The following is a 113202-nucleotide window of genomic DNA, read 5'->3' as shown; positions in this document are numbered from 1 at the left end:
GGCCCAGTCGTCCTCGTACAGCGGGTCCTCGATGGAGACCATCGGGTACGCGGAGACGAGCTCCTCGTAGTACTCGGTCATCTCGGCGGCCGAGCGGGACTGGCCCTCGAACTCGTACTTGCCGTCCTTGTAGAACTCGGACGCGGCGACGTCGAGCGCGAGCGCGATGTCCTTGCCCGGGACGTAGCCGGCCTGCTTGATGGCCTCGACGATGAGGTCGAGCGCGGCGCGGTTGGACTCCAGGTTCGGGGCGAAGCCGCCCTCGTCGCCGAGGCCGGTGGACAGGCCCTTGGTGTGCAGGACCTTCTTGAGGGTGTGGTAGACCTCGGCGCCCCAGCGCAGCGCCTCGGAGAAGGACTCCGCGCCGATCGGGGCGATCATGAACTCCTGGATGTCGACGTTGGAGTCGGCGTGCGACCCACCGTTCAGGATGTTCATCATCGGAACGGGCAGCAGGTGCGCGTTCGGGCCGCCCAGGTAGCGGAACAGCGGCAGGTCCGAGGCCTCGGACGCGGCGTGCGCGACGGCGAGGGAGACGCCGAGGATGGCGTTGGCGCCGAGCGAGGCCTTGTTGTCGGTGGCGTCCAGGTCGAACATGGCCTGGTCGATCAGCCGCTGCTCGGTGGCGTCGTAGCCGACGAGCTCCGGGCCGATCTGCTCGATGACGGCGAGGACGGCCTTCTCGACACCCTTGCCCATGTAACGGTTGGGGTCACCGTCGCGGAGCTCGATGGCCTCGAACGCTCCGGTGGAGGCGCCGGACGGGACTGCAGCACGGCCGGTGCTGCCATCGTCGAGGCCCACCTCGACCTCGACCGTGGGGTTGCCTCGGGAGTCCAGGATTTCCCGGGCTACGACGACGTCGATGGACGGCACGAGCATCTCCTTCTGGGATGTGACGCTGGGTGTGCGGTGGCATGTCTGGCCGTCGGACGGCCTTGCCGACTAGAGCCTAACCGGCTCCGGGCACTCGACCGTCCGACCGCCCGGGTCCTGGGACGAAAAAGGGTCCGAATACCCGCCTTCCCGGACATACGGCTCGCGGTCGAGCCCGCCCGAAGGGCGCCGGAGGACACCGGAAGGCCCGCGGCCACGGACAGCACGCCGCCGCCCGGCGCGTGGGGGACACGTGCCGGGCGGCGGAGGGTGCTGCGGGTGTTACGGGTACCGCGGGTGTTGCCCGGGAATTCAGCTGAGCTTCAGCTTCTGCCCCGGGAAGATCAGGTCGGCGTCGTCGACGATGTCCTTGTTGAGCTCGAAGACCTTCTCCCAGCCGCCCTTGACGCCGTTGGCCTGGGCGATGGTGCCGAGGGTGTCGCCCTCCTTGACCTCGTACGAGCCGTTGCCGGTCTTCACGGTGCCGGACTGCGGGGCGGTCTTCACCGGCGCCGGGGCCTCGGAGCGCTCGGAGCGGGTGACCGGGGCCTCGGACGGGCGCTTGGTCTCCGCCTTCGGGGTGGCCGGCTTGACGGGAGCGGGCTTCGCGGGCTTCGCGGCCTCGGGCTTCGTCTCGGGCTTCGGCTTCGACGGGGTGGTGGTCGAGCCGCCGCCGCTGTACGAGGAGTTGGACAGGCCGACGCCGCAGGACGGCCAGGCGCCCTTGCCCTGGCCCTTGAGGACCTTCTCGGCGATGGCTATCTGCTGCGACTTGGAGGCCTGGTTGGCCTGCGCGGCGTACGCCTTGCCGCCGTACGCGGCCCACGTGGAGGACGTGAACTGCAGGCCGCCGTAGAAGCCGTTGCCCGTGTTGATCGACCAGTTGCCGCCGGACTCGCAGGAGGCGACCTTGTCCCACTCGGACGCGGTGGCGGCGCTGGCGGAGCCAGCGGCCATCAGAGGGGCCGCGACGGCGACACCGGCGACACCGGCGAGCGTGACGATGCGGACGGCCTTGGAGCCGCGGCGGTGCTTGCCCTTGCCGGAAAGCAGCATGGAGTTCTCCTCACCGACGCCTTCGAGGTGAGCTGTCGGGTTCGGGCGGATGAGTTGCCCGGTCACGTGTCGAGCACGTGGCTTAACCCCTAGCCGGTCGCGGCCGTCTGAACGGCCTTGCCCGGCGCCTACCTTGGTTCCCCCGCTCCTGCCTTCGGCGCTTGACGCGACGACTGTTCCCTCCGTCCGCCGGCAGGATTCGGCGATGCGGTCGAAGGAGCCCGCGGTGGCGAGCGATTCAGAAGGTAGACAGGTCTCTCCCCGATGTTCAACGCGCGACATCAGGGAGAAACCGGCCTACTTGCGTTCCTCAAGAGCACGTTTGCGCAGGTGAGAACGGGGTTTGCGGAAGTTCCGGAACGAGACACGCCAGTTGACCGGAAGAGACGCATGTCTCACTTGCCGATAACGGACATTCAGCTCTTTAAGGGTGTCCGAACTGCCGCTATTCCTTGGTTAGATCCAGGTTCTGGCCCGGCTTGATGAGGTCCGCGTCCCCGCCGATGACCTGCTCGTTGGCCTGGTAGAGAGCGTTCCAGCCCCCCGTGAGGCCGTTGGCGTCCGCGATGGCGGTGAGGCTGTCGCCCGGCTTCACCGTGTACGAGGGCTCCGCGGCGGCCGTGCCCGACGCCGTCCGGGCCGCGGCCGGCAGTTCGACGGCCGCCGGGCCGCGGTGCTTGCCCGCGCCGTCGGCCTGCTCCCCGGCCGGGGCCGAGGGAGTGGCTCCGGGCGTGGCTCCCGGGACGGCCGGGGCCGTCGGGTCCGCCGGGGCGGAGGGGCCGGCCGGAGTCGTCGGGGTGGCCGGGGCGGTGGGGGTCGCCGGGGTGGCGGGCGCGGCCGGGGAGGCCGGAGGTGTGGCCGGCGGCACGCTCGGGTCGGTGGAGGGCACCGAGTAGTCCGGGTCGGGCATGACGGGCAGTCCGGTGGTGGGGCCCAGCGGGTAGTCCGGCAGGCCGCTCGGGCCGGTGGAGGGCGAGGAGCCCGGCTGCGGGGTGGGGGCGCCGAAGTCGGTCGGACGCCCGCCGGAGCCGGTGGGGGGCACCGCGCTGTCCGGCCGGGACGGGGAGGGGGCCACCGGTCCCGGGGTGTTGCCCGGGTCGACCTGGGCGGCCGGGCCCTGCTGGGTCAGTCCGGCCGAGGCGGAGCACAGCGGCCACGCCTGGGGACCCTGGGAGGCCAGCACCCGTTCGGCGACGGCTATCTGCTGGGAGCGGCTCGCGAGGTCCGGGCGCTCGGCGTAGGCGAGGCCGCCCGCGTTCTTCCACTGCTCCAGGGTGAACTGGAGCCCGCCGTACGCCCCGCTGCCGAAGTCGGCGCTCCAGGTGCCGCCGCTCTCGCAGTCGGCGACCTTGTCCCAGGTGGCGGTGTCGGCGGCGCTCGCGCCGCCCGCCGCGAGCAGCGGCAGGGCCAGGGCGGAGCCGGTGACCCCGGCGGTGACGACCAGGGCGGGTACCTGGCGGGGACGTCTGTGGCGGCCGTTCCCGGAACGCATGAGGCTGCACCTTTCGCATAACGGCTGGGTAACGGCAGAACCTAGCCCCCTTCGAACGCATGTCACAAGTTCGGGCCCCCGACTGACTTCCGGTCAGCCGGCCGTACGGTGGCGCCCCGTCACGGCGCGGCCGCGGCGCCGACCGGTACCGCCGGGACGGCTCAACCGTTTCGGGGTGTGAAGCGGACCGGCAGCGTGCGCAGGCCCCGCATGATGAGTCCGCCGCGCCAGCGCAGGTCCGTAGGGGGAACGGCAAGTTCCAGATCCGGCAGACGCGTCAGCAAAGTCGCGAGCGCCGTCTGGCCTTCGAGACGGGCCAGCGGCGCGCCGAGGCAGTAGTGGATCCCGTGGCCGTAGCCAAGGTGCTGATTGTCACTCCGGGAGAGGTCCAGGGTGTCCGGGTCCGCGAACCGGTCGGGGTCGCGGTCGGCCGCCGCGAGGACCACCAGGACGGGGTCCCCGGCGGCGATGTCCTGCCCGCCGAGGGCCAGCGGCTCGGTGGCGAACCGCCAGGTGGCGAGCTCCACCGGGCCGTCGTAGCGCAGGAGTTCCTCGATGCCGGTCTCCAGCAGGGCGCTCTCGCCCGCCGCGAGGGAGTCCTGGAGGCGGGTGCGCTGCTCCGGGTTCATGAAGAGGGCGTGCAGCCCGTTGCCGATCAGGTTCACCGTGGTCTCGAAGCCGGCGAAGAGCAGGATGAAGGCCATCGCGGTGGCCTCCGCCTCCGTGAGGTGGTCCCCGTGGTCGCTCGCGCGGATCAGGTCCGAGATGAGGTCATCGCCCGGATCGTCCCGCTTGCGGTGGATGAGTTCCCCGAGATACGTCCGCATCCGCTTCACCGAGCGGGCCACTCCGCCGCGCGGGCCGCCACCGTGCCGGATCATCATCCCGGCCCAGTCGCGGAAGTCGTCCTGGTCCTCGCGCGGGACGCCGAGCATCTCGCAGATGGCGTAGATGGGGAGCGGGAAGGCGAACTCATGGATGAGATCGGCCTCGCCGACGGCCGCGTCCCCCGCCTTCTCCACGATCTTGTCGATCAGATGGTCGGTGAGCTCCTGCACGCGCGGGGTGAACTCGGCGACCCGGCGCGGGGTGAACGCCTTCGACACCAGCCGCCGCAGCCGGGTGTGGTCCGGCGGGTCGATGTTCAGCAGGTGCGTCATCAGCTCCGCCTTGCGCTCCCCGGGGATCCCCGTTTTGCCCTTGGCGTGAGCGGGTTCCGCGTGGTGGGCCGGATTCTTGCTCAGCCGTTGGTCGGCGAGGGCCTGGCGGGCGTCTGCGTACCGGGTCACGAGCCAGGCCTCGACCCCGCTGGGGAGCTTGGTGCGGTGCACCGGGGAGTGCTCGCGCAGCCAGGCGTAGGCCGGGTAGGGGTCGGTCGCGAACTCCCAGTCGAAGAGCGTCGGGCCCTGGGGGGCGGCGGGATCGGCGGGGGGCGGGGAGGTCTGCTCATGCACCCGATGACGTTATCCCGGCCGGAAGCCGCCACCCCAAATAGGTGGTTCGCCGCGGCTGTCCGTAGATCGGCCGACGCTTGACCTCGCTCGGTCCGGCGTTCCTACTTTCGGACTTGTGGATGTGAGGATCTTGAAACGCAGTTTCGCGGTGGTGGAGCGACGGGCCGAGCACGCGGTCAAGTACTTCTACTCCCACCTCTTCTGGCACAACCCCGGACTCCGGGCCCTCTTCCCCGCCTCCCCCGCGGACATGGAACGCCAGCGCGACCGGCTCTTCGCCGCGCTCACCCAGATCCTGACCCGCCTGGAGAGCGGGAGCTCCGTCCCCTATCTACGCGACCTCGGACGCGACCACCGCAAGTTCCTCGTCGGCCCCGAGCACTACACCGCCGTCGGCGCCTCCCTGCTCGCCGCCCTCGCCGAGACCTCCGGCGCGGCCTGGACCCCCGACGTCGAGAAGGCGTGGAGCGAGGCCTACCAGTTCATCGCCGACACCATGACGGCCGGCGCCCGGGAGAGCGACGAACCTCCCTGGTGGGACGCCGAGGTGGTGCGCCACCTGCGGTACGGGGAGGACATAGGCGTCCTGACCCTGCGCCCGCACGCCCCGCTCCCCTACCGGCCGGGCCAGTACGTCAGCGTGAGCAGCGAGCGGGTCCCGACCACCTGGCGCACGTACTCCCTCGGCAACGCGCCCCGCCCCGACACCACCGTCGACCTGCACGTCAGCCGGATCGAGGGCGGCCGGCTCAGCACCGCCCTGGTCCGCGAGGTCCGGCCGGGCGAGCCGCTGCGGCTCGGCGCCCCCGGCGGCGACCTGGTCCTGCGCCGGGCCGACCGCCCCCTGACCCTGATCGCCGCCGGCACCGGCTGGGCGCCGGTCCGGGCGCTGCTGGAGGACCTGGCCGAGCGCCCTCCCGATCAGGACGTACGCCTCTTCGTGGTGGCCCGGGACGGCGCCCACCTCTACGACCGCCCGCTCATCGACGCGTACGCCGCCTCCTGCGGGTGGCTCGCCGTCACCTACATCACCCCCGCCCCCGGGCGGCACCGCAACCAGGCCACCGACCGCCTCGCCACCGCCCTCGGCCACCGGGGCCTGTGGCGGGAGCAGGACGTCTATCTCAGCGGGCCCCCGCGGTTCGTGGAGGAGACCGCCCACCTCCTGGAGGAACTCGGCGCCCCGCCCGAGCGGCTCTTCCACGACGCCGTCCCCGCCGTCGGCGCCGCCGGGGCCCGGCCGCTGGGCTTCGGCGAATGGTTCCTGAGCCGCCCCGACCCGCACTGGCACGACCCCGCCGCCCGCGCCCCCCGCCACGACGGCTGACCGGACCGCGGCTCGGCCTCCGGGGCCCCCGCCCCCGGCCGCCCGGCCGCCCGGCCGCCGGATCAGGCCACGCCCTCCGCCGCCCGGATCGCGTCCCGGTACGCGCGGGCCGCCGCCCGCAGCGCCGTCTCGGGGTCCGTCCCCTCCGCCTCGGCGCTCGCCGCCAGCGCGAGCAGCGCGTAACCGATGCCCTCGCCCCGCGGCACCTCCACGCCGACGCCGCCCGCGCGGGCCCGGCCGGCGAGCTTGGCGGCGAGCGCGAGCGCCGGCTGGGCGACCGGGATCCCGTCGGTGACCGACTCCCGCCGCTTCTCGACCGCCTTGCTGGCCTGCCAGTGCTCCCGGACCTCCTCCGGGGAGTCGGCGCGCGCGTCCCCGAAGACGTGCGGGTGGCGGCGGATCAGCTTGTCCACCAGGTCGCCGGCGACATCGTCGATGGAGAAGGGCCCCTCCCCTTCTTCTCCGTCTCCTTCTCCTTCTTCTCCTTCTCCTTCTCCTTCTTCTTCCGTCGCCGCCTCCTGTGCGATGCGGGCGTGGAAGACCACCTGGAGCAGGACGTCGCCGAGTTCCTCGCGCAGGTCCGCCCGGTCCCCGTCCTCGATCGCCTCGACCAGCTCGTAGGCCTCCTCAAGGGCGTACGGCGCCAGCCCCGCGTGGGTCTGCCGGGAGGTCCAGGGGCATTCGCGCCGCACCCGGTCCATCACCTGCACCAGGTCGAGCAGCCGCGCGCCCGGCAGATCGTACGAACCGGGCAGCAGCTCCAGGTCCGGCATGCTGACGCGGCCGGACCCGGCGAGCCGGGCCAGACCGTCCGTGAGCCGCTGGTCCCCCTCGCCGCCGGGAAGCACCACGACCGTACAGCCGCCCGCGCAGGCCCCGACGAGCGCCTGGGCGTCGGGCACCTCCCCGACCGTCACCCGTACCCCCGCCTCGCGCAGGTACGGCAGCTGCGGGTGGTCCGGGTCGGCGCACAGGACGAGGTCGGCGGCGCGCAGGGTCTGCCAGGCCGGCCAGGACAGCAGCCCGGGGGCGACCCGGTGGCTGGCGGTCAGCAGCACGATCCGGCCCACGGCCCCGGGCCCGGCCTCGGCGGGAGCGGGAACGGAAGCGGAGGCGGAGGCGGAGGCGTAAGGGGCGGAAGCGGGTCCGGCGGTGTGGTCGGTCACCCTCCGAACCTACCTCCGCCCGCGCCTCACGCGCCGCCGAGGGCCTGCTGCTCGGGCCGGGTGCGCTGGGTGATCCAGGGGGTCTCCTGGTCGGCGAGGATGATCTGCTGCGCGTCCCACTTCCCGTAGCGCGGGTTCACCTCGATGTGCAGGGCCTTCGCCGCCGCCCCCAGCCTGGCCAGCGCCTTGTCCTGGCTGCCGTAGTGCGCGAACAGCTTGTCGCGCAGCAGCTTGAAGCGGGTGTCCGCCTCCAGCTGGTCCGGCGCCAGCTGCGCCTGCTGGAGCGCCGCCGCCTGGAGGCCCTTCTCCCCGCCCGCCTGCTGGAGCTGCGCCTTGCGCACCTCTTCGAGCTCCTTGGGCGTCACGTTCAGCCCGGCGTCGTCGGCGGCCCGCTCCAGGACGGCGGTCTGGATCATCTTGTTGAGCTTCAGCCGCTCCAGGCCGGCGGTGGCCTCGATCAGCTGCGGGCCCTGTCCGGAACGGTTCTGCGCCGTGCGGACGTCGTTGACCTGGGCCTGAAGCGCGGAGGTGGTGATGCGTTCCCCGCCGACGACCGCCGCCGTACCGGGACGGGTCCCGCCCGAGCAGGCGGCCAGCAGGGGGGCCGCCGCGAGCAGGGCGGCGGAGACGGAGAGCGCTGTGCGACGGTGCAAAGGAGCCTCCAGGGCCGGGAGATTGTGCGTCGGTGCACAAGGGCCGTGCGGTGATCGATGGTATGCAGTCAGGGTGGTCCGGGCCACCGCTTCGACCAACGATTCCGGGGGTGTTGGGGTGCGAGTTCACTCCCCGGCTACCCCCGGGCCCCCCGTTCCTGGGATGGTCGCCCCACCATGTCGACACAGCAGCTCGCCCCGCACCGCGCCGCGGACCGGCCGGCGTCCTCCTCCGTACGGCGCTCCGCGCGCCGGCCCGGCCTGGCCGGGTCCGCCTGCGCGGCCCTGGTCACCCTCGTCGCCGTGTGCGGCGGGGACGCGGTCGCGCGCGTGTTCCCGTACGGGCCGCGGCACCGCAGCGTCAACGACCTCGGCAACCAGTTCGTGCCGTTCCACGCGCACCTGTGGGACCTGCTGCACGGGCGGGCGCACGGCGGGATCCTCTTCAACTGGCAGTCCGGGTACGGCACCAGCTTCCTGCCCGACCTCGGGACCTATCTGACGAGCCCGTTCGCCGTGCTGGTCGGGCTGTTCCCGCGCGAGGACATCGACCTCGCGGTGTACGTGGTCACCGTGCTGAAGATGGCGGCCGCCGCGGCGGCGATGGCCTGGCTGCTGCGCACCCAGCGGCGGGGGCCGTGGTGGGCGGCCGGGCTGCTGGGCGCCTCGTACGCGCTGTGCGGCTGGTCGGTGATCGAGGCCTCCTACAACCCGATGTGGCTCGACGGGCTGATCGCCTTCCCGCTGCTGTGCCTGACCGGCGAGTGGGCGCTGAGCGCGCGGCGGCCGGTGCTGGGCGTACTGGTGGTGGCGGTGTCGTGGACGGCGAACTTCTACACCGCGTACATGGCCACGCTGGGCGCCGCCCTGGTGCTGCTGGTACGGGTGGTGCTGACGCGGGAGGGCGTGCGCGAGCGGGCCCTGGTGATCGGGCGGGCCGCCGGAACGGTGGTGCTCGGGATCGGGCTGGCCGCGCCGGTCCTCGTACCGCTGTTCCTCAGCTCGAAGCAGGCCTATCCGGGCTGGTCGCGGCAGTTCGGGCCGGTGCCGTGGCCGGACCTGTTCGCGCGGCTGATGCCGGCGACGTACTCCTTCAACTCCCCGGCCGTCTTCGTCGGCACCGGCACGCTGCTGCTGGTGGCCGCGCTCCCCTTCCACCGGGGCCTGCCCGCCCGGACCCGCGCGGGGTGGGCGGGGCTGGTGGCGGCGGTACTGCTGTCCCTGCAGTGGGCGCCGACCCATCTGGTCTGGCACCTGTTCGCCACCCCGAACGGCAGCGCGTACCGGCAGACCTTCGTCCTGGCCGGGGTCGTGGTGATCGCCGCCTGGACCGGGCTGGCCGCCGGGCCACCGCCGGCGTCGGCCCTCGCCGCGGGCGCGGCGGTGCTGGCGGCGGCCATCTGGTGGGCGAGCGGCAGCGCGCTGGCCACCACCTGGGGGTACGCGCTCTTCGGCGCCGGGCTGGTCCTGACGGCCGCCGCCTGGTGGGCGCTGCGCCGGCCGCGGCTGGTGCTGCCGGCGGCCGGGCTGCTGGCGCTCGCGCTGGTGGCGCAGGCCGCGGCGACGACCGCGTACGGGCACCGGGGCAAACTGGCCGGGCTGGACGACTACCCCTCCTGGAACGCGGCCCACGCCCGGCGCGCCGAGGCCCTGGCCGGCGCCGACGACTGGCCCGCGTACCGGACCGACGCGGGCCGGCCCGCCCTGTCGGGCAACGATCCGATGCTGCTGGGCGGCGAGGGCGGCTCCTACTACAGCAGCCACACCCCGGACGTGTTCACCCGCACCATGCAGGCGCTGGGCGCGGGCTGGACCTCGCGCGGCCGCAACGTGCAGAGCCTCGACAACCCGGTGACGGACGCGGTGTTCTCGGTCGGCGCCCGCCTGAAGCCGGACGGCACGGTGGCCCGCGCCGAGGTCCCCCCGCTGGTCACCGTCCACCCGGCGGCTCCGCCCGGCCTCGCCTACGGGGAGTCGCCCTTCGCCAACCAGGAACTGCTGCTGGGCGCGAAGGTGTACGAGGACCCGGTCGCGCCCGGGACCTGCCGGGCGGGAACGGAGGCCTTCCTGTGGGCCCCGGAGTACAACGCGACGGCCCGCCTCGCGGACGGGCCGCCCCTGCGCCTCAACGGCAACGCCCCGCGCAACCGGGCGGCGCTCCAGCCGCTGGGCACCTCGCGCGGGCCCGCCTCGCACCTGGTCTTCGACCGGCCGGCCCCGCCGCTGTGGGCGCTGTCCTGCCTGGACCGGGCCCGCCTCGACCGGGCGGTGACGGCCCTGCGCGCCTCCGCCGCCACCTCGGTCCGCGTCACCGCCTCGGGGCTGCGCGCCACACTGCCGCCGGGCAGCACCGGCACGGCGGTCGTCGCCGTCCCGGCGGTGGCGGGCTGGACCTGTGACGGCCGCCCGGCCTCGTCCCGGCTGGGCCTGCTGGCGGTGCCGCTGGACGGCCGCACCAGCACCGTGGCCTGTTCGTTCCGGCCGCCGGGCCTGCTGCCGGGCGCGGCGGCGGCCGCACTGGCGGCGCTGGTGGTGCTGGGCCTGGCGGCCGGGCGCCGCCGCCGGGGCGCAGTGACGTAAGAGGCGATGACGTAGGCCAGGGCGCCGCCCGGGGTCAGCGCACCTGGCCCAGCCACTGGAGGGTGCGGCGGATGTCGGCCGGGAGCGGGTGGCCCGGCCCGTGCAGCCGGTCCGCGTCGAACAGCAGCCGCATCAGGGTGTCGTGGGCCGCGGCCCGGTCGCCCAGCGAGAGCAGCAGGTGCGCGATGCGGCGGCGGACCTCCAGCGGCAGTCCCGGATCGGGGTTCGCGTAGTGGTTCTCGAACAGGGGCAGCAGCGAGCGGTACTCGGCGAGGGCGGCCGCCGGCTCGCCGAGCTGCTCCAGGCACTGGGCGGCGTCGTAGCGCAGGCGCAGCGCCTGCGGGTCGCCGGCCGGGAACGCGTCGGCGAGGCGGCGCAGTTCGGGCAGGGCGCGGCGGAACTGGCCGTCGTCCATCAGGGTGGCCGCGTACTGCTTGCGCAGGGAGCGGACCACCGGCGAGTGCTCGCCGTGCTCGGCGGCGGCGGCCGGGAGGATGCCGCCGAGGATGTCCACGGCCCGGGTGAGCTGCCCCTCGTCCAGCAGCTTGCGCGCCTCGTCCACGGCGCCGGGGATGTCCGGCCGGGGCGGGGCCGGCGGGTCGGCCGGGCGCGGCGGGATCACGGTGGCCCGGTCCGGCCAGGGTGCCTGAGGGCGCAGGAAGGGGCGGGTGGGGTCCATGGGGCCGCTCGGGGGGCGGCTGCCGCGGGCCGGGAGCAGCGGCGCGAGGGCCTCGTAGACCTCCTGCGCGGAATCGGGCCGGTCCTGCGGGTCCTTGGCGAGCAGGCGCAGCATCAGCGCCTCCAGCTCCCGGGGTATCTCGGGGCGCTGGGGGCGCACCGGGGCCGGGGGCTCGTAGAGGTGGCGGTGCAGCACGCCGAGGGCGGTGGACCCGGCGAAGGGGACGTTGCCGCTGAGGAGTTCGTAGAGCAGCACGCCGAGGGCGTACAGGTCGGTGTACGGGCCGACCGCGCCGCTCATGGCCTGTTCGGGCGCCATGTAGGCGGGGCTGCCGATCGGAGTGCCGGTGCTGGTGAGGCGGGTGGTGTCGGTGTCCATCACGGAGGCGACGCCGAGATCCAGGACCAGGACGGTTCCGTCGGGGCGGACCATCACGTTCCGGGGCTTGAGGTCGCGGTGGACGATCGGCACCGCGTGCACCGCGGAGAGCACGGCGCACAGCTGCGCGACCACCGCGACCGCCCAGGGCCAGGGGTACGGGTCGTGCGCGGCGAGGTGGTCGGCGAGGTCGGAGCCCTCGACGTACCCCATCACGAGGTACAGCTCGTCACCGTCGTTGCCCGCGTCGTGCACGGTGACCAGCCCGGGATGGTCGACCTGGGCGGTGACCCGGCACTCGCGCACGAAGCGGCGGCGCAGCTCCTCGGCGACGGAGCCGGGGCCGGCGACCTTGTCGGGGCGCAGCAGTTTGACGGCCACGCGCCGGTCGAGGCGCTGGTCGTAGGCGGTCCACACCTGGCCCATGCCGCCCTGGCCGAGGAGGCCGGCGAGCCGGTAGCGCTCGCCGATGAGGCGTTCGGGCTCCGTCACCGGTACGGGTCCTGGATCGCCGTGCCGTTCGGGTCCTGGAAGGGGCCGCCGGGCCGCGGCGGCTGGCCGGGCCGCGGCGGGCGGTCCTGGTCCTGCCGGCGCAGCAGCTCGCTGAGCTCGTCCAGTTCGGCGCGGACCTGCCCGATGCGGGGCGGCGGGGTGTGCGGGGAGGTCTGCGGGGGCGGCGGCGTAGCGGGGCTCTGCGCGGGCGGGTAGCCGTAGGAGGGGGTGGTCCGCCCCACGCCGTACGGAGCCTGCGGGGCCGCCGGGTACCAGGGCGCGGCCGGGGCGGGCGCCTTCGTCTCGTGGTGGCGGATGTCGCAGACGAGGTAGTACACGCAGATCGCGAAACCGGTCAGGATCGAGCCACCGGCGCCCAGGTCGCTCTGCCAGCCGCTGGTGTCGGGCGTGTGGTCCGCCTCGATGAGGGCGACGCAGACCACCATCAGCACCCCGCTGCCGACCAGCAGCGCCCAGTCCCGGGCCCTGCGGGTGAGGATCGCGAGCCGCAGCATCGACCCCCACGCGAAGAAACCGCAGCTCAGCAGGGGCAGCGCCGTGAAGAGCACGCGCAGCGTCATATCGCCGCCCGACAGGGGGCGGTGGCCGTGGGGGCCGGGCTGCGGCGGGAGGCCGGGGCCGTGCATCGGTGCTCCTGACGAGGCGTGCGGAAGAGGTGCGGGGTCTGAGCGTATACAGCCTTTCCGGCCGTCCGTGAGGGGATGGACGCAACCGTTGCAGGCTCGCGCCACGCCCGGGACCGGCGGACAACGCGCGTGCGACGGCGGGTGGGTCCCGTTAGCCTCAGGGCTCGCGCACCGTCCCAGGGGGGATCCCATCATGCGCACCACCCCGCGCTCCGCCGTGCCCGCGACCGCTTCGGCGCTCGCCTGCTGCGTCGCCCTGCTGTCCGTCACGGCCTGCGGGCCGAAGTCCGCCGCGGCGGACGCCGCGCCGGGGGCGGGCCCGTCCTCGGCCGCGCCGTCCGCCTCCGCGGACCCGCTCGCCGGGAAGGACCCGGCCGCCGTCCTCAGGGACGCCTACCAGCGCACGGAGCAAGCCCCGTACGTGAGCGTGCGCGTCGGGGCCACCTGGCGCGGCCGCAAGCTCTCGGCGGTCCTGGAAATCGATCAGGACGGCCACTGCGGCGGCACCGTCACCGTCTTCAGGGCCGGTACGGCGGAGCTCTACTCGGACGGCGACTTCCTGTACGTCAAGGGCGACCAGGGCTTCCTCCAGGACCAGTTCGCCGACCGTCCGAAGGAGGCCGCCCGCGTCGCGGACCACTGGATGAAGGCGAAGGCCGACGACCCCTCCCTCTCCCACCTCACCGCGCTCTGCGCGGCCGGCTTCCCGGCCTCCCTCTTCACGGAGCGCTCGGACATCCGCCGGGACGCCGACACCTACTCCAGCGGCCGGCGGGTGGCCGTGTTCAAGTCCACCGGCCCGAAGGGCGTCGAGATCACCGATCACGTCCTGGCCGACGGGACGCCGTATCTGATCAAGCGCCAGGAGGGCGGCCCGGACTTCGCCCGCGCCGAGTACTCCGGCATGGGCGGCGGCGGGCAGCCGCTGGCGGCGCCGGACGGGCCGGACGTGGTCGACGCCCCCTGAGCGGGGCGGCGGGAAGGACGGCCCCTAGGCTCGGGGTTCCGATGTCTTTCCATGGGGGAACCAGCATGCGCAGCCGTACGAAGACCACCGCGGCGGTACTCGCCGCCGCGACCCTGCTCGGCGGCGGGCTGACGGCCTGCCTGCCCGGCGGCCCGGGCGGCGCCGCCGCGGCCGGGCGCGAGGCGCGGGCCTCGCGGGCGCCGTCGGCCGCGCCCGCCGCCGCACCCGCGCCCTCGGCGTCCGCCGGGAACGGCGGCGGCTCGCTCACCGGCCGGTCCGGGCAGGAGATCCTCACCCAGGCCTACGAGGCCACCCGCGCGGCCGGGTCGGCGCACGTCACCGCGCGGGTCGACTACCAGGGCAAGCCGATGCGGATCGACCTCTCCCTGGACAAGAAGGGCAACTGCAACGGCGCCGTCCGCCTCGACGGGATGGGGAAGCTCGACCTCATCAAGTCGAGCGAGCTGGTGCACTTCCGCGGCGACGCCGCCTACTGGCGGGGCGCGGCGAAGGAACGGCACACCTCGCAGAAGCAGACGGACCAGATGGTCGCCGCGCTCGCCGACCGCTGGGTGAAGATCCCCGTCTCCGACCCGCGCGCCGCCACGATGACCGGCAGCTGCGACCTCGACAAGCTGACCGGCGGCTTCGGCAAGGGCAGCCCGCTCGCGCGCAAGGGCGAGAGCACCACCATCGACGGCACGCCCGCGCTGGCGGTCACCTCCCCGGCCCGGCAGGGCACGCAGACCGACTACGTGGCCACCCGGGGCAAGCCGTACGTGCTGAAGTCGACCGTCAGCGGGGACACCGACGGCGAGGCGGTGTTCTCGGCCTTCGACGTGCCCGTCGACACGGCGTCCCCGCAGGACTCCGACGTCCTCGACCTGTCGAAGATCGGCGGCCCGGCGGGCGAGGCGATCTGAGCTAGAGCGCCGCGCGCCGTACGTGCAGATGTCCGCTGAGCGGGAACTCGGGCGGGGCGGCGGGCAGTTCCGTCTCGAAGGCGTACCCGCTCTTCACGGCGACGCGGCAGGACGCCTCGTTGTCCCGCTGGTGCAGCAGGTCGAGGCGCTCCAGCCCGTCGCCGGAGAAGGCCGCGAACGCCCAGGCGGTGAGGGCCTCCAGGGCGCGCGGCGCGACGCCCCGGCCGCGGGCGTACGCCGCCGTCCAGTAGCCGACCTCGGCCGACGCCCCGGCGGCGGAGGGCCGCTTGAGGGCGGCGGCGCCCACCAGCAGCCCCGCCTCCTCCTCCAGCACGGCGAAGCCGAACCGGGTCCCGCGCTCCCACTCCCGCGCGTGGTCCTCGACGAACATCAGGCCCTCGGACGCGCTGTCGACGGGGTACCGGGTCCGGCGCCGCAGGACCGGATCCGCGTACGCGCGCCGCAGCGCGGGCACGTCCTCGTCCCGCCAGGGGCGCAGGAGCAGGGCGGGACGGTCCGCCGTCGCGGCGGAGCGGAGCGGGACGGAAGAGACCATCATCCGATGATAGGCAGCCCGGCCACACGGACCGGGGCGCTCCGCTGCACCGCGCCCCGGTCCGGCAGCCGCTAGGAGCCGAGGATCGTGGTGAGGAACTCGCCCGTCCAGGCCAGCAGTTCCCGCCCGACCAGCGGCTTCCCGCCGACCCGGGCCGTCTTCGGCCGCGGCACCAGCACCTGCGAGGTGGCCGGCTTGAGCACCGTCCCCGGGTAGAGCCGCTTGAGCCGCAGCTCCTGCGACTCGCGCAGCTCCACCGGTCCGAAGCGGATGTTGGGCCCCTGGAGGGTGATGTCGCCGACTCCGCAGGCCCGCGCGAGCATCCGCAGCCCCGCCACCAGCAGCAGGTTCTCCACCGGCTCCGGGAGCTTGCCGTAGCGGTCGGTGAGCTCCTCCCGTACCGCCTTGATGTCCGCCTCGGAGTTGGCCGCCGCGATGGACCGGTACGCCTGCAGGCGCAGCCGCTCGCCCGGCGCGTAGTCGTGCGGGACGTGCGCGTCGACCGGCAGCTCGATCTTGACCTCCAGCGGCGGCTCCTCCTCCACCCCGCCGTCGACCGCGGCCCGGTAGTCGGCCACCGCCTCGCCGACCATGCGGATGTACAGGTCGAAGCCGACGCCCGCGATGTGCCCGGACTGCTCCCCGCCGAGCAGGTTGCCCGCGCCGCGGATCTCCAGGTCCTTCATCGCCACGTACATGCCGGCGCCCATCTCGGTGTGCTGGGCGATCGTGGCGAGCCGCTCGTGCGCGGTCTCGGTCAGCGGCTTCTCCGGCGGGTAGAGGAAGTACGCGTACCCGCGCTCGCGGCTGCGGCCCACCCGGCCGCGCAGCTGGTGGAGCTGGGAGAGGCCGAAGTTGTCGCCGCGCTCCACGATCAGGGTGTTGGCGTTGGAGATGTCGATGCCGGACTCGACGATCGTCGTCGACACCAGCACGTCGAACTTCTTCTCCCAGAAGTCCACGACGACCTGTTCCAGGGCCTGTTCGGACATCTGGCCGTGGGCGGTGGCGATCCGCGCCTCGGGCACGATCTCGCGCAGCTTGGCGGCGGCCCGGTCGATGGACTCGACCCGGTTGTGGATGTAGAAGCACTGCCCCTCGCGCAGCAGCTCGCGCCGGATGGCGGCGCCGATCTGCTTCTCCTCGTACGGGCCGACGAAGGTGAGGACCGGGTGGCGCTCCTCCGGCGGGGTGGTGATCGTCGACATCTCGCGGATGCCGGTCACCGCCATCTCCAGGGTGCGCGGGATCGGGGTGGCGGACATCGTCAGCACGTCGACGTTGGCGCGCAGCTTCTTCAGCTGCTCCTTGTGCTCGACGCCGAAGCGCTGCTCCTCGTCGACGATGACCAGGCCGAGGTCCTTGAACTTCGTCTCCTGCGAGAACAGCCGGTGCGTGCCGATGACGATGTCCACGGAGCCCTCGCGCAGGCCCTCCAGGGTGGCCTTGGACTCGGTGTCGCTCTGGAAGCGGGAGAGCGCCTTCACGCTGACGGGGAACTGCGCGTACCGCTCGGAGAAGGTCCCGAAGTGCTGCTGCACCAGCAGCGTGGTCGGCACGAGGACGGCGACCTGCTTGCCGTCCTGGACCGCCTTGAAGGCGGCGCGGACCGCGATCTCGGTCTTGCCGTAGCCGACGTCGCCGCAGATCAGCCGGTCCATGGGGACGGACTTCTCCATGTCCTCCTTGACCTCGGCGATGGTGGTGAGCTGGTCGGGCGTCTCCGCGTACGGGAAGGCGTCCTCCAGTTCGCGCTGCCAGGGGGTGTCCGGGCCGAAGGTGTGGCCGGGGGCGGCCATGCGGGCGCTGTACAGCTTGATCAGGTCGGCGGCGATCTCCTTGACGGCCTTCTTCGCGCGCGCCTTGGTCTTCGTCCAGTCGGCGCCGCCGAGCCGGTGCAGGGTCGGGGCCTCGCCGCCGACGTACTTGGTGACCTGCTCCAGCTGGTCGGTGGGGATGTAGAGGCGGTCGCCGGGCTGGCCGCGCTTGGCGGGCGCGTACTCGACGAGGAGGTACTCGCGGGTGGCGCCCTGGACGGTGCGCTGGACCATCTCGACGTAGCGGCCGACGCCGTGCTGCTCGTGGACGATGTAGTCGCCGGCCTCCAGGGTGAGGGGGTCGATGGACTTGCGGCGCCGGGTCGGCATCCGGCCGAGGTCCTTCGTCGCGGTGCGCTGGCCGGTCAGGTCGGTCTCGGTGAGGACGGCGAGTCGCAGCGCCGGGTCGACGAAGCCGTTGTCGAGGGAGCCGCAGGAGACGTGCACGATGCCCGGCTCCAGGGCCGTCAGCCGGGATTCCAGGCGGGCGGCGATGCCCTCGCCGCCCAGCACCTCGACGGTACGGGCGGCCGGGCCGTGGCCCTCGGTCAGGTAGACGGTGTGCCAGCCGTCGGCGATCCAGCCCTTGGTGTCGGCGAGCGCGCGGGCGGTGTCGCCGCGGTAGGCCTCGGGGGCGTGCATGCCGAGCTTGAGGGTGTCGGTGCTCAGGCCGGTGTCGTCGGCGGCGAACGGGGACACCGACCACCACATCATGCCGAGCTCGCGGGCGTGGTCGCGGACGTCCGCGATCCCGCGCAGCGAGGCCGCACCGACGTCGATGGGGGCCTCGCCGCCGCCCGCGGTGGCGGCCCAGGAGGCCATCAGGAACTCCTGCGAGGTCGCCACCAGGTCGGCGGCCCGGGTCCGGACCCGCTCGGGGTCGCAGACCACGGCCATCGCCCCGGCGGGCAGCACGTCGATCAGCAGTTCCATGTCGTCGACGAGGACCGGGGCCAGGGACTCCATGCCCTCGACCGCGATCCCCTCGGCGATCTTGTGGAGCAGTTCGCCCAGCTCCGGATGGGCCTCGGCGAGCGCCGCCGCCCGCGCGCGCACCTCGTCGGTGAGCAGCAGCTCCCGGCAGGGCGGCGCCCACAGGCCGTGTTCGGCGATCTCCAGGGACCGCTGGTCGGCGACCTTGAAGTAACGGATCTCCTCGACCTCGTCGCCCCAGAACTCCACGCGCAGCGGGTGCTCCTCGGTGGGCGGGAACACGTCGAGGATGCCGCCGCGCACGGCGAACTCGCCGCGCTTCTCGACCAGCTCGACGCGGGCGTACGCGGCCGCCGCGAGGGCGGCGGTGATCTCCCCGAGGTCGGTGCTCTGGCCCTGCCGCAGGCTGACCGGCACCAGGTCCCCGAGCCCCTTGACCTGCGGCTGGAGCACCGAGCGGATCGGCGCCACGACCACCGAGACGGGCCCGGCGGCCGGGTCGTCCTTGCGGGGGTGGGCGAGCCGGCGGAGCACCGCGATGCGGCGGCCCACGGTGTCGCTGCGCGGGCTGAGCCGCTCGTGCGGCAGCGTCTCCCAGGACGGGTAGTCGACCACCTCGTCGGGCGGCAGCAGCGAGCGCAGCGCCGCCGCGAGGTCCTCGGCCTCCCGCCCGGTGGCGGTGACCGCGAGCACGGTGCGCTCGGTACGGGCGGCCAGCGCGGCGATCGCGAAGGGCCGGGCGGCGGGCGGGCCGACGAGGTCCACGTGCATGCGGTTGCCGTCCCCGGCCGCGGTGACCGCCTCGGCGAGCGCGGGATCCCGGGTGACGGCGTCGAGCAGTCCGTGCAGGCTCATGAAGGGGGCTTTCCATCCTGGGGGAGGGCGTGGAGGGACAACGCGAAGGGCCCGACACGAGGACGGGCCGGGGGTTCCCACCCTACGACGCCGGGGTGGCGCCCGCGCGGGGGATTGCGGCCCGCGCGGGGGGACACCGGCCCGGAGCGGGGCGTTCCGGTCCGGGATGACAATCTGTCCGTATGACCACGTCCGGGATCCCCCGCACCGCCCGGGACCCCGGGCCCGAACCGACCACCCCGGCCCCCGCCCCCGGGAACCCCGCCCCGGCCGAGGCCTCCCGCCCGGCCGGCGGCCTTCGTGTGACCTTCGCCCGGCGGCCGGGCGGAGCCCTGCCCCTGCCCGGAGCCCTGCGCCTCGGCGGGTTCCCGCGGCTGCCGGGGCCGCGGCGGGCGGAGGGGGCCGGGCCGGCCGGGCGGGTGCGCGGTCCGCGCGGGGTGCTGGGCCCGGCCGGTGCCGGCCGGTCCGGGCGCTGGGCCCCGTACGGGCTCGCCTGCGCGCTGTTCCTCGCGTACGCCGTGCTCTCCGTCACCCGCCACCGGCGGATGGAGACGGGCTCCTGGGACCTCGGCATCTTCGAGCAGGCGGTCCGCGCCTACGCGCACCTCCAGGCGCCGGTGGTGGACCTGAAGGGGCCGGGGTTCCTCATCCTCGGCGACCACTTCAGCCCCGTCATCGCCCTGATCGCCCCGTTCTACCGGGCGTTCCCGGGGCCCGTCACCCTGCTGGTGGCGCAGGCCGCGCTCTTCGCCCTGTCGGCCGTGCCCGTCACCCGGGCCTCGGTGCGGCTGCTCGGGCGGGCCCGGGGGTTCGCGCTGGGGGCGGCGTACGGATTGTCCTGGGGGATCCAGCGGGCCGTCGACTTCGACTTCCACGAGATCTGCTTCGCGGTGCCGCTGCTGGCCTTCTCCCTGGAGGCGCTGCTCGCGCGCCGCCCGCGGGCCGCGCTCGCGTGGGCGCTGCCGCTGCTGCTGGTCAAGGAGGACCTCGGGGTCACCCTGGCCGCGCTCGCGCTGCTCGTCGCCTGGCGGGCGCGGGGCGGCGACGGCCGCACCGACCGCCGCACCGTCCGGCTCGCGCTCGGCGTCGCGCTGGCCGGGGTGCTGGCCGCCGTACTCGTCTTCACGGTGGTGATACCGGGCTTCGCCGCCGACGGCTACGCCTACTGGGAGAAGCTCGACGGCGACGGCGGCGGCAACCCCCTGCGGGGCCACGGCACGAAACTCACCACCCTCGGCTGGGTCCTGCTCCCCACCACCGGGCTGCTGGCGCTGCGCTCCCCGCTGCTGCTGGTGGCCGTGCCCACCCTCGGCTGGCGGTTCCTGTCGGGGGACGCGCACTACTGGTCCACCGACTACCACTACAGCGCCGTCCTGATGCCGGTCGTCTTCCTCGCCCTGGCCGACGCCCTCGACGCCACCCGGCGCGCCCGCCGGCCGTGGCTGCGCGCGTACGCCGTCCAGCTGCCCGGCGCCCTGCTCGCGGCGGCCCTCGCGCTGAGCGCGACGAGCCTGCCGACGGCCCGGCTCGGGGAGCGGTCCACGTACGAGAAGCCCGCCCGGGTGGCCGCCGTCGAACGGCTGCTCGCGCGGATCCCGGACGGGGTGGCCGTGGAGGCCGACTACGGCGCGCTGTCCCGGCTCACCTCCCGCTGCCGGGTCTTCTGGATCGGCAACACCCGGGGCACGCTCCCGGCCTACCTGGTCTTCGACAACACCTCGGGCTGGGCCGGGGAGGACCCCGCCGCCTACGCCGAGCAGCTGCACCCCCGGTCGCGGTTCGTCCCGGCGGGCGAGGCGGGCGGGGTCGTCCTGCTCCAGCGGGTGCGCTGAGGGTGGCGGCCCCGGCGCCGGCCCGGATACGGCGGCGCCGGCCCGGGGCCGCCCTCGCGGACGGCCCCGGACCGGCGTGTTTCCCCCGTACGACCGCCGGGCGGCGGCTACTCGCCGGCGATCGCGTTCAGTACGTTCATCCGCCCCGCCCGGAAGGCCGGGACCAGCGCGGCGAACAGGCCCACCAGGGCCGAGCCGGCGAACACCCCGAGGATCGTCGCCCACGGGATCTCCAGCACCTTCAGCCCCTCCAGCGCCAGGAGTTGCTGGGCGGTCGCGCCCCAGCCCATGCCCAGACCGAGGCCGAGCAGGGCGCCGAAGAGGGCGATGACCACCGACTCCAGCCGGATCATGCGCCGCAGCTGGCGGCGGGAGAGCCCGATGGCGCGCATCAGGCCGATCTCACGGGTCCGCTCGACCACCGAGAGGGCCAGGGTGTTCACCACGCCCAGCACCGCGACGATGATCGCGAGCGCCAGGAGCCCGTAGACCATGTTCAGCAGCTGTCCGACCTGGTCCTTGAGGTTCTGCTTGTAGTCGGTCTGGTCGCGCACCGTGTACTGCGGGTACTCGGCCAGGGCCGTCTTGAGCGCCGCGTACGCGGTGTCCGCCTGCCCCGGCCGGGCCTTGGCCATCAGCATGAACGGGTGCGGCAGCAGCTCGGCCGGGAGGTTGGCCTCGGCGGTGGCGGTGCTGACGTACTTGGCGCCCTTGTCGATGTTGCCCTCGTCCGAGGTGATCGCGGCGACCTTCAGCCGGACGGTCCTGCCGCCGGTGAAGGCGACCGTCAGCTCGTCGCCGACCTTGACGTGGTGCTCGTCGGCGTAGAGCGAGCCGACCGACATGGCGCCGGGGGCGTACGCGTCCTCGTGCCGGCCCGCGACCATCTTGCGGCGCAGGTCCTGGGCGTAGGTCGGGTCGGTGGCGCTCAGGCCGCTCTGCGCGCTGGAGCCGTCCGGGGCGGTGATCTTCGCGGTGACCTCGCGGTAGGCGGTGACGTGGTCGAGGCCCTGGACGGCGCGCATGGCCTGCTCGGCCTGCGGCACGACCGGCTGCATCGCGGAGGAGTCGACGATGTAGTCCGCGCCGACCGTCCGGTCGAGTTCGTCGGTGGCGGAGGACACCATCGAGGAGCCGACCACCGACAGGCAGGCGACCAGTGCCAGGCCGATCATCAGCGCGGCGGCCGTGGCACCCGTACGGCGCGGGTTGCGCAGCGCGTTGCGCTCGGCGAGCCGGCCGACGGAACCGAAGGGCCGCAGCACCGGGGCGGCGAGCAGCCGCACGACGACGCCGGCCAGCAGCGGGCCGATGACGATGAAGCCGATGAGGCTGAAGAACACTCCGAGGGCCAGCCACAGCGACCCGGCCGCGGCCTTCTGCGCCGCGGCGGCGAGGAACAGGGCCGCACCGCCGATGCCGGTCAGCACCAGGCCGAGGACCGCGCGGACCGCGCCGGCCTTGCGGTCGCCGGGGGTTCCGGCGTCGCGCAGGGCGGCCATCGGGGAGACCTTGCCGGCCCGGCGGGCCGGGACGTAGGCGGCGACGACGGTGACCACGGTGCCGAGGACCAGGCCGACGACCGGGGTCGTCCACGCCACCGTCAGGTCATCGGTGGACAGGTGCATGCCCATCTGGCCCATGAGCTTCATCAGGCCGACGGCCAGGCCCACGCCCGCCGCGACCCCGGCGAGGGAGCCGGTCACTCCGAGCAGCAGCGCCTCGATGAGCACGGAGCGGTTGATCTGGGACCGGTCGGAGCCGATGGCCCGCATGAGGCCGATCTCGCGGGTGCGCTGGGCGACCAGCATGGAGAAGGTGTTGAAGATCAGGAAGATGCCGACGAGGAAGGCGATCCCGGCGAAGCCGAGCATCACGTACTTCATGACGTCGAGGAAGCCCATGTCCTTCTTGTTGGCGTCGGCGGCCTCCTTCGCGGTCTGGAGCTTGTACGTGCCGGCGCCGACGGCCGCGGCCACGTTCTCCTTGAGCCGCTCGTCGCTGACGCCCTCCTTGGCGGTGACGTTGACGTGGCTGAACACGCCGGGCGCGCCGAGCAGCTTCTCCTGCGCGGTGGCGGTGTCGAAGTAGACGATCGCCGCGCCCGGGTTGGTCACGGTGAAGGAGGCGATGCCGCTGATCTTCGCGCGGATGTCGCCGGTGACGGCGATGGTGCGCAGCTCGTCGCCGAGTCTCAGGTGGTGGTTCTCGGCGGTGTCGGCGTCGATCATCACCTCGGTGGGGCCGCGCGGAGCCCGGCCCGAGGTGATCTTCATGGACTTGAGTTCGTTCTCGGTCCAGTTGCCCGCGATGGTCGGGGCGCCGGTGGTCGAGCCCACGTTCTCGTTCTTCGCGTTGACGACGGTGACGGCGGTCGACAGGACACCGCCCTCGGCGGACTCGACGCCCTCGGCCGCGCGGACGCGCTCCAGAGCCGAGGCGGGCAGCGTGCGCGGCCTGCCGCGCATCGCGTCGTCGGCGCCGGCGCCACCGCCGTCGTCGCCCTGGTCCGCGCCGTCGGCCGGTGCCTTCGGGCTGATGGTGACGTCGGAGCTGGTGACCGCGAACAGCTTGTCGAAGGTCGTGTTCATCGTGTCCGTGAAGACGAGCGTTCCACAGACGAAGGCGACGGAGAGCAGGACGGCGACGGCGGACAGCGCCATCCGCCCCTTGTGCGCGAGGAAGTTGCGTCGCGCGGTCTTCATGACGGTCACGAGGTCCGCCCGCGCGCGTCGAAGTCCTTCATGCGGTCGAGGACCTGGTCGGCGCTGGGCGCGTACATCTCGTCGACGATGCGTCCGTCGGCGAGGAAGACGACGCGGTCCGCGTAGGAGGCGGCGACGGGGTCGTGGGTGACCATCACGATGGTCTGGCCCAGCTCGTCCACCGAGCGGCGCAGGAAGCCGAGGACCTCGGCGCCGGCCCGGGAGTCCAGGTTCCCGGTCGGCTCGTCGCCGAAGATGATCGCCGGGCGGGCGGCCAGGGCGCGGGCGACCGCCACGCGCTGCTGCTGGCCGCCGGAGAGCTCGGTCGGGCGGTGCTTGAGCCGGCCGGCGAGGCCGACCGTCTCGACGACCCGCTCCAGCCACTGGGGCTCGGGCCTGCGGCCCGCGATGTCCATCGGGAGGGTGATGTTCTCCAGGGCGTTGAGGGTGGGCAGCAGGTTGAAGGCCTGGAAGATGAAGCCGATCTTGTCGCGGCGCAGCCGGGTGAGCTTCTTGTCCTTCAGGCCGGTGATCTCGGTGTCGTCCAGGTGGATCGTGCCGCTGGTGACGGTGTCCAGTCCGGCCAGGCAGTGCATCAGCGTGGACTTGCCGGAACCGGAAGGACCCATGATCGCGGTGAACTGGCCGCGGTGGATGTCCACGTCCACCTCGTCCAGGGCGACGACACGGGTTTCGCCGGAGCCGTAGGCCTTGACGACCTTGCGTGCCCGGGCCGCGACGGCGCCGTGGCCGCCGGTCCCCCCGTGCCTGGTTTCGGTCATCGCGGTTGTCACGGTGGTGTCCCCCTGTGGTTCGTCTGCCGGTGTGGCGCGCGGTGGTTCGGGTGGCCGGTGTGGCCGGTGCAGCGCGCGGTGGTTCGGGTGGCCGATGTGGCCGGTGTAACGCGCGGTGGTTCGGGTGGCCGGTGTGGCCGGGTGGCTGCGCGCGGGTGGGCGCGTCGCCGTCGTGAAGTCTGTGCCGTGGCGGGGGTCCGGCGCCCTGGTGCCCCTCGCCGTATCCGCCGGGGGGTTAACCCCACCCCCCGGCGTCCGCCCGTATGAACCAGTTAAGGACGCGGCGGACCCCGCGGCCTCCTCCGCCGGGACGAAAGGCCCCTGGGCCCTGGTGCGGAGAAACCCCTAGGGGACGCGCGTCCCCCGGCGGACCCGGTGTAAGGGATACCGACGGCCGCACCCCGGTGAGATGGTGTTTCTCCGTGGAAGAGGGGGACAGGGTGGGGTCAGGGGACAGCAGGACGGGCGTACCCGGCGAGCGGGCGCCCGGCGGACCGCTGCCCGGCGGACCGCTGCCGGGCGGGCCGGACGCGCCGCGGGCGGCGGCCGGGGACGCTCCGCGCGGGCGGCCGTCCCGCGCCGTGGTGCTCTCGCTGATGCTCGGCATGGCCCTGGTCGCCCTGGACAGCACGATCGTCTCCACCGCCGTCCCCCAGATCGTCGGCGACCTCGGCGGGTTCTCCGTCTTCACCTGGCTCTTCTCCGGCTACCTGCTCGCCGTCACCGTCACCCTCCCCGTGTACGGGAAGCTCAACGACACCCTCGGCCGCAAGCCCGTCCTCCTCTTCGGCACGGCCCTCTTCCTCCTCGGCTCCGTCCTGTGCGCCTGCGCCTGGAACATGGCCGCGCTCATCGCGTTCCGCATCGTGCAGGGGCTGGGCGGCGGCGCCCTCCAGAGCACCGTCCAGACCCTGGCCGCCGACCTCTACCCGCTGCGCGACCGCCCGCGCATACAGGCCCGGATGACCACCGTGTGGGCGAGCTCCTCCCTCCTCGGCCCGGCCCTCGGCGGGCTGCTGACCACGTACGCGGGCTGGCGCTGGACCTTCCTGATCAACGTGCCGCTCGCCGGGCTCGCCCTGTGGCTGACCGCCCGCCACCTCGTGGAGCCCGTCCGCTCCCCGGGCCGGCGGGGCCCGGTCGACTGGGCCGGTGCGCTCGGCGTGTTCGCGTGCGGCGGGCTGCTGCTGTTCGCGCTGGTCCAGGGCGGGGTCGCCTGGCCCTGGCTCTCGGCGCCCTCAGTGGCGCTGTTCGGCGCGAGCGCCGTCCTGGCCGCCCTGGTGGTGCGGACCGAACGCCGGGCCGCGCAGCCGATCCTGCCCGGCTGGGTGTGGCGCCGGCGCACCATCGCCGCCGTGAACCTCGCGCTCGGGGCGCTGGGGCTGCTGATGGTCGCCCCCATGGTGTTCATGCCGACCTACGCGCAGTCCGTACTCGGCCTCGGGCCGGTCGGGGCCGGTTTCGTGATGGCCCTGATGACCCTGAGCTGGCCCCTGTCGGCCGCCCTGTGCCAGCACGTGTACCGGCGCATCGGCTTCCGCGACACCGCCGTCCTCGGCATCTCCCTGGCCGCCGTGATCCTGTTCTCCTTCACCCTGCTCCCGCACCCCGCCCGGCCGTGGCAGCCCGCGCTGGTCATGCTGCTGCTGGGCGCCGCCCTCGGGCTGTTCCAGCTGCCGCTGATCGTCGGCGTGCAGTCCACGGTGGGCTGGGCCGAGCGGGGCACCACGACGGCCTCCGTACTGTTCTGCCGCACCGTCGGGCAGAGCGTGGGAGCCGCGCTGCTGGGGGCGGTGGCCAACGCGACCGTCGCCGCCCGGCTGGCGGACGCGCCGACGGCGGGGCTCCCGGAGCGGCTCGACGACGTGTCACGGGCCCTGGCCGAGCCGGGCTCCCTCGCGCCGGCCGCCGCGCAGCACCTGCGGGACGCGGTGGCGGCGGCCGTGGACCACATCTTCCTCGGCGCGACGGCCGCCGCGGTGGCCGCCCTGCTGGTCCTGCTGCTGGTCGCCCCCCGGCGCTTCCCGGTCCTGCCCGAGGCGGAGTGACACGCCCGCAGCCGGAGCGGCTTGTCATGCCCGGGATCGGTGGGTGACCCTCTTCACCGGAACACCGCACCCGGGGGGACACATGGCATCCACACTCGGCGCACTGGCATTACTGGCCGTCCTGGCCGGCGCCGTCGGCCTGCGCCTCTACCACCACCCCGGCACGGTCACCGGCCGCGACGGCCGGCTCTCCACCTCCACCACCCTCGCCCTGGCCTGGACGGTGATCCTGGTCTGGCTGCTGCTCGCGATCCTCGCCTACGGGCTGACGGCGGGCGGCGGCACCGCGTACTTCCAGCGCCCCGACGGCCCCCTGTCCAGCCTGACCACGGTGTACCTGCCGTTGCTCGGCGGCCCGTACGCGGCCCTGATCGCGGCGAAGACGGTCGTCGGCATCCGCGTGGAGAGCGGCACCCTGGCCAAGCCGGCCCCGAAGCCCACCGCCACCGGCCGCCGCCCGCTGCGGGAACTCATCGCGAACGACAGCGGCCGCACCGACCTCGTCGACCTCCAGTACGTGGCCCTCAGCGCGGTCACGATGCTCTACGTCGTCCTCTTCTTCCTCTCCGACGTGGGCGCCGGGCTCCCCCGGCTGCCCGCCGAAATCTGGGCCCTGACCGGCGCTCCGGCGGGGGTCTACCTGGTCAACAAGCTGGCCACCCGCGCCAACCCGGTCATCACCCGCGTCAGCACCGCCGACGGCCTGCTCACGGTGGAGGGCGGCGGCTTCGCCGAACCCCGCCTCACGGTGGACGACACCACCCTGCCGGTCGCCGCGGACCCGGTGACGGCTGCCCTGACGGCCCCTCTGCCGCCCGCGCTCCGACCCCCGTTCACGGTGGTGGTCACCTCCCGCGGCCTGCGCAGCGACCCGTACCGCTACGACCCGGCGTCCGAGCCACCCGCCGTGCCGATGCCCGAACCGCCCGCCGTGCCGGTGTCAGAGCCGCCCCCCGTCCCCGCCGCCCGGCCCGCCGCCGGAGCCGCCGCCTCCGGCGCGGACGCCCTGCCACCGGCGCCCGGACCGGGCCCGATCCGGGACCAAGGGCAGGGCTAGCCCTCAGCCGAAGCGGGGGCCGGGACCAGGGCCAGGACCGGGGCCGAGGCCAGGGTCAGGGCCGGCGCCGAGGTCGGGGCCAAGACCGGAACCGACGCCGAGGTCGGGGCCAAGACCGGCACCGTGGCCGGGGCCAAGACCGGAACCGTGGCCGGGGCCAAGACCGGAACCGGCGCCGTGGCCGTGGCCGGGACCGGAACCGGGACCGACGCCGTGGCCGGGACCGACGCCGTGGCTGGGACCGACGCCGTGGCCGTGGCCGGGACCGGCGCCGGCGTCAGCCCTCCGCCGGGGCACGGCCCGTGAGGGCCGCCAGGCTGGAGCGGACGTGGTCCATGTGGGCCCGCATCTCCTCCTGGGCCTCCGCGTGCTCCCGCAGGATCCGTTCGGTCTCCCGGCCGATGCGCTCCTCCTGCACCCGCGCCTGCGCCAGCACCTCCGCCGCGCGCGCCTCCGCGTCCTCCTGGCCGTGCCGCGCCGACTCCTCCGCCTCCGCGAAGCCCCGGCGGGCCTCCGCCAGCCGGGCCTCGGCGTACCGCTCCTGCTCCGCGTACCGGCTCTCCTGCTCCGCCTCCCGGGCCGCCTGCTCCCGCCCGGCCGCGTCCCAGCGCTCGGCGTGCTCCTTCTCCAGCTCGGCGAGCAGCACCTCCGCCCGCCGCCGCGTCTCGTCGAGGGCCGCCGCCGCCTCGGCCCGCAGGCCCTCGGCGTCCTCGCGCGCCTCCGCCCGCAGGGTGTCGGCCTCCCGCTGCGCCCGCTGGAGCCCCTGGCGCGCCCGCACCTCGGTCTGCTCCCGCACCGCCTCCGCGTCGTGCCGGGCCAGCTCCGCCACCCGCGCGGCGTGCGCCTCGGCCGCGCCCACCGCCTCCGCCGCGTCGGCCCGCGCGTCGCTCCGCAGGACCTCCGCCTCCTCCTGGGCCAGCGCCAGGATGTGCCGGGCGCGTTCGCTCAGGTCGTCGTACGCCTGCGGTGCCAGCGACGCCACCACCTCGCGCAGCCGCTCCGCCTCCGCCTCCATCCGCTTGGCCAGGACGGTCAGCCGCGCCACCCGTTCCCACGCCTCGTCCCGGCTCCCGGACAGCCGGGACAGGTACCGGTCGACCTCGTCCGTCCGGTAGCCGCGGCCTCGCACGGTCGAGAAACCCTGGGGTCCCTGAGGTGACATGGGTGCACTCATCCTGGAAGCGCCTCTCTCGCGGGGATTGCTGTCAAGGATGCGTCATCGGGTGTCAGAAGCCTGAACGGCCGGGCCGGTACCCCCGTCGGAGGTACCGGCCCGGCCATACATCCGATCACCCGATCAGAGGAGACCGTCCCACATCTGCTCCAGCAGCACCGACCACCAGCTCTCCGGAGAGGCCAGCGCCGCCGTGTCGAGGCCCGCCAGATTCGCCTGGAAATCGACGGTCCAGCGGCCCGCCTGCTCCGGCGTCAGATGCTGGCGCAGCCGCCACATGTGACCCAGCATCGCCAGCGAGCGGGCGAACTGCGGCAGGCTGGAGTTGACGAACTGCGGGGGCACGGGCGCCCCTCCCGGTCCGCCCTCCACCGGCACCGCCACGATGTGCGCGGTCCCGTACTGCACGCACAGCGCCTTGCCGAAGTCACTGCCGACCACCAGGTACGAGCCCGCGTCGGACGCCGGCTGCACCTGCCGCTGCGCCGCCAGCTCGGCCAGCGTCGGCACCGGCTGCCCGGGGACCGCCTGCGCCCAGAAGAACGGCCCGAAGTCCACCGGCAGGCCGGCCCACATCAGCGTCTGCGCCACGATCTCCGGCACGCCCTGACGGGACACCGCCCGCTGGTCGAACCGGAACACCCCCTGCGGCCCGAACGCCCCCGCCAGCTCCTGCGCGATGGCCTCCATCGGAATGGCCGGCTGGAGCTGGACCTGCGGCAGCGGCGCGCGCACCGGCGCCGGGCGCGCCGGGCCGTCCGCCACCTGGTGCAGCTCACCCTGATGGGTGAGCAGGTGGCGCATGCCCTGCTGACGTCCTGCGTGGTCGGTCCCGTACGGGGCCACGCTCGTGATCCGCACCTGCGGCCAGGTCTCCCGGATCATCCGGGCGCAGTAACCGCCGGGCAGTTCACAGGAGGCCAGCTCGGTGTGCAGCTCCAGCACCTGCTGCGGCGGCACGTTCATCGCGCGCAGCTCGTACAGGATCTGCCACTCCGGGTGCGGGGTGCCGGGCGCCGAGCGGCGGATGAGCTGCTGCTCGGAACCGTCGGGCGCGCGGTAGCGCAGCACCGCCTGGTAGCCGGGGCCGACCGTGGGCGCGCCGGACGGGACCGGCGGCTGCTGCGGCGCGGCCGGCCGGCCGCCGCCGGGAGCCCCCGGCGGGGGCCCGGCGAGCATCGTCGCGGCATGGTCGATCCCGCCCCCGGGAGCACCGGCGGCGCCGGGAGCACCGGGCGGTCCGGGCGGGGTCGGCGCCCCGGGCGGACCCGGAGTCCGGGGCGGCTGTACGGCACCGGGCCCGGCCAGCACCGTCGCGGCATGGCCGATCCCCCCACCGGGAACGCCGGGAACGCCGGGCGCACCGGGAGCCCCCGGCGGGCCGGGCGGCGCCGGTGCCCCGGGCGGACCGGGCGGCGTCGGCGCGGCGGGGCCGACCAGCATCGTCGCGGCGTGATCGATCCCGCCACCGGGAGCACCGGGCGGACCGGGCGGCGTCGGCGCCCCGGGCGGACCCGGAGGCCGGGGCGGCTGCACGGCACCGGGCCCGGCCAGCATCGTCGCGGCATGGTCGAGGCCCCCGCCGGGTACGCCGGGAGCACCCGGGGCGCCGGGCGGCCCGGGCGGCGTCGGAGCCCCCGGCGGCGGCGTCGGCGGACCGGGCGGCCGGGGCGGCTGCACGGCGGCGGGCCCGGCCAGCATCGTCGCGGCATGCTGCGGCGCGGCACCCGGCACACCCGGAGCCCCGGGCGGCCCCGGCGGCGTCGGAACCCCCGGACCCCCCGGTCCACCCGGTCCACCCGAAGCCCCCGCCCGCGGGCCCTGCGCCCTGCTGGTCGGCGCGTCGGCGATGTCGGCGGCGCCCAGGGCGGGCGCGACCGCCGTCTTCGGCAGCCCGCTGCCGCCCGCCATCAGCGTGGTCTTCGCCTCCGGCGCCACCCCGGGGCGGGACGGCCCCTCCTCCAGGTCCGAGCCGGACAGCGGCGGCGCGAACACCGTCGCGGGCAGCGGCACGCAGACGTCGTCACCGTCGGAGCTCACATCGGTACCCGCCCACGGCGTCGCCCCGGCCGGCACCCCGTCCTCGGCGGTCGGCTCGTACGGGACCTCTCCCCCGCGCCGGGCCGCCACCGGCTCCGCGGCCGGCTCCGCCCGCGGGATCCCCGCCCGGTCCGCCGCCTCCTGGAGCCACTCCGGCGGGCTCAGCATGAAGGAGGTCTGCTCCGAGTCGATGCGCGGCTGCGGCACCGAGGCCTCCGAGGCCGCGGCCGTCGCGGCAGCCCCGTACTCCTCCTCGTAACGCCGGATCACCTCGCCGACCGGCAGCCCCGGCCACAGGGTCACCTCGCCGCTGTCCCGCGCGATGACCAGCCGCTGCCGGCCCCCGCCCGACACCGGTCCGGCGGGCCGGTCCTCGGCCCACACCACGAAGCCCAGCCCGAACTCCCGTACCCGAACCTCGCGGTGCTGGTACGCGGGCACGTCCCCGTTGATCCACTCCTCGGCGCGCTCCTGCGCCTGCGCGAACGTCACCACGCCCCGATCACCCCTCACCCATCGCGGCACCGGCCACCGGAACCGAGCGGGCGAATCCGCCGTCCACCATCAGACCGGCCACCGTCTCCAACTCCGGCGGGTTGCCCGCCAGTCGTTCCAGGAAGGCATCGAAATCGGCACCGCACGGCAGCAACAGCCGCTCCACCCGCTCCTGGACGGACCAGCCGTCCCGGTCGCGGCCGTCGTCGTACGGGGAGAACCAGACCGAGCCGACGCCCTCGCCCTTCACCTTCACCGCGAGCAGCCCGCCCTGGACGAAGGCCACGCACAGGTAGTCCTTCGTCAGATGGTCCCGCAGACACTTGTTGACGTAGACGAGGTCGTTGACCGCCGCCTCCTCGCGCACCGTGAAGAACGGCTGGTCCACCAGCAGCCCCAGCTCCACGAACAGCCCCGCGCCGACCGGCGCGCAGCCGCCCGCCGCCTTCAGGAACGAGCGGTACGCCTCCGGCAGCCGGTAGCCGAGGTCCTCCTCGACGCCCTGCACCTGCTGCTCGGACACCGACACCAGGGACTTGGGCAGCCCCAGGTGCGCCGGACGCGCCTCCTGGAGCGGACGGGTGCCGCGCTTGTCGTGGTCCACGGGAGCCGTCGCCAGACCCGCGTGGTGCCGCAGCAGCGCCTTCACCTCGACCGGCACCAGCTCCATCCGCCGCGACGCGGCCACGTGGTGCCAGGTCCAGCCGTGCGGGGTCGCCACCGGGCCGACCGTGTCCCACAGGTCGTGGCCGGCCGCCCGCATCGCCGCGTTCGCGGACACGATGTCCGTCAGGCGCAGCTCGTCGGCGCCGAAGCCCTCCGGCGGCTCGGCGATCTCCACGGCCGCGCGCGCGTACCGCGAGAAGTCGGGATGCCCGTCCGCGTCCATCCGCACGCCGTGGGGATGGCGGGCGGCCCGGACCGGGTCCGGGAAGTGCACGACCTGCCCCGAGTAAGCGGCGTTGGGTGGCGCGGCCTGCTGCCCGAGCCGACCTGTCGTCATGGCGGTAGCCCCCTGCTGGATCTGGCTGGTTCACCACAGCCTATGTGCTCGGGCAAGGGGGTCGGCCGTCCCCCGGCCACGGGTGCGCGCACCGGGCGGGAACATCCGAATTGATACGAATATTCGACCCCGCTTCCACACCACAGGGGACATTTGACAGGCTGTCCCCGCGACACGGGGGCGTGCGCGACGGCGGCCACCACCGCGGCCACGGGAGGGAAGAAGCGACCATGCAGACGGCGACCACGCACAACCCGGCGGGCCGGGCGGACCACGCGGACCACGTGGACCACCCCGGACCGGCACGGCCGGCGGACACCGGCCCCGCCGGCGACCCCCGCCTGCGCTGGAGCAGCACCGACGGCCCCACCCCGCCGCCCGTGCTGCGCTTCCGCCGCGACGGCATCCTGCCGACCGTCGCCGCCGCCCTCTCCGTCCGCGGCGAGACCCTCACGGGGACCGCGGGCAAAGGGGACCGGCCGCCCGTACTGCACCCCCTCGTCCAGGACTTCCTCGACACCCTCACCAGCGGCCAGCGCGAACGCTTCACCGGGCGCTGCCCCGAGGCCCTCCTGCTCTCCCGCCACCTGGCCGCCGTCGAGGCCGCCCGCAGCCGGCGCGCCTCCCGCAAGCCGCTGACCGCGAGCGAGGCCCGCCGCTCCCTCAAGCACTCCCGCATCACGGCCCGCCGCATCCGCGAGGACGGCGACCCGCTGCACGGCAGCTACGCGCCGCCCTGCCGTTCCTGCGACGCGCTCCTCACCCACTTCGGCGTACGCCCCGTCGACCTCACCCACCCCGAGTAGCAGCCATGACCGCCTCCTCCGCCTCCTACGACCGTTCCTCCGCCACCCGGTTCCCGGGACCGGTGGACTCGGCCCTGCGCACCGCCGGCTGGGAGCCCGGCCGCTGGGACATCAAGCAGGCCGAGTACTGGGCCGGCGCCCTGCGCGACCACACCACCCCCGCCGGGCACCGGCACTCCGTCTTCCCGGCGGCCGTCGAGGCCTGGGCCGAGTTCGGCGGGCTCACGGTGACGGCCCCCGGGCCGGGCCGCCAGATAGCGCCCGCCACCCTGCGCGTCGACCCCCTGTCCGGACTGCACCTGGCCCGCACCTTCGCCGACCTCGGGCGGGCCCTGTCCACGCAGCTCTGCCCGCTCGGCACCGACGCCGACGGCGGCTCCCACCTCGCCATCGACCGCGAGGGCCGGGTCTACGGAATCGACCACACCGGCGACTGGTACCTGGGCGCCAGCCTCGACGAAGCCCTCACCCTCCTCCTCACCGGCCTCCAGCCGGCCCGCCTCACCACAGCCCCCTGACCACCCGGCCCCGCGGGGCCCTCCTAGCCGGCCGACGGCAGCGCGGCGGACGGCAGCACGGCCGACACCTTGAAGCCGCCCTCGTCCGTCGGCCCGGACACGAAGACGCCCCCCAGCGCCAGCACCCGCTCCCGCATGCCGACCAGGCCGTTGCCGCCGCTGGGCAGCCGCAGGGCGGCCTGTTCCACGTCCGCCCCGCAGGGCCCGTTCTGCACCTGCATGGCGATCTCCCCGTCCCGGTGCGCGAGCCGTACGACGACCCGCGCGCCCGGGGCGTGCTTGTGGCAGTTGGTCAGCGCCTCCTGCACCACCCGGTACGCCGTCTGCTCCAGCTCCGCCGGGTAACCGCCGACGCGCTCACCGTCCACCCGCACCTCGACGCTCATCCCGGCCGCCCGCGACTGCCCGACCAACGACTCCAGCCCGTCCAGCGAGGGCCCGTCCTCGAAGCCGCCCGCCGGCCCGGCCACCGCCGCCGCCATCGCCACCGCCGCGACCTCCGCGACCGCCGCCGGCTTCGGCTTCGGCGCCTCGGCCCGCAGCACGCCGAGCATCTCCCGCAGCTCCGTCAGGGCCTGCCGGCCCATGTCCCCGACCAGCGCCGCGTTCCGCGCCGCCTTGGCGGGATCCTTCGCGGCCACCGCCTGGAGCGCCGCCGCGTGCACCACCATCAGCGACACCCGGTGCGCCACCACGTCGTGCATCTCGCGCGCGATCCGCGTGCGCTCCTCCGTACGGGCCCACTCGGCCCGCTCCTCCGCCCGGTCCGCGAGCAGCGACAGCTCCCGCTCCAGCGAGTCCGCGCGTTCGTGCAGGCTCTCCATCAGCCGCCGCCGGGCCCCTATGTACAGGCCGAGCAGGACGGGCGGCACGGTCAGCGCCACCGCCACGAAGGCGGACAGCACCAGGACCAGCGTGGTGTCCCCCTCCAGGTCCCCCCGGGTGCGCAGGTACATCACCACGAAGGTGCCGGCCAGCGACATCGCCGTCAGCGTGGCGGTGATCCGCCGGGGCACCTCGCAGGCGGCCAGCGTGTACAGCCCGACCACCGCGAGCAGGAAGCCCATCGAGGCCGGGGTGACGGCGATCCCGACCAGCACCACGGCGATCGGCCGGCGCCGCCGCAGCAGCAGGACGGCCCCCACCACGACCCCGAACAGCACCCCGGCGGCCACCGGGATCCCCGCCTCGCGGGCGAAGCCCACCCCTTCCACACCGCATTCGGCCGCGGACAGCACGGCCAGCCCCACGTCCAGGAGCGCGGCCCGCCGCCGCTCCCACCACCAGGGCCCGTCACGGCCCGTCCCCTCGCGCTCTTCCCCCGTACCGGTCATGCCGTCCAGCGTACGCAGGCCCCACAGCACGCCGGCGAAGGGATTTCCCGGAAACCACCGGTCATCGCACGTACGACTGAACCGCCCACTCCCCGAGCCTGGATCCCGCATTCGTCCAGGTCTCCGCAAGTTGCGGGCTATACCGTCGCGTCGAGGGCGCATGGTGCGGCATAGTTGGGTCCGCTGGCTTACCGAAGTGATGGAATGTCCGGTTTGCCATCCCCTGTGGTGTAATTGGCAGCACTGAGGCTTTTGGTGCCTTATGTCCGGGTTCGAGTCCTGGCGGGGGAGCATTGCAGATCCGGGTCCCGGCCGTTTCGGCCGGGACCCGCCTTCGTTGGCGGGTGCGGGGCCCCCGCTATCCTTCCTGGGTCCACCCCCGAAGCCGAAGGGCACCCCCGTGAGCGCAACCCGCCCGGCAGCCGTCGTCGTACTCGCAGCGGGTGAAGGCACCCGCATGAAGTCGGCCACTCCCAAGGTCCTGCACGAGATCAGCGGGCGCTCGCTCGTCGGTCACGTCGTCGCCGCCTCCCGCGAGCTGGACCCCGCGCACCTCGTGGTCGTCGTCGGCCACGCGCGCGAGCAGGTCACCGCGCACCTCGCGGCCGTCGACCCCGGCGTGCGCACCGCCGTCCAGTACGAGCAGAACGGCACCGGGCACGCCGTCCGGATGGCCCTCCAGGAGCTCGGCGGCCCAGTCGACGGCACCGTGATCGTGGTCTGCGGCGACACCCCGCTGCTGACGGGGCAGACGCTGGGCGCCCTCGCGGACACCCACGCGGCCGACGGCAACGCCGTCACCGTGCTCACCGCCGAGGTGCCCGACGCCACCGGCTACGGCCGTATCGTGCGCGACGCGGGCGGCGCCGTGACGGCCATCGTCGAGCACAAGGACGCCACCGACGCGCAGCGTGCGATCCGCGAGATCAACTCCGGCGTCTTCGCCTTCGACGGCCGGCTCCTCGCGGAGGCCCTCGGCAAGGTCGACACGGACAACAGCCAGGGCGAGGAGTACCTCACGGACGTGCTCGGCATCCTGCGCGCCGCGGGCCACCGCGTCGGCGCGGCGGTCGGGCCGGACCACCGCGAGGTCCTCGGGATCAACAACCGGGTGCAGCTGGCCGAGGCCCGCGCCCTGCTGAACGCGCGTCTGCTGGAGCGGGCGATGCTCGCGGGCGTGACGGTCGTGGACCCGGCGAGCACCTTCGTGGACGTGACGGTGACCTTCGGGCAGGACGCCCTGGTCCACCCGGGCACGCAGCTGCTGGGCGCCACCCACGTCGCCGAGGGGGCCGAGGTCGGCCCGAACACCCGGCTGAAGGACACCCGCGTGGGCGCGGGCGCCCGCGTGGACAACACGGTGGCGGACGGCGCGGTGATCGGCGAGCAGGCCAGCGTCGGCCCGTTCGCGTACCTGCGGCCCGGCACGAACCTCGGTCTGAAGGCGAAGGCCGGTACGTACGTCGAGATGAAGAACGCGACGATCGGCGAGGGCACGAAGGTGCCGCACCTGTCGTACGTGGGTGACGCGACGATCGGTGACTTCACGAACATCGGCGCGGCCAGTGTCTTCGTGAACTACGACGGCGAGCACAAGCACCACACGACCGTCGGCTCACACTGCAAGACGGGTTCGGACAACATGTTTGTGGCGCCCATCACGATCGGGGACGGCGCCTACACCGCCGCGGGCTCGGTCATCACGAAGGACGTGCCGCCCGGCGCCCTGGCCGTGGCCCGGGGCCAGCAGCGGAATATCGAGGGCTGGGTGGCCCGCAAGCGTCCCGGCAGCGCCGCCGCGACGGCGGCGCAGTCGTCGGCGGAGGGGGACTCCGGCCGCCCCTGAGGTGAACTGACCGGAAACGGGGACGCCCTGGACGGCGTACCGTGATAGTGCACGCAATTCGGCTGGCTCACCGTGTGCGGGACGGACGCACACGGGGGCGAGCAGCTTTTCACACGTCTGAGGAGACAGTGCTGTGACCGGGATCAAGACGACCGGCGAGAAGAAGCTGATGCTCTTCTCCGGCCGCGCCCACCCCGAGCTGGCCGAGGAGGTCGCGCACCAGCTGGGAGTCAGCCTCGTGCCGACCAAGGCTTTCGACTTCGCGAACGGTGAGATCTACGTCCGCTTCCAGGAGTCGGCCCGTGGCGCGGACTGCTTCCTGATCCAGAGCCACACGGCTCCGATCAACAAGTGGATCATGGAGCAGCTGATCATGATCGACGCGCTGAAGCGCGCGTCGGCACGCTCCATCACCGTGATCATCCCGTCCTACGGCTACGCCCGTCAGGACAAGAAGCACAAGGGCCGCGAGCCGATCTCGGCGCGTCTGGTCGCCGACCTGCTGAAGACCGCGGGTGCCGACCGCATCCTCACGGTCGACCTGCACACCGACCAGATCCAGGGCTTCTTCGACGGCCCGGTCGACCACCTCTCCGCCCTGTCGGTCCTCGCGGACTACGTCGGCGCCAAGGTGGACCGCACCAAGCTGACGATCGTCTCCCCGGACGCCGGCCGCGTACGCGTCGCCGACCGCTGGTGCGACCGTCTCGACGCGCCGCTGGCCATCGTGCACAAGCGCCGTGACAAGGACGTCGCCAACCAGGTGACCGTCCACGAGGTCGTCGGTGAGGTCAAGGGCCGCGTCTGCGTCCTGGTCGACGACATGATCGACACCGGCGGCACCATCTGCGCCGCGGCCGACGCGCTCTTCGCGCACGGCGCCGAGGACGTCATCGTCACCGCCACGCACGGCATCCTGTCGGGCCCGGCCGCCGACCGCCTGAAGAACTCGAAGGTCAGCGAGTTCGTGTTCACGAACACCCTCCCGGACCCCTCGGACCTGGAGCTCGACAAGATCACGGTGCTGTCGATCGCCCCGATGGTCGCGCGCGCGGTGCGCGAGGTCTTCGAGGACGGCTCGGTCACCAGCCTCTTCGAGGAGCAGCAGTAACCGCTGCGCCGTAGATCCTTTTTGGTACGGCCTCCCTCCCCGGGTACACTCCATGAGTTGCTCGGCGAGGGAGGCCGTGCCCGTTTTTTTCCGGGTCCGGACGCTCCGTTATCGACGCGCTCTTCGTAGCAGGCCGTTCCGGCCGGGTGACCGTCGTCCCATTTCCGTCACCCCACGAGGAGTGAGCATGTCCGAGGTCAAGCTTTCCGCCAAGATCCGTGACACCTTCGGCAAGGGCTCCGCCCGCCAGGCCCGTCGCGACGCCCTGACCCCCGGTGTCATCTACGGCCACGGCACCGAGCCGAAGCACGTGAACGTCGACGCCCACGCCCTCCAGCTGGCGCTGCGCACCCCGAACGTCCTGCTCTCCCTGGACCTCGGCGACGCCGGCACCGAGCTGGTCATCCCGAAGGCCGTGCAGAAGCACCCGCTGAAGCGCTCGATCTCCCACGTCGACTTCCTGATCGTCAAGAAGGGCGAGAAGGTCACCGTCGACGTCGCGATCGTCACCGAGGGCGAGCTGGCCGCCGGCGGCAACATGCTGGAGACCCTCCAGAACACCATCTCCGTCGAGGCCGAGGCCACCCACATCCCGACCGAGGTCACCGTCTCCATCGCGGGCCTCGAGGCCGGCGCCACCATCCACGCCAAGGACCTGGTCCTGCCGACCGGCACCACGCTGGCCGTCGACGGTGACATCGCCGTCCTCCAGGTCGTCGCCCCGCAGGCCGAGGAGCCGGCCGCCGACGCCGAGGGCACCGAGGCCTGAGCCTCGCCCCACCCCCTCAGCAGTTGCTGACCGACCGCCGTCCGGCTCCACTGGAGCGGGACGGCGGTCGTCTTCGTTCCAGGCACTTAAGGAGCTTTTGATGTCGGACGACGCGGCGCCCTGGCTGATCGTCGGTCTCGGGAACCCCGGACCGGAGTACGCCGGCAACCGCCACAACATCGGCTTCATGGTGGCCGACCTGCTGGCCGAGCGGATCGGCGGCAAGTTCAAGGCGCACAAGGCCCGCGCCCAGGTCGTCGAGGGCCGCTTGGGGCCGCCCGGCCCGGCGAACCGGCGCGTGGTGCTGGCCAAACCCATGTCGTTCATGAACCTGTCGGGCGGTCCCGTGACGGCGCTGCGCGACTTCTACAAGGTGCCGCTGGAGCGGATCGTCGCCGTCCACGACGAGCTGGACATCGACTACCCGACGCTGCGCCTGAAGCTGGGCGGCGGGGACAACGGGCACAACGGCCTGAAGTCGATGACGAAGGCGATGGGCCCGGACTACCACCGGGTGCGCTGCGGCATCGGGCGCCCGCCGGGCCGCATGCAGGTCGCGGACTTCGTCCTGAAGGACTTCTCCTCCACCGAGCGCAAGGAGCTGGACTGGTTCGTGGACCGGTCCGCGGACGCCGTGGAGTGCCTGGTCCAGGAGGGCCTGGAGCGGGCGCAGTCGACGTACAACTCGTAGGGCGTACGGGAAGGCCCCCGCCACCGGAGGGATCCGGTGGCGGGGGCCTTCTCGCACGCGGGACGGGTCAGCCGGTGTTGCGCAGGCCGGCGGCCACGCCGTTGACGGTGAGCAGCAGGGCCCGTGCCAGCAGCGGGTCCGGTTCCTCGCCGCGGGCGGCGGCGGCGCGCTGGCGGGCCAGCAGGGAGACCTGGAGGTAGGAGATCGGGTCCAGGTAGGCGTCGCGGACGCCGAAGGTCTGCTGGAGGACCGGGTTGGAGTCCAGCAGCTTCGTCCCGCCGGTGATCCGCAGGACTTCGCGGACGGTGAGCTCGTGTTCGGCCTCGATGCGGGCGAAGACGTGCTTGAGGTCGTCGGGCACGAGGGTGTCGACGTAGTGGCGGGCGATCCGCAGGTCGGTCTTGGCCAGCGTCATCTCGACGTTGGACAGGAAGTTGCGGAAGAAGTGCCAGCGCTCGCCCATCTCGGCGAGGGCCTGGTCCTGGCCGGCCTCGCGCAGGGCCTTCAGGCCCGAGCCGACGCCGTACCAGCCGGGGACGATCTGGCGGGACTGGGTCCAGCCGAACACCCACGGGATGGCCCGCAGCCCGTCGAGGCCGGCGCCGGAGTCGGGGCGGCGCGAGGGGCGCGAGCCCAGGTGCAGGTCGGCGAGCTGGTCGACGGGGGTGGCGGCGAAGAAGTACGCGGGCAGGTCCGGGTCTTCGACCAGCGCCCGGTAGGCGGCGTGCGCGGCGTCGGAGACGATGTCCATGGCCGCGTCCCAGCGGGCCAGGTCGTCGTCGGACTGGCGGGGCGCGGTGTGCAGGGCGGAGGCCTGGAGGGTGGCCGCGACGGTCAGCTCCAGGTTCTCGCGGGCCAGCGAGGGGACGAGGTACTTGTCGGAGATGACCTCGCCCTGCTCGGTGACCTTGATCTCGCCCTCCAGGGTGCCCCAGGGCTGGGCGAGGATCGCGTCGTGCGAGGGGCCGCCGCCGCGGCCGACGGTGCCGCCGCGGCCGTGGAAGAGGCGCAGGCGCACCCCGTAGCGGTGGGCGACGTCGCGCAGCCGGCGCTGGGCGCGGTGGATCTCCCACTGGCTGGTGGTGATGCCGCCGAACTTGGAGGAGTCGGAGTAGCCGAGCATGACCTCCTGGACGTCGCCGCGCAGGGAGACGAGGCGCCGGTAGGAGGGGTCGGCAAGCATCTCGTCGAGGATGACGTCGGCGGCGCGCAGCTCGTCGGTGGTCTCCAGCAGCGGCACGATGCCGATCTTGGCCCAGCCGCCGTGCAGGTCGAGCAGGCCCGCTTCGCGGGCGAGGACGGCGGCGGCGAAGACGTCGTCGGCGCCCTGGCACATCGAGATGATGTACGACTCGATGACCTCGGGGCCGAACTTCTCGAACGCGTCCTTGATGGCGGAGAAGACGCCGAGGGTCTTCTGGCCGGCCGCGTCGAGGGGGGCCGGGGTGGGGGCCAGCGGCCGGCGGGAGCGCAGCTCCTTGGCGAGGAGCTTCTGCCGGTAGTCGCGGGGCATGTCGGCGTAGCGCCAGGACTCCTCGCCGAGGCGGTCGAAGAGCTGGCCCAGCGCGTGGTGGTGGGCGTCCGCGTGTTCGCGTACGTCCATGGTGGCGAGCTGGAGGCCGAAGGCGGCCAGGGTGCGGATGGTGCGGTCCATGCGGCCGTCGGCGAAGAGCGCGCCGCGGTGTTCGCGCAGGGAGGTCTGGATGAGGGTGAGGTCGGCGAGCAGTTCGGCGGTGCCGAGGTAGTCGCGGCCCTCTTCGTGGGCGGTGCCCTTGGCGAGGCGCTCGCGGGTGTTGACGAGCTTCTGGCGCACGCACGTGGCCTTGAGGCGGTACGGCTCCTCGGCGTTGAGGCGCTTGTAGCGGGGGCTGATCTCGGGGAGGCGCTCCAGGTCGGCCTGGAGGGAGGTGAGGAGCTCCTCGGTGGCGCCGGTGTAGCGGATCGAGTTCGACAGCAGGCCGCGCAGGAAGTCGACGAGTTCGAGGGCGTCGGTGATGCCGTGCTCGTGCTGGAGGATCAGGACGTCGCGGGTGACGTCCGGGGTGACGTTGGGGTTGCCGTCGCGGTCGCCGCCGATCCAGGTGCCGAAGGTCAGCGGCCGGGTGCCGGCGGGGATCTCGACGCCGACGCGCTGGAGCTCGGCGGCGAGGTCCTCCAGGACGTCGCCGACGGCGCCGGCGTGCAGCTCGTCGAGGTAGTAGATGGCGTTGCGGGCCTCGTCGGCGGGCTCGGGGCGCACCACGCGCAGCTCGTCGGTCTGCCAGACGAGGTCGATGTTCTCGGCGAGGCGCAGGTCGTGGCGGCGGCGGTCGCCGGCGCCGGCGACGGGCTCCTCCAGGAGCGCGGCGATGCGGCGCAGCTTGTTCAGGACGCTGCGGCGGGCCGCCTCGGTGGGGTGCGCGGTGAAGACGGGCCGCACGTTGAGGTTCCTGACCGTCTCGCGCAGGTGCTCGGGGTCGGCGTCCTTCAGCATGTCGGCGGTACGGGCGAGGAGGCCGCCCTCGGCGGCGCGGTGGGCGCGCAGCTCCTTGCCGCGGTGCACCTGTTCGGTGACGTTGGCGAGGTGGAAGTAGGTGGAGAAGGCGCGCACCAGCTTGGCGGCGGTCTCCAGGTCGGTGTCGCCGAGGAGGGCCGCGGCGGCCTCGCCGTCGGTGCGGGTGAGGGCGCGTACGCGTTCGACGAGGTCGAGGAGGTCCTGGCCCTCCTGGCGTACGAGGGTCTCCCCGAGGAGGTCGCCGAGGCGGCGGATGTCGGCGCGCAGCTCCGCGTTCGCCGTTTCCGCCGAAGTCACGGTGGTGGGGGTGACGGGGGCCTGGGCGGCCTGGTCAGCACTGCTCACAGGTGCGGCTCCTTGCAGTGTTCGAGCGCTACTGGGCTGTGGGCTTCCCGGGACGCGTGCGGCGGCGGTGCCGCCGGGGCGCAGCCGGGCTGCCCGTGCGGACCGCGCTGTCCGACGACACCAGGATAGGTGGCGCGTCCTCGTGCCCGGGCAGGGCGCCCACGGGGTGGACGCCCTGGTCGCGGCGGGTGGGTGACGGGGGCGTCCGGAGAGTGTGGCCTCGGGGCGTGCTCCCCTTGCCCCGTCGTTCACCTTTGCCATACTTACGATGCCGTAGGTTACGGAGCCGTAGGGTCTGCGACTCCGCACCCGCCGACTTCTCACCCCCCAGGGGAACCCCATGACCAACGGTCCCGATCTGATCGAGGACGCCGCGACGTCCTCCCCACGTTCGAGTGAGGCCGCGCCGTCCGCGACGCGCGGCGGTGAGCAGAAGCGGTCGGTGGAACAGATCGCGCTGCTGCTCTTCATCACGGTGCCCTTCGTGGCGCTGCTGGCGGCGGTGCCGCTGGTCTGGGGCTGGGGGGTGAGCTGGCTGGACCTCGGCCTGATGGTGTTCATGTACTTCCTGGCCTGCCACGGCATCACCATCGGCTTCCACCGCTACTTCACGCACGGTTCGTTCAAGGCCAAGCGGCCGCTGCGCATCGCGCTCGCGGTCATGGGCTCGATGGCGGTGGAGGGGCCGCTGGTGCGCTGGGTGGCCGACCACCGCAAGCACCACAAGTACTCCGACCACGAGGGCGACCCGCATTCGCCGTGGCGGTTCGGCGAGACGCTGCCGGCGCTGATGAAGGGCCTGTGGTGGGCGCACATCGGCTGGCTGTTCGACGAGGAGCAGACCGACCAGCAGAAGTACGCCCCGGACCTGATCAAGGACCCGGCGCTCCGGCGGGTCTCCCGGGACTTCGTGTGGTGGACGCTCGTCTCGCTGGCGATCCCGCCGCTGGTGGGCGGCCTGGTGACGATGTCCTGGTGGGGCGCGTTCACGGCGTTCTTCTGGGGTTCGCTGATCCGCGTGGCGCTGCTGCACCACGTGACCTGGTCGATCAACTCCATCTGCCACGCTGTGGGCAAGCGGCCGTTCAGGTCCCGGGACCGCAGCGGCAACGTGTGGTGGCTGGCGGTGCTGTCGTGCGGGGAGTCCTGGCACAACCTGCACCACGCCGACCCGACGTCGGCCCGGCACGGCGTCCTGCGCGGCCAGGTGGACTCCAGCGCCCGCCTGATCCGCTGGTTCGAGCAGCTCGGCTGGGCCACGGACGTGCGCTGGCCGTCGGCGGACCGCATCGACGCCCGGCGCAAGGAAGAGCCGTCGAACGCGGCATGATGGGGGACGTGGCGATCGACGGCAGCAGTTCCAGCAGTGACAAGCCCCGGCGAGGCCGCCGGGTCCGGATGACGGGCGCCGAACGGCGTCAGCAGCTGCTGGACATCGGCCGCGCCCTCTTCGCGGAGAAGGGTTTCGAGGGCACCTCGGTGGAGGAGATCGCGGCGAAGGCCGGGGTGTCCAAGCCGGTGGTCTACGAGCACTTCGGCGGCAAGGAGGGCCTGTACGCGGTGGTCGTGGACCGTGAGATGCGCCAGCTGCTGGAGGGGGTGACGGGCGCGCTGACGGCCGGGCACCCGCGGGAGCTGCTGGAGCAGGCGGCGTTCGCGCTGCTCGACTACATCGAGAGCTATACGGACGGCTTCCGGATCCTGGTGCGCGACTCCCCCGTCGCCCAGTCGACGGGTACGTTCGCCTCGCTGATCAGCGACATCGCCACGCAGGTGGAGGACATCCTGGGCCTGGAGTTCAAGGCCCGCGGCTTCGACCCGAAGCTGGCGCCGCTGTACGCGCAGGCGCTGGTCGGGATGGTGGCGCTGACGGGCCAGTGGTGGCTGGAGACGCGCCGGCCGAAGAAGGCGGAGGTCGCGGCGCACCTGGTGAACCTGGCCTGGCACGGGCTGGAGAACCTGGAGGCCAGGCCCCGGCTGGTGGGCCACCGCAGGAGCTGAGGACGTACGCGCGCACCCCCGCGCGGCGTCGGCGCCCCGGCCCCGGGATCCCCGGGGGCGGGGCGCCGTCGTGTGCTCGGGGTTCAGGCCTGCGGGGCGTGGGGTTCCAGGAACTCCAGCCGGTTGCCGACGGGGTCCGCGGAGTAGAAGCGGCGGTGGCCCGGCAGGCCGTCGTCCCAGACGACCTCGGCCCCGCCGGCGCGCAGCCGGCCGGCGTAGGCCTCGATGCCCGTCACCCGCAGCCCGGGGTGGGCCTTGCGGGCGGGCCGGAAGTCCTCCTCGATGCCGAGGTGCAGCCGGACGTCCCCGGCGGCGAACCAGCAGCCGCCGCGCGCGGCGAGGGCGGCGGGCTTGGGGACCTCCGTCATGCCGAGCACGTCCCGGTAGTAGGCGCGCAGCGCGTCCTCGGAGCCGGGCGGCGCGGCGAGCTGGACGTGGTCGAGGGCGCTCAGCACGCTCAGGCCTCCTTGCGGGCGACGGCGAAGACGCGGCGGAACGGGAAGACGGTGCCGCGCGGTCCGGCCGGGTAGGCCTCGCGCAGCGCCTCGCGGTATTCGGCGAGGAAGCCCTCGGCGGCCTCCCGGTCGTCGCCGAGCGCGGTGAGGACGGGCCGCAGGGCGGTGCCCTTGACCCAGTCGAGGACGGGGTCGGGTCCCTGGAGCAGCTGGTGGTAGGTGGTCTCCCAGACGTCGGCGGCGCAGCCGAGTCCGGTGAGGCGGTCGAGGTACTCGGCGGGTTCGAGGACGTGCACGTAGCGGGCGCCGTGGCCGCCGAGGCGCTCCCGCCACCGGGGGGTGTCGCAGAGCTCGGCGAGCAGGCGGTGGCTGGGGGCGGTGAAGTTGCCGGGGATCTGGAAGGCGAAGGTGCCGCCGGGGCGCAGGCCGTTGATCCAGCGGGCGAAGGAGCCCGCGTGGCCGGGCACCCACTGGAGGGCGGCGTTGGAGACGATCAGGTCGTACGTCTCCTCGGGCGTCCAGTGCGCGAGGTCGCCGTGGCGGAAGTCGAGGGCGCCGCCGCCCGGGGTGGGTCCGGCGTATTCGGCCTCGGCGCGGCGCAGCATCTCCGGGGACAGGTCGTAGCCGGTGACGCGGGCGTCGGGCCAGCGGTCGGTGAGCAGCGCGGTGACGTTGCCGGGCCCGCAGCCGAGGTCCGCGACGCGGGCGGGGGCGGTGGGCGGCTCCGGTATGCGGCCCAGCAGATCGAGGAACGGGCGGGCCCGGTGCCCGGCGTGGCGGAGGTACTGCTGGGGATCCCAGACGGGCGCCGGGGCCGAGGGGCCGCCGGGCGCGGGGCCGTCGGCGGCGTCGGCGGCCTCGTCGGGTGCGGCGCCGGCCGCGCCGGATCGCGCCGCCGGAGCGGTGTCGGAATGCATGTTCGAGCCTCCCTGCTCATGGGACGGTCGGAAGCGGAAGCCGCCCTGACGGCCCCTCTCTGCCCCATGCTCCGCCCGATTATCTCTCGATGTCAAGATTCTCGATCTGAAGAGACTTCATGTCGACAGACCCCTTACACTGATCGGCATGGAGGACGAGGTCGACCGACTGGTCGCGGCATGGCGGCGCGAGCGCCCTGACCTCGACGTGGAACCGCTCGAAGTGCTCAGCCGCGTCAGCCGGCTCGCACGCCACCTCGACCGCGCCCGCAGGCTGGCCTTCTCCGAGCACGGCCTGGAGCCGTGGGAGTTCGACGTCCTCACCTCGCTGCGCCGGGCCGGCGCGCCCTACCAGCTCTCCCCCGGCCAGCTGCTGACCCAGACGCTCGTCACCTCGGGCACCATGACCAACCGCATCGACCGGCTGGCCAAGAAGGGCCTGGTCGAGCGGCTCCCGGACCCCAGCGACCGGCGCGGCGTGCTGGTCCGGCTCACCCCCGAGGGGCGCGACCGCGCCGACCAGTCGCTCGCCGGGCTGCTGGCCCAGGAGCGCGCGATCCTGGGCCGGCTCTCCGCCGCCCAGCGCGGCGACCTCGCGGCGCTGCTACGCCAGTTGACCGCTCCGTTCGACAACATCCCCGGTTAGCTCGGCGGGGCGTACGCCGGCCCGCCGGGCCAGGGCCACGGCGGCCAGGGTGGAGTGCACGCCGAGCTTGCCCAGCACGTTCTGCATGTGGGTGCGGACGGTGTGCGGGGACAGGAACAGCCGTGCGGCCACGTCCTTGCGGCCCAGCCCCGCCACCATGCAGCGCAGCACCTCGTGCTCGCGCGGGGTGAGGGACTCCACGAGCCGTTCGCTGTCGCTGCGGTGCTTGCGCGCGGCCGTCAGCTCCCGCAGGACACCGGTGAGCAGCGCGGGCGGCAGATGGGTCTCCTCGCGCAGGACGCCCCGTACGACCGCCAGCAGACGCGACAGCGAGCAGTCCTTCGCCACCCACCCGGAGGCCCCGGCCTGGAGGGCGAGCGCCGCCCGGCGGGGGTCGTCGCGCTCGGCAAGGACCACGGTGCGCACCCCGGGGTGGGCCACGCGCACCCCGGCGACCAGGGCGATCCCGTCCGGGGCGGCCGGCGGCGGCCCCGAGCCCGCTTCCCGTGGCGCGGGGACGGCGCCGGTCACGCCGCCGAGGTCGGCGTCGACGAGCAGCACGTCGAAACGGCGGCCCTCGGCCGCCGCGCGGTCGAGGCAGCGCGTGGCGGCGGGACCGCTGCCGGCCGCGGACACGTCCACGTCCGGCTCGGCCGCGAGCGCGGCTGCCAGAGACTCGGCGAAGATGCGGTGGTCGTCGACCACCAGAACCCGGATACGGACCACAAAACCCCCAAGGGTCGGGGAACGGACGACTGCGGGTACGACGCCCGAGCCGGGTGGCCCACGGCCGCCACGGCCGCCGCCGCGACATCTGAGCACTACCCCGGACCGGACGCCGTACCCGGCGTGTCTCGACCCCTGAATCCACACCGGCCCCCACCGGTGTCACGCATCAGCGTAGAGCGGGCGGGGTCTCGCGGTTGGCCGAATAGCGGAAGTTTTTCCCGGGATTTTCCGGTGGGACGGTCCGCAACGGACGGTCGCCTGGCTGGAATTCGCCGGTTCTGACGGCCGACGGGGCCGATTCCCGACCGGCGCGTGCCACCGGCAGGTGCGCGGGTGGCATGTCACCCGGCGTACGCACGCCGGGCGCCCGCGCACGGCGCCCGCCGCCCGCGCCCGGACGGTACGCGCACGCCCCCGCGCGGGACGTCGGTCCGTACGGGGGCGTGCGGGGCGTGGGGGGGGGGAGGGACGAAGGCGCACGCGAGGGCGCCGGCCGTCAGGAGCGCCGCGCGCGGGCGAAGTCCCAGGCGTCGGACACGATGCGGGTCAGGTCCGAGCGCGTCGGCACCCAGTCGAGGCGCTCGCGCGCCCTCCGCGCCGAGGCCACCAGCACGGCGGGGTCGCCGGCCCGGCGCGGGGCGGGCGTCACGGGGATCTCCCGGCCGGTGACCTTGCGGACCGTCTCGATCACCTCGCGGACGGAGAAGCCGCTGCCGTTGCCGAGGTTGCACACCAGGTGTTCGCCCGGGGCCGCGACGCGCAGCGCCGACAGGTGGGCCTCCGCGAGGTCGGCCACGTGGATGTAGTCGCGCACGCAGGTGCCGTCCGGGGTCGGGTAGTCCTCGCCGAACACCGAGATCGACTCCCGCTCGCCGAGGGCCACCTGGAGCACCAGCGGGATCAGGTGCGTCTCGGGGTCGTGCCGTTCGCCGAACTCGCCGTACGCGCCGGCCACGTTGAAGTAGCGCAGCGAGACCGCGGCGAGGCCGTGCGCCACGCACTCCCCCGCGATCATGTGGTCGACGGCCAGCTTCGAGGCCCCGTACGGGTTGGTCGGGGCGGTCGGCGAGGTCTCCGTCAGGATCCCGTCGGCGGGCTCCCCGTAGGTGGCGGCGGTGGAGGAGAAGATCAGCGTGCCCACGCCCGCCTCCCGCATGGCGGTGAGCAGGGCGAGGGTGCCGCCGACGTTGTTGTCCCAGTACTTGCCCGGGTCGGCGACGGACTCGCCGACCTGCGAGGAGGCCGCGAAGTGCAGCACGGCGTCGAAGGAGGGGTCGAGGTGCTCGGCGGCGTCCTGGACGCGCCCGCCGACCAGGGTCGCGCCGGCCGGGACGCCCTCGCCGAAGCCGGTGGAGAGGTCGTCGAGGACGGTCACCTCGTGGCCCTCCGCCAGGAGGTGGGCCGCCACGACGCTGCCCACGTATCCGGCACCGCCGGTGACCAGGTACTTGCTCACTCGCACTCCAACCTCTCGCGGACGCACACGGGGCGCGTGCACCGCCTGCTTACCGGATCGAGCGCTTCCGGGGAAATCGCCCGCCGTTCGACCTCATCACGGCGTACGGTCTCGCCCCGCCCCGCGGTCTCACCCCGCCGACGGCCGTCCCTGAGCCGGCAGCCCCGCCCGGTCGAGGAGTCCGGTACGGGCGGCCAGCGCGGCCGCCTCCAGGCGGGAGCCCACGCCCAGCTTCATCAGCACCCGCTGCACGTGCGTCCGGGCGGTGCTCGGCGCGATCTCCATCCCGGCGGCGATGAGCCGGGTGTCCTCCCCCTCCGCGACCCGGACGAGCACCTCCACCTCCCTCGGGGTCAGCAGCCGCAGCAGCCGGCTGCCCTCGTCGTCGGGCTGGGCGGCCGGGTTCAGCAGCTCCGCGAAGGCCCCCTGCAACAGCTGCGGGGAGACCGCCGCCTCCCCCGCCCGCGCCTTGGCCAGGGCCCGTTCCACTCCCTCGACGCGCTCGTCGTGGCGTACGTAGCCCGCCGCTCCGGCGGCGAACGCGGCCGCGATGCCCCGCGGGTTGGGGACCGGCCCGAGCACCACGACGGCGATCTGCGGGCGTTCCCGCCGGATCCGGGCGACGGGCTCGAAGACCCCCGGCTCGGCGGGGGTGGCGGTGCCGAACAGGCACACCTCCGGTGCCCGGCCGATGACCAGCTCGGCGGCGCCGGCCGTCGGCGCGGCGGCCGCCAGTACCCGGTGCCCGCGCAGCTTCAGGGCAGAGGCGAGCGCCTCGGCCAGCAGCCGGTGCTCGTCGACCACCACGACCCGTACGCCCATCAAGGCTCCCACCCCAGATCCATCTGACCCGGCAAGCTACACGCTTGTTCGACGGGGCGTGCCGGTAACCGCGAGAAGCCCCCGGAAGGGCTGATCTTCCGGGGGCTCCTGGCCGGATCACTCAAGGCCCGATCGCCGCGGGCCCGGCCGCTCCGGGCCCGGCCGCGCTCAGTTCGCGAGGTAGGAGACGAAGAGGTACTCCGGGTCGCCCTTGTCGGAGTACGGCTTGCGCACCATCGTCCGGGCGATGAAGAGGTGGCCGTTGTGGTAGCGGTATTCCGAGAACTCGGGCGAGAAGTTCGTCTCGGTGCGCTTCCCGGTGGTGTCCACCGGGTTCTGCATCAGCAGGGTCTCCTTCATCGTCTTGCCGTCGATGCTGACGATCTGGCCGCCGCCGTCGTACGGCGGTTCCTTGTAGGCGATGATGCTCGACCCGTCCATGCGCAGCGGGGCCATGGTGAACCGCTCGCCCGCGTCGGCGCGGTCGGAGGTGGCCTTGCCGGTCTCCAGGTCGAAGGAGACGATCTCGTTGGTGCGGCCGACGGAGGCCGAACCCTGGTGCTCGTAGGTGGGCAGGTAGACCTTGCCGTTGCCCACGACCATGTTGGCGCACTGCTCGACCTCGGTGGCCGGGCACTTGGGCGCGTAGTTGCCGTCCGAGAGGCCGATGTGGGCCTTCAGCTGGCCCCCGTCGTCGATGACGAACAGGTCGCTGACGTTGGTGGCGTTCTTGGCGGTGTTGCCGACGTTGGCCGCGACGATGAGCGGCTTCGTGGAGATGATGCCGGCCCATTCGATGCCGGGCGCCAGCTTGTAAGAGGACTTGGGCGCGCCGCTGGCCGGGTCGAGGGACTGGGCGAGGAGGGTCTGGTTGCCGCTGCGTCCGCACTTGCGCAGGACGGCGAGGGCCTCGCCGCCCGCGTAGCCGAGGTCGTAGCAGCCTTCGCCGTCGGTCTTCGGGGCCCACAGGGACTTGCCGTCGGCGAGGTTCCAGGCGGCGCCGCCGCTGAGGCCGCCCGCGGCGACCGTCTGGCCGCTGAGGGTGACCTCGGTGAAGGCCACCGGCTTGTCGCCGCCGGTGGAGGACTTGGCGTTGGCGGACCACAGCAGCTTGCCGGCGTTCAGGTCGATCACGCCGACCTGGGTGCACTGCGGGTACTTGTTGGCGTCGCTCGCCATGGTCTCCGCGAAGAGGATGGCCGACTTGTCGCCGCTGATGTGCTTGGTGGCGCCGCAGACGTTGCCGGGGAGCGGGAGTTCCCACTTCTTGCCGCCGTCGACGAGGTTGTAGCCGACCACCTTGCCGACGTCGGACTTGACGTAGGTGCTGTCGGTCAGCCAGGAGCCGTCGACGGAGACCACGTCGGCCGGGGTCGGGCTCGGGACCTTGGCCACCAGCCGCGACTTGGTGTTGGCCGGCACCTTCTCCGAGCCGCCGGCCGCGGCCGGCTTGTCGCCGCCCGGGGAGTCGCCGCCGCTCGCGGCGGGGCGCGGCGTGCCGGGGGCGTCGTCGCCGGAGACGTACCAGAAGCCGCCGCCGATGATCAGGGCCATGGCGAGCACGGCCGCGCCGACGATCATCAGCTGGGTGCGTACCTCGCCGCCGCCACCAGTGCGGGCCGGAGCCTGCGGGGCGGGGGCCGGCTGCTGGGGGTAGCCGTAAGCGGGCGGGGACTGCGGCGGGTAGCCGTAGCCCGGCGGGGACTGCGGGTAGCCGTAACCGGGCTGCTGCTGCGGCGCCGGCGGCTGGGCCGGGGGGTGCGCCGGCGGCTGGGGGGCGTTCGGCGGGAGCGGGGGGACCGGCGGGGGCGCGCCGTAACCGCCCGGGGGCGGCTGGTGGGGCGGCGGCGGGGTACTCGGGGTGCTCATCTTGGGGTGCTACTGCCTCTCGCTGGGCGGCTCGGTGGACTCGTTCACTTGCCGAAGACCATCAGGAGCTTCTCGTCCTCGCCGTCGCCCTGCAGCGAGGTCACGGACAGGAAGAAACGACCGCCCTCGTAGGACCGCTTCGCGAACATGAAGGATCCCTCGATCCGCGCCGCGGGGCCCGAGGGCAGGCGCAGGAGCACCTGGGGCGAACCGCCGCCGGCCGGCAGCGAGACGATCTCGCCGGGCTCGTCCAGGGCGCTGGTGCGGTAGGCCGTCAGCTGCCCGTTCGCCGCCTTGAGGGGGCTGAACGCCTTCTTGTGCCCGGCGCGGGTGCGCCACTTGGCCTTGCCGGTGGCGAGGTCGAAGGCGACGATCTCGTTACCGGTGGCCTCGTCGCCGTCCGTGTTCAGGTACAGGGTGTCGCCGTCGACGGCCTGGCCGGCGCAGCTCTGCAGGCCGCTGGCGCTGCCACTGGCGCCGCAGTTGACCGCGAAGTTGCCGTCGGCGGACATGGTGGCGCGCTTCTGCCCGTCGGGGCCCAGCGAGATGATGGAACGCTGCTTGGTGTCGCGGTTCGAGGCGTCGACGACGGTCGGGTTGACCGAGTAGACGGCGTTCACCCGGTAGCCCTTGGGGAGCCGGTAGGACCAGGTCTTCTGGCCGGTCAGCGGGTCGGCGTCCTGGATCTCGACGGTGTGGTCGTCGTCCAGGCAGGTGGCGATGCCGATCAGCTTGCCGTTGCCGGCGGCGTACGCGTCCGGCCGGCAGCCCTCGCGGCCGCCCCCGGCGAAGAGCCGCTCGCCGGTGCTGAGCCGGAAGGCGCTGGTGCCGCCCAGCCGGTTGACGACGACGGTGTCGCCGGTGAAGGCGACGGAGGCGTCGATGGCGCTGTCGAAGAGGCCCTCCTTCTGGACTTCCTTCGTCCAGACCTCCTTGCCCGCCTTCAGGTCGATCAGCTTCAGCCGGTTGCAGTCGGCGTTGGAGCCGTCGCCGTCCTTGACGAGGACGACGGTCTTGCCGTCGGGGGTCGTCTGGTCGGTGAGCCCGCAGATCTCGGCGCCCGCGTCGGCCTTCCAGCGCTCTTTGCCGTCGGTGACGGCGTAGCCGACGAAGCCCTTGTCGAGGGTTTTGACGACGGTGTCCCCGACCACCCACTGGCCTTTGGTGGGGATGCCCGCGCCGGGCCCCTGGAGCTTGGCGGTCTTCAGCCACAGGACCTTGTCCTCGCCCTGCTTGCGCCCCGCGTTGAGGTCGCCCCGTTCGGGGCCGCCGTTGCCGGAGCCGTCGCCGTCGTCCACCGACGGGGAGGCGGAGGGCTGCGAGCCGGCGGAGGCGGAGCCCTGTGCGAGCGGCGGCTTCGGGTCGGTGCCGTCGTCCGCGGCGAAGACGAACCAGGCGCCCGTACCGAGGACGAGGACGCCCGCGACGGCCGCCGCGATCAGGGCCGCCGTCTTGCGGCGGCCCGCCCCGGGACCGCCGGGCGCGGGCGCGCCGGGCGGGACGGGAGGCATACCGGGCGGCGGGAAACCGTAACCGCCCTGCGGCGGATAGGGGGGCGGAGACTGCTGCGGCTGCTGGGCGTACGGGTTGGCGCCCTGCGGCGGGTACCCGTACCCCGGCGGCGGCGGTCCCGGCAGGTGTCCGTAACCGGAGGGCGGCGGCGGCTGGTTCGGCGGCTGGGGCGGCTCGGTCATCAGCGCATACCTTCGGCGTCGGGCGGTGGAGAGGGGGGACGGCGGGAACCGCCCCTTTCTATCACTCGTGGCTGACATGCGACGGGCCGGTCCGGCCCCTGTTCCCAAGGGCGGACCGGCCCGTGACGAGGCCGTTATCCGGGCGCCCGCACCGGCGCCGTCCGGCCACCCGACGCCGGTACGGGGCGGCCCGTGCGGGCCGCCGCTCAGGCGTCCTCGGCCAGTTCCAGCCAGCGCATCTCCAAGTCGTCGCGCTCGGCGATGAGTTCCCGCAGCTCCGTGTCGAGCTTGGCGACCTTGTCGTAGTCGGTGGAGTGCTCGGCGATCTGCGCGTGCAGGCTCGACTCGCGGTCCGACATCTTGTTCAGCTGCCGCTCGATCTTCTGGAGTTCCTTCTTCGCGGCGCGCGAGTCGCCCGAGGAGGAGGACTTGGCGGCGGCCGGGGCGGGCGCCGGGGCGGCCGCCTCGATCATCCGCTGCCGGCGCTCCAGGTACTCGTCGAGCCCACGCGGCAGCATCCGCAGGCTGGCGTCGCCGAGCAGCGCCATCACCGTGTCGGTGGTGCGCTCGATGAAGAACCGGTCGTGGGAGATCACGATCATCGACCCGGGCCAGCCGTCGAGGAGGTCCTCCAGCTGCGTCAGGGTCTCGATGTCGAGGTCGTTGGTGGGCTCGTCGAGGAAGAGGACGTTGGGCTCGTCCATCAGCAGCCGCAGGATCTGCAGCCGACGCCGCTCACCGCCGGAGAGGTCGCCGACGGGCGTCCACTGCTTCTCCTTGGTGAAGCCGAACTGCTCGCACAGCTGGCCCGCCGTCATCTCGCGGCCCTTGCCGAGGTCGACGCGGTCGCGCACGCGCTGGACGGCCTCCAGGACGCGCAGCGACGGGTCGAGTTCGCCGACCTCCTGGGAGAGGTAGGCCAGCCTGACCGTCTTGCCGACGGTGACGGTGCCGGCGGCGGGCTGGACGTCGCCCTGGGTGCGCGCGGCCTCGGCGAGGGCGCGCAGCAGGGAGGTCTTGCCGGCGCCGTTGACGCCGACGAGGCCGACGCGGTCGCCGGGGCCCAGATGCCAGGTGAGGTGCTGGAGCAGGGTCTTGGGGCCGGCCTGGACGGTCACGTCCTCCAGGTCGAAGACCGTCTTGCCGAGGCGGGCGTTGGCGAACTTCATCAGCTCGGAGGTGTCGCGCGGCGGCGGCACGTCGGCGATCAGCTCGTTGGCGGCCTCGATGCGGTAGCGCGGCTTCGAGGTGCGCGCGGGGGCGCCGCGGCGCAGCCAGGCCAGCTCCTTGCGCATCAGGTTCTGCCGCTTGGACTCCTCGGTGGCGGCGATGCGGTCGCGCTCGGCGCGGGCGAAGACGTAGTCGCTGTAGCCGCCCTCGTACTCGTGGACCGCGCCGCGCTGCACGTCCCACATGCGGGTGCAGACCTGGTCGAGGAACCAACGGTCGTGGGTGACGCAGACGAGCGCCGAGCGGCGTTCCTGGAGGTGCTTGGCCAGCCAGGAGATGCCCTCGACGTCGAGGTGGTTGGTGGGCTCGTCGAGGACGAGGAGGTCCTGGTCGGCGATGAGCAGCTGGGCGAGCGCGATGCGGCGGCGCTCGCCGCCGGAGAGCGGGCCGATGACGGTGTCCAGGCCCTGGCCGAAGCCGGGCAGGTCCAGGCCGCCGAAGAGGCCGGTCAGCACGTCGCGGATCTTGGCGTTGCCGGCCCACTCGTGGTCGGCCATGTCCCCGATGATCTCGCGGCGGATGGTGGCCGAGGGGTCCAGGGAGTCGTGCTGGGTGAGGACGCCCATCTGGAGGCTGCTGTTCTGGGTGACCCGGCCGCTGTCGGGTTCCTCCAGCTTGGCGAGCATCCGGATGAGGGTGGTCTTGCCGTCGCCGTTGCGGCCGACGACACCGATCCGGTCCCCCTCGGATACGCCGAGGGAGATGCCGTCGAGCAGGGTACGGGTGCCGTACACCTTGCTGACTGCCTCGACATTGACCAGATTGACGGCCATCAGACGCGCTCCAGGGAAGGGGTGTGGATCAGCCCCTCAGCCTAACGCTCCGCGCCGACCCCGACCGTTCCACCAGGAAGGCGCCCGCGAGCACCATGCCGATGGCGGCCGGAGCGGTGACCGGCAGGGCGATCAGGACGGCGGTGTGGCCCTCCAGCAGGCCGCCGAGGCCGGTCAGGGACAGGCCGAGGACGCCGAGCAGGCACAGGGTGATCCCGGCCGCGGCGGCCGGCCCGCCGCCGGCGGTCCCGGACCCGGTACGGGCGCCCCGCGCGGCCGGGGCCTCGAAGCGCCGGAAGCAGGCGACGAGCAGGGCGGTCAGGGCGGCCGCGAGGAGGATCCGTACCGGCACCTGCGCCCACCAGCCGGCCGTGGCGGGCTCGGGCAGGGCGGGGCCGAGGGCGAGCTGGGCCGCGTACACGCCCAGCATGGCGGTGAGGTGCCACAGGAAGGCCGTCATGGCGACGCCGTTGGCGGCGACGACCCCGTGCCAGACCCGCGGGCGGGCGAGCCAGGCCCCGGCGGGCCGGGCGAGCAGCTGGACGGCGCCGACCAGCCACATGCCGTGGCAGAGCAGGGCCAGGGAGGGCGGGGCCATGTTGGAGACCTTCTCGCCGGGCATCCCGACCATGGACAGCGGGTACGGGCCCAGCGCCACCAGCAGGACGGCCCCGGCCGCCCCGGCGGCGGCGAGGGCGCCGGGCCGGGTGAGGCGGCCGTCGGCGCGCAGGAAGCCGAGCTGGTGCACGGCGAGCCAGACGAGGGCGAAGTTCAGGAACTCCACGTACGGGACGCCGAGCGCGAAGCGCAGGACGTCGACCAGCGCGGCGGCCCCCGCGAGGGCGGCGAAGGCGGCCCAGCCGCGGCGGGCGTGCAGCCGCAGCAGCGGCGGGGTGAGGGCCACCATGGCGAGGTAGATCCCGATGAACCACAGCGGCTGCGTGACCATCCGCAGCGCGGCGCCGGTCAGCGGGCCGCCGCCGTGCCCGGCGAGCTGCACGGCCAGCGCGAGGGCGGCCCAGAGCAGGACGAACACCAGCGTGGGGCGCAGCAGCCGGTGCAGGCGGGCACGCAGGAAGGCCGCGTACGCGGGCCGCCCGCCGGCCCGGCGCTCCAGCGAGCGGTACGACAGGGCGTGCGAGAACCCGCCGACGAAGAAGAAGACCGGCATGACCTGGAGGGCCCAGGTGAGCACCTGGAGCGGCGGGACCAGGGCGAGCAGGTTGCCTATGCCGTCCGGGCCGACCGCGGCCATCAGCCAGTGGCCGAGGACGACGGTGGCGAGGGAGGCCACCCGCAGGAGGTCGACGTAGCGGTCCCGGGCGGTGGGGGTGGCCGCGGCCATGGCGCGCGCGCTGACTGTCATGCCCACACCGTCCCGCGCCCGGGCGGGCCGTCGACAGGGCGCGGATACTCATCCGCCGCCTAGGTACCCCGGGGCGCCGCGGCGGGAGCGGGGCGAGACCCGGCGACGGGCCGCCGGACAGCGCGGCGGGAGCGGGGGCCGGGGGACGGTGGGTGAGGAGCGGGCCGGGACGGGGCCGTGGGCGCCGGGCCGCCGGACGGCGCCGCGCGGCATCCCGGCCCCGCGGCCTCAGGCGGGCAGCACCGTCGCCCCGGGGGCCGGGGAGGCGGTGATCCGGGTGGCGCGGCACGTTCCGGAGGCGTCGAGCGCCGCCGCGACCTTCTCGGCGGACTCCGGGTCGCGCACCAGGAAGGCCGTGGTGGGACCGGAACCGGAGACCAGCGCGGCCAGCGCGCCCGCCTCGGTGCCCGCCGCGAGGGTGGCCGCCAGCCGCGGGCGCAGCGAGAGCGCGGCCGGCTGGAGGCCGTTGGCCCCGGTCAGGGTGGCGGCGAGGGCGTCCGGGTCGCCGGCGGCGAGCGCGGCCAGCAGCGCCGGGGAGGCCTGCGGCGCCGGTACGTCGACGCCCTCGGTCAGCCGGTCGAACTCCCGGAACACCGCCGGAGTGGACAGCCCGCCGTCGGCGACGGCGAACACCCAGTGGAAGGCGCCCGCCGGGACGGGGGTGAGCAGCTCGCCCCGCCCGGTGCCGAGGGCCGCGCCGCCGACCAGGCTGAAGGGGACGTCGCTGCCCAGCTCCGCGCACAGGGCGAGCAGTTCCGCGCGCGGGGTGTCCAGCTTCCACAGCGCGTCACAGGCCAGCAGGGCCGCCGCGCCGTCCGCGCTGCCGCCCGCCATGCCGCCCGCGACGGGGATGTTCTTCGCGATGTGCAGGTGGACGGCGGGCTCGACGCCGGCCCGGGCGGCCAGGACCTCGGCGGCCCGCGCGGCGAGGTTCGTACGGTCCAGCGGCACCTGGCCGGCGTCGGGGCCGGTACAGGTGACGGTGAGCGCGCCGGCCGGGGTCGCCGTCACCTCGTCGAACAGCGAGACGGCGAGGAAGACGCTGGCCAGGTCGTGGAAGCCGTCGGCGCGGGCCGCCCCCACCGCCAGCTGGACGTTGACCTTCGCGGGGACCCGTACGGTCACGCCCGCGCCCGGGGCGGCGCTCACAGGGCGGGCCGCTCGGCGGCGGGCTTGTGCTCGGCGATCGCCGCGAACTGCTCCACCGTCAGGGACTCCCCCCGGGCCAGCGGCGCGATGCCGGCGGCGGTCAGGGCCGCCTCGGCGCCCGCGGCGGAGCCGGCCCAGCCGGCCAGGGCCGCGCGCAGGCCCTTGCGGCGCTGGGCGAAGGCGGCGTCGACGACCGCGAAGACCTCCGCCTTGGACGCGGTGGTCTTCACCGGCTCGGCGCGGCGCACCAGGGAGACGAGTCCGGAGTCGACGTTCGGGGCGGGCCAGAAGACGTTGCGGCCGATGGAGCCGGCCCGCTTGACGTCCGCGTACCAGTTGGCCTTGACCGAGGGGACTCCGTACACCTTGTTGCCGGGGCGGGCGGCGAGCCGGTCGGCGACCTCGGCCTGGACCATGACGAGGGTCCGCTCGATGGTGGGGAAGCGGTCCAGCATGGTCAGCAGCACCGGCACGGCCACGTTGTACGGCAGGTTCGCCACCAGCGCGGTCGGCGCCGGGCCGGGCAGCTCGGTCACCAGCATCGCGTCGGAGTGGACGAGGGCGAACCGGTCCTTCTTGTGCGGCATCCGCGCCTCGACGGTGGCGGGCAGCGCGGCCGCCAGGATGTCGTCGATCTCGACGGCGACCACCCGGTCGGCGGCCTCCAGCAGGGCGAGCGTCAGCGAGCCGAGCCCGGGGCCGACCTCGACGACCACGTCGTCCGGCCGCACCTCGGCGGTCCGTACGATCCGGCGCACCGTGTTGGCGTCGATGACGAAGTTCTGGCCCTTCTGCTTCGTCGGGCGTACGCCGAGGACCTCGGCCAGCTCTCGGATGTCGGCCGGGCCGAGGAGGGCGTCGGAAGGGGTCGCGGGGGGCTGCTGCTCTGCGGTGCTCACCGGTAAAGCCTACGGCCGCAGTGGGGCCAGGGGCTCGCCCCCCGTTGCACGTAGAGCTTCTTCGCCCGGTACGTCTGCTCTTCGCCCGGGGCGTCCTGCGGGCGGCCGCTGCCGCCGAGGGCCTGCCAGGTCTGTACGTCGAACTGGTAGAGGCCGCCGTAGGTGCCCGAGGCGTCGGTGGCGGAGGCCCGGCCGCCGGACTCGCAGCGGGCGAGCGCGTCCCAGTCGAGGCCGTCGGCGCCCGCGACGGAGCCCGGCAGCGGCTTCGTACCGACCTTGACGAGCTGGTCGACCGGCTCCCGGACCACCTCCTCGGCGAGCCTGCGCGGCTCCTGGCGGACCCCGTTGACCGTACGGAACCCGTACGTGACCCGGCGCGCTCCGGGCCGCCCGGCGCGCTCGACGACCTCGGTGCCGGCGAAGAGGGTGTCGTCGTCGACCCGCTCGGTCGTGTACGGGATGCGTTCCTCGCGGACCTCGCGGGTGCCGGTGATGCGGAGCACGGTGACGGTCTGGCCGTCGCGGGGGAAGGAATCGGGCGCCACGGAGGTGGTGTCCTCGCCCTGCAGGGTGATGCCGGCCTGGTCGAGGGCCTCCCGGACGGTGGCGGCGTTGGTGCGGATGGTGCGTTCGCGGCCGTCGGCCATGAAGGTGACCCCGCGTTCGGTGCGCACGCCGAGGGTGAGGCCGGAGCGGGGGACGGGGGCGGTGCGGGGGGCGGAGAGGTAGGCGCCCTCGACGCGGACGCCGAGCTGGCGCAGGGCGCCCTCGACGGTGCGGGAGGTGGTCCACACCTGGCGTCTCTGGCCGTCGAGGGTGAGGTGCAGGGGCCGGCCGTAGTGCAGCACGACCTCCTCGCCGTCGTCGAGGGCGGAGGCGCGGGCGGGGGCGACGAGGTCGTGGGGGCCGACGCCGAGGCCCTCGGCGTCGAGGAGGTCGTCGACGCTCCCGGCGAAGGTGTGCAGGGTGCGGGGGACGCCGTCGACGGTGAGGCGGACGGCCTTGTCGGCGGCGACGAAGGCCGTGGTGCCGCCCGCGAGGAAGGCCACCACCAGGGCCTGCGGCACGATGCGCCGCCAGCTGTCGCGGGGGACGGGCGTGAGGGCCGCCGCCCGGCGGCGCCGCCCGGCCGGGGCGTCCCCGCCGGCGGCCGGTACGGGCACGGCCCGACGGCGTCCGGTGCCGCCGGGGGCGGGGGCGGGGCCGGCTCCGGGGGCCGGGGCGGGGACCCTGGCCCGGCGGCGGCCGGCCGGAGGGGCATCGGGATCCGGGCCGGCGGGGGTGGTGTCCGGGCCGGCGGCGGCGCCCCGGCGGCGGCCGGCCGGCTCCGGGGGCGCGGCGGCTCCGGCCCGGCGGCGGCCGCCGGCCCGGGCGGGGGCGGGGGCCGGGGCGGCGGCGGCCGGGGCGGGCTCCCGGTCGGCCCCCTTGCGGCGCCGCCCGGCCCGCCGGCCCTCGGCCCGGGGCGCCGGCACCCCGGGCTCGGCGCCGGGGGCGGGCGGTGGGGCCGGCTCCGGCCAGGGGGCACGGCGGTGACTGCCCTGGGTATCGCTCACGTCGCTCGCTCCACTGGTCCGGCCCCGGCTGGTTCGGGCACGGCACCCTAACGGGAGCGGCCGTCACGCGCCAAAGCCGTTCGACTACCCAGCGTGTCGGGCGAACGGGTGTGTGTGTCCGGGTGTGTGCGTCCGGGTGCGTGCGTCAGTACCCGAAGGCACGCGCCGTGTTGGCGGCCAGCGCCGTGGCCATGGCGTCCTCATCCAGGCCGCGGACCGCCGCCATCGCCCGTACCGTCAGCGGAATGAGGTACGGCGCGTTCGGCCGCCCGCGGTACGGCGCGGGAGTGAGGTACGGGGCGTCCGTCTCGACCAGCACCAGCTCCAGCGGGGCCACCGCGAGGGCCTCCCGCAGCGGCGCGGCGTTCTTGAAGGTGACGGTCCCCGCGAAGGACATGTAGTACCCGGCGGCCGCGCACGCGCGGGCCATCTCGGCGTCCCCGGAGTAGCAGTGGAAGACGGTCCGCTCGGGCGCCCCCTCCTCCCGCAGCACGCGCAGCACGTCCGCGTGGGCGTCGCGGTCGTGGATGACCAGCGCCTTGCCCCGCCGCTTGGCGATCTCGATGTGGGCCCGGAAGGAACGCTCCTGCGCGGCCATCCCCTCCGGCCCGGTGCGGAAGTGGTCGAGTCCGGTCTCGCCGACCGCCTTGACGTGGTCCAGCGCGGCCAGCGCCTCGATCTCGGCCAGCGCCTCGTCGAGGGCCGCCTCTCCGCCGCCGGCCCGCACCCCCTGGCGCGACCAGCCCCCAGGGTCCCCGTGCACGATGCGCGGGGCCTCGTTCGGGTGCAGGGCCACCGCCGCGTGCACGTTCTCGTACGCGGCGGCCGTCTCGGCGGCCCACCGGGAACCCTTCACGTCGCAGCCCACCTGGACGACCGTGGTCACGCCCACCGAGGCGGCCTTGGCCAGGCCCTCCGCCACGGTGCCGGACTGCATGTCGAGGTGGGTGTGCGAGTCGGCCACCGCCACCCGGAGGGGTTCGGGCAGCGGCGGCGGGGCGTCCTTCGCCCCCGGCTTGTCTTCGCGTGTCATACGGCCGATCTTATGACCGGCGGCGGCGCCCCAGCAGACGGCCGAACCAGCCCCGGCGCTGCTCCGACGCCGCGTCGACCGCGACCGGCCCTGGGGCGTCGTGCGAGGGCGCGGCCTTGCGCCGCGCCGCCTCGCGCTGCTTCGGGGGCCGCGGGACGTCGGCGCCGGCCGGGACCGGCCCGGCGATGCCCGGGGCGACGCGGTGGTGGTAGAGCTGGTCGAGCATGCCGAGCACCGAGGAGACCTGGCCCGCGCGCATGATCCGTACGACGTGTCCGCCGCAGTTCAGGCACGTCGGGTTGGACAGCGGGGAGGGCACCCGCTCACCCTTGACCGTGTACATGATGAACGGCTGACCCTTGCCGTCGACGTGGTGTTCTATCGCGTAGGCCTGCTCCCACCCGTAGCCGCACTTCATGCACGCGAAGGAGTACGCCTCGTGCACGGTCTGTACGGCAGGTGTGGAGACGGGGGCGTCCGAAACGGCGACGGGTGCGGGTACCGGGGTGTCTGCGATCTCGCTCATGCCAGCTCCTCTTGTTCCACTGGTGCCATTGCCAGTGGACGCCTCTTCGGGCGGGAGCGCATCAGGTCCTGTCCAGTGTTGGACGGCCTTTGGGCCAGTCATGCCCAAAAGCGCCGGTGCACGGTCTGAGCTTTGCTTTTCAGGTCGGCTCTTTACCGATTTACGGCACCGTTTGTGCCGCGTTCTTTGCCGCAACGACCGCGTCGAAGACCTCGCGCTTGGGTAGCCCTGCTTCTGCGGCGACCGCCGCGATGGCCTCCTTGCGCCGCTCGCCCGCCTCCTCGCGCACCCGCACCCTGCGCACCAGCTCCTCGGCGTCGACGTCGCCGGGCGCGGCGGCCGGGGCGCCCTCCACCACGACGGTGATCTCGCCGCGCACCCCTTCGGCGGCCCACTGCGCGAGGGCGCCGAGGCCGCCGCGCTTGACCTCCTCGTACGTCTTGGTCAGTTCCCGGCAGACGGCGGCCCGCCGGTCGGCGCCGAAGACCTCGGCCATGGCAGCCAGGGTGTCGTCCAGCCGGTGCGGCGCCTCGAAGTAGACGAGCGTGCGCCGCTCGCCCGCCACCTCGCGGAGCCGGCCCAGGCGCTCGCCGGCCTTGCGGGGCAGGAACCCCTCGAAGCAGAACCGGTCCACCGGGAGCCCCGACAGCGCGAGCGCGGTGAGTACGGCGGAGGGCCCGGGAACGGCGGTGACCCGGATGTCCTTCGCCACCGCAGCGGCGACGAGCCGGTAGCCCGGGTCGGACACCGAGGGCATGCCCGCGTCCGTCACCAGCAGCACCCGCTTGCCGACCTCCAGGGCCTCGACGAGTTCCGGGGTCCGGGCGGACTCGTTGCCCTCGAAGTACGACAGCACCCGGCCGGTGGTGTGCACGCCGAGCCCCTGCGTCAGACGGCGCAGCCGGCGGGTGTCCTCGGCGGCGATGACGTCGGCCCGCTCCAGTTCGGCGCCGAGCCGGGGCGGGGCGTCGGCGAGGTCCCCGATGGGGGTTCCGGCCAGGACGAGCACGCCGCCGGCCGGGGAGGCCGGGGAGAGCGGGGAGGCGGCTTCGGCGGTGCGGGACTGTTCGGCTGTCACCCGGCCATCCTCTCATCGGCGGCGGCCGGCGCTCCCGGACCGGCGGCGCCCGCCCATCCGGACCGGCGCGGCCGTACCCGCAGCCGTGCCCGCAGCCGGGGCGGTGAACGGGCCGGGAACGGCGGCGACTCACGCGGGGACGGGCCGGGGACTGGGGCTCCCCCAGCCGTGTTCCCTACGATGACCCGGTGACCAGTACCGCGACGCCGCCGCCCAGCCCCGCGGGGGCCCCGCCCGTCCCGACGGGCGCGGGCGACTCCGCGCCCGAGCCGTCCGTCTGGCTGCGCCGCCTGCGGGGCTTCGGCTACGCGCCGGCCGGTCCGGCCGGTGACGTCCGCACCCGCCTCGTGCCCCCGTACGCCCGCCCGTCCGCCCAGCTCTGGACGGCGCTCGGCGTGCCCGAGGCGAGCCGGGGCGCCTGGCAGCGGGTCATGGCGTGGGCCGGGCCGCTGCTGATCACGCTGGTCGCGGGCGTGCTGCGGTTCACGCACCTCGGCAGCCCCAAGGCGGTGATATTCGACGAGACGTACTACGCCAAGGACGCGTGGGCCACCATCCGGCAGGGCTACGAGGCGAGCTGGCCCAAAGATATCGACAAGTCGATCCTGTCGAATCCCGACGGCGTCCCGCTGCCCCTGGACCCCGGCTACGTCGTGCACCCGCCCGTCGGCAAATGGGTGATCGGGCTCGGCGAGTGGGTGTTCGGCTTCGACCCCTTCGGCTGGCGGTTCATGACCGCCCTGCTCGGCACCCTGTCCGTCCTGATGCTGTGCCGGATCGGCCGCCGGCTCTTCCGCTCCACCTTCCTGGGCTGCCTGGCGGGCGCGCTGCTGGCGGTGGACGGCCTGCACCTGGTGATGAGCCGCACCGCCCTCCTCGACCTCGTGCTGATGTTCTTCGTCCTGGCGGCCTTCGGCGCGCTGCTCATCGACCGCGACCGGGCCAGGGCCCGGCTCGCGGCGGCGCTCCCGCTCGACGAGGAGGACCGGCCGCGCCCCGACCCGCACGTCGCCCGGACGCTGCGGCTGGGCTGGCGCCCGTACCGGCTGCTGGCCGGCGTCTGCCTCGGCCTCGCCTTCGGCACCAAGTGGAACGGCCTGGTGGTGCTGGCCTTCTTCGGCGTGCTGACCGTGCTGTGGGACGCGGCCGCGCGCCGCACCGCCGGCGCGGGTTCCCCGTACGCGGCGATGCTGCGCCGCGACGCGCTGCCCGCGTTCCTGTCGACGGTCCCCGTCGCCATCGGCGTGTACCTGGCGTCCTGGCTGGGCTGGATCCTGAGCCCGGACAACGGCAAGGGCGGCTACTTCCGCGACTGGGCCGCCAAGAACGACCAGCACAGCTCGCTGTCCTTCCTCCCCGAGTGGCTGCGCAGCCTGTGGCACTACGAGACGACGGTCTACGACTTCCACGTCGGCCTGACCTCGGGCCACACCTACCAGTCGAACCCGTGGAGCTGGCTCGTCCTCGGCCGTCCCGTCTCCTACTTCTACGAGTCCCCCTCGCCCGGCACCGACGGCTGCCCGGCCACCGAAGCCGGCAAGTGCGCCCGCGAGGTCCTGGCCCTGGGGACCCCGCTGCTGTGGTGGGCGGGCTGCTTCGCGCTGCTGTACGTGCTGTGGCGGTGGTTCTTCCGCCGTGACTGGCGGGCGGGCGCCATCGCGTGCGCGCTGACCGCCGGCCTGCTGCCCTGGTTCAACTACCAGGAGCGGACCATCTTCTACTTCTACGCGGTCGTCTTCGTCCCGTACCTGTGCCTGGCGGTGGCGATGATGATCGGCGCCCTGCTGGGCCCGGCGGGCTCGACGGAACGCCGGCGCGCGCTGGGCGCGATCACGGCGGGCGTCCTGGTCCTGCTCATCGTCTGGAACTTCATTTATTTCTGGCCGATCTACACCGGCGGCACCCTCCCGATGGACTCCTGGCGCGGCCGCATGTGGCTGGACACCTGGGTCTAGCGGTCCGAGCCGACGTCCGGTGTGTGACGCGTACGACATCACGGTCCGGTGATAACAGCGTGGTGGCGTGCGCGCACAGCGTAAGGTCCGCACCAGGAGTTCTTTGAACACGTTCAGAGAACGGGGGTTCCTGGGGAGGGAACGCATGAACGGGGCGGCGAAGGGTGCCATCGTCGGCGGGGTGTTTCTCGCGATGGCCGGCGGGGCGGGGTACGGGGTCTACAGCCTGGTCGGGGACGGCGGTGGCGGCGGGACCGGCGAGCCGGCCGGCAGCGCGCGCAGTGCGCAGAAGACGAGCGGGCCGGTCACCGAGCGGGAGACGGCGGAGACCGCCCGGGCGTTCCTCGCCGCCTGGGCGTCCGGCGACGACCGCGCGGCGGCGGACCTGACGAACAACGCGCAGGCCGCGCGGACGGCGGTCGCCGACTACAGGGCCAAGGCGTACGTGTCGAAGGCCGTCATCACCCCCGGCACGCCGAACGGCACCACCGTGCCGTTCAAGGTCGAGGCCGAGATCACCTACGAGGGCACGGTCAAGCCCCTCGCCTACGACTCCCAGCTGACCGTCGTCCGCGGCGCCACCACCGGCAAGGCCCTCGTCGACTGGCAGCCCTCGGTGATCCACCCGCAGCTCCAGCGCGACGAACGGCTGCGGGCGGGCACCCCGGCGAGCCCGCCGGTCAAGGCCGTCGACCGGCACGGCAAGGAGCTGACGGCCGAGCGGTACCCGTCGCTGGGGCCGGTGCTGGACGCGCTGCGCAAGACGTACGGGGAGAAGGCCGGCGGCACCCCGGGCGTCGAGGTGTGGATCGAACCCGCCTCCGCCGACGCCCCCAAGCGGACCCTGCTGACGCTGGCCGAGGGCAAGGCCGGGCAGATCGAGACCGTCCTGGACGCGGACGTGCAGGCGGCCGCCGAGAAGGCGGTGGCCGCGCACGCCGAGGCCTCGGTCGTCGCCGTCCAGCCCAGCACGGGCGACATCCTGGCGGTGGCCAACCACCGCCGAGACGGCTTCAACGCGGCGATGCTGGGCGGGCGGGCCCCCGGCTCGACCATGAAGATCGTGACGGCGGCGATGCTGCTGGAGAAGGGGCTGGTCGCGGCGGACCGGCCGGCGGAGTGCCCGCCGAGCGCCTCGTGGGAGGGCAAGGTCTTCCGCAACCAGGACGGTTTCTCCTCGCACGGCCAGCCCTTCGCGCACAGCTTCGCCAAGTCCTGCAACACCGCCTTCATCAGCCTCATCGACGACGTGAAGGACAGCGGCGCGCTGCCGCGGGTGGCGAAGGACGCGTTCGGCATCGGGCTGGACTGGAAGACCGGCATCCCCTCGCAGGACGGCTCCGTCCCGGTGACCTCGGGCCCGGCGGCGGCCGCCGAGTACATCGGACAGGGCGCGATCCGGATGAACCCGCTGAACATCGCCTCCATCACGGCGACGGCCCGCACGGGGATGTTCCGCCAGCCGGTCCTCGTGAAGGCCTCCCTGGACGGCCGCCCGCTGGCCACCGCCTCCCGCCCCCTGGCGCCGGGGGTGTCGGCGCAGCTGGTGCGGATGATGCGGCAGACCGCCACGAGCGGAACGGCGGCGACGGCGATGTCCCCGGTCGGCGGCTCCGACAAGGGCGCGAAGACCGGCTCGGCGGAGGTCGACGGCGCGGCGAGCCCGGACAGCTGGTTCACCGGCTACAGCGGCGACGTCGCCGCCGCCGCGATGGTCGAAGGCGGCGGCCACGGCGCGGACGCGGCGGGCCCGATCGTCGCCCAGGTCCTGTCTTCCTGACCCTGTCGCCCGCACGGCCCGGCCGCGGCCGAACGCCCGGCTTCGCCCCGGCCCGCAGGCCGGGCCGCTGCGCGGAGCCGGCCCCGGCCGGCAAAAATCAGCCCCGCCGGCGTTTGAGGCGCGGGGGTCCGGGGGCTGGCCCCCGGCAACGGCGCCGCACCCGAAAGCACCCGTACCGCCGCCGCGCCGGCCCCCCGTACGCGGGCCGCAGGCCTAGAGGCAGGTGCGTAGTGCGCGGACCAGCGCCTGGGCGCGCGGGTCGGCGGTGACCGACTTGGCGTGGGCGTTGGTGACGTAGCCGAAGCCGACGCCCGCCTCCGGGTCGGCGAACGCCAGCGAGCCGCCCCGCCCCGGATGCCCGAAGGACGCGGGCGACAGCAGCGGCGACGCGGGGCCGTGCAGCATGAAGCCGGGGCCGAAGCGGGTGTTCACGACCAGCACCCGGTCGGCGCCGGCCGCGAACTCCCGGCCCGCGAGGGCGGTCGTGGCCGGGGTGAAGATCCGCGCGCCGTCCTCGACCACCCCCACCGTGGCGGCGTAGAAGCGGGCCAGCGCCCGGGCCGTGCCGATGCCGGCGGAGGCGGGGAGTTCGGCGGCCCGGTAGACGGGGTCGTTCTCGTCCGGCGCGGGATCGATGGCGGCGAACGCGCGCCGGGTGAGGGACTCGGGGTCCGCGTACGCCTCCGAAACGTTTCGCCTCGGCCGGGTCCTCAGCTGCCCCGCCCCCTGCGGCGGCTCGACCGGCGCCACCCGGCCCACCCGGTGCTCCTGGTCCTCCGGCAGCCCGATCCAGAAGTCCAGGCCCAGCGGCTCGGCGATCTCCTCGGCCAGGATCCCGCCCACCGTGCGCCCGGTGGCCCGCAGGACCAGCTCGGACAGCAGCCAGCTGAAGGTCTGGGCGTGGTAGCCGTGCGCGGTGCCCGGCTCCCAGAAGGCCGTCTGCGCGGCCACCGCCCGGGCCCCGGAGACGCCGTCGGCGGCCTCGGCCGTGGTCAGGCCCCGGTCCAGCGCGGGGACGCCCGCCTGGTGGGCGAGCAGCTGGCGGACCAGGGTCCGGTCCTTGCCGCCCGCCTTGAACTCCGGCCAGTACGAGGCCACCGGCGCGTCCAGGTCCAGCAGCCCGCGCTGGTGCAGCAGCAGCGCCACGCCGGCGGCCACGCCCTTGGTCGCGGAGCGCACGATCTGGGCGGTGTCCTCGCCCCACGGCTCGGAGCCGTTCGCGTCCTTCGTGCCGGCCCACAGGTCGACGACCTTGCGGCCGTCCCGGTACACGGCGACGGCCGCTCCCCGGTCGCCGAGCACCTCGAAGTTCCGCGCGAAGGCGTCCCTGACGGGCTCGTAGCCCTCGTCCACCGCGCCCTGGATATCCGCCGTGTTCCTGTCCACGTTCACCCGAACAACCTCCGACCGGCCCTTATGCCGGCCGCCGCGCCGCGGCCGTCCGGGGATCGAAGCCGAACGGCAGCTCCAGGCGGTGGGCGCCCATCAGCGCCTCGTCGCACAGCAGGCCGGCGGTGGGGCCGTCGGCGGCGATGACCCCTTCGCTGAGGATGACCGCGCGGGGGCACAGCTCCAGCGCGTACGGCAGGTCGTGGGTGACCATCAGGACGGTCACCTCCAGCGAGCGCAGGATGTCGGCGAGCTCGCGCCGGGAGGCCGGGTCCAGGTTGGAGGAGGGCTCGTCGAGGACGAGGATCTCGGGCCGCATCGCCAGTACGGTCGCCACCGCGACCCGGCGGCGCTGCCCGAAGGACAGGTGGTGCGGCGGCCGGTCGGCGAACTCCGCCATGCCGACCTGTTCGAGCGCCTCGCGCACCCGCGCCTCCAGCTCGGCGCCGCGCAGCCCGGCGGCGGCCGGGCCGAAGGCGACGTCCTCGCGGACGGTCGGCATGAAGAGCTGGTCGTCGGGGTCCTGGAAGACGATGCCGACCCGGCGGCGGATCTCGGCGAGGTTGCGCTTCTCCACGGGCAGCCCGGCGACGGTCACGGTGCCGACGCCGCCGCCGAGGATGCCGTTGAGGTGGAGGACGAGGGTGGTCTTGCCGGCGCCGTTGGGGCCGAGCAGCGCGACCCGTTCCCCGGCGGCGACGGTCAGGTCGACGCCGAAGAGCGCCTGATGGCCGTCGGGGTAGGCGTACGCGACGCCGGACACCTCCAGGGAGGGGGCCGGACGGTCGGGGGCGGGGGCGGGTGCGGAGGCGGAAGGAGCGGTCACAGCGTCCATCCCATCAGACAGACGGCGAGCGCCGTCACCGGGAGCACGGCGGCGTACGCCCACTGGGCGCGGCCGGCCGTGACGTGGTCGATCACCGGCATGGAGCCGGCGTAACCGCGGCTGACCATGGCCAGGTAGACGCGTTCGCCGCGCTCGTAGGAGCGGATGAACAGCGCGCCGGCGGTCTTGGCGAGCACGCCCCAGTGGCGGATCCCGCGCGCCTCGAACCCGCGCGAGCGGCGGGCGATGGACATCCGGCGCAGCTCGTCGGTGATCACGTCCCCGTAGCGGATCATGAAGGAGGCGATCTGGACCAGCAGCGGCGGGAGCTTCAGCCGCTGGAGCCCGAGGAGCAGGGCGCGCAGTTCGGTGGTGGAGGCGAGCAGGACGGAGGCGGCCACGCCGAGGGTGCCCTTGGCCAGTACGTTCCAGGCGCCCCACAGGCCCGACAGGCTCAGCGACAGGCCGAGGACCCGTACGTGCTCGCCCTCGGCCACGAAGGGCATGAGCACGGCGAAGGCCACGAACGGGATCTCGATCAGCAGCCGGCGCAGCAGGAATCCGGCCGGTACGCGGGCCAGCGCGGCGACGGCCGCGAGGAGGACGGCGTACAGGCCGAAGGCCCACATCGCCTCGCGCGGGGTGGAGACGACGATGATCACGAACGCGAACGTCGCGGCGATCTTGCAGTGCGGCGGCAGCTCGTGGACGGGCGAGTGCCCGTGCCGGTAGAGCTTGTGCGCGTGTCCGGCCCCCATGTCAGCGGACGGGGGCGGCCGTGGAGGCGGCGGTCAGGTCCTGCGCGCGGCGGCGGCGCACGGTCCAGAAGATCCCGGTGCCCACGACGATGGTCGCGCCGACGCCGATGACGCCGGCGAGGCCGCCGGACAGGCGCGCGTCGCCGACGTCCTTGACGCTGTAGTCGGCGAGCGGGGAACCGGCGGCGGCGTGCTCCCGCGCCTTGGCGTCGATGCCCTTGTCGGCGGCGACCTTCTCCAGGCCGTCGGGGCTGGAGGAGGCGTAGTAGGAGACGAAGCCGGCGAGGACGAGGGCGGTGACCAGGCCGGTCGCCCACACGGCCCGGGTGGAGCGGGCGGCGGCGGGAACGGCGGCCGGGGAGGCGACCGGGGCGGGCGCCGGGGCGTCGACGAGTTCGCCGTCCACGCGCAGCTTCAGCGGGGTGGCGAGGCCGCGCGCCCCGTACACCAGGTCGGGCCGTACGGCGATCACGGCGCCGACGGTCGCGGCGGTGATGACGGCCTCGCCGATGCCGATGAGGACGTGCACGCCGACCATCGCGGTGAACACCTTGCCCAGGGAGACGTCGGTGGTCCCGCCGAGGGCGTAGAAGAGGGTGAACATGACGGCCGCGGCGGGCACCGAGAGCAGGGCCCCGGCGAAGGCGGCGACGGTGACCGAGCGCCGGCCGGCGGGCAGCACCTTGAGGAGCCCGCGGAAGACGGCGTACGCGACGACGACGGTGACGACCGCCATGTTGGCGATGTTGACGCCGAGGGCGGTCAGGCCGCCGTCGGCGAAGAGGATGCCCTGCATGAGCAGGACGACGGAGACGCAGAGCACGCCGGTGTAGGGGCCGACGAGTATGGCGGCGAGCGCGCCGCCGAGGAGGTGGCCGCTGGTGCCGGCGGCGACCGGGAAGTTCAGCATCTGCACGGCGAAGATGAAGGCGGCGACCAGGCCGGCCAGCGGGGCGGTGCGTTCGTCGAGCTCGCGGCGGGCGCCGCGCAGGCTGACCGCGACGGCGGTGGCGGCCACTGCTCCGGCGGCCACCGAGACGGGTGCGTTGATGAATCCGTCGGGCACATGCATGGAGCGGCTCCGCTTCCTCTTCCTCACAAGCTGTTTAACCGTTCAAGGATAGTGCCCAGTTGCAAATGGTTGGCAAGAGCGGCTGCGTCACAAATAGTGCCGCGCGGATTCGTGGGAATGTGCGAGTCTGGACGGACAAACGGACTCATATGTTCCGAATTCGAGGAGTCTGGCCGATGTCAGCCACCGCCGAGAACCCCCCAGCGACCGTGACCGCGACCGCCGTCGAGGAGCGCGTACGCGCCCGCGTGATCAGTGACGACCCCCTCTACCGGGCGATCCCCGTCGCGCTGCGCTTCACCTCGGCGGAGCCGCTCGCCGTACGCGTCGTCTTCCCGGCGGAGCTGTCCCCCGAGGACACCGACAACGAGTGGGTCTTCCCGCGCGCCCTGCTGGAGGCGGGCCTGTCGGCGCCGACCGGGACCGGGGACGTCCGCATCTGGCCGTGCGGGCGGGTGCAGGCGATCGTCGAGTTCCACTCCCCGGAGGGGGTCGCCGTCATCCAGTTCGACATCGCGGCGCTGCGCCGCTTCCTACGCCGTACGTACGCCACCGCCACCCGGCCGGCCTAACGCCCGCCGCCGGATCACGCGCGACGGCCCCGCACCCGGGATTCCGGGTGCGGGGCCGCCGCTGTCATGCTTGGGCGCGCGTCAGGCGTCAGGCGTTGACCAGCTCGCGGTCCTTGTCCGGGTCGCCACCGGAACCGGCGTCGCCGAGGTGCTTGCGCAGGCTCTCGCCCTCCACGTCGACGTTCGGCAGGATCCGGTCGAGCCACTTCGGCAGCCACCAGGCCTTGTGGCCGAGCAGCGCCAGCACCGCCGGCACGATGGCCATGCGGACCACGAAGGCGTCGAAGAGGACGGCCACGGCCAGGCCGAAGCCGATCATCTTCACCATCGCGTCGCTCGCTCCGAGGAAGCCGGAGAAGACGGCGATCATGATGACGGCGGCGGCCACGACCACCCGGGCGCTGTACTGGAAGCCGGTCACCACGGCCTGGCCCGGGCGCTCGCCGTGGACGTACGCCTCACGCATCCGGGTGACCAGGAAGACCTCGTAGTCCATGGCCAGGCCGAAGACCACGCCGACCATGAAGATCGGCATCATCGACATGATCGGACCGGTCTGCTCCACCCCGAAGAGCGAGCCGAGCCAGCCCCACTGGAAGACCGCGACGACCGCGCCGAGGGCGGCGACGACCGACAGCAGGAAGCCGAGCGCCGCCTTCAGCGGGACCAGGACCGAGCGGAAGACCAGCATCAGCAGCAGGAAGGCGAGGCCGACCACGAGCGCCAGGTAGGGCAGCAGCGCGTCGTTCATCTTCTGCGAGAAGTCGATGTTCATCGCGGTCTGGCCGCTGACGAACACGTCCTTGCCGTTGCCCTCGCGGATCGAGTGGACCAGGTCCTCGGTCTCGACGGAGGACGGCCGGTCCTTCGGGATGACGCTGACGATCGCCGCGTCCTTGGCCTCGTTCTGCACCGGCGGCATCACGGCCGCCACCCCGTCCAGGCCCTTGATCCGCTCGGCGGTGGAGTCGGCGAGCGCCTTGTCTCCGTCGACGACCACCATCAGCGGGCCGTTGAAGCCGGGGCCGAAGCCCTCGGACAGCAGGTCGTACGCCTTGCGCTGGCTGGTGGAGGTGGGCTTGGAGCCGTCGTCCGGCAGGCCCATCTCCAGCCTGCTCGCCGGGATCGCGATGGCGCCGAGGCCGATGACGCCGACCAGCAGCACCATGACCGGGCGGCGCAGGACGAAGCGGGCCCAGCGGGTGCCGCCGTTGGCCTTGGGCTGGGCGCCGGCCGGCTTGCCCTTGCCGAACAGCCTGCTCTTCGTACCGGCGGGCAGCACCTTCTTGCCCGCGAAGCCGAGGATGGCCGGGACGAGGGTGAGGGCGACGAGCACCGCGATGACCACCGTTCCGGCGGCCGCGACACCCATCTTGGTCAGCATCGGGATGTTGACGACGGCCAGGCCCACCAGGGCGATGACCACGGTCAGACCGGCGAAGACGACTGCGGAACCAGCGGTTCCGGCGGCCCGGCCGGCCGCCTCGTCGCGCTCGCGGCCCTCGGCGAGCTCCGCGCGGTAGCGGGAGACGATGAAGAGCGCGTAGTCGATGCCGACCGCGAGGCCGATCATCATCGCGAGGGTGGAGGTGGTGGAGCCGAGGTCCAGCACGTTGGCGAGCGCGGTGATGGAGGAGACGCCGATGCCCACGCCGATCAGCGCGGTCAGCAGCGGCAGCCCGGCCGCGATCAGCGAACCGAAGGTGATGACGAGGACGATCGCCGCGATCATGATGCCGATGACCTCGCCGGAGCCGGTCTCGGGCGCCTCCATCAGCGCGTCGCCGCCGATCTCCACCTGGAGCCCGGCGCGCTGCGCGTCGTGGCCGGAGTCCTTGAGCGCGTCGCGGGTGTCGTCCTTCAGCTCCATCCCGCTGACCTTGTACTTCACGCTGACGTAGGTGGTGGTGCCGTCCTGGCTCACCGCCTTGGTCTGGTACGGGTCCTCGACGCTGGCGATCTGGGCGGCGCCGGCGCCGCCCTTCAGGCCGGAGATGAGCTTCTCGACCTCGGCCTTGGGCGCCGGGTCGGTGACCTTGGCGCCGGCCGGGGCCTTGACGACGATCCGGGCGGTGGCGCCGTCGGCGGCCATGCCCGGGAACTTCTTGTCCAGCAGGTCGAAGGCCTTCTGGGCCTCCGTGCCGGGTATGGAGAACGAGCCGGAGGTGGGTGCCGAGGCGGTCGCGGCGCCGAAGCCCGCGGCGAACAGCAGCGCCACCCAGACGAGGGCGACGAGGCCGCGGCGCCTGAAGGCACCTCGGCCGAGCCGGTAGAGGAAGGTGGCCACGTCGTGGTTCTCCCGTTTCAGGTCGTGGGATGGATCCGGGACGGATCAGGGCGTCAAAAGCCGGCCCGACGACGAGAGCGGCGTGTCAGGAACAGCGGAAAAGGCAGGCGGTACGGATACGAGTACGGGTACGGGTGCTGCGGTGCGCGGGGAGTCAGACGCCGAGGGCGGGGAAGACGACGGCGTCGACGAACTGGCCGAGGAACGCCCGGTCGACAGGCCGGTCCTCGATCAGCGGGAGCGCGATGAACGCCCCGATGAGCATGTGCGGCACGAAATCCAGCGCCGGACAGTCCGGCCGGATCTCACCCCGCTCCACAGCGCGCCGGAGCATCTCCTGGAGACCGTTCAGTTCCGGGTCCACCAGCAGGTCGCGCAGCGCCCGGTGGAGTTCCGGGCTTTCGTGGACGGCATGGGTCAGACCCCGCATGAGCGCGGTGTCCTTGGCCATCTGCGCGTCGTCGGACCGCTCGACCATCAGGGCGATGTCCCCGCGCAGCGTGCCCGTGTCGATCTCCCGCAGGGAGACCGGCTGGGTGCACCGCAGGGCCTGGGCGACCAGCTCCGGCTTGCTCCCCCACTGGCGGTAGAGGGTGGCCTTGCTGGACTTCGTACGGGCGGCGACCGCGTCCATGGTCAGCGCCTCGTAACCGACCTCGCGCAGGAGGTCGAGGACCGCCCCGTGGAGTTCGGCCTCGCGTTCGGGGGTGATCCGGCTGCGCCGGGCCGACATGACGTCGCCCACCCGGCAGCTTCCCTTCATGGCGACCCCCTCTCCGCAAGCAACTGAACGAAACCGTTTCGTACTCCTCAGACGATACCCCGCCCGCTAGCGAAACGAAACCGTTCCGTTTCGATCGGGGCGTGGCGTGGGTCACGCACCGGTCGGCACGGGCGGGTCACGCGTGGATCACCTGTACGAGTTGCCGCGCCCCCCTGCCCCGGAAAGCATTGGGGGGTGAGTCACGACGTCGCGTACCTCCGCTTCCCGCACCTGCACGACGACCTGCTGTGCTTCGCCACCGAGGACGACCTGTGGGTCGCCCCCCTGGTCCCCGCGGGCCAGAGCCCCGGCCGCGCCTGGCGGATCACCGTCGACCGGACCAGAGTCGGACACCCCCGCTTCTCCCCCGACGGGACGCACATCGCCTTCACGACCTGGCGCAGCCTCGACCCCGAGATCCACCTCGCCCCCGTAGACGGCGGCCCCGCCCGCCGGCTCACGTACTGGGGCGCCACCGACACGCGCGTCTGCGGCTGGAGCCCGCCCGACGAGGAGGGCCGCAGCGACATCCTCGCCGTCTCCTCGCACGGCCAGCCCTTCTCCTACTTCGCCTGGGCCTACTGCCTGCCCACCGACGGCAGCCCCGGCGGCCGGCTGCCCTGGGGCCCGGTCTCCGACATCGCCGTCCACGCCCCCGACGGCCCCGCCGGCGAACGCCGCAGCCTGCTGCTCACCGGCAAGCCCCCGCACGAGCCCGCCGCCTGGAAGCGCTACCGGGGCGGCGCCACCGGCCGGCTCTGGCTGCACGGGCAGCGGCTGCTGGAGGACATCGAGGGCCACCTCGACTCGCCCATGTTCGTCGACGGCCGCATCGCCTTCCTCTCCGACCACGAGGGCATCGGCAACCTCTACTCCTGCCTCCCCGACGGCACCGACCTGCGCCGCCACACCGACCACGACGAGTTCTACGCCCGGCACGCCTCCAGCGACGGCGCCCGCGTCGTCTACCAGTGCGCGGGCGACCTCTGGCTGGTGGACTCCCTCGACGCGGACGCCACCCCCCGCAAGCTGGAGGTCCGCCTCGGCGGCCCGCGCGCGGGACGGCGTACGTACCAGGTGCCGGCCGCCAGCAACGTCGACTCCCTCTCCGTCGACTCCACCGGCCGGGCCAGCGCCGTCGTCGTACGCGGCAGCCTGTACTGGCTCACCCACCGCGACGGCCCCGCCCGCACCATCGCCGACACCCCCGGCGTGCGGGTGCGGCTGCCCGAGATGCTCGGCAGCAGCGGACAGGTCGCCTACGTCACCGACGCCGAGGGCGAGGACGCGATCGAGATCGCCTCCCTGCCCCGTGCCTCCGGCGAGCGCGCCCCGCGCCGGCTGGCCTCCGGCGAGCTGGGCCGCGTACTGGAACTGCTGTCCGACCCCGAGGGGGAGCGCCTCGCCATCACCTCCAACGACGGGCGGCTGCTCCTGCTCGACGCGTCGCAGGAGGCCGACGGGGAGGTCACCGAGCTGGCCCGGTCCGAGAACGGGCCCGTCACCGACCTCGCCTTCTCCCCCGACGGCTGCTGGCTCACCTGGTCGCACCCCGGCATCGGCCGCTCCCTGCGACAGATCCGGATGGCCCGCATCTCCGGACCCGGCGCCCGCACCGTCGTCGACGTCACCAACGGCCGCTTCGAGGACGAGAACCCCGTCTTCACCCGCGACGGCCGCTACCTCGCCTTCCTGTCCTGGCGCGGATTCGACCCGGTCTACGACGTCCACACCGGCGACCTCTCCTTCCCGCTCGGCTGCCGCCCCTACCTCGTCCCGCTCTCCTCGGCCACCCCCTCCCCCTTCGCGCTCCTGCCCGACGGCCGGCCGGCGGCGGGCGGACTCGACCCCGTCGAGGGGGAACCCGGAGACGGCGACGGCTCGGTCACCGTCGAGGTGGAGGGCCTGGAGAGCCGGGTCACCCCCTTCCCCGTCGCCGCCTCCAAGTACTCCGCCCTGCACCCCGTACACGGCGGCGGCCTCGTCTGGCTGCGCTGGCCCATCTCCGGCGCCCTCGGCGAGACCTTCGCCAACCCCGCCGACACCAGCGGAAAGCCGACGCTCGAACACTTCGACATCACCAAGGCCCGCAAGAGCGAACTGGCCTCCGGCCTCGACTGGTTCGCGGCCAGCGGCGACGGCACCCGCCTCGTCCTCAACGACGACGGCGACCTGCGCGCGGTCCCCGCCACCGAATCCGGCGACAGCGACTCCACCGTCTACCTCGACCTGCGGCGCATCCTGCACGAGGTCGACCCGGCCGCCGAATGGCGCCAGGCCTACGAGGAGGCCGGACGCCTCATCCGCGCCTACTTCTGGGAACCGGGCATGTGCGGCATCGACTGGGACGCGGTACTGCGCCAGTACCGCCCCCTCGTCGAACGCGTCGCCTCCCCCGACGAGTTCGCCGACCTGCTGCGCGAGGTCCTCGGCGAACTCGGCACCTCCCACGCCTACGTCTCCCCCGCCCGCCGCAACGAGGGCCCGCCCCACTACCAGCGCGCCATCGGCCTGCTCGGCGCCAACCTCGTACACCGCGACGGGGCCTGGGCGGTCTCCCGGATCCTGCCCGGCGAGTCCTCCGACTCCAAGGCCCGCTCCCCGCTCGCCGGTACGGGCATCCGCGACGGCGCCGTCCTCACCCACGTCGACGGCCGGCCCGTCGACCCGGTGACCGGCCCCTACCCGCTGCTCGCGGCGGCCGGCGGCACCACCGTCGAACTCACCTTCCGGCCGGCCGAAGGGGAGGGCCGGGCCCGCCGCGTCGCCATCGTCCCCCTCGTCGACGAACGGCCCCTGCGCTACCAGGACTGGGTCTCCAAGCGCCGCGCGGTCGTCCGCGAGCTCAGCGGCGGCCGCTGCGGCTACCTGCACATCCCCGACATGGGCGGCTCCGGCTGGGCCCAGTTCAACCGCGACCTGCGCCTGGAGGTCTCCCGGCCCGCGCTGATCGTCGACGTACGCGGCAACGCCGGCGGGCACATCAGCGAACTCGTCATCGAGAAGCTCACCCGCTCGATCCTCGGCTGGGACCTGACCCGGGGCGCGCAGCCGGTCTCGTACGCCTCCAACGCGCCCCGCGGCCCGATCGTCGCCCTGGCCGACGAGGCGACCTCCTCCGACGGGGACATGATCACCGCCGCGTTCAAACTGCTGGGTCTCGGCCCGGTGGTGGGCCAGCGGACCTGGGGCGGTGTGGTCGGGATGACCGGCCGGCACACCCTGGGCGACGGCACCGTCATCACGGTGCCGATGAACGCCGCCTGGTTCCCGGAGTACGGCTGGTCGGTGGAGAACCACGGCGTGGAGCCCGACCTGGCGATCCTGCGCACACCGCTCGACTGGGCGGAGGGCCGCCACGCCCAGCTGGACGACGCCGTACACCTGGCGCTGGAGCTGCTGGAACAGGACCCCGCCGCCGTACCGCCCGGCTACACCGACGTACCGGACCGGCGCCGGCCGAAGCTGCCACCGCGGTAGGCGAGGCAGCAGGGGGCGCGCGGAAGGGGCCCGGTCGGTGGACCGGGCCCCTCGCTCGTACCGCTCGTACCGCGCGTCAGGCGTGACGACTTACCGGCCTATCGGTCTACCGGTCTATCGGTCTACCGGCTCTACCGGTCGAAACTGTCGTCGAATTCCTCACGGGCCTTCCGCGCCTGCGGGCGCGCGGCCGGCTCGGTCGGCGCGGAGCGCTCGGACGCCTCGTCCCGGGCGGCATGCGCCGTGGTCTCGGCCCGCTCCGCCAGCTGCTTCGCCTTCGCGTGGAACTGATCCTTCAGACCCATGCTGTCCTCCTGAAAGGGATGCCCGGCCCGGACCGGCCCGGCCGTGCTCGGCCCGATCAGCCTGGCACGGCCCGACATTCCTCGCATTCCGACCGAAACTTCGACGGGAGTCCCGGCCGGACGAGTCGACTCGACGGGCCGGCTAGACGTGCCGGGCCCGCTCCTCCTCGTCCGCCGCCCCGCCCGCTCCCACGAGCCCCTTCGAGACGCTCGCCAGCCGCGGCTCGAAGCGCCTCATCTCCCGCTGCCCGACGGTTGCGATGATCCCCGGCAGGTAACCCCGCATCCCCTGCATACCGCGCAGCCACCACTGCGCGTACACGTGCGGCGAGCGGCGCTCGATGCCGGCCACGATGCGGTCGACGGCCGGCCCGAGCGGATACGTCCGGTTCGAGGGCCACGGCAGCCGCTGCCGCAGTTCCCGCATCACCTCGTTCTCGTCGGCGCCGCGCACCATGTCGGTGTCGGTCCAGGACAGGTAACCGACGCCCACCTTGACGCCCTTGTACCCGACCTCGGCGCGCAGGCAGTGCGCGAACGCCTCGACCCCCGACTTGGAGGCGCAGTACGCCGTCATCATCGGCGCGGGGGTGATCGCGGCGAGCGAGGCGATCTGGAGGAAGTAGCCGCGGCTCTCGGTGAGGACGGGCAGGAAGGCGCGAGCGGTGACCGCCCCGCCGATCAGGTTGACCTCGATCACCCGGCGCCAGGCCTCGGGGTCGGAGTCGGCGAAGGGCCCGCCGGCGGCGACGCCCGCGTTGGCGACGACGACGTCGACCTTCCCGAACCGCTCCTTGACCTCCCCCGCGACCCGGGCCATCGCCTCGTGGTCGGTGACGTCGGCGTACCAGTGGGCGCTGTCGGTGTGCAGCCGCTCCGAGACCTCCTTGAGGGCCTCGGGCTCCAGCCCGACCAGCGCTACCTTCGCGCCCCGCGCGGACAGCTTGCGGGCGAGCAGCTCGCCGACCCCGCGGGCGGCGCCGGTGACGACGGCGACCTGGCCTTCCAGACTCCTCTGAGCGCTCACGCGACGTTCTCCTTCTCGGTCTCGTCCGCCGCCTGCCCGGCCTGCCCGGTCTGCTGCGACGGCACGGTCTTGTCGACTTGTCGATCTTCTGGGTGCCGCAGGTGCCGGGACGTCAGTTCGCGGACGGCCCCGGTGACCGCCTCGGGCGCCTCCACCGGGGTCATGTGGCCGACACCGGTGAGTTCGGTGAGGCCGACGCAGTGCGGCAGCGCGGTCGCCAGCCCCCGGGCGTGCGCCAGGGGCGTGAGCCGGTCGTCCCGGCCGGCGAGCACGGCGGTCGGCACGGCCAGCCGGCCGACCTCGACGTCCAGGTCCAGCCCGGCCAGCACCCGCGACCAGGCGCGGCGGACCGGCGCCGGGCAGCCGTGGACGATCCGTGCGCAGGCCTCGACCCGCTCGGGCGCCGAACCGGGCGCCATGGTCGCGTACCGGAGCACGGCGCGCGCCGCGGGCGTGACCGGCCCGAGGGGGGCGCGTGCCGCGAGGACCGCGCCGGTCATACGGGTCCGCACGCGCCCGGCGCGCAGCGGCAGTACGGTCGACCGCTCGACCAGCCCGGAGCTGCCGGTGCTGCACAGCAGGGCGGCCGCGACGTGCTCGGTGAACTCGGGCCGCCCGGCGGCGGCCATGACCGTCATCCCTCCCATGGAGTGCCCGGCGACGACGGCCCGCTCCCCGGGGGCGAGCGTGGCCCCGAGCACGGCGACGAGGTCGTCCGCGAGCACGCCGGTGCTGTAGGCGGGACCGCCGGCCGGGCTGCGGCCGTGGCCGCGCTGGTCGTAGGCGACGACCCGGTGGTCCCGGGCCAGTTCGCGTATCTGGGCCGCCCAGAAGGCGGTGGAACAGGTCCAGCCGTGGGAGAGCACCACCGCCGGGGCCCCCTCCTCGCCGTGCACCTCCACGTGCAGCCGCGCCCCGTCGGCGGAGACCGCGTGCAGCGTGCGGGCGGGGGCGGGCGGCGCGTACCGCCCGCTCGTGACGTGCGCCGGCCGGCTCACGCGGCCCCCCGCCCGGCGCCCCGGTCCGCCTCGGCCGCCGCGGGTACCCGGTCGCGCTCCTTCTCCCGTACGCGTACGACCTCGTACTCGGACAGGTCGACGGTCCGCGTCTCCTTGCGGAACTCGCCCGTCGTGCCCGGCCAGACGGTGGTGTTGCGGCCCTGGGCGTCCAGGTACCAGCTCGTGCAACCGCCGGTGTTCCACACGGTCCGCTCCATCCGGGCCTGGACGCGCCGGTTCCACTGGTTGACGGCGGAGGGCCGGGCCGCGAGCGCGGCGCGCCCGCCCAGGACGCCGAGCTGGCGCATGTAGTCGGCCATGTAGTTCAGCTGCGACTCGATCATCAGGATCATCGAACTGTTCCCGAGGCCGGTGTTCGGGCCGATGATCGTCATCCAGTTGGGGAAGCCGGCGGCCGTCGCCCCGCGCAGCGACTGCATCCCGTCCTTCCAGGTGTCGGCCAGGGTCCGGCCGTCCGCGCCCACGACCCGGTCGGCGATCGGCATGTCCGTGACGTGGAAGCCGGTGCCGAAGATGATGGCGTCCACCTCCGTCTGCGTCCCGTCGGCGGCGACGAGCATCGACCCCCAGATCTCCTTCAGCCCGGAGGCGACCAGGTCCACGTCGGGCCGGGCGAGCGCCGGATAGTACTCGCTGGAGAGCAGGATCCGCTTGCAGCCGATCCGGTACGAGGGCGTCAGCTTGGCCCGCAGCGCCGGGTCCTTGATCGAACGCGCCATGTTGGCCTTGGCGAGCGACTCGACGAGCCCGAGCTGCTGGGGGCGCTTGGTGAAGGCGCTGACCTGGAGCTCGCGGATCCCCCACAGCAGCCCGCGCCGCGCCGCCCGGGTGAAGGGCAGCTGGCGGTGCAGCCAGCGCTCGACAGCGCTGATGGCCCGGTCGGTGCGCGGCATGACCCACGGCGGGGTGCGCTGGAACAGCGTGAGCCGCTCCACCTCGGGCGCGATGGCCGGCACGATCTGGATGGCCGAGGCGCCCGTCCCGATCATGGCGACGCGCTTGCCGCGCAGGTCGTAGTCGTGGTCCCAGCGCGCCGAGTGGAAGACCTTGCCGGGGAACTCCGCGAGCCCCGGGATCTCCGGCATCTTCGGGTCGGACAGCGGCCCGGTCGCGGAGACGACGACGTCGGCGGTGAGGTCCCCGGCGGAGGTCTCGATCTCCCAGCGCAGCTCGTCCGCGTCCCAGCGCATCAGCTCGACCTCGTGACCGAGGCGGATGTGCCGGCGCAGCCCGAAGGTGTCGGCGACGTGCTCCAGGTACTCCCGGATGGCCGGCTGCCCGGAGAAGGTGCGCGGCCAGTCGGGGTTGGGCGCGAAGGAGAAGGAGTAGAGGTGGGACGGCACGTCGCAGGCGCATCCCGGATAACTGTTGTCCCGCCAGGTGCCGCCGACCGAGTCGGCCCGTTCCAGGACCACGAAGTCCGTGATCCCCTCGCGCCGCAGCCGTACGGCCGCCCCGAGCCCACCGAACCCGGACCCGATCACCGCCACCCGTACGTGTTCACGCCCGCCCGCGCCCTTGCCGTTGCCGCCGCCCATACCCGCCGCCTCCGCTTCCGCCAGCCAGTCCAGCCACCACACCGCGCACCACACCAACCCTGCCAGCAATCACTGGCACAATCGGGAGAGTAGAGCAGCCCCGTACCCATGGGTAGGGGTCGCGCCCGGAAAGTTACCGCCGGTACGCCCTAGGCTGCGGGTGTGGCGGAAAAATCACCGACGACGGAGGCCGGAAGCACAGTGCGCGAGTACCGGACGGAGGAACTGGCCGAAGCCGCCGGTATACCCGTCCGCACCCTGCGCTTCTACCGCGAGCGCAGACTCCTGCCGCCCCCGCGCCGCGAGGGCCGCATCGCCTGGTACGACGACCAGCACCTGGCCCGCCTGCGCACCATCGCCGCCCTCCTGGAACGCGGCCACACCCTCGGCGGCATCGCCGAACTGACCGCCGCCTTCGAACAGGGCCGCGACGTCGGCCAGCTCGGACGCCTGCTCGGCATCGGCTGGTCCGAGGAGACCCCCGTCCGGCTCACCCCCGAGGCCCTGGCCGACTACTTCGAGGGCGAGGTCACCCCGGAGAACCTGGCCGCCTCCCTGGACCTCGGCTACCTCGCCACCGACGGCGAGGAGATCGTGCACGTCAGCCGCCGGCTGCTGGACGTCTCCTCCGCCCTGGTCCGCGAGGGCGTGCCGCTCGCGGCGGTCCTGGAGACGGGCCGCCGGGTCCGCGCGCACGCCGACGCCCTGGCGGCCCTGTTCACCGAGCTGCTCGCCACCCACCTGAGCGGCGACGAGGACGCCGTCACCCGCCTGCGCCCGCTCGCCAAGAGCGTGGTCGAGGCGGAACTCACCATGGCGATGGACCGCCTGCACCAGAACGGGCCCGCCACCCCGGAACCCCAGAGGCCGGGTTCCCCGCCTCAGACCCCGAGCTCGTAGACGACGGTCACGGGCGCGTGGTCGGACCAGCGCTCCGGGTGCGTCTCGGCGCGCTCGACGAAGGCCTTCACGGCCCGGCCGGCCAGCCCCGGGGTCGCCACCTGGAGGTCGATGCGCCAGCCGGCGTCGTTGTCGAAGGCCCGCCCGCGGTAGGACCACCAGGAGTACGGACCCTCGGCGTCCGGGTGCAGCGCCCGCACCACGTCCACGTAACCGCCCTCCTCGTACACCGCACCGAGCCACTCCCGCTCCTCGGGCAGGAAGCCGGCGTTCTTGCGGTTGGTCTTCCAGTTCTTGAGGTCGGCTTCCCGGTGGCAGATGTTCCAGTCGCCGCACACCACGACCTCGCGCCCGTCGGCGGCGGCCCGCGCCTTCAGCTCCCCCAGATAGAGGGAGAACTCCGCCATGAACCGGTACTTCTCGTCCTGCTTCTCGGTCCCGGCCTCCCCGGACGGCAGGTAGAGGCTCGCGACGGTCACCCCGGGCAGGTCGGCCTCGACGTACCGCCCGCTCGCGTCGAACTCGTCACTCCCGAAGCCGACCTGCACCCGCTCCGGCTCCCGCCGCGTGTACAGCGCGACCCCGGCCCGCCCCTTGGCGGCGGCCGGCGCGAACACGGTGTGCCAGCCCTCCGGCTCCCGCGCCTCCACCGGAATCTGCCCCTCCTCCGCCCGCACCTCTTGCAGGCAGACGACGTCGGCGTCGGATCCGGCGAGCCACTCCACGAACCCCTTCTTGGCGGCGGCGCGGATCCCATTCACATTCACGGAGGTCACAGTGAGCATCCCTGCACCCTAGCGGGAGGCTTCCGTACGATATTCGAATGTCTCACGGTATAAACCTCCGCCCCGTACCGTACGACCACCCGGACGCGACCACGCTCGACGCCCAGGTCCAGGTCGAATACCGGACCCGCTACGACGGCGAGGGCGACGCGACCTTCCTCGACCCGGCGATGTTCGTCCCGCCGAACGGCCTCTACCTCCTCGCCTACGACACCGCCGACTCCGCCGTGGGCAGCGGCGGCTGGCGCCGCCAGGACCACAACGAGGAGGGCTACGCGGACGGCGACGCCGAGATCAAGCGCATGTACGTGGTCCCCCACGCCCGGGGCCTCGGCCTGGCCCGCCGCATCCTGGCGGACCTCGAAGCCGACGCCCGCGCGGCGGGCCGCACCCGCATGGTCCTGGAGACGGGCGACCAGCAACCCGAGGCGATCGCCCTCTACCTCTCCTCGGGCTACACCCCGTCCCCCAAGTTCGGCTACTACCGCGACTACCCCTCCAGCCGCTGCATGGCCAAACCCCTCCACCCCTGACCCCGACCCCGGCCGGCCGCAAGGCCGGACGGGGCCTCTGCGGGGCCGCCGGCTTTCCGGCGACACGTTCGCGGAAAGTCAGACCTCTTCCCAGGGCGTGGGAACGGGGCGCCGACGCCACCACCAGCCGACCGAGGCCTGTTCGGACACGCCCGTCAACTCCCTGCGAAGGCTTCCCGACGGGTCTTCCTCTGTTGCGGCGACGAACCGGCTGTCCACTTCCGCCAAGGCCTTGTCGAGCAGCTCGGTGACCTCCCGAGGCAGCCGGGCAGCGATGCCGACGAGCCTGTCGCGAGCTTCCAGCCGTTCCCGATAGAGGCCGGCCGGATACCACCCCGAGGGCGCCCACCCGGATTCCATCTGCCGGATGAGCCGCTCCCACACGACCAGGTTGCCCTTCACGCACCACATCGGACTGCCCGTGCCGCCGTCGAGGGAAAGCCGTGCCAGCTCCGAGGCCGATGCGCGCACCCGCTCCACCGACGCCGCGAAGGCTTCGGCCACGGGGGTGTCCGGCTTCTGTTCCCGCACGATGTCGGCAAACCTCGTCACGACCGCCCGGGGCAGCTGCGGCACCGGCGCCTCGGCGGCGGTGACCTCGTACAGCGGAGGCTCGTCGTCGGAGAGCTCAAGCCGGACGCGCGTGAGAAGGCCCTCCGGCGTCACTGCCCAATAGGCACTCGGAAGTACTTCGGCAGCGGGGAACAGGACTGTCGTAGCGGCCGCCTCCGCGAACCTCGCGGCGACCTCGGACTCAGCCGGCTGATCAGCCACCTCGCCCTGCACGTAGATGTCCAACGACCAGGCGATATCACCGCGGACTGCCCGGTGTTCACACGAAACGGGCGCATCCCAGTTCCGGAGATCGGGGTCGCCGTCAGCGTCGGCAACGTCCACCTCACCGACGGCGACGCCAATGCTCGCAGCAAGCGCGACACCCATCGCCTGAGGGCTGACGACGCCGACGGTAAGGATGTTGTACGTCACGGATACACCCCGTTGCAGATGGCCAGAGCCTTCTCGGCGATGCCCGGCTTGTTGGTGAAGCGCGGGTTTCCGGTTACGCCGCCCGCAGCCCGCCCGAGTTCGGACACCACCCCGTACGCACCCCGCAAACGCCGAAATCCCGCCCCGCCTTTCGGCGGAACAGGATCTCATGTCGTTTTCGGAAGCTACTCGCGAACTGTCGTTTGTGGGCCGTTCACGAGTACCGCCGACCTGAGCCGATGCAGCCTCTCGAAGATCGCTCCCCAGCTCCAGGGTGATCGTTTCCCGGCTGGACCGGGGTCAGTCCCACCAGAACGGGGAAGACGCCTGCGCCGTCCCATGTCACGCACGGGGCCGTCCTCACTGGCCCGGTACCCCCGGTTAGGGTGCTGAGCGAACGCGCGTCACCACGGGGGATTCCACATGAGCGACGACAAACTGCCCGAACCGTCCCAGCTACCGCTGACCCCAGACGAGCTGAAGAAACACAACTCCCTCTGGGCCGGCGGCCTGACCAAGGCCCCGCCCGCGGGCAGCTACCACGACCCGCTCGTCCCTGCCCCCCTTCAGCAGACCCCGCTCCAGGAGCCATACCCGTTCCTCAAGCCGGCCCCCAAGGCCGGGCCGCACCAGGACGGCGAGGTCCTGAGGATCGAGCCGTCCATCCTCACCAAGGCCGCCGGCAGCGCGGACGAGATCCACACCGCCTTCACCAAGCCCGCCGCCGCACTCCAAGGACCCGCGCAGGCGGCGGCGTCGGCCATGGGCGGCTGGGAGACGGCCTTCGCCCTGCGGGCCGCCCACAAGCAGTGGGAGACCCAGGCCGGCACGGTGGCGGGCTGGCTCGCTCAGATCGCGGAGAGCCTCCGGACCGGGGCACGGGACTACACGAAGACGGACCACGAGATCGAAGAGGCGTTCCGGGGGATCAAGCCCCGCAAGTCGCTGCTGGAGGGCCTCTGATGGCCTCGTTCTACCAGGAGGTCCTGGACACCGACCTCGGGCCACTGCAGAACCTCGCGGACCGGTGGCGCACCTCGCACGAGGCGATAGGCAAGCTCGGCAAGCGGGTCCACGACGAGATGCTCCAGCCGCTGCGGGACAAGGGCTACTGGGAGGGTGCGGCGGCCCCGTACGCCTGGCGGATGATCGACGACATCGAGCGCCAGCTCGACGACGCCACCAAGGTCGCGGCGGGTGTGATCGGTGTTGGTTCAACGCCAAGCCCCAGCACCAGCACATCGACTCCACCCACATGATCGGCTACGAGGAGTACAACGCGCTCAACCGCGCCATCCAGGGCAAGTCCCCGTACCAGCTGCCCGACAGCGACGACCCGTACGACCTGGGCTTCGGATGGCTCCTCGGCGAGGGGCCGCGCGACCGGCACTACGAGGCCGGGGACGAGATGACCGAGCTCATCCGCGAGAGCGAGAGCATGAAGAAGCTCCGGGCGGACACCCTCGACGAGTGGCACAAGGAGGGCAACGCATCGGGCACGGTCCACTACTCGATCTCCGACGGCGGCAAGATCGGCGCGCTCAAGAAGCTGATCACGACGGACATCCCCGCCATCGTCACCGGGGACCCGAAGCACCTCGGCGAAGCCTTCACCGGCTCCTACTCCCTCGACTACGACGTGCGGGGGCAGGACCCCGACGGCTCCCTGGTCGTGCAGTACAAGTTGAAGAACGCCACCAGCAATGAATCGTTCCTGCACTTCATCGGCTACTACGACTGGCTCAAGAGCACGAACCGGGACGAGGGCGTCCTTTCCCGTCCGCCAGGAGATCACCTGGACCGAACGCATCCCGGCCGGAGGGAAGTAACCCCATGATCCGCCCCCTGCGCGCGCTCACGATGGCCGCAGCCCTCTCCGTGCTGACGCTCCACCTCACCGGGTGCGGCGCCTCCAGCGCGTTCGAACGCTGCGTACCGCCCGAGGCCCCAGCCGCGGGCGGCAGCGAACTCACCGGCACCTACCGGGGCAAACGCGACGCGGAAGGTGTCAGCCTCACGCTCTCGCTCACCCCCGGCCACAACGGCGGCACCCTCACAGCGGAGAACTGGCCCACCGGCGACTACTACCGCGCGGAGCTGGGCGCCACCTTCAAGGGCTCGGGCACCTGGGAGATCGACACCCCCTCGAACCCCAAGGACCATCCCCTGGTCCACCTCTACTTCACCCAGCCGCACGACTGGATGTCGGGTGACACGGTCGACCGCCTGTCCGTCGCCATGGACTCCACCAGAACGGTCCTCTACGAGAACTCCGATCCGGACACGTGCCCGAACTTCCGCCTGGACCTCACCAAGACGAGCTGACGCCTCGAAAGGATCGGAAGAACTCATCCACCGGCGTCGAGTCGGCCGGCGTCTGGCGTTCGATCGGAGGTGGTGTGGATGACGGTGCGGTGACGAGCATCAGTACCGACCATTGAAGGTCCACTTCCGGATGGACGTGGATGAGGACGGCTGGCCGCCTGCGAGCGCTTCGGAGAACTGCACGGTCCGGCTGATCGTGCTGAAGGACGGCGGTTCAGCCGCGGTCTGGCAGAGTGTTCTGGAGATCTTCCACAGCCTCGGTACGACCGGTGAGGGCATCGAGCGGTACCGGATGGTGGCTCTGGATGTCCCGTCGGCGGCCGACTTGCCGAAGATCCGCAAGCTTTTGGAACACGGTGAAGCCGAGGGATGGTGGCACTGGGATGAGGGGGCGGTTACTCGTGCCCCTGAGGTGGTGTCGCGTTCTCACCGGCGTTCGGCGTCGAGCCATTCGTCGCTGTTCCACATGACGGGCATGGCGCCGACTGGTTCGAACCGGATGTCGGGGTCGCTGCTGTGGATCAGGCAGAAGAAGCGGCGTTGGAGCACCGCCGCGCGCCGGCCCTGGTCGGCGACGATGTCCAGAACGACCTGGGCCGCTCGTGGGCAAGCGGCGACGAAGCGGTCGTAGTCGGTGATGGACAGGACGACCCCGGTGCCTTCTGGTGAGTCGTCGTACGGGCCGTAGCAGGCCACGTCGCGGAGACAGTCGTTGAGCGCGTCGAGGTTGTGGCCGTAGTAGTCGGGGAACTGCAGCGCGGCGGCGACATCCCGGTGCATGTCCTGCTCGGAGGCCCACTCGCCCGCGGCGAGGCGAATGACATGGAAGCCTTGGTCTTCCAGCCGCAGGACGGCTTCCGAGAGGAGCCGCCGACGCCAGAAGAGGGTGACGAAGGTGTTCACCATGAATTCGATGCCGGGAGGCCTGGTTGTTCGGACAGCCGGTGCTGCCGGCGTGGCGGTTTCGCGCCGGAAGTCGTCCAGCAGCTGAAAGAACTCGGCGACCGGGGTGGATTCCGGGGGCGTACTGCGTTCGATCTCGGCAGCCCAGCCGAGAGAGCTGTGTGTCCCGCGACGCTCGTGAAGCCATTGCGTGAATTGCTCTTCGGGCCAGAAGTCGAAGGGTTCGTCGATCGCGTGCACGCCGAGCGCGACGCGGTAGCCGGTGAGGACCGCCTCCAGATGATGGAGTGAGCCTCCTGGCAACCACATGCCAGGCCTCAGCCGGATCTGGTCCAGGAAGTCGTACACGTCCGCGCAGTCCTGCCAATGTTTGACGGTGTTCTGCGGGCTGTCCTCGATCGGCATGAGGTGAGCCTACGGGGCGGGCAGGAGTGGTCTTTCAGCGGAGGAGTGCCTACGCGAGGCGGGTGGGCTTGGCCGTTTGGAGCACCTGCGGTCGCTCTCTGCGATCTTGTTGCGGCTCGCTCTGGTTTGGCTGGGGCTTCCAGTGCCGTGAGGTCCAGGTGCTCTGGGTGGACGCGCGCCGCTGGTGCGGTCTGTGGTCGCCGTCGCCGTGACTGCCGTGCCTACGACGTGGAACGGCCGCTGCACGTCACCGCCCCTGCTCGTCGGTGGATCCCTCGCATGCCCTGCCATGCCCACCGCCCTGGTCCAGGCCGCCCTCGGCCTTGATGACGAAGCCGAAGCCCACCATCACCGCCCGTCCCGGTGACCTCGGCAAGCTCGACAAGTTCCGCCAGGACCAGCACTACCTTCACCCGTCGTGGCAGGACGCCTACCGGCCCGAGCGGGCGACCATCGAAGGCGTGAACGGGAGGCTCAAGAGCCACGGCGTCAACATCGCCGACCCGAGCAAGCGGCTCGCCCACGGCCGCGTCGCGCGATCACGGAACTCAAGGGGGCCGATCCGGCCTCCATCACCGCGAACGGGCTGCCGCCGCCCCAGCCACCAGTAACGGCCGGCACAAGCACCTGACACCCCAGCACCACACACCGGGCTCACGCACGTCCAGCAGCAGCCAAACCCTCACGCACCCGAACCACCCCGAAACCCAGGGCGAGCCTTTACGGAACGTGCGCCCGAGGCCCCGCCCGAGTTCGGACACCACCGCGTACGTACCCCGCAACGCCGAAATCCCGCCCCGCCTATCGGCGGAACGGGATCTCATGACGTTCTCGGGAGCTACCCGCGAACTGTCGTTTGTGGACCTGTGGGGATTTGAACCCCAGACCCCCTCGATGCGAACGAGGTGCGCTACCAGACTGCGCCACAGGCCCTTGCGACGTGTGAAACATTAGCATCCCGGCGCGGGTGCTCCAAAACGCGTTCCGTGCAGGTCACCGCTCGCCCCTCACTCGTTCGCGGCGCGCGGGCGGTCCTCGCCCTCGTACTGGTCGAAGAGCGGGGTGCGGCCCCGGCCCTGGCCCCGGGGGCGGGGTGTGGCGGCGGCGGGCTTCGCGTCGTCGGGGCCCGGGGCCGGCTTCGGGAGGGACGGCTGGGCGCGCAGGCGCGGGTCGGTCGGCTCGGCGGTGCTGGAGCGGGTCGCGCTCCAGCCGTCCGGGGCCGCCGGGCCGGTGGCGCGCGGAGCGACCGGCGCCGTCACGTACGTCGGCAGCGGGACCGGTACGGGCTCCCAGCTGTCGCCGCGCGCCGGCCCACGCTCCCGCTCCCGCTGCTGGTCCACCCACTCGGCGTGGTCGGTCTGCTCGACGAGCGCGCGACGGCCGGCCTCCTGCGGGGAGACCGGCGGCGCGGGGTCCGGTTCGGCGCCACCGGCGCCGGCGTCCGTGTGGTCGGGGGCCGGTTCGCGGCGGCGCGGGCGGTTCTCGCGGAGTTGGCGGGCGGCCGCCTCGGCGCGGCGCCGGTCCATCGTGAACTCGTAGCGCCGCCGTTCCTGGACCCGCAGGTGGACGATGTACGTACTCAGCAGCAGGGCCGGCACGGCGGGCGCCCACAGGTACTGGAGCCCGCCGACGGCGGCGACGATCGCCCCGCCGCTGAACGCGAGGAAGAGCAGCGCGGTGGTGCGGCGGCGGCGCGCGAGGACCTGGAGGCGCTGCTGGCGGCGGGCCCGCTCGGCCTCGCTCGCCCGCGGTTCGGCCCTGGTCGGGGGCACGCCGAAGGCCCGGGCGTCGGCGTCCACGGAATTCACCGTTTCCGTCGCCGCTTCCGGGTCCGCGTGGGGCTGGGGGTCCGCCTGTTCTGCACCGCGCTCACGGAGCCCCTTGGCGTAACGGCGCTCCATTCCCGCCCGGCCGGAAAGCAGCCGGATGGCGGTGGAGAAGCGTTCCGTCGGACGGGCCTCGTTCAGCTCGTCCTGCCTCCGGAGCCACATGGGCACCAGGTAGGCGGCCCAGGCCCCGACAATGACTGCGTAGATGAGGCCGCTGCTGCTCACACCCCACACCGTAGAGGGGCGCGCCCGGGGGGATCAGCCAATTGAGCCGGTGTGTCGCACGATCCGGCTGATATCACTGACTTTTTTTGTGATTCTTCGGATCAGATTATGGGCGAATCGGCCAGAAATTCGAACGCTTTTGCGATCGCCTGTTTTTCAGGCGGGTTTCCGGGTCCGCTGCCAGCGGCGCAGCAGCCCCTCCGGCACCTCTTCCGCCGTGAGCGCGAAAACCAGGTGGTCCCGCCACGCGCCGTCGATGTGCAGGTAGCGCGGACGCAGCCCCTCCTCGCGGAAGCCGAGCTTCTCCACGACCCGCCGGCTCGGTACGTTCTCCGGGCGGATGCACACCTCGATGCGGTGCAGGCCGACCCTCCCGAAGCAGTGGTCCACAGCCAGCGCGACCGCCGTGGGCATGACTCCGCGGCCGGCCACGTCCCGGTCCACCCAGTAGCCCACATGGGCGGCGCACATCGAGCCCCAGGTGATCCCGGCGACCGTCAGCTGACCGACCAGCCGGCCCTCGTACTCGATGACGAACGGCAGCATCCGGCCCGCGTTCGCCTCCGCCCGCAGATGGCGGACCATCTGCCGGTACGTCGGACGGTGGACGACCGGCCCCCACGGCGCGGGCGGCGGGATCGTGGCCTCCCAGGGGCGCAGCCAGTCGCGGTTGCGCCGGTTCACCTCGCGCCAGGCCTTCTGGTCGCGCAGCTTTATCGGCCGCAGGGTGACGCCGCCGTCCGTGAGCGCCACCGGCCAGGAGGGGCCGTTCAGCTCGGGCTCCCGGGGGCGGGCGCGGGTCTGGGGTGGTCGCCGCCGCGCAGCTGGTCGACGGCGTGCGGCAGGATCCGGGCCAGGACGGCGAGGCCGTCGCGGACCCCGCCCGTGGAGCCGGGCAGGTTGACGATCAGGGTGCGGCCGGCGACGCCCGCCAGTCCGCGCGAGAGGGCGGCGGTCGGCACCTTGTCCAGGGCCTCTGCGCGGATGGCCTGCGGGATGCCTGGAACCTCGTAGTCCAGTACGCGGGCGGTGGCGTCCGGGGTCCGGTCGGTCGGGGAGATGCCGGTGCCACCGGTGGTCAGGATGACGTCGTACCCGGCGGCCACGCCCTCGCGCAGGGCCCGCTCCACGGGGTCGCCGTCCGCGACGACGCGCGGGCCGTCCACGGTGAAGCCGAGCCGCTCCAGGCCCTCCGCCAGCAGCGGGCCGCCCCGGTCCGCGTACACGCCCTGCGAGGCGCGGTTCGAGGCGGTGACCACCAGGGCGCGCGCGGCGTACGCCGGCGCGTGCGCCGGAGCGGCGGCGGAACCGGCCGACTGCGGGGCCGCGCCGGCCGCCTCCTCGCCGTGGCTTTGACCGTGACCGTGACCGTGGCTGTGGCTGTGGACCTCGCCGCCGCGCGGGGGGTTCACGCGCGGGTCCAGTCGCCGGACTTGCCGCCGGTCTTCTCCTCCACCCGGACATCGGTGATGACCGCGGCCTTGTCGACGGCCTTCACCATGTCGATCACGGTGAGCCCGGCGACCGCGACCGCGGTCAGCGCCTCCATCTCGACGCCCGTACGGTCGGTGGTCTTGACGGTGGCGAGGATCTCCACGGCATCGTCTGTTACCGACAAGTCGACTTTCACGCCGGACACGGCCAGCGGATGACACAGCGGGATCAGGTCCGGGGTCCGCTTGGCCCCCATGATCCCGGCGATCCGCGCGGTGGCGAGGGCGTCACCCTTGGGCACGCCCTCGCCGCGCAGCAGCTCGATCACCCGGGCCGACACCAGGACGCGTCCGCTGGCCCGCGCCGTACGGCTGGTCACGTCCTTCTCCGAGACGTCGACCATCCGGGCCGCGCCGGCCTCGTCGATGTGCGTCAGCCTGCTCTGCGTACTCATATCTCCGCGCCGCTCCCGCTCCGGGCCCCTGGAGCCTGGCATGGGGCCTGTGTGGTGCAACACGCTACCCGCACCGGCCGGTACTCAGCCGAGCAGGATCACTTCCAGCTCGCTCCCGGGCTCCACCGAAGTGACGTCCTCCGGTACGACCATCAGCGAGTCGGCGTGCGCCAGCGCGGCGATCAGGTGCGAGCCCGATCCGCCGACCGGGCCGACCGTCCCGCTCTGCGCGTCGTACGCACCGCGCAGGAACTGGCGGCGGCCGGCCGGCGAGCCGATCGGCCGGTCCGAGGCGAGCACGGCGCGCACGCTCGGCCGGCTGACCTCGGACTCCGGCAGGCCCATCAGCGCCCGGATCGCGGGACGCACGAACAGCTCGAAGGAGACGTAGGAGGACACCGGGTTGCCGGGCAGGGCCAGCAGCGGGGTGTGGTCGGGGCCGACCGTGCCGAAGCCCTGCGGCTTGCCCGGCTGCATGGCGAGCTTGCGGAAGTCGACATTTCCCGCCTCGACGGCCTCGTCGCCGGCCGAGACGGAGGTCAGCGCCTCCTTGACCACGTCGTACGCGCCGACGCTGACCCCGCCCGTGGTGACGATCAGGTCGGCCCGGATCAGCTGGTCCTCGATGACGCCGCGCAGCGTCTCGGCGTCGTCGGCGACCGCGCCGACGCGGTAGGCGATGGCTCCGGCGTCCCGCGCGGCGGCGGCCAGCGCGAAGCTGTTGGAGTCGTAGATCGCGCCGGCGGTCAGCGCCTCACCCGGCTGGACCAGTTCGCTGCCGGTGGAGAGGACGACGACCCGGGGGCGGGGCCGGACCCGGACCGTGCCACGGCCGATGGCGGCCAGCAGGGCGATCTGCGGCGGGCCGAGGACGGTGCCGGCGGCCAGGGCCAGGTCACCGGCCTGTACGTCACTGCCACGCGCGCGCACGTGCGCCCGGGCCTCGGCGGGACGGTGGACCCGCACCTCGCCGCCCGCGCCCTCGGGCGCCGCGCTGGCCGGGGTCATCCCGGAGGCGGCGCCGCCGCCCGTACCGCCGTCGGTCCACTCGACCGGTACGACGGCCTCGGCGCCGGGCGGCAGCGGGGCCCCGGTCATGATGCGGGCGGCCTGACCGGGGCCGACGGTCGGCAGTTCGCCGCTGCCGGCCGCGACGTCGCCGATGACGGCGAGCACCGCCGGGAACTCCCCGCTCGCGCCCTGGACGTCGGCCACCCGGACGGCGTAACCGTCCATCGAGCTGTTGTCGAAGGGGGGGAGGGCGACGGGCACGGTGACGTCCTCGACCAGGACGCAGCCCTGCGCGTCGAGCAGCTGGAGTTCGAGGGGTTCCAGCGGCCGGACGGCACCGAGGATGTCCGCGAGGTGCTCGTCCACCGACCACAGGCGGTGCGGTCCGGCCTCCCGCGGGGTGTCCTGCGGTCCGGTGTGCCGGGGCCGGGTGTCCTGGTGCGGGGCGTCCTGCGGCGGGGTGTCCTGCGGCGCGGAACTGCTCAAGGCCCTACATCTCCTCCGTGACGTAATGGTGAAGCCAGGTGCGGAACTCCGGGCCCAGGTCCTCACGTTCACACGCGAGTCGGACGATGGCCCGCAGGTAGTCCCCGCGGTCCCCGGTGTCGTAGCGGCGGCCGCGGAAGACCACGCCGTGCACCGGGCCGCCCACGCTCTCGTCGGCGGCCAGCTTCTGCAGGGCGTCGGTGAGCTGGATCTCCCCGCCGCGGCCCGGCTCGGTCTCCCGCAGTATGCCGAAGATCGCGGGGTTGAGGACATAGCGTCCGATGACGGCGTAGTTGCTGGGGGCCTCGGAGGCGTCCGGCTTCTCCACGAGTCCGGTGACGCGGACGATGCCGTCCTCGCCGGTCGGCTCGACGGCGGCGCAGCCGTAGAGGTGCACGCTGGCCGGGTCGACCTCCATCAGCGCGACGACGGTGCCGCCGGTGCGGGCGTGGACGTCGACCATCTGGCGCAGCAGCGGGTCGCGCGGGTCGATGAGGTCGTCACCGAGCAGGACCGCGAAGGGCTCGCTGCCGACGTGCGGCTCGGCGCAGAGCACGGCGTGGCCGAGGCCGCGCGGGTCGCCCTGGCGGACGTAGTGCATGGTGGCCAGGTCGCTGGACTCCTGGACCTTCTTCAGCCGGTCGTCGTCGCCCTTGGCGATCAGGGCCGATTCCAGCTCGTAGTTGCGGTCGAAGTGGTCTTCGAGGGGTCGCTTGTTACGTCCCGTGATCATGAGGACGTCGTCCAGGCCGGCCGAGACGGCTTCCTCGACCACGTACTGGATGGCCGGTTTGTCCACGACCGGAAGCATTTCCTTGGGGGTCGCCTTGGTCGCCGGGAGGAACCGAGTGCCGAGGCCCGCGGCCGGAATGACGGCCTTCTTGATCACGGGGTGCGACTGAGTCATGGGCAGAACGATAGTGGGTCATGCCAAACGCTCAGCCAGATTCCGGTAATTATGTCCCGCTATGCACCTATAGAAAGGTATGTGAGTCGACTGTGACGGACATTCCGTCCGGGAAACACGGGGATTCCGGGGGATCGCCCCTCCCCCCGCCCGAGAAGGCCACGCTGCGCCGGCGACTCCTCGCCGCCCGGCGCGCCCTGACCCCGCCGGCGCGCGCCGCCGCCGCCCGCGCGCTCGCCCGCTCCGCGCTCGCCCTGCCCGAGCTGGTCGGCGCGCGCACGGTGGCCGCGTACGTCTCCGTCGGCGCGGAACCCGGCACCCGCGAGCTGCTCGACGCGCTGCGGGCGGCCGGCAAACGGGTGCTGCTGCCCCTGCTGCTCCCCGACAACGACCTCGACTGGGCGGCCTACGAGGGCCCCGGCAGCCTCGCCGAGACGGCGCACCCCGGCAAGATGCGGCTGCTGGAGCCCGCCGGCCCGCCCCTCGGCCCCGACGCGGTCACCGGCGCCGACGCCGTGCTGTTGCCCGGGCTGGCGGTGGACCGGCGCGGGATGCGGCTCGGCCGCGGCGGGGGCTCGTACGACCGGGTCCTGGCCCGGCTGGAACGTGCGGGGGCGCATCCCGCGCTGGTGGTGCTCCTCTACGACGAAGAGGTGGTCGCGCGGGTCCCGGAGGAACCGCACGACCACCCCGTCCAGGCGGTCGCCACCCCGTCGGGGGTGGTGCGCTTCTGAAGCCGCGCGGCCAAGGCGATGGCCGCGGCCGCGACTACGGCTTCAGCGTCAGGGTGTCCACCGTCGACTTGTCGACAGCGTCCTTTGCGAACGGCCAGTCCAGCAGCTCACCCTTGGCCCACATCGTCGTCTGGTCCGTGTACGTGGAGTCGTCCGCGTGACCCGAGGCGCCTGTCAGGTTGATCCAGCGGGACTTGTCCATGTCGTTGAGGTTGACGACCATCCGCATCGACGGCACCCAGGTGACCCCGTACCCGCTGGCGGCGTTCCAGCCGGTCGCGTTGACGGTGGCCTCGCCGCCGCCCAGGTTCCACGGGCCGCGGTTGAGGACCCACCGCATGATGCCGGGGCCCTCGGTGCCGATCGTCTGGTTCTTCAGGTTCAGCTGGTGCAGCCGGCCCCAGCTCCAGGTCGACTGGTCCTTGCCGAGCTTGGCCGTCAGCTCCCAGCGGGCGTCGTTCATGGCGCGGGCGAAGAGCTGGTCGCGGGTGGCCGTCGCCGGCTTGGTGAGCGTCTTCGGCGAGGACCACCAGGCCGACTTCTCGTCCTTGACCAGGCGGCGGACCACCTCGAACCAGCGGTCGCCGCCGTCCGGCTGCGCCGAGTCGGGACCGCGGGTGCCGCACTCGCGGACCGTCTTGGCGAGGTCGTCGTCCGGGCCGTCGCTCTCCTGGACGTTGAAGCAGCTGCCCTCGATGCGCAGTTCCTTGGGCATCTTGTCGCCGAAGGCCAGCTTGAGGATGTTGCGCCAGACCGCGTTGAAGTACGCGGCGGCCGCCGAGTCGTTCTCCTGCGTGTAGTTCCAGCCCTCCAGCAACTTCTGCGCCGAGCGCACGTCCGGGTCCGTGACCTGGATCTTGGCCAGCATCGGAGTCAGCAGCGCGGCGATCTCGCTGCTGTTGTCCATCTGCATGGAGCGCATGTCGTCGGTCGAGATCTTGCCGTTGTCCTTGGTCTTCGCCTCGATGAGGTCGTTGATCCGCTGGCTGCGGGCGCCGTAGCCCCAGTCGGTCGTCAGCACGTACGGGTACTTGCCGGCGCCGCTCTCGGTGACCGCCTGGTTGGCGGTGACGACGTAGCCGCGGGCCGGGTTGAGCTCCCAGGGCATCTCGTTCTGCGGGATGTAACCCGCGTTGCCGTCCTTGCCGCCCTTCCAGGCGTACTTGGGGTCCCAGCCGGGCGCCGGCATGCGGCCGTCGCCCTGCGTACGGATCGGGATGCGGCCGGGGGCCTGGTAGCCGATGTTGCCGTTGGCGCCCTTGTTGTCGGCGTAGATCAGGTTCTGCGACGGGACCTCGAAGTCGGCCGCGGCGGCCCGGAAGCTCGTGAAGTCCTTGGCGCGGTCGAGCCTGAAGACCGCGTCCATCGACTTGCCGGGGTCCAGGGCGGTCCAGCGCAGGGCGACGGCGTAACCGTCGCCGCGGTCGGGGGCGGAGCTGGGGACGGGGGCGCGGACGCCGACGCTCTGCAGCTCGTCGTTGCGGTCGGAGATCAGGGGTCCGTTGTTGGTGGTGCGGACGGTGATCTTCTTGCTCTTGCCGCCGGCGACCTTGATGACCTCTTCACGGGTGGTGAAGGGGAGCACCTTGTTGTCGTAGACGTAGCCCTCGGGCTTGACCTGCTCCAGGTAGAGGTCGGTCACGTCGGCGCCGAGGTTGGTCATGCCCCAGGCGATGTCGGCGTTGTGGCCGATGACCACGCCGGGCATGCCGGAGAAGGTGAAGCCGGCCACGTCGTACTGGCACTGGGGAGAGACGGCGCGGCAGTGCAGGCCCATCTGGTACCAGACCGAGGGCAGCTGCGGGGAGAGGTGCGGGTCGTTCGCGAGGAGCGGCTTGCCGGTGGTCGTGTACTTGCCGCCGATGACCCAGGAGTTCGAGCCGATGCCGCTGCCGTTGGGGCCGAGGATGGCCGGGATCTCGTCCAGGGTCTTGGCCAGGGAGGTGAGCTGCGTGCGCAGACCGACCGTCGCGCCCTGGGCGGAGACATTGTCGACAAGTCCACTACGGCCGCCGTTGGGGGTGGTCTGCGAGCCGGTACCGGTGCCCGTACCCGTACCGGTGCCCGCGCTGGAACCCGTACCGGTGCCGGTACCCGTGCCCGTACTCGAACCCGTGCCGCTGCCCGAGGTGCCCGAGGTGCCAGGCGGGACGAACTTGCCGCCCGCGACCGTGCCGCCCTCGACGATCGGCTTGTTCCGGTCGAAGGGGTACGGCGGGTACAGCTCGTCGATCTGGGCCGGCGAGAGCGCGTTCGCCATCAGCGAGCGGTCGATCTCGTCCTGCATGTTGCCGCGCAGGTCCCAGGCCATGGCCTTGAGCCAGGCCACCGAGTCCACCGGCGTCCACTTCTCCGGCGTGTAGTCGCCGGTGAGGTTGAGCGCCGCGTGTTCGAGGGAGAGGTCCTTGCCGGACTTTCCCTTCAGGTACGCGTTGACCCCGTCGGCGTAGGCCTGGAGGTACTTCTTCGTCTCCGGTGAGAGTTTGGTGTCGTACTCGGCCTGGGCGACCTGACGCCAGCCCAGCGTGCGCAGGAAGGCGTCGGTCTCCACCTGGCCGGAACCGAACATCTCGGAAAGCCGGCCGGAGGTCATGTGACGGCGTACGTCCATCTCCCAGAACCGGTCCTGCGCGTGCACGAAGCCCTGCGCGCGGAAGAGGTCCTCGTCGTTGTCGGCGTAGAGCTGGGGGATCCCGTGCTCGTCGCGCTTGACGTCGACGGTCCCCGTCAGGCCGGGGACCTTGAGGGAGCCGGTGGTCTGCGGGAAGGAGGCGCGCACGGTGTCCACGCTCCAGTACGCGCCGTAGCCGATGACCGCCAAGAGCGCCAGGACCATCACGAGCACGAGCAGGCGTGCGCGTGCGCGTCGTCCCTTCTTCTTGACGGAAGGTCCGGATTCATTGGCGGGCATCGCTGTCCTTAGAGGGGCAGGGTGGTCCTGGGAGTGCTGGGAGCAACCATAGGCGCAGGACCGTGTGCGTTGATCCGCCAGGGGTCGAGGTCGTGAGGACAGGGCCGAACAGGCGTTTCACAATGTGACTATCGCGTCAAGGAATCGTCAAAGATTAGGTAAGGTAACGAAGTAACTTGCCGGACGCGCCTCCGGAAGGAACGATCCGCCGCGATCCGCAGATCCGTCAGGCGCGCTGAGGAAAGGGCCGCCCGCTGACTGTCCACACGCTCAATGAGCTTCTGCTGGTCTGTTCGCTCGTGCTGCTCGTCGCGGTCGCCGCGGTGCGCGTCTCCTCACGCAGCGGACTCCCCAGCCTGCTCATCTACCTCGGCATAGGCGTAGCGATAGGCCAGGACGGCATCGGCAACGTCGTATTCGACAATGCCGAGCTGACCCAGGTCATCGGCTACGCCGCGCTCGTCGTCATCCTCGCCGAGGGCGGTCTGGGCACCAAGTGGAAAGAGATCAAACCGGCCCTGCCGGCGGCGACCGTGCTGTCGCTGGTCGGCGTGGCGGTCAGCGTGGGCGTCACTGCGGCGGGCGCGCACTACCTGGTCGGACTGGAATGGCGCCAGGCCCTGCTGATCGGCGCGGTCGTCTCCTCGACCGACGCGGCGGCCGTCTTCTCGGTCCTGCGCAAGGTCCCGCTCCCCGCCCGCGTGACGGGCGTGCTGGAGGCGGAGTCCGGCTTCAACGACGCCCCCGTCGTCATCCTGGTGGTGGCCTTCGCGACGGTCGGGCCGATCGACGACTGGTACGTACTGCTCGGCAAGATCGCGCTCGAACTGGCCATCGGCGTCGTGATCGGCCTGACGATGGGATTCGTGGGGGCGTACGGGCTGCGTCACGTGGCTCTGCCCGCCTCGGGTCTGTACCCGATCGCGGTGATGGCGATAGCCGTGGCGGCGTACGCGGCCGGCGCGTTGGCGCACGGCTCCGGCTTCCTCGCCGTGTACCTGGCGGCGATGGTCCTGGGCAACGCGAAGCTGCCGCACTGGCCGGCCACCCGCGGGTTCGCGGACGGGCTCGGCTGGATCGCGCAGATCGGCATGTTCGTGCTGCTGGGGCTGCTCGTCACCCCGCATGAACTGGTGAACGACTTCTGGCCCGCGGTGATCATCGGACTGGTGCTCACGATGGTGGCGCGGCCCCTGGAGGTGTTCGTCAGCCTCCTGCCCTTCCGGATCCCGTGGCAGGAACAGGCCCTGATGTCCTGGGCGGGCCTGCGCGGCGCCGTCCCCATCATCCTGGCGACCATTCCGATGGTGACCGGGATCGAGGGCAGCGACCGGGTCTTCAACATCGTCTTCGTGCTGGTCGTCGTCTACACGCTGGTGCAGGGCCCGACCCTGCCGTGGCTGGCGCGCAAGCTGGAACTGGGCGATACGGACGAGGGCGCGGCCGACCTCGGGATCGAGTCGGCGCCGCTGGAGAAGCTCCGCGGCCACCTGCTGTCCTTCGCGATACCCCCCGCCTCGCGCATGCACGGCGTGGAGGTGAGCGAGCTGCGGCTGCCGGCCGGGGCGTCGGTGACCCTGGTGGTCCGGGACGCGAAGAGCTTCGTACCGGCGCCGTCCACGGTGCTGCGGCGCGGAGACGAGCTGCTGGTGGTGGCCACCGATCCGGTACGCGACGCGGCGGAGGCCCGGCTGCGGGCGGTGGCGCAGGGCGGCAAGCTGGCCGGCTGGCTGGGGACGGGTGGCGGAGCGTCACTGTGACGCGGCTCCGTCCGTCGCCGAGCGTGACGGAATTGCGCATTTCGGCGACGCCCGCGCGTTTGAGTGACGTTCTAATTCGGCCAATTTCGGTGGCGTCTGACCTTCTTTACGCCCTTTTCTGCGGGGGTGGAATGCGACACTCCAGTTAATCGCAGGTGAAGACACGAGTTGTCACCGCAATCACAGGACGTGGTACACGATCCCCCTGTACGATGAAGGCACACCAGATCGAACCAACTCTGCCTGACGCAGAGCTGGCGCGACCGCAAAGCGGCCGTGGCATCCCCGCAGTGGGCGCCCAGGTATCACTCGGTTCTGCGCAAGAGGACAGCTCTCGGGGCTCCCACATGTACGGGTGCGGCCGCTCACAAAGCGGCCCGCCGTCCGCAGACGGGGACGCTCTACCAGGCAGCGGAAAGGCCAGGCCGTGACATCCGCGGTCACGACCGACAAGTCCGCCACGTCCACCCGGCCCGGCTACGGGCAGCTGCTGCGCACGCCCGGCGCCCCCGGCTTCGTCCTCCCCGGCTTCGCCGCCCGGCTGCCGTTCGGCATGCTCACCATCAGCATCCTGCTGCTCGTCCAGCACGCCAGCGGCTCCTACGGTGACGCCGGCATCGTCGCCGCCGTCACCGGCGTCTCCATGGCCCTCTTCGCCCCGGTCATGGGCAAGCTCACCGACCGCCGCGGCCAGAGCGCCGTCCTCGTACCGGGCGTCCTCGTCCACGCCGCCGCGGTCTGCGCCCTGACCGCACTGGCCCTCCTCGGCGCCCCGCTGTGGGCGCTCGCGCTGGCCGCCGTCCCGGCCGGCGCGTCCGTTCCGCAGGTCGGGCCCATGGTCCGGTCCCGCTGGGCGGCCAAGCTGGAGGGCTCGCCGCTGCTGCCGACCGCGGCCGCGTTCGAGTCCGTCACCGACGAGTTCACCTTCGTCGTCGGCCCCGTCCTCGCCACCGCCCTGTGCACCGGCGTACACCCGGCGGCCGGCCTGGCCACCGAGGCGGCCCTGACCCTGCTCGGCGGCCTCTTCTTCGCCGCGCAGCGCTCCAGCGAGCCGAAGGCCGCCCCGGTCCTGGCCGGCGACGAGAAGCACGCCTCCGCGCTGTCCTTCCCCGGCCTGCGCGTCCTGATCGTGGCCTTCATCGGCATCGGCGCCGTGTTCGGCGGCATGCAGGTCTCCCTCGCCGCCTTCTCCAACGAGATCGGCAACCCGGGCGCCAACGGCCTGCTCTACGGCATCTTCGCCGCCGGCAACATGACCGCCGGCATCGCCATGGGCGCCATCGCCTGGAAGATCGGTCCGCGCCGCCGCCTGATCACGGGCTACGTCGGCCTCACCGCCGCCGCGTCCGTCCTGTGGGCCGCCCACTCGATGCTCCTGCTGGGCGCGCTCGGCCTGGTCGTCGGCCTGTGCATCGCCCCCGCCCTGATCACCGGCTACACCATGATCGAGCAGCTGATCCCGGCCGCCTCGCGCACCGAGGCGTTCACCTGGCTGACCGGCGCGGTCGCCTTCGGGCAGGCCGCCGCCGTCACCCTGGCCGGCCGGCTCACGGACGCGCACGGGTCCTCGTACGGCTTCCTCGTGCCGCTGGCGGCCACGGCGCTCGCGCTTATCACCCTGTTGGCCCTGCGGGCGAAGCTGACCCCGCCGGCCCCGAGCCGGATCGTGCACGCGTCCGCCCAGGCGGCCGCGCCGAAGCCCGTCGAGGCCACCCTTAACGGGGTGAACGAGCGTGGCATCGGTCACCGCCAGCCTGTGACGGTGGACTGATCCGCCGGAATACGTCACCATGGAGCGTCGTTAGCACTCATCGAGTCAGAGTGCCAGGAGGAAATTCGTGCCGACCTACCAGTACCAGTGCACCGAGTGCGGTGAGGGCCTTGAGGCCGTGCAGAAGTTCACCGATGACGCACTGACCGTGTGCCCGAACTGCGACGGACGCCTGAAGAAGGTGTTCTCCGCCGTCGGCATCGTCTTCAAGGGTTCCGGTTTCTACCGGAACGACAGCCGTGGCGCCTCGTCGAGCAGCACGCCTGCCACGAAGCCGACGTCGTCGTCCTCGACGTCGACCGCCGCCGCGCCTGCCGCCGCGTCCTCCTCGACGTCGTCGTCCGGTACGGGTGGCAGCGCGGGCTCCAGCTCGACGTCCGCCGCCTGATCCGTACCCGCCGTACGTCTTCCTTTTTCCGTAAGGCCCCGCACGCCCTCCTGGGCCGCGGGGCCTTGCGCGTGCCCGGTTAGGGTGGCGCCATGGTGAACGCAGAGATCGGTGTCATCGGCGGCTCGGGCTTCTACTCCTTCCTGGAGGACGTCTCCGAGGTCCGGGTGGAGACGCCGTACGGGCCCCCGAGCGACTCCCTGTACGTGGGCGAGCTGGCCGGGCGCCAGATCGCCTTCCTGCCGCGGCACGGGCGCAGCCACACCGTGCCGCCGCACAAGATCAATTACCGGGCGAACCTGTGGGCGCTGCGCTCGGTCGGCGTGCGCCAGGTGCTGGGGCCGTGCGCGGTGGGCGGTCTGCGGGCCGAGTACGGGCCGGGGACGCTGCTGGTGCCGGACCAGCTGGTCGACCGTACGAAGACCCGAGCCCAGACCTACTTCGACGGCGAGCCGCTGCCGGACGGCACCGTTCCGAACGTCGTGCACACCACCTTCGCCGATCCGTACTGCCCCGTCGGGCGCTCTGTGGCGCTCGAAGCGGCGCGGGGTCGGGGCTGGGAGCCGGTGGACGGCGGCACGATGGTCGTCGTGGAAGGGCCCCGGTTCTCCACGCGGGCCGAGTCGCGGTGGCACGCGGCTGCGGGCTGGTCGGTGGTCGGCATGACGGGGCACCCGGAGGCGGTCCTGGCGCGCGAGCTGGGCCTCTGTTACACCTCGATGGCCCTGGTCACCGACCTGGACGCGGGCGCCGAGACGGGCGAGGGCGTCTCCCACACCGAGGTGCTGAAGGTCTTCGGCGAGAACGTGGGCCGACTCCGCGAGGTCCTCTTCGACGCCGTCGCGGCCCTTCCGCCGACGGAGTCGCGCGACTGCCTGTGCACGCACGCCCACGACGGCTGGGACCTCGGCATCGAACTGCCGTAGCCGGGCGCGGGCGCGGGCCGTGGGCGGTCGCCGTTCATGGCGGCGTTCGTGGCGCCGTACTCGTCGATGGGCCAGCGGGGCGACGGCCGCTTCCCCGAACCGCACCGGTGTTCACGCACTCCCGGTGTCCCACGCGAGGGTGACGGAGTTGTCCACAGGCTGGGGACCGTCCACAGGTTCGAGCACGATCCGGCCGGGCGGCGGATGGTGAAGGGTGTCCGGGCGCTGGGCCCGGACACCGGAACTCGACCCGTTCGGCGGTGCTCACCATGTCCAGGAACTCCTCCCGCACGCCCCGTACGCCCTCCTCCCCCGTCTCCCCGCCTTCCTCTCCGTGCCCTCCCGTGCACACCGTCCCCTCCTTCCCGCCGGTGCGCGTGGGGCGGGCCGGTGGCCGGCTGCGCCGTGCGGTGCGCCGCAGGAGGCGAGTCACGGCGGCCGGGCTGGCCGTGGTGGCGGCCGCCCTGGCGGTGGGCGGTACGGAGGCCCGCGCCTCCCGCGTCACGGCCGCGCCCGCGGTGAAGCCGGCGCCGGCGGCCGTGCGCATGGTGTCGGCGCCCGTACGCATCGCGGACGCGGCGACGGTGCGCCTGCTGCACCCCGGCGACCGGGTGGACGTGGTCGCCGCCGAGCGCACCGGACCGCCCCATGTGGTGGCGGAGGGCGCTCGTGTCGCCGACGTGCCCGAGCCGGACACCGGCAAGGGCGTCGTGGACGGCGGTGCGCTGGTGGTGCTGTCCGTTCCCCGGGAGACCGCGCGGGCCCTGGTGGGGGCGGGCGCGGCGGCGCGGCTGGCGGTGACGTTGTGCTGATTCGCACACGCGCTCAGTCGAACCACCTTGAGGTGGGCACCGATTGGACACGCCGGTCCCAAACTGCCGTAGTTTTCGAAACCGTTGGCTCCGTGTCCGGCAGTTCCAAAGAAAGGCTCAATGGTGAGCAAGAAGAAGGAGAGCGTCCTGGCGGGCTTCAAGGCCTTCCTGATGCGCGGCAACGTGGTCGACCTGGCGGTGGCCGTGGTGATCGGCGCCGCGTTCACGAACATCGTGAACTCGATCGTGAAGGGGATCATCAGCCCGCTCGTGGGCGCCATCGGCACGAAAAGCCTGGATGTCTACACCTCGTGTCTGAAGACACCCTGTGGGGTCGACGCGAAGGGCGAGCCGACCGGCGTCCAAATCCTGTGGGGGTCCGTCCTCAACGCCACGCTGACCTTCCTGATCACCGCGGCGGTCGTCTACTTCCTGATGGTCCTGCCCATGGCGAAGTACCTCGCCCGGCAGGAGGCGCGCCGCAGGGCCAAGGAAGGCGTGCAGGAGACCATGGAGATCACCGAGCTGGAGGTCCTCAAGGAGATCCGCGACGCCCTGGTGGCGCAGCGGGGTCCGAACGGCGGCAGCGGCGCGGCTCCGGGGTCGCGCGACGCGTTCTGAGCGGTCCGCGGGATCAGATGTGGTGCGGGGGCTTCTCGTCGAGGAAGCGGGCCAGGTCGGCCGCGCTGCCGCCGGCGGCCGGCCGCTCGCCCCAGCCCCGGTCGGTGTCGTCCGAGGACTGCTGGTCCAGCGGGTCGTCGAAGACCAGCTTGGGCTTGGGCCTCGGCGGCGGGCTCGGGGTCGCGGCAGGGTCGGGGGCGGCGGGGGTGCTCATGCTTCCAGGGTACGGCCGCCCCCTCCGCCCCCTCGGGTCAGCTGGGGGCTTGCGCGCCCTTGCGCGCGTAGAACCACCAGCACACGCGAGGCAGGTCGCGTAGAAGCCGATGAAGAGCCACAGCGCGCTGGTCACGGCCATGGCCGCGAACATGGCCGGGATGAAGAAGAAGCCGTAGGCGGCGATGGCGGACGAGAAGCCCTTTGCACGCCCTTTGATCGATCCGTTGCGGCCGCGTTGGTCCCGAGGTGACGCCCGAAAGCCCCGCTGCCTGGCCGCCGACGCCCCGCCCACCCCCTGTGACCTGCGTGTTCGGCCGGGCCGAAAGCCCTTCCCCTGCTTGTGAAAACTTGCACAAGAATCTCCGCGCGCGCCTGGTTCGTGACGCGCACGGGCCCTGATGTGCTGTGCGGTATGACGTACGTACCGATGACCGCCCGCAGCCGCGACGAGCCCCACCGTGCGGCGACCTCGCTGGAGCTGTTCTTCGACCTCTGTTTCGTCGTCGCGATCGCCCAGGCCGGTCAGCGCCTGGTGCACGCGCTGGCGGAGGGCCATCCAGGGGCGGGGGTGACCGGCTACTTGTTCGTCTTCTTCGGGGTGTGGTGGGCGTGGATGAACTTCACCTGGTTCGCCTCCGCCTACGACTGCGACGACGTGCCGTACCGCATCGCGACACTCGTCCAGATCGCCGGCGTCCTCGTGTACGCGGCGGGCGTGAGCCGCGCCTTCGACCAGAACGACTGGACAGTGGCCGTCATCGGCTACCTGATCATGCGCGTGGCGCTGACCGCGCAGTGGCTGCGGGCAGCGGCCGGGGAGAGCGGTGAGGCCCGTACGGCGGCGCTGACGTACGCGGCGGGGCTGGTGATCTGCCAGGCCGGCTGGGTGGGCCTGCTGTTCGCCCCGGACGACCTCAAACGCTGGCTGTTCCTCGTCCTGGTGGCCGCCGAGCTGCTGGTGCCGGTGATCGCGGAGCGCGGGCACCAGACGCCGTGGCACCCGCACCACATCGTGGAGCGGTACGGCCTGTTCACCATCATCGTGCTCGGCGAGACCATCGCCGCGAGCACGGTGGCCGTCAAGTCGGCGCTGGACGAGCACGAGGCGCTGGGCGAGCTGCTGCCCATCGCCGCCGGCGGGCTGCTGATCGTGTTCGCCGCGTGGTGGATCTACTTCGCGGTGCCGATGCACGAGCGCCTGAACTCCAACCGGGAGGCCATTCCGTGGGGTTACGGCCACCTGCCGATCTTCGCCTCGGGGGCGGCGATCGGCGCCGGCATCGAGGTCGCGGTGGAGCACGCGGTCGGCAAGGCCCACATCTCGCAGCTGGCCGCGAACGCCTCCGTCACCATCCCGGCCGCGTCGTTCCTGCTGATGGTGTGGCTGCTGCACTCGCGCCACTTCAAACGCGGCCCGGCCCAGCAGCTGGTGCTGCCGCTGTCCGCCGTGGCGATCCTCGCCTGTTCGTGGACGGGTGCGTACGCGGTGCTCTACGCGGGCCTCGTCGCGACGGCCGCCGTGGCGGCGGGCCTGACCCTCGCGGTCCGGGACCCGGCCCACGCCACCGTCGGCGCTGCCTGAGCCCGAGGAACCAGGGGCCCCGGCCCCGGCCCCCGGCGACGGGCGGCCGTCACCCCGGCGCCCCCGCAGCCGTTCTGCAGCACAGCGCACGGCGCGCGACGCTGACAGGAAGAGATGACCCCCATGACGATCCCCCCGCAGCGGCACGGCAGCGCGGACGGCGGCCCCGGCGCGGAACTGGCCGAGCCGGGCTTCTGGCAGCTCCCGCCGGACCGCCGCCTCGCCGCGTTCGCCCGGCTGCGCGCCCTGCCCTCGCCGGTGTTCGTCCCCGAGGGCGCGGGCCACTGGGCCCTCGTACGGCACGCCGACGTGCAGGAGGCCAGCCGGCTGCCCAAGGTGTTCGCCAGCGCGCCCGGCGTCACGACGCCCGAGCCGGCCCGGTGGGTGCGGGCGCTGTTCGGGGACTCGATGGTCAACCTCGACGGACCGGACCACGCGCGGTTGCGCAAGATCGTGCAGCGGGCGTTCACGCCCCGGCTGCTGGCGGCGGCCGAGGAGGACATCCACGCGGTCGCGGCCCGGATCGTGGACGAGATGCTGGAGCGGCGGCCGGACGAGTTCGTCTCGGCGGTGGCCTCCCGGCTGCCCCTGGAGGTCATCTGCAACATGATGGGCATCCCGGAGCGCTACCGGGCGGAGATCGCCGACCGGGTCGACCACGCCTCCGAGCACATCGGCGTGGAGCGCGGCCTGGCGTCCCGGCTGCGGATGCCCGGGCGCGGGCTGCGGGCGCTGGCCCGGATGCAGCGCATGGTCGCGGGCATCGGACGGGAGCGGCGCAAGAACCCCACCGACGACCTGATCTCGGCGCTGGTCTGCGCGAACGTCGACGGCCAGGCCCTCGGCGCTCGGCAACTGGGGTCGTTCTTCAGCCTCTTGATGGTCGCCGGCGTCGAGACCACCCGTAACGCCATCACCCACGGGCTGACGCTGCTGACCGACTTTCCCGGCCAGCGCGACCTGTTGCTGTCGGACTTCGAGAAGTACGCGGACGGCGCGGTGGACGAGATGATCCGGCACTCGACGCCGATCATCCAGTTCCGCCGTACGGTGGCGGCCGAACACACCCTCGGCGGGCGCGTGTTCCATCCGGGCGAGAAAGTGGTGCTGTACTACGCGTCCGCCAACCGGGACGAGACGGTCTTCCCCGACCCCGACGCCTTCGACATCACCCGCTCCCCCAATCCGCACCTGGGGTTCGGGGGCGGCGGTCCGCACTTCTGCCTGGGCGCGCACCTGGCCCGGGTGGAGATGAAGGCGCTGTTCCGCGAGCTGCTGACGCGGCCGGTGGGACTGCGCGCGGTGGGCCTGCCCGATCTGGCGGGCTCCAGCTTCGACAACCGGGTGCGCTCGCTCCGCTTCGCCTTCGAACGCCCCTGACCGGACACCGTGGGCGAGCCGGAGGCGGGCCGGGGGGGAACCGGCCACCGGGCAGGCTGGGAGCCCGGCGGCCGGAGAGCGGCGGCCCGCCGCCGCCCTAGCTCTGCAGGCTCTGCACGGTCAGGACGCAGTGGGCGCTGCTGGTGAGGACTTCCTCGTCGCCCGCGAAGCCCTGGAGGATCTCGGGGGTGACCGGCTTGCCGGGAACGGCCTCGGGCCAGGCGCGCGTGGCGAACAGGAAGTACGCCTGCCCGCTCTCATGGGCGGCGGCGACCCACTCGTCCGGGGCGGTGCAGGTGGCGTTCAGACCGGGAAGGGTCAGCGCGACCTGGTTGCCCGCGAGGACGATCTGTACCGCGAAGGTGCGCGGGCTGCGGGTGCCGTCCATGACCACGTCGCCGATCGGCAGGCCGATCTCCTCCAGCAAGCCGCGCGCGGCCTTCTCGCCGGCCTCGCGGCCCTGCGGGCCGTCGCCGAGCGTGTAGGCGAGGAGATACGGGATGTCGTGACCTTCGGAGGGGTCACCGATCCAGGCGAGCACGGAAAGGGTGCCGAGCTGGGTCCGGTCGATTTCGGCTTGCGTAGAAGTCATGCGCCGCACCTTAGCCGTCCGCCGCCGGGCCCTTTCACGGTCTTTCACCCGGGCGGGCTATACGGTCCGGAAACCCCCTCCGGAATTCGCCCACGTGTTCGCCTACGGGTATTGCGACCTCACCCCGAACGCGCATTACGGGCTTTCGAACACCACTCCCCGACCCGCCCGCTCACCGACGCCGGGTAATCGAAGACGAACGGTTTGCCGGTGGCCGGCCCACCGGCCCGCACCCCCGGGCGGCGCTTCCCGGCGCCGCCGTACGCCCCCCGCCCCCGAGGAGCCGGTACGAGGCCCCGCCGGCGTTGACGGACAGCGCCGGGGCGGGGCCCGCCCAGGCGGCCGCCGCGCGCTCTGGCACCCGTACGGAGTCACCCGCACGGGCGGCCTTCCCGGCGGGCCCCTTCGGGAGGGACGAGCGCGGTGCGGGGAGGGATCGCGGCCGGTCTCACGCGCCCGGGCGGGGAATTGCGTCCACCGACACGAGTATGCGGCGCGTCTGCGGCGCCGGCTGCCAGCACAATGCGTTCCGGCGGAATCCCGTCACCCACGCGCACCTGGAGGAAGAAATGCGTACGCCCGCCCGCCGAATTGCCCTCGCGGCCTTCTCCGCACTGGCCGCCGCCACCCTGTTCACCGCCCCCGCCGCGGCGACGGTTTTCCACCAGCACATTTCCCTCCGGCCGCACGCCGACATCGACCGGGACGGAACGATCACTCTTTCCGGCACCTACAGCTGCGAGGCCCCGTCACCCAGGGGGGCGGTTCAGGTGAAGGTGACGGTCGTGCAGGACCGCTTCCACCTCGGCCTCGGCGCGGGCGACGCCCGCTGCGACGGCCGGGAGCACCGGTGGGAGGCGCGCGGCGCGATGCGGCTGGCCCCGGGAATCCACGAGGGGCGGGCACGGGCGACCGCCGAGCTCCAGGAGGTCCACTTCGGCGGCGGGCTGATGCCGAAGGCGATCGACGTGGTCGCCGCGGACGAGCGGGACATCCGGGTGGCCTACCGGCGCTGAGGCGGCCGGCCGCCCCTCTGCCGGATCCCGCCCCGCCCGCCCGCGGACCCGGTAGCCGCCGCTGCCGGGCTGCGGGCGGGCGGGCGGGGCGGGTCGATTCCGGGTCCGTCCGTGCCCGGCCCGGACCGGGCCCGCTGGGCACCGCGCCTTACCGTCAGGGGCAGTCGGGCGCGACGCCCGTCATCGACATGAACGCGACACTCCGGCAGCCGGTGTCCGCGTGCGGCCGCTCGGTCGTCCAGTCGATGGCCTTCGGCACCCCGGCCGCCAACAGCAGCACCGCCAGAATGCCCGTGACCGCCCCCCGGCTCAGGCGACGCACGGCACGACCCTCGTCGCGGCGGTGCCGGTCGCTGCGGTCGCGGTCGTCGCGGTGCCCGTCGTCCCGAACGCGGACCCGGCGGACGCGTACCCGGCCCTCTCGAACCCGCTCACCGCACACCCCGCCGACGCGCCCCCGCCGGCGCGCCCCTCATCAAAACCTTCCGTCGCATGGCCGCATCATCACCCCACACCCCCCACCCCACAACCCGGAGCGACCGTCAGGTCACGCCGCGTCACGCGGAGTGGCGGCGTCCACGGCGAACTCGCACCACACGGCCTTCCCGTCACCCCGCGACTCCACCCCCCAGTGCGTGGCCAGGGCGTCGACAAGCAGCAGCCCGCGCCCCGTGGTGGCCGCCTCGCCCGGGGTGCGCCGCCGCGGCCAGACGCTGGAACGGTCCTTCACCCACAGCCGGAGCCGCCGTACGGGCTCGGGCAGCACCTCCATGGTCAGCACGGCCCCGCCGTCGGTGTGCAGCAGGGCGTTGACCAGCAACTCCCCCGCCGCCAGCTCGACGTCGTCGGCGAGTTCGGCCATGCCCCAGTCGCGCAGGGCCTGCCGCAGCGCGTAGCGCGCCTCGGAGAGGCCTTCCGGGTCGGCCTGGTGGATGTACTGGTGGATGCGCGGCGCGCGCTGGGTACCGGGGTCCGGGGCGCGCCGCAGGACGAGCAGGGCCACGTCGTCGCCGGAGCCCCAGCGTTCCCACAGCCGGTCGGAGAGGTGGTCGGCGAGCGCCCCGGCCTCCTGGGGACCGCCGCGCACGGCGTGGGCGAGGGCGTCCATGCCCTGGGTGATGGCGGTGCCGGGTTCCTCGACGAGCCCGTCGGTGCACAGGACGAGCGTTTCGCCGGGCACCAGGTCGAGGCGGGTCTCGGGGAACTCCTCGTATCCGAAGACGGTGGCGAGCCCGAGGGGCAGGCCGCCGCGCACGTTGGGCCAGCCGGTACGCCCGTCCGTGTGCCGGATGAGCGGGCCGAGGTGGCCCGCGCGGGCCGCCCGTACGCCTCCGGTCTCCAGGTCCACCTGCGCGTACATGCAGGTGGCGAAGCGTTCGGTGTCGAGTTCGGCGAGGAAGCGGGAGGCCCGGGCGAGGACCGTGGACGGCGAGTGCCCCTCGCCCGCGTAGGCGCGCAGGGCGATGCGCAGCTGGCCCATGATGGCGGCGGCGTGCGTGTCGTGGCCCTGGACGTCGCCGACGACGATCCCGACGCGGTCGCGGGGCAGGGCGATGACGTCGTACCAGTCCCCGCCGACCTCCCGTCCGCTCCAGGCGGAGTGGTAGCGCACGGCGATCTCGCCGCCGGTGATCTCGGGGATGCGGCGCGGCAGCATGGCGGCCTGGAGGCCGGTGGCGAACTCGCGTTCCTGGTCGAACAGGAGGGCCCGCTGGAGGGACTGGGCGACGATGCCGGCCAGGCCGAGGCACAGGTTCTGTTCCTCGGGGCTGAACTCGGTGCGCCGCCGGTAGAAGAGCACGAGTCCGCCGATGGCCTTGGCCTGGGCGATGAGGGGGAGGTAGGCGGCCGCGTCGTAGCGGATGCGGTTCAGGTAGTCGGCGAGCAGCGGGAACTCTTCGGCGAGCGCGGCCAGGGAGGTGGCGAAACGTGCCTTCCTGGTGAGGACGGCCTGCGACAGCGGCAGCGATCCGTCCAGCCGGGTGAACTTGCGCTCGCTGAGGATCTCCAGCGACTCCCCGCTGAGCGCGATGATCTTGATCGCGCCGTTCTCCACGAGGCTCAGCGCGAGCCCGTCGGCGCCGAGCCGTTCCAGGGCGCCGGCGCCGGTGAGGGCGGCGGTCACGTCGTCGACGGTCACCGCCCGCGACAGGGCCTCGGTGGTGCGCTGCACGATGGCGGCCTGCTGGGCGCGGGCCGTCTCCAGTTTCCGCAGCACGGTGGCGTGGGCCAGTTCGGCGGTCGCGTCGCGGACGATCCCGACGATGCGGCGCGGCCGGCCGTCGGGGTCGCACAGCACCCGGCCCTGGGTGTGCGTCCACTGGTCGCGGCCGTCGCGCCGGCGCACCGTGAAGTAGGCGCCGTACGTCTCCTCGCCGCTCTCCAGCACGGCGACCGCGGTGGCCGAGAGGCGGGCCGCGTCGTCGGCGGGGATGCGCAGGCCGAGGCCTTCGGGGGTGTCGTCGAACTCGGCCGGCTCCAGGTCGAAGACGGTCAGTCCGGCCTCGTCGAGCAGGAGGGTGCCGCTGTCGAGGTCCCACTCGAAGCTGCCCATGCCGTTGAGCGCGAGCCGCTCACCGGGTCCCGTCAGGGGGCCGGGGGCGCCCCGCCCGGGTCTGTCGCGCTCCGCCGCTGCCACGAGAACACACCACCTAACGGCCGGGCCAGCACGGCTGGGAGATGAGCCGCTCCCACTCCTCGTCAGGATGCCCCGGAAGGGTGCGTCCGGCCTCCCGCCAGCGCTTGACGAGGGAGAGGTAGATGGCGGCCGGGTCGCGGGGGGTGAAGGCCCCGGCGGGCTGCCGGGGTGAGTACGGGGTGCCGGCGTACGGTGCGCCGCCGTACGGGGGAGGGTCGGCGTACGACGTGCCGGCGTACGGGGGTGGGCCGCCGTACGATGTGCCGCCGTACGGGGGTGGGCCGGCGGCCGCCGCTCCGGCGGCGCCCTGCTCCCCGCGGCTGGCGGGGATGCGCACCCAGCCACGGCCGCCCTGTGCTCGCTCCGCGCCCATCGCGGACCCCTCTCAGGTGGATCTCAGCGGAGATACGTCGTCGGTGGTGCCGGTCGGCGAGCCCCGGGCCGCCGGGGCGGGCCAGGACTCCCTCCACCAGTCTCCCCGCCGGGGCCCCCGCGCCGCGTACGAATCGCATGGAAGGTCCGAACGAGGGAGCGGCCCCGGCCCCGCCACGCACGAACAGCGCGGTCCGGCCCGGTCCGGGGCGGCCCGCCCAGCCACCAACCGAAGGGCGGCACAGCCACCAGCCGCCGGACCGGCCAGCCGGGCGCTCCCCCGGGGCACACAACGGCGGACGGCCCCCCGGCACCGCAAGTCCGACGGGACACCACCCGACTCCGAGCACCCACCGGGGGGGCACCCGGGCAGCGCGGACGCCCACGCCCATAACCCATCCCGCGCTCCCCCACGGCGCAACGCCTCCGGGGCGGTACGCCCGGCGGCGAGGACGGCGGTCGCTACTGCACGAAGCCGGCCCCGGCGGTCGCCGTACGCCGTCCTCGGAGAAACCAGCGTCCGTACACAACACCGTGCCGGGCGGTGGCGGCGGCTGCTGTACGAAGCCGGCCGGTCGGGTCTCCGTACGCCGTCCGGTAACCGGCCCCCGTACGCGACACCGTGCCCGGCGGCCGGCGGAAGGGGCTCCGGTTACGCGCGTGCGGGCCGGCGCGCCCGCGCGCCGGGGGTCACCGGGTCAGGAGTTCGTCCGGCTCCGCCGGGGTCTCCGGTGGGAGCGGGCGGGCCGGTGGCTCGCCGGCGCGCTGGCGCGGGGCCCACGCGGCGCGGGCCGTACGCCGGCCCTGCCCGGGTACGCCGCGCAACGCGCGGGCCCCCTTGTCGAGGCCGCGTCCCAGGAAGGCCCCGATCATCGCGAGGAACGGCCCGAGGTCATCGGCGGCGAACCAGGCCGCCTCCACCCTCACCGGCCGCGGCACACCGACGCGCCGCCCGCCCCCGAGCCCCGTGAGGCTGTCCGGGGTACGCCGCCCGCCCCCAGGCCGCCACCCCGAGGCACCGGGGGCCGCCGACGGCACGACCGGCGCACCCGGGCCGCCCCGCAGATCCGCAGCCACACCCGCACCCCCCGGGCCCGACTCCCCCGGTACGGAATCCTCCGCGCGGCCCGACACCACCGGGTCGGGACGCACCGGCGGGGAGCCCGTCCGCCCGGAGTCCGCCGTACGGGGCTCCGCCAGGCCCGGGCAGGTCGGCGCCGGTTCCGGGCGCCGGCTGGCCGGCAGGGCGGGCAGCGCGTCTCCGACGTCCCCTGCCCAGGACGACGGCGGCCCCGCAGAGCCCGGTGGGGTCAGGGTCGGGTCTGCGGCCGAACCGGCCCGGACCTCGCCCCCGGCCGGGCCGGCCGAACCAGACCCGCCCCCGCCCCCCGCCGCGACGGGCGAGCCGGAGCGAACCGG

General features: G+C 73.2%; 95 protein-coding genes, 2 tRNA genes, 1 pseudogene and 1 riboswitch (1 of these 99 running past the window's edge). Of the genes and pseudogenes, 39 read left to right on the top strand and 59 right to left on the bottom strand.

The window, feature by feature from the left end; translation table 11 throughout:
* From eno to ACZ6ZT_RS17790, 4 genes are all read right to left on the bottom strand, one after another.
* Positions 1-882, bottom strand: partial view of a phosphopyruvate hydratase gene (eno, locus tag ACZ6ZT_RS17805; RefSeq protein WP_401185177.1) — the 5' portion only. It extends 405 nt beyond the left edge of the window; only the first 882 of its 1287 coding nucleotides appear in the window; its start codon is at positions 880-882; the stop codon falls past the left edge of the window.
* A 306-nt stretch (positions 883-1188) separates the two neighbouring features.
* Entirely contained in the window at positions 1189-1932 is a 744-nt protein-coding gene (locus ACZ6ZT_RS17800; protein WP_469720093.1) for a transglycosylase family protein, read from the bottom strand.
* A 2-nt stretch (positions 1933-1934) separates the two neighbouring features.
* Positions 1935-2102, bottom strand: a riboswitch (cyclic di-AMP (ydaO/yuaA leader).
* A gap of 275 nt (positions 2103-2377) precedes the next feature.
* Positions 2378-3424: a transglycosylase family protein gene (locus ACZ6ZT_RS17795; protein ID WP_469720092.1), complete on the bottom strand. Its 1047-nt coding sequence runs from the start codon at positions 3422-3424 to the stop codon at positions 2378-2380.
* 161 nt (positions 3425-3585) lie between these two features.
* Positions 3586-4878 (bottom strand): cytochrome P450 family protein, encoded by a 1293-nt coding sequence (locus ACZ6ZT_RS17790; RefSeq protein WP_469720091.1) that lies wholly within the window; start codon positions 4876-4878, stop codon positions 3586-3588.
* Between the two features lie 121 nt (positions 4879-4999).
* On the opposite strand from ACZ6ZT_RS17790, the gene ACZ6ZT_RS17785 reads away from it, so the two are divergent.
* The gene (locus tag ACZ6ZT_RS17785; RefSeq protein WP_469720090.1) at positions 5000-6205 is read left to right on the top strand and encodes a globin domain-containing protein; all 1206 of its coding nucleotides are present in this window, start codon (positions 5000-5002) and stop codon (positions 6203-6205) included.
* 62 nt (positions 6206-6267) lie between these two features.
* On the opposite strand, the gene ACZ6ZT_RS17780 is transcribed toward ACZ6ZT_RS17785, so the two are convergent.
* Positions 6268-7275 carry a nucleoside triphosphate pyrophosphohydrolase gene (locus ACZ6ZT_RS17780; protein ID WP_469720169.1) on the bottom strand — a complete coding sequence of 336 codons (1008 nt, stop codon included), beginning with the start codon at positions 7273-7275 and terminating at the stop codon, positions 6268-6270.
* A gap of 122 nt (positions 7276-7397) precedes the next feature.
* Positions 7398-8024, bottom strand: coding sequence for a SurA N-terminal domain-containing protein (locus ACZ6ZT_RS17775; protein ID WP_469720089.1), 627 nt, complete (start codon positions 8022-8024; stop codon positions 7398-7400).
* Between the two features lie 177 nt (positions 8025-8201).
* On the opposite strand from ACZ6ZT_RS17775, the gene ACZ6ZT_RS17770 reads away from it, so the two are divergent.
* Complete coding sequence (locus tag ACZ6ZT_RS17770) at positions 8202-10604, top strand: YfhO family protein (protein WP_469720088.1); 2403 nt, start codon at positions 8202-8204, stop codon at positions 10602-10604.
* 34 nt (positions 10605-10638) lie between these two features.
* Here ACZ6ZT_RS17770 and ACZ6ZT_RS17765 read toward each other — a convergent pair whose 3' ends face one another.
* On the bottom strand, positions 10639-12153 hold the full coding sequence (locus ACZ6ZT_RS17765) for a protein kinase domain-containing protein (protein WP_469720087.1): 1515 nt from the start codon (positions 12151-12153) through the stop codon (positions 10639-10641).
* On the bottom strand, positions 12150-12800 hold the full coding sequence (locus ACZ6ZT_RS17760; RefSeq protein WP_469720086.1) for a hypothetical protein: 651 nt from the start codon (positions 12798-12800) through the stop codon (positions 12150-12152). Before ACZ6ZT_RS17760 ends, ACZ6ZT_RS17765 begins: the two co-directional genes overlap by 4 nt.
* A gap of 193 nt (positions 12801-12993) precedes the next feature.
* Here ACZ6ZT_RS17760 and ACZ6ZT_RS17755 point away from each other — a divergent pair, with 193 nt between their 5' ends.
* Both ACZ6ZT_RS17755 and ACZ6ZT_RS17750 read left to right on the top strand, forming a co-directional pair.
* Entirely contained in the window at positions 12994-13767 is a 774-nt protein-coding gene (locus tag ACZ6ZT_RS17755) for a hypothetical protein (protein WP_469720085.1), read from the top strand.
* Between the two features lie 65 nt (positions 13768-13832).
* The gene (locus ACZ6ZT_RS17750; protein WP_469720084.1) at positions 13833-14690 is read left to right on the top strand and encodes a hypothetical protein; all 858 of its coding nucleotides are present in this window, start codon (positions 13833-13835) and stop codon (positions 14688-14690) included.
* Position 14691: 1 nt separating this feature from the next.
* On the opposite strand, the gene ACZ6ZT_RS17745 is transcribed toward ACZ6ZT_RS17750, so the two are convergent.
* Together ACZ6ZT_RS17745 and mfd are read right to left on the bottom strand one after the other, a co-directional pair.
* On the bottom strand, positions 14692-15246 hold the full coding sequence (locus ACZ6ZT_RS17745) for a GNAT family N-acetyltransferase (protein WP_469720083.1): 555 nt from the start codon (positions 15244-15246) through the stop codon (positions 14692-14694).
* Between the two features lie 71 nt (positions 15247-15317).
* Entirely contained in the window at positions 15318-18851 is a 3534-nt protein-coding gene (gene mfd / locus ACZ6ZT_RS17740) for a transcription-repair coupling factor (RefSeq protein ID WP_469720082.1), read from the bottom strand.
* 182 nt (positions 18852-19033) lie between these two features.
* Here mfd and ACZ6ZT_RS17735 point away from each other — a divergent pair, with 182 nt between their 5' ends.
* A complete protein-coding gene (locus ACZ6ZT_RS17735; RefSeq protein WP_469720081.1) occupies positions 19034-20683 on the top strand; it encodes a DUF2079 domain-containing protein in 1650 nt (549 codons plus the stop codon).
* Between the two features lie 107 nt (positions 20684-20790).
* On the opposite strand, the gene ACZ6ZT_RS17730 is transcribed toward ACZ6ZT_RS17735, so the two are convergent.
* Positions 20791-23397, bottom strand: coding sequence for an ABC transporter permease (locus ACZ6ZT_RS17730; RefSeq protein WP_469720080.1), 2607 nt, complete (start codon positions 23395-23397; stop codon positions 20791-20793).
* Positions 23394-24170 carry an ABC transporter ATP-binding protein gene (locus ACZ6ZT_RS17725; RefSeq protein WP_469720079.1) on the bottom strand — a complete coding sequence of 259 codons (777 nt, stop codon included), beginning with the start codon at positions 24168-24170 and terminating at the stop codon, positions 23394-23396. The genes ACZ6ZT_RS17730 and ACZ6ZT_RS17725 overlap by 4 nt, the downstream gene beginning before the upstream one ends.
* 452 nt (positions 24171-24622) lie before the next feature.
* Between ACZ6ZT_RS17725 and ACZ6ZT_RS17720 the strand changes: the two genes are divergently transcribed.
* Positions 24623-26230, top strand: coding sequence for an MFS transporter (locus tag ACZ6ZT_RS17720; RefSeq protein ID WP_469720078.1), 1608 nt, complete (start codon positions 24623-24625; stop codon positions 26228-26230).
* An 82-nt stretch (positions 26231-26312) separates the two neighbouring features.
* Positions 26313-27287, top strand: a complete 975-nt coding sequence (locus tag ACZ6ZT_RS17715) for a hypothetical protein (RefSeq protein ID WP_469720077.1) — start codon at positions 26313-26315, stop codon at positions 27285-27287.
* Positions 27288-27564: 277 nt separating this feature from the next.
* Here the strand turns inward: ACZ6ZT_RS17715 and ACZ6ZT_RS17710 are convergent, their stop codons facing one another.
* From ACZ6ZT_RS17710 to ACZ6ZT_RS17700, 3 genes are all read right to left on the bottom strand, one after another.
* The gene (locus ACZ6ZT_RS17710; protein ID WP_469720076.1) at positions 27565-28449 is read right to left on the bottom strand and encodes a cellulose-binding protein; all 885 of its coding nucleotides are present in this window, start codon (positions 28447-28449) and stop codon (positions 27565-27567) included.
* Between the two features lie 135 nt (positions 28450-28584).
* Positions 28585-30996, bottom strand: coding sequence for an SUKH-4 family immunity protein (locus tag ACZ6ZT_RS17705; protein ID WP_469720075.1), 2412 nt, complete (start codon positions 30994-30996; stop codon positions 28585-28587).
* A 7-nt stretch (positions 30997-31003) separates the two neighbouring features.
* Positions 31004-31999 carry an SMI1/KNR4 family protein gene (locus ACZ6ZT_RS17700; protein ID WP_469720074.1) on the bottom strand — a complete coding sequence of 332 codons (996 nt, stop codon included), beginning with the start codon at positions 31997-31999 and terminating at the stop codon, positions 31004-31006.
* A gap of 230 nt (positions 32000-32229) precedes the next feature.
* Between ACZ6ZT_RS17700 and ACZ6ZT_RS17695 the strand changes: the two genes are divergently transcribed.
* Positions 32230-32805 carry a YwqJ-related putative deaminase gene (locus ACZ6ZT_RS17695; protein ID WP_469720073.1) on the top strand — a complete coding sequence of 192 codons (576 nt, stop codon included), beginning with the start codon at positions 32230-32232 and terminating at the stop codon, positions 32803-32805.
* Between the two features lie 5 nt (positions 32806-32810).
* A complete protein-coding gene (locus ACZ6ZT_RS17690; protein WP_469720072.1) occupies positions 32811-33323 on the top strand; it encodes an SUKH-3 domain-containing protein in 513 nt (170 codons plus the stop codon).
* 23 nt (positions 33324-33346) lie between these two features.
* Here the strand turns inward: ACZ6ZT_RS17690 and ACZ6ZT_RS17685 are convergent, their stop codons facing one another.
* Positions 33347-34657 carry a sensor histidine kinase gene (locus ACZ6ZT_RS17685; RefSeq protein ID WP_469720071.1) on the bottom strand — a complete coding sequence of 437 codons (1311 nt, stop codon included), beginning with the start codon at positions 34655-34657 and terminating at the stop codon, positions 33347-33349.
* A gap of 219 nt (positions 34658-34876) precedes the next feature.
* On the opposite strand from ACZ6ZT_RS17685, the gene ACZ6ZT_RS17680 reads away from it, so the two are divergent.
* The 5 genes from ACZ6ZT_RS17680 to pth all read left to right on the top strand — a co-directional run bounded on the left by ACZ6ZT_RS17680 (position 34877) and on the right by pth (position 39074).
* Positions 34877-34948, top strand: a tRNA-Gln gene (locus tag ACZ6ZT_RS17680).
* A 109-nt stretch (positions 34949-35057) separates the two neighbouring features.
* Positions 35058-36503, top strand: coding sequence for a bifunctional UDP-N-acetylglucosamine diphosphorylase/glucosamine-1-phosphate N-acetyltransferase GlmU (gene glmU, locus ACZ6ZT_RS17675; RefSeq protein WP_469720070.1), 1446 nt, complete (start codon positions 35058-35060; stop codon positions 36501-36503).
* Positions 36504-36636: 133 nt separating this feature from the next.
* Positions 36637-37614 carry a ribose-phosphate diphosphokinase gene (locus ACZ6ZT_RS17670; protein WP_469720069.1) on the top strand — a complete coding sequence of 326 codons (978 nt, stop codon included), beginning with the start codon at positions 36637-36639 and terminating at the stop codon, positions 37612-37614.
* Between the two features lie 187 nt (positions 37615-37801).
* Positions 37802-38383, top strand: coding sequence for a 50S ribosomal protein L25/general stress protein Ctc (locus ACZ6ZT_RS17665; protein ID WP_469720068.1), 582 nt, complete (start codon positions 37802-37804; stop codon positions 38381-38383).
* A 100-nt stretch (positions 38384-38483) separates the two neighbouring features.
* Positions 38484-39074 carry an aminoacyl-tRNA hydrolase gene (pth, locus tag ACZ6ZT_RS17660; protein WP_469720067.1) on the top strand — a complete coding sequence of 197 codons (591 nt, stop codon included), beginning with the start codon at positions 38484-38486 and terminating at the stop codon, positions 39072-39074.
* Between the two features lie 67 nt (positions 39075-39141).
* Here pth and ppc read toward each other — a convergent pair whose 3' ends face one another.
* Positions 39142-41913 carry a phosphoenolpyruvate carboxylase gene (ppc, locus tag ACZ6ZT_RS17655; protein ID WP_469720066.1) on the bottom strand — a complete coding sequence of 924 codons (2772 nt, stop codon included), beginning with the start codon at positions 41911-41913 and terminating at the stop codon, positions 39142-39144.
* Between the two features lie 340 nt (positions 41914-42253).
* Between ppc and ACZ6ZT_RS17650 the strand changes: the two genes are divergently transcribed.
* Both ACZ6ZT_RS17650 and ACZ6ZT_RS17645 read left to right on the top strand, forming a co-directional pair.
* Entirely contained in the window at positions 42254-43243 is a 990-nt protein-coding gene (locus ACZ6ZT_RS17650) for an acyl-CoA desaturase (protein WP_469720065.1), read from the top strand.
* Positions 43240-43914: a TetR family transcriptional regulator gene (locus ACZ6ZT_RS17645; protein ID WP_469720064.1), complete on the top strand. Its 675-nt coding sequence runs from the start codon at positions 43240-43242 to the stop codon at positions 43912-43914. The genes ACZ6ZT_RS17650 and ACZ6ZT_RS17645 overlap by 4 nt, the downstream gene beginning before the upstream one ends.
* An 83-nt stretch (positions 43915-43997) precedes the next feature.
* On the opposite strand, the gene ACZ6ZT_RS17640 is transcribed toward ACZ6ZT_RS17645, so the two are convergent.
* Positions 43998-44369, bottom strand: coding sequence for a VOC family protein (locus tag ACZ6ZT_RS17640; RefSeq protein WP_469720063.1), 372 nt, complete (start codon positions 44367-44369; stop codon positions 43998-44000).
* A 2-nt stretch (positions 44370-44371) separates the two neighbouring features.
* Positions 44372-45286, bottom strand: coding sequence for a trans-aconitate 2-methyltransferase (locus ACZ6ZT_RS17635; protein WP_469720062.1), 915 nt, complete (start codon positions 45284-45286; stop codon positions 44372-44374).
* Positions 45287-45434: 148 nt separating this feature from the next.
* Between ACZ6ZT_RS17635 and tamR the strand changes: the two genes are divergently transcribed.
* A complete protein-coding gene (gene tamR / locus ACZ6ZT_RS17630) occupies positions 45435-45932 on the top strand; it encodes a MarR family transcriptional regulator TamR (RefSeq protein ID WP_469720061.1) in 498 nt (165 codons plus the stop codon).
* On the opposite strand, the gene ACZ6ZT_RS17625 is transcribed toward tamR, so the two are convergent.
* From ACZ6ZT_RS17625 to rsmI, 13 genes are all read right to left on the bottom strand, one after another.
* Positions 45891-46658, bottom strand: coding sequence for a LuxR C-terminal-related transcriptional regulator (locus ACZ6ZT_RS17625; RefSeq protein WP_469720060.1), 768 nt, complete (start codon positions 46656-46658; stop codon positions 45891-45893). The two genes, tamR and ACZ6ZT_RS17625, sit on opposite strands and share 42 nt — an antisense overlap.
* A 499-nt stretch (positions 46659-47157) precedes the next feature.
* Positions 47158-48117 (bottom strand): UDP-glucose 4-epimerase GalE, encoded by a 960-nt coding sequence (galE, locus tag ACZ6ZT_RS17620; protein WP_469720059.1) that lies wholly within the window; start codon positions 48115-48117, stop codon positions 47158-47160.
* Positions 48118-48246: 129 nt separating this feature from the next.
* The gene (locus ACZ6ZT_RS17615; RefSeq protein WP_469720168.1) at positions 48247-48939 is read right to left on the bottom strand and encodes a response regulator transcription factor; all 693 of its coding nucleotides are present in this window, start codon (positions 48937-48939) and stop codon (positions 48247-48249) included.
* A gap of 168 nt (positions 48940-49107) precedes the next feature.
* Positions 49108-50808 carry an outer membrane protein assembly factor BamB family protein gene (locus tag ACZ6ZT_RS17610; protein WP_469720058.1) on the bottom strand — a complete coding sequence of 567 codons (1701 nt, stop codon included), beginning with the start codon at positions 50806-50808 and terminating at the stop codon, positions 49108-49110.
* Between the two features lie 44 nt (positions 50809-50852).
* Positions 50853-52502: an outer membrane protein assembly factor BamB family protein gene (locus ACZ6ZT_RS17605; RefSeq protein ID WP_469720057.1), complete on the bottom strand. Its 1650-nt coding sequence runs from the start codon at positions 52500-52502 to the stop codon at positions 50853-50855.
* 206 nt (positions 52503-52708) lie between these two features.
* The gene (locus tag ACZ6ZT_RS17600; protein ID WP_469720056.1) at positions 52709-54505 is read right to left on the bottom strand and encodes an ABC-F family ATP-binding cassette domain-containing protein; all 1797 of its coding nucleotides are present in this window, start codon (positions 54503-54505) and stop codon (positions 52709-52711) included.
* A gap of 28 nt (positions 54506-54533) precedes the next feature.
* Positions 54534-55871 (bottom strand): acyltransferase family protein, encoded by a 1338-nt coding sequence (locus ACZ6ZT_RS17595; protein ID WP_469720055.1) that lies wholly within the window; start codon positions 55869-55871, stop codon positions 54534-54536.
* 228 nt (positions 55872-56099) lie between these two features.
* Positions 56100-57020, bottom strand: a complete 921-nt coding sequence (locus tag ACZ6ZT_RS17590; RefSeq protein WP_469720054.1) for a 4-(cytidine 5'-diphospho)-2-C-methyl-D-erythritol kinase — start codon at positions 57018-57020, stop codon at positions 56100-56102.
* Positions 57017-57919 (bottom strand): 16S rRNA (adenine(1518)-N(6)/adenine(1519)-N(6))-dimethyltransferase RsmA, encoded by a 903-nt coding sequence (rsmA, locus tag ACZ6ZT_RS17585; RefSeq protein WP_469720053.1) that lies wholly within the window; start codon positions 57917-57919, stop codon positions 57017-57019. Before rsmA ends, ACZ6ZT_RS17590 begins: the two co-directional genes overlap by 4 nt.
* Positions 57916-59472: a ubiquitin-like domain-containing protein gene (locus ACZ6ZT_RS17580; RefSeq protein ID WP_469720052.1), complete on the bottom strand. Its 1557-nt coding sequence runs from the start codon at positions 59470-59472 to the stop codon at positions 57916-57918. Before ACZ6ZT_RS17580 ends, rsmA begins: the two co-directional genes overlap by 4 nt.
* A 145-nt stretch (positions 59473-59617) precedes the next feature.
* Positions 59618-60505, bottom strand: a complete 888-nt coding sequence (locus ACZ6ZT_RS17575) for a TatD family hydrolase (protein ID WP_469720051.1) — start codon at positions 60503-60505, stop codon at positions 59618-59620.
* A gap of 10 nt (positions 60506-60515) precedes the next feature.
* Complete coding sequence (locus tag ACZ6ZT_RS17570) at positions 60516-61031, bottom strand: hypothetical protein (protein ID WP_469720050.1); 516 nt, start codon at positions 61029-61031, stop codon at positions 60516-60518.
* Positions 61032-61191: 160 nt separating this feature from the next.
* Positions 61192-62040, bottom strand: a complete 849-nt coding sequence (rsmI, locus tag ACZ6ZT_RS17565; RefSeq protein ID WP_469720167.1) for a 16S rRNA (cytidine(1402)-2'-O)-methyltransferase — start codon at positions 62038-62040, stop codon at positions 61192-61194.
* Between the two features lie 257 nt (positions 62041-62297).
* Here rsmI and ACZ6ZT_RS17560 point away from each other — a divergent pair, with 257 nt between their 5' ends.
* Together ACZ6ZT_RS17560 and ACZ6ZT_RS17555 are read left to right on the top strand one after the other, a co-directional pair.
* Positions 62298-64064 carry a dolichyl-phosphate-mannose--protein mannosyltransferase gene (locus ACZ6ZT_RS17560; RefSeq protein ID WP_469720049.1) on the top strand — a complete coding sequence of 589 codons (1767 nt, stop codon included), beginning with the start codon at positions 62298-62300 and terminating at the stop codon, positions 64062-64064.
* 145 nt (positions 64065-64209) lie between these two features.
* The gene (locus tag ACZ6ZT_RS17555) at positions 64210-65844 is read left to right on the top strand and encodes a penicillin-binding transpeptidase domain-containing protein (RefSeq protein ID WP_469720048.1); all 1635 of its coding nucleotides are present in this window, start codon (positions 64210-64212) and stop codon (positions 65842-65844) included.
* A gap of 213 nt (positions 65845-66057) precedes the next feature.
* On the opposite strand, the gene ACZ6ZT_RS17550 is transcribed toward ACZ6ZT_RS17555, so the two are convergent.
* The 4 genes from ACZ6ZT_RS17550 to ACZ6ZT_RS17535 are packed head-to-tail and all read right to left on the bottom strand — an operon-like array spanning position 66058 to position 69889.
* Positions 66058-67236 carry a serine hydrolase domain-containing protein gene (locus ACZ6ZT_RS17550; RefSeq protein ID WP_469720047.1) on the bottom strand — a complete coding sequence of 393 codons (1179 nt, stop codon included), beginning with the start codon at positions 67234-67236 and terminating at the stop codon, positions 66058-66060.
* Positions 67237-67258: 22 nt separating this feature from the next.
* Positions 67259-68068 (bottom strand): energy-coupling factor ABC transporter ATP-binding protein, encoded by an 810-nt coding sequence (locus tag ACZ6ZT_RS17545; RefSeq protein WP_469720046.1) that lies wholly within the window; start codon positions 68066-68068, stop codon positions 67259-67261.
* Positions 68056-68817 carry a cobalt ECF transporter T component CbiQ gene (cbiQ, locus tag ACZ6ZT_RS17540; RefSeq protein ID WP_469720045.1) on the bottom strand — a complete coding sequence of 254 codons (762 nt, stop codon included), beginning with the start codon at positions 68815-68817 and terminating at the stop codon, positions 68056-68058. The genes ACZ6ZT_RS17545 and cbiQ overlap by 13 nt, the downstream gene beginning before the upstream one ends.
* Before the next feature lies 1 nt (position 68818).
* On the bottom strand, positions 68819-69889 hold the full coding sequence (locus ACZ6ZT_RS17535; protein WP_469720044.1) for an energy-coupling factor ABC transporter permease: 1071 nt from the start codon (positions 69887-69889) through the stop codon (positions 68819-68821).
* Between the two features lie 176 nt (positions 69890-70065).
* Between ACZ6ZT_RS17535 and ACZ6ZT_RS17530 the strand changes: the two genes are divergently transcribed.
* Entirely contained in the window at positions 70066-70461 is a 396-nt protein-coding gene (locus ACZ6ZT_RS17530; protein WP_469720043.1) for an SsgA family sporulation/cell division regulator, read from the top strand.
* 88 nt (positions 70462-70549) lie between these two features.
* Here ACZ6ZT_RS17530 and ACZ6ZT_RS17525 read toward each other — a convergent pair whose 3' ends face one another.
* Together ACZ6ZT_RS17525 and ACZ6ZT_RS17520 are read right to left on the bottom strand one after the other, a co-directional pair.
* Positions 70550-72748 (bottom strand): MMPL family transporter, encoded by a 2199-nt coding sequence (locus ACZ6ZT_RS17525; RefSeq protein ID WP_469720042.1) that lies wholly within the window; start codon positions 72746-72748, stop codon positions 70550-70552.
* 154 nt (positions 72749-72902) lie between these two features.
* On the bottom strand, positions 72903-73481 hold the full coding sequence (locus ACZ6ZT_RS17520) for a TetR/AcrR family transcriptional regulator (RefSeq protein ID WP_469720166.1): 579 nt from the start codon (positions 73479-73481) through the stop codon (positions 72903-72905).
* Between the two features lie 225 nt (positions 73482-73706).
* Between ACZ6ZT_RS17520 and ACZ6ZT_RS17515 the strand changes: the two genes are divergently transcribed.
* Positions 73707-76991 carry a S41 family peptidase gene (locus tag ACZ6ZT_RS17515; RefSeq protein ID WP_469720041.1) on the top strand — a complete coding sequence of 1095 codons (3285 nt, stop codon included), beginning with the start codon at positions 73707-73709 and terminating at the stop codon, positions 76989-76991.
* Positions 76992-77122: 131 nt separating this feature from the next.
* Here the strand turns inward: ACZ6ZT_RS17515 and ACZ6ZT_RS17510 are convergent, their stop codons facing one another.
* The 4 genes from ACZ6ZT_RS17510 to ACZ6ZT_RS17495 form a co-directional block, all read right to left on the bottom strand.
* Positions 77123-77296: a hypothetical protein gene (locus ACZ6ZT_RS17510; protein ID WP_469720040.1), complete on the bottom strand. Its 174-nt coding sequence runs from the start codon at positions 77294-77296 to the stop codon at positions 77123-77125.
* Between the two features lie 142 nt (positions 77297-77438).
* Positions 77439-78323, bottom strand: coding sequence for an SDR family oxidoreductase (locus ACZ6ZT_RS17505; protein WP_469720039.1), 885 nt, complete (start codon positions 78321-78323; stop codon positions 77439-77441).
* A complete protein-coding gene (locus ACZ6ZT_RS17500) occupies positions 78320-79321 on the bottom strand; it encodes an alpha/beta fold hydrolase (RefSeq protein ID WP_469720038.1) in 1002 nt (333 codons plus the stop codon). The genes ACZ6ZT_RS17505 and ACZ6ZT_RS17500 overlap by 4 nt, the downstream gene beginning before the upstream one ends.
* Positions 79318-80880, bottom strand: a complete 1563-nt coding sequence (locus ACZ6ZT_RS17495; protein ID WP_469720165.1) for a flavin-containing monooxygenase — start codon at positions 80878-80880, stop codon at positions 79318-79320. The genes ACZ6ZT_RS17500 and ACZ6ZT_RS17495 overlap by 4 nt, the downstream gene beginning before the upstream one ends.
* A 162-nt stretch (positions 80881-81042) precedes the next feature.
* On the opposite strand from ACZ6ZT_RS17495, the gene ACZ6ZT_RS17490 reads away from it, so the two are divergent.
* Positions 81043-81780 carry a MerR family transcriptional regulator gene (locus ACZ6ZT_RS17490; RefSeq protein WP_469720037.1) on the top strand — a complete coding sequence of 246 codons (738 nt, stop codon included), beginning with the start codon at positions 81043-81045 and terminating at the stop codon, positions 81778-81780.
* Here the strand turns inward: ACZ6ZT_RS17490 and ACZ6ZT_RS17485 are convergent.
* Positions 81762-82565: an exodeoxyribonuclease III gene (locus ACZ6ZT_RS17485; RefSeq protein WP_469720036.1), complete on the bottom strand. Its 804-nt coding sequence runs from the start codon at positions 82563-82565 to the stop codon at positions 81762-81764. The two genes, ACZ6ZT_RS17490 and ACZ6ZT_RS17485, sit on opposite strands and share 19 nt — an antisense overlap.
* Positions 82566-82603: 38 nt before the next feature.
* Between ACZ6ZT_RS17485 and ACZ6ZT_RS17480 the strand changes: the two genes are divergently transcribed.
* Complete coding sequence (locus ACZ6ZT_RS17480; protein ID WP_469720035.1) at positions 82604-83098, top strand: GNAT family N-acetyltransferase; 495 nt, start codon at positions 82604-82606, stop codon at positions 83096-83098.
* Positions 83099-83176: 78 nt separating this feature from the next.
* On the opposite strand, the gene ACZ6ZT_RS17475 is transcribed toward ACZ6ZT_RS17480, so the two are convergent.
* Complete coding sequence (locus ACZ6ZT_RS17475) at positions 83177-84085, bottom strand: hypothetical protein (protein ID WP_469720034.1); 909 nt, start codon at positions 84083-84085, stop codon at positions 83177-83179.
* A 423-nt stretch (positions 84086-84508) separates the two neighbouring features.
* On the opposite strand from ACZ6ZT_RS17475, the gene ACZ6ZT_RS17470 reads away from it, so the two are divergent.
* The 5 genes and pseudogenes from ACZ6ZT_RS17470 to ACZ6ZT_RS17450 all read left to right on the top strand — a co-directional run.
* Complete coding sequence (locus ACZ6ZT_RS17470) at positions 84509-85048, top strand: WXG100 family type VII secretion target (RefSeq protein ID WP_469720033.1); 540 nt, start codon at positions 84509-84511, stop codon at positions 85046-85048.
* On the top strand, positions 85048-85344 hold the full coding sequence (locus ACZ6ZT_RS17465) for a hypothetical protein (protein ID WP_469720032.1): 297 nt from the start codon (positions 85048-85050) through the stop codon (positions 85342-85344). The genes ACZ6ZT_RS17470 and ACZ6ZT_RS17465 overlap by 1 nt, the downstream gene beginning before the upstream one ends.
* Positions 85341-85922, top strand: coding sequence for a hypothetical protein (locus tag ACZ6ZT_RS17460; RefSeq protein WP_469720031.1), 582 nt, complete (start codon positions 85341-85343; stop codon positions 85920-85922). Before ACZ6ZT_RS17465 ends, ACZ6ZT_RS17460 begins: the two co-directional genes overlap by 4 nt.
* A complete protein-coding gene (locus tag ACZ6ZT_RS17455) occupies positions 85919-86410 on the top strand; it encodes a hypothetical protein (protein ID WP_469720030.1) in 492 nt (163 codons plus the stop codon). Before ACZ6ZT_RS17460 ends, ACZ6ZT_RS17455 begins: the two co-directional genes overlap by 4 nt.
* A 130-nt stretch (positions 86411-86540) precedes the next feature.
* Positions 86541-86732: pseudogene (locus ACZ6ZT_RS17450) on the top strand (DUF4265 domain-containing protein); the annotation flags it as partial.
* A 104-nt stretch (positions 86733-86836) separates the two neighbouring features.
* Here the strand turns inward: ACZ6ZT_RS17450 and ACZ6ZT_RS17445 are convergent.
* A complete protein-coding gene (locus tag ACZ6ZT_RS17445) occupies positions 86837-87718 on the bottom strand; it encodes a barstar family protein (protein WP_469720029.1) in 882 nt (293 codons plus the stop codon).
* 326 nt (positions 87719-88044) lie between these two features.
* Here ACZ6ZT_RS17445 and ACZ6ZT_RS17440 point away from each other — a divergent pair, with 326 nt between their 5' ends.
* Positions 88045-88329 (top strand): hypothetical protein, encoded by a 285-nt coding sequence (locus tag ACZ6ZT_RS17440; RefSeq protein WP_469720028.1) that lies wholly within the window; start codon positions 88045-88047, stop codon positions 88327-88329.
* A gap of 248 nt (positions 88330-88577) precedes the next feature.
* Here ACZ6ZT_RS17440 and ACZ6ZT_RS17435 read toward each other — a convergent pair.
* From ACZ6ZT_RS17435 to galU, 7 genes are all read right to left on the bottom strand, one after another.
* Positions 88578-88651: transfer RNA gene (locus ACZ6ZT_RS17435), tRNA-Ala, on the bottom strand.
* Between the two features lie 74 nt (positions 88652-88725).
* Positions 88726-89772, bottom strand: coding sequence for a divisome protein SepX/GlpR (sepX, locus tag ACZ6ZT_RS17430; protein WP_469720027.1), 1047 nt, complete (start codon positions 89770-89772; stop codon positions 88726-88728).
* A 156-nt stretch (positions 89773-89928) separates the two neighbouring features.
* A complete protein-coding gene (locus ACZ6ZT_RS17425) occupies positions 89929-90525 on the bottom strand; it encodes a GNAT family N-acetyltransferase (RefSeq protein ID WP_469720026.1) in 597 nt (198 codons plus the stop codon).
* 17 nt (positions 90526-90542) lie between these two features.
* Positions 90543-91034, bottom strand: a complete 492-nt coding sequence (locus tag ACZ6ZT_RS17420) for a MogA/MoaB family molybdenum cofactor biosynthesis protein (RefSeq protein WP_469720164.1) — start codon at positions 91032-91034, stop codon at positions 90543-90545.
* A gap of 146 nt (positions 91035-91180) precedes the next feature.
* On the bottom strand, positions 91181-91660 hold the full coding sequence (gene moaC / locus ACZ6ZT_RS17415) for a cyclic pyranopterin monophosphate synthase MoaC (RefSeq protein ID WP_469720025.1): 480 nt from the start codon (positions 91658-91660) through the stop codon (positions 91181-91183).
* A gap of 84 nt (positions 91661-91744) precedes the next feature.
* Positions 91745-93037: a molybdotransferase-like divisome protein Glp gene (gene glp, locus ACZ6ZT_RS17410; RefSeq protein WP_469720163.1), complete on the bottom strand. Its 1293-nt coding sequence runs from the start codon at positions 93035-93037 to the stop codon at positions 91745-91747.
* A gap of 124 nt (positions 93038-93161) precedes the next feature.
* On the bottom strand, positions 93162-94064 hold the full coding sequence (galU, locus tag ACZ6ZT_RS17405) for a UTP--glucose-1-phosphate uridylyltransferase GalU (protein ID WP_469720024.1): 903 nt from the start codon (positions 94062-94064) through the stop codon (positions 93162-93164).
* Between the two features lie 101 nt (positions 94065-94165).
* Between galU and ACZ6ZT_RS17400 the strand changes: the two genes are divergently transcribed.
* Positions 94166-94798 carry a 5-formyltetrahydrofolate cyclo-ligase gene (locus ACZ6ZT_RS17400; protein ID WP_469720162.1) on the top strand — a complete coding sequence of 211 codons (633 nt, stop codon included), beginning with the start codon at positions 94166-94168 and terminating at the stop codon, positions 94796-94798.
* Between the two features lie 34 nt (positions 94799-94832).
* On the opposite strand, the gene ACZ6ZT_RS17395 is transcribed toward ACZ6ZT_RS17400, so the two are convergent.
* Positions 94833-97709, bottom strand: a complete 2877-nt coding sequence (locus ACZ6ZT_RS17395; protein ID WP_469720023.1) for a penicillin acylase family protein — start codon at positions 97707-97709, stop codon at positions 94833-94835.
* Positions 97710-98008: 299 nt separating this feature from the next.
* On the opposite strand from ACZ6ZT_RS17395, the gene ACZ6ZT_RS17390 reads away from it, so the two are divergent.
* The 6 genes from ACZ6ZT_RS17390 to mscL all read left to right on the top strand — a co-directional run bounded on the left by ACZ6ZT_RS17390 (position 98009) and on the right by mscL (position 103987).
* A complete protein-coding gene (locus ACZ6ZT_RS17390; protein ID WP_469720022.1) occupies positions 98009-99469 on the top strand; it encodes a potassium/proton antiporter in 1461 nt (486 codons plus the stop codon).
* 427 nt (positions 99470-99896) lie between these two features.
* Positions 99897-101240 carry an MFS transporter gene (locus tag ACZ6ZT_RS17385; protein WP_469720021.1) on the top strand — a complete coding sequence of 448 codons (1344 nt, stop codon included), beginning with the start codon at positions 99897-99899 and terminating at the stop codon, positions 101238-101240.
* A 67-nt stretch (positions 101241-101307) separates the two neighbouring features.
* Positions 101308-101628, top strand: coding sequence for an FmdB family zinc ribbon protein (locus ACZ6ZT_RS17380; RefSeq protein WP_469720020.1), 321 nt, complete (start codon positions 101308-101310; stop codon positions 101626-101628).
* Between the two features lie 92 nt (positions 101629-101720).
* Positions 101721-102554: an S-methyl-5'-thioadenosine phosphorylase gene (locus ACZ6ZT_RS17375; RefSeq protein WP_469720019.1), complete on the top strand. Its 834-nt coding sequence runs from the start codon at positions 101721-101723 to the stop codon at positions 102552-102554.
* A gap of 344 nt (positions 102555-102898) precedes the next feature.
* Positions 102899-103366, top strand: coding sequence for a hypothetical protein (locus ACZ6ZT_RS17370; protein WP_469720018.1), 468 nt, complete (start codon positions 102899-102901; stop codon positions 103364-103366).
* Positions 103367-103486: 120 nt separating this feature from the next.
* Positions 103487-103987, top strand: coding sequence for a large conductance mechanosensitive channel protein MscL (mscL, locus tag ACZ6ZT_RS17365; protein ID WP_469720017.1), 501 nt, complete (start codon positions 103487-103489; stop codon positions 103985-103987).
* A gap of 13 nt (positions 103988-104000) precedes the next feature.
* Here mscL and ACZ6ZT_RS17360 read toward each other — a convergent pair whose 3' ends face one another.
* Positions 104001-104201: a hypothetical protein gene (locus tag ACZ6ZT_RS17360; protein ID WP_469720016.1), complete on the bottom strand. Its 201-nt coding sequence runs from the start codon at positions 104199-104201 to the stop codon at positions 104001-104003.
* 414 nt (positions 104202-104615) lie between these two features.
* On the opposite strand from ACZ6ZT_RS17360, the gene ACZ6ZT_RS17355 reads away from it, so the two are divergent.
* Positions 104616-105785, top strand: coding sequence for a low temperature requirement protein A (locus tag ACZ6ZT_RS17355; protein ID WP_469720015.1), 1170 nt, complete (start codon positions 104616-104618; stop codon positions 105783-105785).
* Positions 105786-105908: 123 nt separating this feature from the next.
* The gene (locus ACZ6ZT_RS17350; RefSeq protein ID WP_469720014.1) at positions 105909-107165 is read left to right on the top strand and encodes a cytochrome P450; all 1257 of its coding nucleotides are present in this window, start codon (positions 105909-105911) and stop codon (positions 107163-107165) included.
* Between the two features lie 97 nt (positions 107166-107262).
* On the opposite strand, the gene ACZ6ZT_RS17345 is transcribed toward ACZ6ZT_RS17350, so the two are convergent.
* On the bottom strand, positions 107263-107757 hold the full coding sequence (locus tag ACZ6ZT_RS17345; RefSeq protein ID WP_469720013.1) for a DUF5949 family protein: 495 nt from the start codon (positions 107755-107757) through the stop codon (positions 107263-107265).
* Positions 107758-108326: 569 nt separating this feature from the next.
* Between ACZ6ZT_RS17345 and ACZ6ZT_RS17340 the strand changes: the two genes are divergently transcribed.
* Positions 108327-108773: a DUF6299 family protein gene (locus tag ACZ6ZT_RS17340; protein WP_469720012.1), complete on the top strand. Its 447-nt coding sequence runs from the start codon at positions 108327-108329 to the stop codon at positions 108771-108773.
* Between the two features lie 154 nt (positions 108774-108927).
* Here ACZ6ZT_RS17340 and ACZ6ZT_RS17335 read toward each other — a convergent pair whose 3' ends face one another.
* From ACZ6ZT_RS17335 to ACZ6ZT_RS17320, 4 genes are all read right to left on the bottom strand, one after another.
* Positions 108928-109095: a hypothetical protein gene (locus tag ACZ6ZT_RS17335; RefSeq protein WP_469720011.1), complete on the bottom strand. Its 168-nt coding sequence runs from the start codon at positions 109093-109095 to the stop codon at positions 108928-108930.
* 225 nt (positions 109096-109320) lie between these two features.
* Positions 109321-111411 carry a SpoIIE family protein phosphatase gene (locus ACZ6ZT_RS17330; RefSeq protein WP_469720010.1) on the bottom strand — a complete coding sequence of 697 codons (2091 nt, stop codon included), beginning with the start codon at positions 111409-111411 and terminating at the stop codon, positions 109321-109323.
* Between the two features lie 13 nt (positions 111412-111424).
* Positions 111425-111784 carry a hypothetical protein gene (locus tag ACZ6ZT_RS17325; protein WP_469720009.1) on the bottom strand — a complete coding sequence of 120 codons (360 nt, stop codon included), beginning with the start codon at positions 111782-111784 and terminating at the stop codon, positions 111425-111427.
* Between the two features lie 689 nt (positions 111785-112473).
* Positions 112474-112710: a hypothetical protein gene (locus ACZ6ZT_RS17320; protein ID WP_469720008.1), complete on the bottom strand. Its 237-nt coding sequence runs from the start codon at positions 112708-112710 to the stop codon at positions 112474-112476.
* Between the last annotated feature and the right edge of the window lie 492 nt (positions 112711-113202).

Source organism: Streptomyces sp. NPDC102258, assembly GCF_055584685.1.
The sequence above is the reverse complement of the archived record's forward strand: the minus strand, read 5'-3'. Positions and strand labels throughout refer to the sequence as shown.

What these genes read in the sequence shown, in the direction of transcription:
- ACZ6ZT_RS17800 (WP_469720093.1), bottom strand. Translation starts at nt 1,932, where the DNA reads ATGCTGCTTTCCGGCAAGGGCAAGCACCGCCGCGGCTCCAAGGCCGTC.
- ACZ6ZT_RS17795 (WP_469720092.1), bottom strand. Translation starts at nt 3,424, where the DNA reads ATGCGTTCCGGGAACGGCCGCCACAGACGTCCCCGCCAGGTACCCGCC.
- ACZ6ZT_RS17770 (WP_469720088.1), top strand. Translation starts at nt 8,202, where the DNA reads ATGTCGACACAGCAGCTCGCCCCGCACCGCGCCGCGGACCGGCCGGCG.
- ACZ6ZT_RS17760 (WP_469720086.1), bottom strand. Translation starts at nt 12,800, where the DNA reads ATGCACGGCCCCGGCCTCCCGCCGCAGCCCGGCCCCCACGGCCACCGC.
- ACZ6ZT_RS17755 (WP_469720085.1), top strand. Translation starts at nt 12,994, where the DNA reads ATGCGCACCACCCCGCGCTCCGCCGTGCCCGCGACCGCTTCGGCGCTC.
- ACZ6ZT_RS17750 (WP_469720084.1), top strand. Translation starts at nt 13,833, where the DNA reads ATGCGCAGCCGTACGAAGACCACCGCGGCGGTACTCGCCGCCGCGACC.
- ACZ6ZT_RS17745 (WP_469720083.1), bottom strand. Translation starts at nt 15,246, where the DNA reads ATGGTCTCTTCCGTCCCGCTCCGCTCCGCCGCGACGGCGGACCGTCCC.
- mfd (WP_469720082.1), bottom strand. Translation starts at nt 18,851, where the DNA reads ATGAGCCTGCACGGACTGCTCGACGCCGTCACCCGGGATCCCGCGCTC.
- ACZ6ZT_RS17735 (WP_469720081.1), top strand. Translation starts at nt 19,034, where the DNA reads ATGACCACGTCCGGGATCCCCCGCACCGCCCGGGACCCCGGGCCCGAA.
- ACZ6ZT_RS17725 (WP_469720079.1), bottom strand. Translation starts at nt 24,170, where the DNA reads ATGACCGAAACCAGGCACGGGGGGACCGGCGGCCACGGCGCCGTCGCG.
- ACZ6ZT_RS17715 (WP_469720077.1), top strand. Translation starts at nt 26,313, where the DNA reads ATGGCATCCACACTCGGCGCACTGGCATTACTGGCCGTCCTGGCCGGC.
- ACZ6ZT_RS17710 (WP_469720076.1), bottom strand. Translation starts at nt 28,449, where the DNA reads ATGTCACCTCAGGGACCCCAGGGTTTCTCGACCGTGCGAGGCCGCGGC.
- ACZ6ZT_RS17700 (WP_469720074.1), bottom strand. Translation starts at nt 31,999, where the DNA reads ATGACGACAGGTCGGCTCGGGCAGCAGGCCGCGCCACCCAACGCCGCT.
- ACZ6ZT_RS17695 (WP_469720073.1), top strand. Translation starts at nt 32,230, where the DNA reads ATGCAGACGGCGACCACGCACAACCCGGCGGGCCGGGCGGACCACGCG.
- ACZ6ZT_RS17690 (WP_469720072.1), top strand. Translation starts at nt 32,811, where the DNA reads ATGACCGCCTCCTCCGCCTCCTACGACCGTTCCTCCGCCACCCGGTTC.
- ACZ6ZT_RS17685 (WP_469720071.1), bottom strand. Translation starts at nt 34,657, where the DNA reads ATGACCGGTACGGGGGAAGAGCGCGAGGGGACGGGCCGTGACGGGCCC.
- ACZ6ZT_RS17665 (WP_469720068.1), top strand. Translation starts at nt 37,802, where the DNA reads ATGTCCGAGGTCAAGCTTTCCGCCAAGATCCGTGACACCTTCGGCAAG.
- pth (WP_469720067.1), top strand. Translation starts at nt 38,484, where the DNA reads ATGTCGGACGACGCGGCGCCCTGGCTGATCGTCGGTCTCGGGAACCCC.
- ACZ6ZT_RS17650 (WP_469720065.1), top strand. Translation starts at nt 42,254, where the DNA reads ATGACCAACGGTCCCGATCTGATCGAGGACGCCGCGACGTCCTCCCCA.
- ACZ6ZT_RS17645 (WP_469720064.1), top strand. Translation starts at nt 43,240, where the DNA reads ATGATGGGGGACGTGGCGATCGACGGCAGCAGTTCCAGCAGTGACAAG.
- ACZ6ZT_RS17635 (WP_469720062.1), bottom strand. Translation starts at nt 45,286, where the DNA reads ATGCATTCCGACACCGCTCCGGCGGCGCGATCCGGCGCGGCCGGCGCC.
- tamR (WP_469720061.1), top strand. Translation starts at nt 45,435, where the DNA reads ATGGAGGACGAGGTCGACCGACTGGTCGCGGCATGGCGGCGCGAGCGC.
- ACZ6ZT_RS17615 (WP_469720168.1), bottom strand. Translation starts at nt 48,939, where the DNA reads ATGGGCGTACGGGTCGTGGTGGTCGACGAGCACCGGCTGCTGGCCGAG.
- ACZ6ZT_RS17610 (WP_469720058.1), bottom strand. Translation starts at nt 50,808, where the DNA reads ATGAGCACCCCGAGTACCCCGCCGCCGCCCCACCAGCCGCCCCCGGGC.
- ACZ6ZT_RS17605 (WP_469720057.1), bottom strand. Translation starts at nt 52,502, where the DNA reads ATGACCGAGCCGCCCCAGCCGCCGAACCAGCCGCCGCCGCCCTCCGGT.
- ACZ6ZT_RS17600 (WP_469720056.1), bottom strand. Translation starts at nt 54,505, where the DNA reads ATGGCCGTCAATCTGGTCAATGTCGAGGCAGTCAGCAAGGTGTACGGC.
- ACZ6ZT_RS17595 (WP_469720055.1), bottom strand. Translation starts at nt 55,871, where the DNA reads ATGACAGTCAGCGCGCGCGCCATGGCCGCGGCCACCCCCACCGCCCGG.
- ACZ6ZT_RS17575 (WP_469720051.1), bottom strand. Translation starts at nt 60,505, where the DNA reads ATGACACGCGAAGACAAGCCGGGGGCGAAGGACGCCCCGCCGCCGCTG.
- ACZ6ZT_RS17570 (WP_469720050.1), bottom strand. Translation starts at nt 61,031, where the DNA reads ATGAGCGAGATCGCAGACACCCCGGTACCCGCACCCGTCGCCGTTTCG.
- ACZ6ZT_RS17555 (WP_469720048.1), top strand. Translation starts at nt 64,210, where the DNA reads ATGAACGGGGCGGCGAAGGGTGCCATCGTCGGCGGGGTGTTTCTCGCG.
- ACZ6ZT_RS17545 (WP_469720046.1), bottom strand. Translation starts at nt 68,068, where the DNA reads ATGGACGCTGTGACCGCTCCTTCCGCCTCCGCACCCGCCCCCGCCCCC.
- cbiQ (WP_469720045.1), bottom strand. Translation starts at nt 68,817, where the DNA reads ATGGGGGCCGGACACGCGCACAAGCTCTACCGGCACGGGCACTCGCCC.
- ACZ6ZT_RS17535 (WP_469720044.1), bottom strand. Translation starts at nt 69,889, where the DNA reads ATGCATGTGCCCGACGGATTCATCAACGCACCCGTCTCGGTGGCCGCC.
- ACZ6ZT_RS17530 (WP_469720043.1), top strand. Translation starts at nt 70,066, where the DNA reads ATGTCAGCCACCGCCGAGAACCCCCCAGCGACCGTGACCGCGACCGCC.
- ACZ6ZT_RS17520 (WP_469720166.1), bottom strand. Translation starts at nt 73,481, where the DNA reads ATGTCGGCCCGGCGCAGCCGGATCACCCCCGAACGCGAGGCCGAACTC.
- ACZ6ZT_RS17510 (WP_469720040.1), bottom strand. Translation starts at nt 77,296, where the DNA reads ATGGGTCTGAAGGATCAGTTCCACGCGAAGGCGAAGCAGCTGGCGGAG.
- ACZ6ZT_RS17495 (WP_469720165.1), bottom strand. Translation starts at nt 80,880, where the DNA reads ATGGGCGGCGGCAACGGCAAGGGCGCGGGCGGGCGTGAACACGTACGG.
- ACZ6ZT_RS17485 (WP_469720036.1), bottom strand. Translation starts at nt 82,565, where the DNA reads ATGCTCACTGTGACCTCCGTGAATGTGAATGGGATCCGCGCCGCCGCC.
- ACZ6ZT_RS17480 (WP_469720035.1), top strand. Translation starts at nt 82,604, where the DNA reads ATGTCTCACGGTATAAACCTCCGCCCCGTACCGTACGACCACCCGGAC.
- ACZ6ZT_RS17470 (WP_469720033.1), top strand. Translation starts at nt 84,509, where the DNA reads ATGAGCGACGACAAACTGCCCGAACCGTCCCAGCTACCGCTGACCCCA.
- ACZ6ZT_RS17465 (WP_469720032.1), top strand. Translation starts at nt 85,048, where the DNA reads ATGGCCTCGTTCTACCAGGAGGTCCTGGACACCGACCTCGGGCCACTG.
- ACZ6ZT_RS17460 (WP_469720031.1), top strand. Translation starts at nt 85,341, where the DNA reads ATGATCGGCTACGAGGAGTACAACGCGCTCAACCGCGCCATCCAGGGC.
- ACZ6ZT_RS17455 (WP_469720030.1), top strand. Translation starts at nt 85,919, where the DNA reads ATGATCCGCCCCCTGCGCGCGCTCACGATGGCCGCAGCCCTCTCCGTG.
- ACZ6ZT_RS17445 (WP_469720029.1), bottom strand. Translation starts at nt 87,718, where the DNA reads ATGCCGATCGAGGACAGCCCGCAGAACACCGTCAAACATTGGCAGGAC.
- ACZ6ZT_RS17440 (WP_469720028.1), top strand. Translation starts at nt 88,045, where the DNA reads ATGACGAAGCCGAAGCCCACCATCACCGCCCGTCCCGGTGACCTCGGC.
- moaC (WP_469720025.1), bottom strand. Translation starts at nt 91,660, where the DNA reads ATGAGTACGCAGAGCAGGCTGACGCACATCGACGAGGCCGGCGCGGCC.
- galU (WP_469720024.1), bottom strand. Translation starts at nt 94,064, where the DNA reads ATGACTCAGTCGCACCCCGTGATCAAGAAGGCCGTCATTCCGGCCGCG.
- ACZ6ZT_RS17395 (WP_469720023.1), bottom strand. Translation starts at nt 97,709, where the DNA reads ATGCCCGCCAATGAATCCGGACCTTCCGTCAAGAAGAAGGGACGACGC.
- ACZ6ZT_RS17375 (WP_469720019.1), top strand. Translation starts at nt 101,721, where the DNA reads ATGGTGAACGCAGAGATCGGTGTCATCGGCGGCTCGGGCTTCTACTCC.
- mscL (WP_469720017.1), top strand. Translation starts at nt 103,487, where the DNA reads ATGGTGAGCAAGAAGAAGGAGAGCGTCCTGGCGGGCTTCAAGGCCTTC.
- ACZ6ZT_RS17360 (WP_469720016.1), bottom strand. Translation starts at nt 104,201, where the DNA reads ATGAGCACCCCCGCCGCCCCCGACCCTGCCGCGACCCCGAGCCCGCCG.
- ACZ6ZT_RS17355 (WP_469720015.1), top strand. Translation starts at nt 104,616, where the DNA reads ATGACGTACGTACCGATGACCGCCCGCAGCCGCGACGAGCCCCACCGT.
- ACZ6ZT_RS17350 (WP_469720014.1), top strand. Translation starts at nt 105,909, where the DNA reads ATGACGATCCCCCCGCAGCGGCACGGCAGCGCGGACGGCGGCCCCGGC.
- ACZ6ZT_RS17345 (WP_469720013.1), bottom strand. Translation starts at nt 107,757, where the DNA reads ATGACTTCTACGCAAGCCGAAATCGACCGGACCCAGCTCGGCACCCTT.
- ACZ6ZT_RS17340 (WP_469720012.1), top strand. Translation starts at nt 108,327, where the DNA reads ATGCGTACGCCCGCCCGCCGAATTGCCCTCGCGGCCTTCTCCGCACTG.
- ACZ6ZT_RS17325 (WP_469720009.1), bottom strand. Translation starts at nt 111,784, where the DNA reads ATGGGCGCGGAGCGAGCACAGGGCGGCCGTGGCTGGGTGCGCATCCCC.